At 56.9% G+C, this 113,269-nt stretch carries 111 protein-coding genes and 1 other annotated feature (2 of these 112 running past the window's edge); of the genes, 24 read left to right on the top strand and 87 right to left on the bottom strand.

Annotated features, from left to right (window positions below):
• The 7 genes from HRQ60_RS04255 to rpiA all read right to left on the bottom strand — a co-directional run.
• On the bottom strand, positions 1-2,014 hold the 5' portion of the coding sequence (locus HRQ60_RS04255) for an MMPL family transporter (protein WP_172194398.1). It extends 1,127 nt beyond the left edge of the window; only the first 2,014 of its 3,141 coding nucleotides appear in the window; its start codon is at positions 2,012-2,014; the stop codon falls past the left edge of the window.
• Positions 2,011-2,499, bottom strand: a complete 489-nt coding sequence (locus HRQ60_RS04250) for a MarR family winged helix-turn-helix transcriptional regulator (protein WP_172194397.1) — start codon at positions 2,497-2,499, stop codon at positions 2,011-2,013. The genes HRQ60_RS04255 and HRQ60_RS04250 overlap by 4 nt, the downstream gene beginning before the upstream one ends.
• A gap of 186 nt (positions 2,500-2,685) precedes the next feature.
• Positions 2,686-3,114: a GNAT family N-acetyltransferase gene (locus HRQ60_RS04245; RefSeq protein WP_172194396.1), complete on the bottom strand. Its 429-nt coding sequence runs from the start codon at positions 3,112-3,114 to the stop codon at positions 2,686-2,688.
• A gap of 73 nt (positions 3,115-3,187) precedes the next feature.
• Entirely contained in the window at positions 3,188-4,864 is a 1,677-nt protein-coding gene (locus HRQ60_RS04240) for an ATP-binding protein (RefSeq protein ID WP_172194395.1), read from the bottom strand.
• The gene (locus tag HRQ60_RS04235) at positions 4,854-5,984 is read right to left on the bottom strand and encodes a cobalamin-dependent protein (protein WP_172194394.1); all 1,131 of its coding nucleotides are present in this window, start codon (positions 5,982-5,984) and stop codon (positions 4,854-4,856) included. Before HRQ60_RS04235 ends, HRQ60_RS04240 begins: the two co-directional genes overlap by 11 nt.
• Before the next feature lie 156 nt (positions 5,985-6,140).
• Positions 6,141-6,782 carry a GNAT family N-acetyltransferase gene (locus HRQ60_RS04230; RefSeq protein WP_172194393.1) on the bottom strand — a complete coding sequence of 214 codons (642 nt, stop codon included), beginning with the start codon at positions 6,780-6,782 and terminating at the stop codon, positions 6,141-6,143.
• Positions 6,779-7,456, bottom strand: a complete 678-nt coding sequence (gene rpiA, locus HRQ60_RS04225) for a ribose-5-phosphate isomerase RpiA (protein ID WP_172194523.1) — start codon at positions 7,454-7,456, stop codon at positions 6,779-6,781. Before rpiA ends, HRQ60_RS04230 begins: the two co-directional genes overlap by 4 nt.
• 268 nt (positions 7,457-7,724) lie before the next feature.
• On the opposite strand from rpiA, the gene HRQ60_RS04220 reads away from it, so the two are divergent.
• The gene (locus HRQ60_RS04220; RefSeq protein WP_172194392.1) at positions 7,725-8,798 is read left to right on the top strand and encodes a S8 family peptidase; all 1,074 of its coding nucleotides are present in this window, start codon (positions 7,725-7,727) and stop codon (positions 8,796-8,798) included.
• Positions 8,799-8,977: 179 nt separating this feature from the next.
• Here HRQ60_RS04220 and HRQ60_RS04215 read toward each other — a convergent pair whose 3' ends face one another.
• The 10 genes from HRQ60_RS04215 to HRQ60_RS04170 all read right to left on the bottom strand — a co-directional run bounded on the left by HRQ60_RS04215 (position 8,978) and on the right by HRQ60_RS04170 (position 18,749).
• Positions 8,978-9,538, bottom strand: coding sequence for a YfiT family bacillithiol transferase (locus HRQ60_RS04215; protein WP_172194391.1), 561 nt, complete (start codon positions 9,536-9,538; stop codon positions 8,978-8,980).
• A 14-nt stretch (positions 9,539-9,552) separates the two neighbouring features.
• Positions 9,553-10,932, bottom strand: a complete 1,380-nt coding sequence (gene fumC, locus HRQ60_RS04210) for a class II fumarate hydratase (RefSeq protein WP_172194390.1) — start codon at positions 10,930-10,932, stop codon at positions 9,553-9,555.
• 173 nt (positions 10,933-11,105) lie between these two features.
• Positions 11,106-11,816: a YjjG family noncanonical pyrimidine nucleotidase gene (locus HRQ60_RS04205; RefSeq protein ID WP_172194389.1), complete on the bottom strand. Its 711-nt coding sequence runs from the start codon at positions 11,814-11,816 to the stop codon at positions 11,106-11,108.
• The gene (locus HRQ60_RS04200) at positions 11,813-12,526 is read right to left on the bottom strand and encodes a uracil-DNA glycosylase (RefSeq protein WP_172194388.1); all 714 of its coding nucleotides are present in this window, start codon (positions 12,524-12,526) and stop codon (positions 11,813-11,815) included. Before HRQ60_RS04200 ends, HRQ60_RS04205 begins: the two co-directional genes overlap by 4 nt.
• Before the next feature lie 90 nt (positions 12,527-12,616).
• The gene (locus HRQ60_RS04195) at positions 12,617-13,036 is read right to left on the bottom strand and encodes a TFIIB-type zinc ribbon-containing protein (RefSeq protein WP_172194387.1); all 420 of its coding nucleotides are present in this window, start codon (positions 13,034-13,036) and stop codon (positions 12,617-12,619) included.
• A 583-nt stretch (positions 13,037-13,619) separates the two neighbouring features.
• The gene (locus tag HRQ60_RS04190; protein WP_172194386.1) at positions 13,620-14,474 is read right to left on the bottom strand and encodes a VOC family protein; all 855 of its coding nucleotides are present in this window, start codon (positions 14,472-14,474) and stop codon (positions 13,620-13,622) included.
• 211 nt (positions 14,475-14,685) lie between these two features.
• On the bottom strand, positions 14,686-15,657 hold the full coding sequence (locus HRQ60_RS04185; RefSeq protein ID WP_172194385.1) for an acetylxylan esterase: 972 nt from the start codon (positions 15,655-15,657) through the stop codon (positions 14,686-14,688).
• A gap of 28 nt (positions 15,658-15,685) precedes the next feature.
• Positions 15,686-16,249 carry an O-acetyl-ADP-ribose deacetylase gene (locus tag HRQ60_RS04180; protein ID WP_172194384.1) on the bottom strand — a complete coding sequence of 188 codons (564 nt, stop codon included), beginning with the start codon at positions 16,247-16,249 and terminating at the stop codon, positions 15,686-15,688.
• 187 nt (positions 16,250-16,436) lie between these two features.
• On the bottom strand, positions 16,437-17,273 hold the full coding sequence (locus tag HRQ60_RS04175; protein ID WP_172194383.1) for a DsbA family protein: 837 nt from the start codon (positions 17,271-17,273) through the stop codon (positions 16,437-16,439).
• 246 nt (positions 17,274-17,519) lie between these two features.
• A complete protein-coding gene (locus HRQ60_RS04170) occupies positions 17,520-18,749 on the bottom strand; it encodes a DUF418 domain-containing protein (RefSeq protein WP_172194382.1) in 1,230 nt (409 codons plus the stop codon).
• A 161-nt stretch (positions 18,750-18,910) separates the two neighbouring features.
• Between HRQ60_RS04170 and HRQ60_RS04165 the strand changes: the two genes are divergently transcribed.
• From HRQ60_RS04165 to HRQ60_RS04155, 3 genes are all read left to right on the top strand, one after another.
• Entirely contained in the window at positions 18,911-19,627 is a 717-nt protein-coding gene (locus HRQ60_RS04165) for a response regulator transcription factor (RefSeq protein WP_172194381.1), read from the top strand.
• A complete protein-coding gene (locus HRQ60_RS04160) occupies positions 19,624-21,438 on the top strand; it encodes a sensor histidine kinase (protein ID WP_172194380.1) in 1,815 nt (604 codons plus the stop codon). The genes HRQ60_RS04165 and HRQ60_RS04160 overlap by 4 nt, the downstream gene beginning before the upstream one ends.
• Before the next feature lie 190 nt (positions 21,439-21,628).
• Positions 21,629-22,102: a MarR family winged helix-turn-helix transcriptional regulator gene (locus HRQ60_RS04155; RefSeq protein ID WP_172194379.1), complete on the top strand. Its 474-nt coding sequence runs from the start codon at positions 21,629-21,631 to the stop codon at positions 22,100-22,102.
• Positions 22,103-22,179: 77 nt separating this feature from the next.
• Here HRQ60_RS04155 and HRQ60_RS04150 read toward each other — a convergent pair whose 3' ends face one another.
• Complete coding sequence (locus tag HRQ60_RS04150; protein WP_172194378.1) at positions 22,180-22,908, bottom strand: MBL fold metallo-hydrolase; 729 nt, start codon at positions 22,906-22,908, stop codon at positions 22,180-22,182.
• A gap of 310 nt (positions 22,909-23,218) precedes the next feature.
• A complete protein-coding gene (gene yicI / locus HRQ60_RS04145; protein ID WP_172194377.1) occupies positions 23,219-25,534 on the bottom strand; it encodes an alpha-xylosidase in 2,316 nt (771 codons plus the stop codon).
• Between the two features lie 251 nt (positions 25,535-25,785).
• Between yicI and HRQ60_RS04140 the strand changes: the two genes are divergently transcribed.
• Positions 25,786-26,730, top strand: a complete 945-nt coding sequence (locus HRQ60_RS04140; RefSeq protein WP_172194376.1) for a helix-turn-helix transcriptional regulator — start codon at positions 25,786-25,788, stop codon at positions 26,728-26,730.
• 40 nt (positions 26,731-26,770) lie between these two features.
• Here HRQ60_RS04140 and helD read toward each other — a convergent pair whose 3' ends face one another.
• A complete protein-coding gene (gene helD / locus HRQ60_RS04135) occupies positions 26,771-29,131 on the bottom strand; it encodes an RNA polymerase recycling motor HelD (protein ID WP_172194375.1) in 2,361 nt (786 codons plus the stop codon).
• Positions 29,132-29,459: 328 nt separating this feature from the next.
• Positions 29,460-30,539 (bottom strand): aromatic acid exporter family protein, encoded by a 1,080-nt coding sequence (locus tag HRQ60_RS04130; protein ID WP_172194374.1) that lies wholly within the window; start codon positions 30,537-30,539, stop codon positions 29,460-29,462.
• A gap of 406 nt (positions 30,540-30,945) precedes the next feature.
• On the opposite strand from HRQ60_RS04130, the gene HRQ60_RS04125 reads away from it, so the two are divergent.
• Positions 30,946-31,701: a threonine/serine exporter family protein gene (locus HRQ60_RS04125; protein WP_425501621.1), complete on the top strand. Its 756-nt coding sequence runs from the start codon at positions 30,946-30,948 to the stop codon at positions 31,699-31,701.
• Between the two features lie 18 nt (positions 31,702-31,719).
• The gene (locus HRQ60_RS04120; RefSeq protein ID WP_172194372.1) at positions 31,720-32,148 is read left to right on the top strand and encodes a threonine/serine exporter family protein; all 429 of its coding nucleotides are present in this window, start codon (positions 31,720-31,722) and stop codon (positions 32,146-32,148) included.
• A gap of 82 nt (positions 32,149-32,230) precedes the next feature.
• Here HRQ60_RS04120 and HRQ60_RS04115 read toward each other — a convergent pair whose 3' ends face one another.
• Both HRQ60_RS04115 and HRQ60_RS04110 read right to left on the bottom strand, forming a co-directional pair.
• Positions 32,231-34,411 (bottom strand): molybdopterin oxidoreductase family protein, encoded by a 2,181-nt coding sequence (locus HRQ60_RS04115; RefSeq protein WP_172194371.1) that lies wholly within the window; start codon positions 34,409-34,411, stop codon positions 32,231-32,233.
• Positions 34,412-34,433: 22 nt separating this feature from the next.
• Positions 34,434-36,683 carry an FAD-dependent oxidoreductase gene (locus HRQ60_RS04110; RefSeq protein ID WP_172194370.1) on the bottom strand — a complete coding sequence of 750 codons (2,250 nt, stop codon included), beginning with the start codon at positions 36,681-36,683 and terminating at the stop codon, positions 34,434-34,436.
• A gap of 423 nt (positions 36,684-37,106) precedes the next feature.
• On the opposite strand from HRQ60_RS04110, the gene HRQ60_RS04105 reads away from it, so the two are divergent.
• On the top strand, positions 37,107-38,360 hold the full coding sequence (locus HRQ60_RS04105; RefSeq protein ID WP_172194369.1) for a nitrate/nitrite transporter: 1,254 nt from the start codon (positions 37,107-37,109) through the stop codon (positions 38,358-38,360).
• Between the two features lie 162 nt (positions 38,361-38,522).
• Here the strand turns inward: HRQ60_RS04105 and HRQ60_RS04100 are convergent, their stop codons facing one another.
• Both HRQ60_RS04100 and HRQ60_RS04095 read right to left on the bottom strand, forming a co-directional pair.
• Positions 38,523-39,407 (bottom strand): NAD-dependent epimerase/dehydratase family protein, encoded by an 885-nt coding sequence (locus HRQ60_RS04100; RefSeq protein WP_172194368.1) that lies wholly within the window; start codon positions 39,405-39,407, stop codon positions 38,523-38,525.
• A gap of 33 nt (positions 39,408-39,440) precedes the next feature.
• Positions 39,441-40,433, bottom strand: coding sequence for a sugar kinase (locus HRQ60_RS04095; RefSeq protein WP_172194367.1), 993 nt, complete (start codon positions 40,431-40,433; stop codon positions 39,441-39,443).
• Positions 40,434-40,646: 213 nt separating this feature from the next.
• Between HRQ60_RS04095 and HRQ60_RS04090 the strand changes: the two genes are divergently transcribed.
• Together HRQ60_RS04090 and HRQ60_RS04085 are read left to right on the top strand one after the other, a co-directional pair.
• Entirely contained in the window at positions 40,647-40,958 is a 312-nt protein-coding gene (locus HRQ60_RS04090) for a hypothetical protein (protein ID WP_172194366.1), read from the top strand.
• A gap of 146 nt (positions 40,959-41,104) precedes the next feature.
• Positions 41,105-42,031 (top strand): AEC family transporter, encoded by a 927-nt coding sequence (locus HRQ60_RS04085; RefSeq protein WP_172194365.1) that lies wholly within the window; start codon positions 41,105-41,107, stop codon positions 42,029-42,031.
• A gap of 361 nt (positions 42,032-42,392) precedes the next feature.
• On the opposite strand, the gene HRQ60_RS04080 is transcribed toward HRQ60_RS04085, so the two are convergent.
• From HRQ60_RS04080 to HRQ60_RS04035, 10 genes are all read right to left on the bottom strand, one after another.
• Positions 42,393-43,532, bottom strand: a complete 1,140-nt coding sequence (locus HRQ60_RS04080) for a sensor histidine kinase (protein WP_172194364.1) — start codon at positions 43,530-43,532, stop codon at positions 42,393-42,395.
• Positions 43,533-43,723: 191 nt separating this feature from the next.
• Entirely contained in the window at positions 43,724-44,782 is a 1,059-nt protein-coding gene (locus tag HRQ60_RS04075; protein WP_172194363.1) for a lactonase family protein, read from the bottom strand.
• Between the two features lie 213 nt (positions 44,783-44,995).
• On the bottom strand, positions 44,996-45,964 hold the full coding sequence (locus HRQ60_RS04070) for a phosphotransferase family protein (RefSeq protein ID WP_246281121.1): 969 nt from the start codon (positions 45,962-45,964) through the stop codon (positions 44,996-44,998).
• A gap of 329 nt (positions 45,965-46,293) precedes the next feature.
• Positions 46,294-46,818, bottom strand: a complete 525-nt coding sequence (locus HRQ60_RS04065) for a hypothetical protein (protein WP_172194361.1) — start codon at positions 46,816-46,818, stop codon at positions 46,294-46,296.
• Positions 46,819-46,874: 56 nt separating this feature from the next.
• Entirely contained in the window at positions 46,875-48,140 is a 1,266-nt protein-coding gene (locus tag HRQ60_RS04060; RefSeq protein ID WP_172194360.1) for a VWA domain-containing protein, read from the bottom strand.
• Positions 48,141-48,180: 40 nt separating this feature from the next.
• Positions 48,181-48,366 (bottom strand): hypothetical protein, encoded by a 186-nt coding sequence (locus HRQ60_RS04055; protein ID WP_172194359.1) that lies wholly within the window; start codon positions 48,364-48,366, stop codon positions 48,181-48,183.
• The gene (locus HRQ60_RS04050; protein ID WP_172194358.1) at positions 48,359-48,955 is read right to left on the bottom strand and encodes an HAD-IA family hydrolase; all 597 of its coding nucleotides are present in this window, start codon (positions 48,953-48,955) and stop codon (positions 48,359-48,361) included. Before HRQ60_RS04050 ends, HRQ60_RS04055 begins: the two co-directional genes overlap by 8 nt.
• Before the next feature lie 13 nt (positions 48,956-48,968).
• The gene (locus HRQ60_RS04045) at positions 48,969-49,703 is read right to left on the bottom strand and encodes a DUF1361 domain-containing protein (protein ID WP_172194357.1); all 735 of its coding nucleotides are present in this window, start codon (positions 49,701-49,703) and stop codon (positions 48,969-48,971) included.
• Between the two features lie 34 nt (positions 49,704-49,737).
• The gene (locus HRQ60_RS04040) at positions 49,738-50,706 is read right to left on the bottom strand and encodes an aldo/keto reductase (protein WP_172194356.1); all 969 of its coding nucleotides are present in this window, start codon (positions 50,704-50,706) and stop codon (positions 49,738-49,740) included.
• Between the two features lie 43 nt (positions 50,707-50,749).
• Positions 50,750-51,709 (bottom strand): alpha/beta hydrolase, encoded by a 960-nt coding sequence (locus tag HRQ60_RS04035; protein ID WP_172194355.1) that lies wholly within the window; start codon positions 51,707-51,709, stop codon positions 50,750-50,752.
• A gap of 227 nt (positions 51,710-51,936) precedes the next feature.
• Here HRQ60_RS04035 and HRQ60_RS04030 point away from each other — a divergent pair, with 227 nt between their 5' ends.
• From HRQ60_RS04030 to HRQ60_RS04015, 4 genes are all read left to right on the top strand, one after another.
• Positions 51,937-54,234, top strand: a complete 2,298-nt coding sequence (locus tag HRQ60_RS04030; protein ID WP_172194354.1) for an outer membrane protein assembly factor BamB family protein — start codon at positions 51,937-51,939, stop codon at positions 54,232-54,234.
• An 88-nt stretch (positions 54,235-54,322) separates the two neighbouring features.
• Positions 54,323-54,514: a hypothetical protein gene (locus tag HRQ60_RS04025; protein WP_172194353.1), complete on the top strand. Its 192-nt coding sequence runs from the start codon at positions 54,323-54,325 to the stop codon at positions 54,512-54,514.
• Between the two features lie 183 nt (positions 54,515-54,697).
• Positions 54,698-55,138: a hypothetical protein gene (locus tag HRQ60_RS04020; protein WP_172194352.1), complete on the top strand. Its 441-nt coding sequence runs from the start codon at positions 54,698-54,700 to the stop codon at positions 55,136-55,138.
• Positions 55,139-55,298: 160 nt separating this feature from the next.
• Positions 55,299-56,660 (top strand): dipeptidase, encoded by a 1,362-nt coding sequence (locus tag HRQ60_RS04015; protein ID WP_172194351.1) that lies wholly within the window; start codon positions 55,299-55,301, stop codon positions 56,658-56,660.
• 76 nt (positions 56,661-56,736) lie between these two features.
• On the opposite strand, the gene HRQ60_RS04010 is transcribed toward HRQ60_RS04015, so the two are convergent.
• The 3 genes from HRQ60_RS04010 to HRQ60_RS04000 form a co-directional block, all read right to left on the bottom strand.
• Positions 56,737-57,579: a DegV family protein gene (locus tag HRQ60_RS04010; protein ID WP_172194350.1), complete on the bottom strand. Its 843-nt coding sequence runs from the start codon at positions 57,577-57,579 to the stop codon at positions 56,737-56,739.
• A 188-nt stretch (positions 57,580-57,767) separates the two neighbouring features.
• Complete coding sequence (locus HRQ60_RS04005; RefSeq protein WP_172194349.1) at positions 57,768-58,733, bottom strand: DUF4261 domain-containing protein; 966 nt, start codon at positions 58,731-58,733, stop codon at positions 57,768-57,770.
• 21 nt (positions 58,734-58,754) lie between these two features.
• Positions 58,755-59,633 (bottom strand): DUF1963 domain-containing protein, encoded by an 879-nt coding sequence (locus tag HRQ60_RS04000; protein WP_172194348.1) that lies wholly within the window; start codon positions 59,631-59,633, stop codon positions 58,755-58,757.
• Between the two features lie 185 nt (positions 59,634-59,818).
• On the opposite strand from HRQ60_RS04000, the gene HRQ60_RS03995 reads away from it, so the two are divergent.
• Positions 59,819-61,132 (top strand): MFS transporter, encoded by a 1,314-nt coding sequence (locus HRQ60_RS03995; protein WP_425501620.1) that lies wholly within the window; start codon positions 59,819-59,821, stop codon positions 61,130-61,132.
• A gap of 133 nt (positions 61,133-61,265) precedes the next feature.
• On the opposite strand, the gene HRQ60_RS03990 is transcribed toward HRQ60_RS03995, so the two are convergent.
• Positions 61,266-62,327 carry an ABC transporter ATP-binding protein gene (locus HRQ60_RS03990; protein ID WP_216671472.1) on the bottom strand — a complete coding sequence of 354 codons (1,062 nt, stop codon included), beginning with the start codon at positions 62,325-62,327 and terminating at the stop codon, positions 61,266-61,268.
• 300 nt (positions 62,328-62,627) lie between these two features.
• On the opposite strand from HRQ60_RS03990, the gene glsA reads away from it, so the two are divergent.
• The gene (gene glsA / locus HRQ60_RS03985; RefSeq protein ID WP_172194346.1) at positions 62,628-63,575 is read left to right on the top strand and encodes a glutaminase A; all 948 of its coding nucleotides are present in this window, start codon (positions 62,628-62,630) and stop codon (positions 63,573-63,575) included.
• Between the two features lie 22 nt (positions 63,576-63,597).
• On the opposite strand, the gene HRQ60_RS03980 is transcribed toward glsA, so the two are convergent.
• The 4 genes from HRQ60_RS03980 to HRQ60_RS03965 form a co-directional block, all read right to left on the bottom strand.
• Positions 63,598-65,157, bottom strand: coding sequence for a 2-isopropylmalate synthase (locus HRQ60_RS03980; protein WP_172194345.1), 1,560 nt, complete (start codon positions 65,155-65,157; stop codon positions 63,598-63,600).
• A gap of 104 nt (positions 65,158-65,261) precedes the next feature.
• Positions 65,262-65,517 (bottom strand) — a binding site (T-box leader).
• A gap of 478 nt (positions 65,518-65,995) precedes the next feature.
• Positions 65,996-66,586 (bottom strand): histidine phosphatase family protein, encoded by a 591-nt coding sequence (locus HRQ60_RS03975; protein ID WP_172194344.1) that lies wholly within the window; start codon positions 66,584-66,586, stop codon positions 65,996-65,998.
• Positions 66,583-67,203 carry a hypothetical protein gene (locus tag HRQ60_RS03970; RefSeq protein WP_172194343.1) on the bottom strand — a complete coding sequence of 207 codons (621 nt, stop codon included), beginning with the start codon at positions 67,201-67,203 and terminating at the stop codon, positions 66,583-66,585. The genes HRQ60_RS03975 and HRQ60_RS03970 overlap by 4 nt, the downstream gene beginning before the upstream one ends.
• A 12-nt stretch (positions 67,204-67,215) precedes the next feature.
• On the bottom strand, positions 67,216-67,620 hold the full coding sequence (locus HRQ60_RS03965; protein ID WP_172194342.1) for an HD domain-containing protein: 405 nt from the start codon (positions 67,618-67,620) through the stop codon (positions 67,216-67,218).
• 228 nt (positions 67,621-67,848) lie between these two features.
• On the opposite strand from HRQ60_RS03965, the gene HRQ60_RS03960 reads away from it, so the two are divergent.
• On the top strand, positions 67,849-68,493 hold the full coding sequence (locus HRQ60_RS03960; protein WP_172194341.1) for a TVP38/TMEM64 family protein: 645 nt from the start codon (positions 67,849-67,851) through the stop codon (positions 68,491-68,493).
• A gap of 93 nt (positions 68,494-68,586) precedes the next feature.
• Positions 68,587-68,934, top strand: a complete 348-nt coding sequence (gene ymzB / locus HRQ60_RS03955) for a protein YmzB (RefSeq protein ID WP_172194340.1) — start codon at positions 68,587-68,589, stop codon at positions 68,932-68,934.
• A gap of 254 nt (positions 68,935-69,188) precedes the next feature.
• Here ymzB and HRQ60_RS03950 read toward each other — a convergent pair whose 3' ends face one another.
• From HRQ60_RS03950 to HRQ60_RS03890, 13 genes are all read right to left on the bottom strand, one after another.
• Positions 69,189-69,449 carry an AbrB/MazE/SpoVT family DNA-binding domain-containing protein gene (locus tag HRQ60_RS03950; RefSeq protein ID WP_216671471.1) on the bottom strand — a complete coding sequence of 87 codons (261 nt, stop codon included), beginning with the start codon at positions 69,447-69,449 and terminating at the stop codon, positions 69,189-69,191.
• A gap of 410 nt (positions 69,450-69,859) precedes the next feature.
• Entirely contained in the window at positions 69,860-70,321 is a 462-nt protein-coding gene (locus HRQ60_RS03945; protein ID WP_172194339.1) for a GNAT family N-acetyltransferase, read from the bottom strand.
• A 205-nt stretch (positions 70,322-70,526) separates the two neighbouring features.
• Positions 70,527-72,389: an ABC transporter transmembrane domain-containing protein gene (locus HRQ60_RS03940; RefSeq protein ID WP_172194338.1), complete on the bottom strand. Its 1,863-nt coding sequence runs from the start codon at positions 72,387-72,389 to the stop codon at positions 70,527-70,529.
• On the bottom strand, positions 72,382-74,118 hold the full coding sequence (locus tag HRQ60_RS03935; protein WP_172194337.1) for an ABC transporter ATP-binding protein: 1,737 nt from the start codon (positions 74,116-74,118) through the stop codon (positions 72,382-72,384). Before HRQ60_RS03935 ends, HRQ60_RS03940 begins: the two co-directional genes overlap by 8 nt.
• Positions 74,119-74,547: a hypothetical protein gene (locus tag HRQ60_RS23475; RefSeq protein ID WP_216671470.1), complete on the bottom strand. Its 429-nt coding sequence runs from the start codon at positions 74,545-74,547 to the stop codon at positions 74,119-74,121. It abuts the gene before it with no gap.
• A gap of 133 nt (positions 74,548-74,680) precedes the next feature.
• Positions 74,681-75,160, bottom strand: a complete 480-nt coding sequence (gene fur, locus HRQ60_RS03925; protein WP_281358040.1) for a ferric iron uptake transcriptional regulator — start codon at positions 75,158-75,160, stop codon at positions 74,681-74,683.
• 265 nt (positions 75,161-75,425) lie between these two features.
• Complete coding sequence (locus HRQ60_RS03920) at positions 75,426-76,949, bottom strand: NAD(P)H-binding protein (RefSeq protein ID WP_172194336.1); 1,524 nt, start codon at positions 76,947-76,949, stop codon at positions 75,426-75,428.
• 225 nt (positions 76,950-77,174) lie between these two features.
• Positions 77,175-77,906 carry a metallophosphoesterase family protein gene (locus tag HRQ60_RS03915; RefSeq protein ID WP_172194335.1) on the bottom strand — a complete coding sequence of 244 codons (732 nt, stop codon included), beginning with the start codon at positions 77,904-77,906 and terminating at the stop codon, positions 77,175-77,177.
• A gap of 51 nt (positions 77,907-77,957) precedes the next feature.
• Positions 77,958-78,539 (bottom strand): GNAT family N-acetyltransferase, encoded by a 582-nt coding sequence (locus tag HRQ60_RS03910; RefSeq protein ID WP_172194334.1) that lies wholly within the window; start codon positions 78,537-78,539, stop codon positions 77,958-77,960.
• 16 nt (positions 78,540-78,555) lie between these two features.
• Positions 78,556-79,365 carry a class I SAM-dependent methyltransferase gene (locus tag HRQ60_RS03905; RefSeq protein ID WP_172194333.1) on the bottom strand — a complete coding sequence of 270 codons (810 nt, stop codon included), beginning with the start codon at positions 79,363-79,365 and terminating at the stop codon, positions 78,556-78,558.
• 81 nt (positions 79,366-79,446) lie between these two features.
• Positions 79,447-80,130: an HD domain-containing protein gene (locus HRQ60_RS03900; RefSeq protein ID WP_172194332.1), complete on the bottom strand. Its 684-nt coding sequence runs from the start codon at positions 80,128-80,130 to the stop codon at positions 79,447-79,449.
• Complete coding sequence (clpB, locus tag HRQ60_RS03895) at positions 80,127-82,781, bottom strand: ATP-dependent chaperone ClpB (RefSeq protein ID WP_172194331.1); 2,655 nt, start codon at positions 82,779-82,781, stop codon at positions 80,127-80,129. The genes HRQ60_RS03900 and clpB overlap by 4 nt, the downstream gene beginning before the upstream one ends.
• A gap of 27 nt (positions 82,782-82,808) precedes the next feature.
• Positions 82,809-83,720: a DnaJ domain-containing protein gene (locus HRQ60_RS03890; protein WP_172194330.1), complete on the bottom strand. Its 912-nt coding sequence runs from the start codon at positions 83,718-83,720 to the stop codon at positions 82,809-82,811.
• A 356-nt stretch (positions 83,721-84,076) separates the two neighbouring features.
• Between HRQ60_RS03890 and HRQ60_RS03885 the strand changes: the two genes are divergently transcribed.
• Positions 84,077-85,114: a hypothetical protein gene (locus HRQ60_RS03885; RefSeq protein ID WP_172194329.1), complete on the top strand. Its 1,038-nt coding sequence runs from the start codon at positions 84,077-84,079 to the stop codon at positions 85,112-85,114.
• 110 nt (positions 85,115-85,224) lie between these two features.
• Here HRQ60_RS03885 and HRQ60_RS03880 read toward each other — a convergent pair whose 3' ends face one another.
• From HRQ60_RS03880 to HRQ60_RS03845, 8 genes are all read right to left on the bottom strand, one after another.
• Positions 85,225-85,671 (bottom strand): Hsp20 family protein, encoded by a 447-nt coding sequence (locus HRQ60_RS03880; RefSeq protein WP_172194328.1) that lies wholly within the window; start codon positions 85,669-85,671, stop codon positions 85,225-85,227.
• A 193-nt stretch (positions 85,672-85,864) separates the two neighbouring features.
• The gene (locus tag HRQ60_RS03875) at positions 85,865-86,341 is read right to left on the bottom strand and encodes a GNAT family N-acetyltransferase (RefSeq protein ID WP_172194327.1); all 477 of its coding nucleotides are present in this window, start codon (positions 86,339-86,341) and stop codon (positions 85,865-85,867) included.
• A gap of 92 nt (positions 86,342-86,433) precedes the next feature.
• On the bottom strand, positions 86,434-86,907 hold the full coding sequence (locus HRQ60_RS03870) for a GNAT family N-acetyltransferase (protein ID WP_246281105.1): 474 nt from the start codon (positions 86,905-86,907) through the stop codon (positions 86,434-86,436).
• A 219-nt stretch (positions 86,908-87,126) separates the two neighbouring features.
• Positions 87,127-87,282, bottom strand: a complete 156-nt coding sequence (locus tag HRQ60_RS03865; RefSeq protein ID WP_172194326.1) for a hypothetical protein — start codon at positions 87,280-87,282, stop codon at positions 87,127-87,129.
• A 105-nt stretch (positions 87,283-87,387) separates the two neighbouring features.
• Positions 87,388-88,167 (bottom strand): ATP-binding cassette domain-containing protein, encoded by a 780-nt coding sequence (locus HRQ60_RS03860; protein ID WP_172194325.1) that lies wholly within the window; start codon positions 88,165-88,167, stop codon positions 87,388-87,390.
• 124 nt (positions 88,168-88,291) lie between these two features.
• Positions 88,292-88,906, bottom strand: coding sequence for a histidine phosphatase family protein (locus HRQ60_RS03855; protein WP_172194324.1), 615 nt, complete (start codon positions 88,904-88,906; stop codon positions 88,292-88,294).
• A 131-nt stretch (positions 88,907-89,037) separates the two neighbouring features.
• A complete protein-coding gene (locus HRQ60_RS03850) occupies positions 89,038-89,655 on the bottom strand; it encodes an NUDIX hydrolase (RefSeq protein WP_172194323.1) in 618 nt (205 codons plus the stop codon).
• A gap of 160 nt (positions 89,656-89,815) precedes the next feature.
• Positions 89,816-90,844 carry an HD-GYP domain-containing protein gene (locus HRQ60_RS03845; RefSeq protein WP_172194322.1) on the bottom strand — a complete coding sequence of 343 codons (1,029 nt, stop codon included), beginning with the start codon at positions 90,842-90,844 and terminating at the stop codon, positions 89,816-89,818.
• 279 nt (positions 90,845-91,123) lie between these two features.
• Here HRQ60_RS03845 and HRQ60_RS03840 point away from each other — a divergent pair, with 279 nt between their 5' ends.
• Positions 91,124-91,843, top strand: coding sequence for a 3-keto-5-aminohexanoate cleavage protein (locus HRQ60_RS03840; RefSeq protein ID WP_172194321.1), 720 nt, complete (start codon positions 91,124-91,126; stop codon positions 91,841-91,843).
• Positions 91,844-91,962: 119 nt separating this feature from the next.
• Here the strand turns inward: HRQ60_RS03840 and HRQ60_RS03835 are convergent, their stop codons facing one another.
• The 7 genes from HRQ60_RS03835 to HRQ60_RS03805 form a co-directional block, all read right to left on the bottom strand.
• Positions 91,963-92,865, bottom strand: a complete 903-nt coding sequence (locus HRQ60_RS03835; protein ID WP_172194320.1) for a manganese catalase family protein — start codon at positions 92,863-92,865, stop codon at positions 91,963-91,965.
• A gap of 200 nt (positions 92,866-93,065) precedes the next feature.
• Positions 93,066-94,958: a beta-glucoside-specific PTS transporter subunit IIABC gene (locus tag HRQ60_RS03830; protein ID WP_172194319.1), complete on the bottom strand. Its 1,893-nt coding sequence runs from the start codon at positions 94,956-94,958 to the stop codon at positions 93,066-93,068.
• A gap of 299 nt (positions 94,959-95,257) precedes the next feature.
• Positions 95,258-96,100: a BglG family transcription antiterminator LicT gene (gene licT / locus HRQ60_RS03825; RefSeq protein WP_172194318.1), complete on the bottom strand. Its 843-nt coding sequence runs from the start codon at positions 96,098-96,100 to the stop codon at positions 95,258-95,260.
• 493 nt (positions 96,101-96,593) lie between these two features.
• Entirely contained in the window at positions 96,594-97,031 is a 438-nt protein-coding gene (locus tag HRQ60_RS03820) for a GNAT family N-acetyltransferase (protein WP_172194317.1), read from the bottom strand.
• Positions 97,032-97,121: 90 nt separating this feature from the next.
• Positions 97,122-97,532: a hypothetical protein gene (locus tag HRQ60_RS03815; RefSeq protein ID WP_172194316.1), complete on the bottom strand. Its 411-nt coding sequence runs from the start codon at positions 97,530-97,532 to the stop codon at positions 97,122-97,124.
• A complete protein-coding gene (locus tag HRQ60_RS03810; protein WP_172194315.1) occupies positions 97,529-97,993 on the bottom strand; it encodes a ribosomal maturation YjgA family protein in 465 nt (154 codons plus the stop codon). The genes HRQ60_RS03815 and HRQ60_RS03810 overlap by 4 nt, the downstream gene beginning before the upstream one ends.
• Positions 97,990-98,529: a histidine phosphatase family protein gene (locus HRQ60_RS03805; RefSeq protein ID WP_172194314.1), complete on the bottom strand. Its 540-nt coding sequence runs from the start codon at positions 98,527-98,529 to the stop codon at positions 97,990-97,992. Before HRQ60_RS03805 ends, HRQ60_RS03810 begins: the two co-directional genes overlap by 4 nt.
• 350 nt (positions 98,530-98,879) lie before the next feature.
• Here HRQ60_RS03805 and HRQ60_RS03800 point away from each other — a divergent pair, with 350 nt between their 5' ends.
• A complete protein-coding gene (locus HRQ60_RS03800; RefSeq protein WP_172194313.1) occupies positions 98,880-100,271 on the top strand; it encodes an alkaline phosphatase in 1,392 nt (463 codons plus the stop codon).
• 101 nt (positions 100,272-100,372) lie between these two features.
• On the opposite strand, the gene HRQ60_RS03795 is transcribed toward HRQ60_RS03800, so the two are convergent.
• The 6 genes from HRQ60_RS03795 to HRQ60_RS03770 all read right to left on the bottom strand — a co-directional run bounded on the left by HRQ60_RS03795 (position 100,373) and on the right by HRQ60_RS03770 (position 105,005).
• The gene (locus HRQ60_RS03795; RefSeq protein WP_172194312.1) at positions 100,373-101,008 is read right to left on the bottom strand and encodes a hypothetical protein; all 636 of its coding nucleotides are present in this window, start codon (positions 101,006-101,008) and stop codon (positions 100,373-100,375) included.
• Positions 101,009-101,108: 100 nt separating this feature from the next.
• Complete coding sequence (locus HRQ60_RS03790; RefSeq protein ID WP_172194311.1) at positions 101,109-101,630, bottom strand: VanZ family protein; 522 nt, start codon at positions 101,628-101,630, stop codon at positions 101,109-101,111.
• A gap of 12 nt (positions 101,631-101,642) precedes the next feature.
• Complete coding sequence (locus HRQ60_RS03785; RefSeq protein ID WP_172194310.1) at positions 101,643-102,521, bottom strand: NAD(P)-dependent oxidoreductase; 879 nt, start codon at positions 102,519-102,521, stop codon at positions 101,643-101,645.
• 139 nt (positions 102,522-102,660) lie between these two features.
• Positions 102,661-104,085 carry a threonine synthase gene (gene thrC / locus HRQ60_RS03780; protein ID WP_172194309.1) on the bottom strand — a complete coding sequence of 475 codons (1,425 nt, stop codon included), beginning with the start codon at positions 104,083-104,085 and terminating at the stop codon, positions 102,661-102,663.
• Positions 104,086-104,214: 129 nt separating this feature from the next.
• The gene (locus HRQ60_RS03775) at positions 104,215-104,691 is read right to left on the bottom strand and encodes an SRPBCC family protein (RefSeq protein ID WP_172194308.1); all 477 of its coding nucleotides are present in this window, start codon (positions 104,689-104,691) and stop codon (positions 104,215-104,217) included.
• Between the two features lie 95 nt (positions 104,692-104,786).
• Complete coding sequence (locus HRQ60_RS03770; RefSeq protein WP_172194307.1) at positions 104,787-105,005, bottom strand: hypothetical protein; 219 nt, start codon at positions 105,003-105,005, stop codon at positions 104,787-104,789.
• A 178-nt stretch (positions 105,006-105,183) separates the two neighbouring features.
• On the opposite strand from HRQ60_RS03770, the gene HRQ60_RS03765 reads away from it, so the two are divergent.
• The gene (locus HRQ60_RS03765) at positions 105,184-105,447 is read left to right on the top strand and encodes an excalibur calcium-binding domain-containing protein (RefSeq protein ID WP_172194306.1); all 264 of its coding nucleotides are present in this window, start codon (positions 105,184-105,186) and stop codon (positions 105,445-105,447) included.
• A 36-nt stretch (positions 105,448-105,483) separates the two neighbouring features.
• Here the strand turns inward: HRQ60_RS03765 and HRQ60_RS03760 are convergent, their stop codons facing one another.
• The 4 genes from HRQ60_RS03760 to HRQ60_RS03745 all read right to left on the bottom strand — a co-directional run bounded on the left by HRQ60_RS03760 (position 105,484) and on the right by HRQ60_RS03745 (position 107,519).
• Entirely contained in the window at positions 105,484-105,834 is a 351-nt protein-coding gene (locus tag HRQ60_RS03760) for a hypothetical protein (RefSeq protein ID WP_172194305.1), read from the bottom strand.
• Positions 105,801-105,965, bottom strand: a complete 165-nt coding sequence (locus tag HRQ60_RS03755) for a hypothetical protein (protein ID WP_172194304.1) — start codon at positions 105,963-105,965, stop codon at positions 105,801-105,803. Before HRQ60_RS03755 ends, HRQ60_RS03760 begins: the two co-directional genes overlap by 34 nt.
• Before the next feature lie 64 nt (positions 105,966-106,029).
• Positions 106,030-106,932, bottom strand: coding sequence for a PhzF family phenazine biosynthesis protein (locus HRQ60_RS03750; RefSeq protein ID WP_172194303.1), 903 nt, complete (start codon positions 106,930-106,932; stop codon positions 106,030-106,032).
• The gene (locus tag HRQ60_RS03745) at positions 106,929-107,519 is read right to left on the bottom strand and encodes a TetR/AcrR family transcriptional regulator (protein WP_172194302.1); all 591 of its coding nucleotides are present in this window, start codon (positions 107,517-107,519) and stop codon (positions 106,929-106,931) included. Before HRQ60_RS03745 ends, HRQ60_RS03750 begins: the two co-directional genes overlap by 4 nt.
• Positions 107,520-107,686: 167 nt before the next feature.
• On the opposite strand from HRQ60_RS03745, the gene HRQ60_RS03740 reads away from it, so the two are divergent.
• Positions 107,687-108,871 (top strand): MFS transporter, encoded by a 1,185-nt coding sequence (locus tag HRQ60_RS03740; RefSeq protein WP_172194301.1) that lies wholly within the window; start codon positions 107,687-107,689, stop codon positions 108,869-108,871.
• Between the two features lie 317 nt (positions 108,872-109,188).
• On the opposite strand, the gene HRQ60_RS03735 is transcribed toward HRQ60_RS03740, so the two are convergent.
• Genes HRQ60_RS03735 through HRQ60_RS03725 form a run of 3 tightly spaced genes read right to left on the bottom strand, consistent with a single transcriptional unit; the run spans position 109,189 to position 110,708 of the window.
• The gene (locus HRQ60_RS03735; RefSeq protein WP_172194300.1) at positions 109,189-109,986 is read right to left on the bottom strand and encodes a phosphotransferase family protein; all 798 of its coding nucleotides are present in this window, start codon (positions 109,984-109,986) and stop codon (positions 109,189-109,191) included.
• Positions 109,987-110,017: 31 nt separating this feature from the next.
• Positions 110,018-110,269, bottom strand: coding sequence for a DUF2164 domain-containing protein (locus HRQ60_RS03730; protein WP_172194299.1), 252 nt, complete (start codon positions 110,267-110,269; stop codon positions 110,018-110,020).
• Between the two features lie 4 nt (positions 110,270-110,273).
• The gene (locus tag HRQ60_RS03725; protein WP_172194298.1) at positions 110,274-110,708 is read right to left on the bottom strand and encodes a GNAT family N-acetyltransferase; all 435 of its coding nucleotides are present in this window, start codon (positions 110,706-110,708) and stop codon (positions 110,274-110,276) included.
• Between the two features lie 157 nt (positions 110,709-110,865).
• Between HRQ60_RS03725 and HRQ60_RS03720 the strand changes: the two genes are divergently transcribed.
• On the top strand, positions 110,866-111,372 hold the full coding sequence (locus HRQ60_RS03720; protein ID WP_172194297.1) for a hypothetical protein: 507 nt from the start codon (positions 110,866-110,868) through the stop codon (positions 111,370-111,372).
• An 86-nt stretch (positions 111,373-111,458) separates the two neighbouring features.
• Here HRQ60_RS03720 and HRQ60_RS03715 read toward each other — a convergent pair whose 3' ends face one another.
• From HRQ60_RS03715 to HRQ60_RS03705, 3 genes are all read right to left on the bottom strand, one after another.
• Positions 111,459-112,148, bottom strand: a complete 690-nt coding sequence (locus HRQ60_RS03715) for a hypothetical protein (protein WP_172194296.1) — start codon at positions 112,146-112,148, stop codon at positions 111,459-111,461.
• 498 nt (positions 112,149-112,646) lie between these two features.
• Positions 112,647-113,159, bottom strand: a complete 513-nt coding sequence (gene msrA, locus HRQ60_RS03710; protein WP_172194518.1) for a peptide-methionine (S)-S-oxide reductase MsrA — start codon at positions 113,157-113,159, stop codon at positions 112,647-112,649.
• A gap of 108 nt (positions 113,160-113,267) precedes the next feature.
• On the bottom strand, positions 113,268-113,269 hold a 2-nt sliver of the coding sequence (locus HRQ60_RS03705; protein WP_172194295.1) for an asparaginase. The gene runs 1,012 nt beyond the window's last position; just 2 of its 1,014 coding nucleotides fall inside the window; its start codon lies beyond the right edge, outside the window; only part of the stop codon is in view: it crosses the right edge, with 2 bases visible at positions 113,268-113,269.

The raw sequence follows: 113,269 nt of genomic DNA, 5'->3' as shown, positions 1-113,269 counted from the left end.
CCTGATTGGCCTGCCCGATTCCGGCCGCAACCTGCGTCACCTGACCCTGAACTTGGCCGAAAGCGTCGGCCAGTGCCGCAGCTCCCTGACCGGTCTGGGTAACCGTGCCGCGAATCGTCAGATAATCGGCGTCCTGCAGCAGTGCCGGGAATTTCTGTTCCAAGCTGCCGAAGCGGCTCTGAACACCGGCAAGCGCGCCGGACAAAGCGTTCAGCTGGTCGCCGATTTGGGACATGCCGCCGTCAAGCGCCGTAAGCCCTGTACCTACCTGCTGATACCCGCTCAGCAGCTGCGCGTGCGCATCGGCCAACTGCTGCGCGCTTGCTTTCATCTGCGCAAGTCCCGTCTGCAGGTCACCCGCGCCGGAAGCGCCGGATCGGATACCGGTCTCGATCTGCGCCAAGCCGTCGCCGAGCTGCGTGACGCCGGTCTTCAGCTCTTCCGTACCGCTGACCAGCTCGTTCGCTCCGTCTGCGGCTTCCTGGATCTGCGGCGCATTGTCGCTCAGCTGTTTGCTCGCATCGGACAATCCGTCTTGGATTTTGGTCAGGCCGTCGCCCGCTTCGCCCAGTCCTTCCTTCAGCGTTCCGGCCTGATCGGCCACGCTGAAGTCCGAAATTTCTTCGCCGGTCGGACGGCTTGCGCTGCGTACGCTGTCTACGCCGTCCACTTTCGATACCTCACGGCTGATCCGTTCGGCGATTGCGACATATTCGGCGTTATCCATTTTTTGATCGTTTTGAATCACGATCTTGGCCGGCATCGCCTGTCCCGCGCCGAAGCTGTCCGCAATAATATTAAAGCCCTGTACCGATTCGTAGTTGCCCGGGATTTCTTCCAGACTGTTGAACGACAGCTTGCCGCTGTACGTCAGCAGGAAAGGCAGCGTAACGGCCAGCACGATCAGCATCGCCGCCCACGGCCGTTTCATCGAGAAGCGGCCCGCCCAGCCCCACAGCCGGTTTTCGCTGTGGCCGATCGCTTTGCGCGAAGGCCAGAACAGCTTTTGTCCGAGTACCGCCATAAAGAACGGCACGATCGTTACCATCGCCAGCAGCATGACTGCGATACCGACGGCAACCGCCACGGCGGAGCGGTACAGCATGAACTGCGACAAACCGATTGCCGCGAAGCCGACCAGCACCGCAAGTCCCGATACGATAACGGTGCGTCCTGCGGTCCGGTACGTTTCGACGATCGCATCCCACTTGTTATCCGTATGGCCCATCTCTTCCTTGAACCGGCTGATGAGCAGAATGCAGTAGTCCGTCCCGATCCCGAACATCACGGCAACCATGAAGATCTGCGTAAAGTTCGACAAAGGGAAATCGAATCGGTCCACGAGGAACGAGACGATACTCTGGGAAACGATGTAGCTGAGTCCTACGGTCAGCAGCGGGACAAACGGTGCCACGACCGACCGGAACACGAGCACCAGAATCAGCAGGATAAAGACGACGGTAATATACTCCGACTTCTTCAAACCTTCTTCCGAACTGCGCACCGTATCTTCGTTGATCAGCGATTGGCCCGTCAGATAATGCGCGACTTCGTAAGGAGCCAGCGTTTCTTCGAGTCCGCTTTGAACTTCCGCCGCTTCGCCTTCCGCCACTTCGGCGGTAAGCGAAACGAGAATAGTCTGCCCGTTGGCCGAAATCATCTGCTCTTTCAGCTCCGGCTGTTCAAACGGACTGAGAATTGACGTGACATGCAGCTCTTTTTTGTTTTTCTCGACTGCGTTTACGGCCTCTTCGGCCTGCTTCTTCTCCGCGGCGGTCAAACCGTCGGGATTGTGGAATACGAGCGCGATCGTTGTTCCTTCCGCTCCGCCTTCCTGGGCGGCCAGCTCGCGGAGAATCGCCGAAGCTTCGGTCGACGTATAGCCTTCGGGTACGGAAATCCCGCCTTTTTCCCGAACCAGATCCGACATCGACGGCGCCGTCAGGAACAATCCGACCGCTGCCGCGATCCAAATCAGCAGGACCAGCCACCTGGCTTTCAGTATGGTTCTCATTCTTTCTCTCTGCCTCCGTCTTCAATGACCAGTCGGGCCAGCTTTTCGAATGCCGACATGACCATTTCGATTTCTTTTTGTTCAAAATGACTCAAATAGCCGCCGACCGATTCCGAGATACGCCGCTCGACCTGCTCGGCGATTCGCTGCCCGTGCTCGGTTAACGACAAATAAACTTCCCGGCGGTCTTCTTCGCTGCGCGTTCGCTCGATCAAACCTCGGTCCACCAACCTTGTCACGATTGCGGTAATGGAACTTTTGACCACTTTGAACGTTTCGGCCAGTTCCGACGAGGTTCGGGGACCGCACTGCATAATGTGTTGAAGCAGATAATACTGATCGTTCGTCAAGTCTTCCTGCATTTGTCTGCGCACGACCAATCCCATCTCTCTTTCGATGGCCAGCCAGGATTCAAGAAACCGATTGATCAGCTTTTTGGCGTCCACGGCCGGCAGTTCGGGATCTTTGCGAATCCGTTCGTCCATCCTCTACTCCTCCTTTGCTTATGCGAAGCCTGTCCGATTAGCGGCACAAAACAGTTCGATAATGAAATTGTTCGACAGTGAAACTATAAAGGTTTTGACTATTGCTGTCAACCCGGCGATATGCGGAATCCGGGTAGGCAAAAAGCCTTTTCCCTTAAGGAAAAGGCTGGATCAAACCTACCGAAACTATTCTTCGTCTTCCGTCTCGTATAGGCAGTGAAACCGTTCGAGTCCCGCTGCGCTTATCCCCAGGCTCATCACGGAAAATCCGACGCTGCGATAGAAATCCACCGCTTCCTCGTCGGTTTCCACGACAACGCGTTCCGGACGTTCACGGACCATGAGCTCGAGCAGCATGCCGCGTCCGTATCCGAGTCCGCGGCTGCCGGGATCGACAGCCAGATGCGTAATCGTCAATTCGTTGTCGGAGCCGGGTCTGAAACCGATGATGCCCAGCATTTCGCCTTTTTCAATATAAGCGAGCAGCTCCGCATCCTTTTCCTGTTCATAGAAGGCAATCGCCCGCTCCGTATGTTCCGGATCGGGAAAAACCGACAGTTCCAGCAGTGCGGCGACTCTCGGGTCGCGCGCTTGTTCTTTTACCGATTGCAGCATATTGATCTCCTCTTCTTGTAAGTTCCCGGTGTAGGCACGGCGCTCCAGACGAAACAACCGGTCTGCCCGGCGTTCAGGCAAACCGGCGCAGTTCCGCGCAGGCGGCTTGGTAAGCACCCTGCAGCTTCGGCAGCACGTCTCTTGCTTCTTGTATACAGTCCTGCCGAAGCGCATGTTCGATCCGTTCCAGCATGCGGGAAAAATGGTTCACGCCCAGACTCAAGCTGCCGGACTTCAGGTTGTGGGCAACTCGGATCCCCTGTTCGAACGCTCCGGCCAATACCCATTCTTCGAGGCGTTCAAGTTTCCCCGGCGTTTCCTGCTCGTATACTTCCAGAAGCGCGCGGAGAACCTCCGGCTCTTCGCCTTCGTCAAGTCCGACCAGCTCCTGCACAACGACAAGATCAAGAATCGGCTCGGCTTCTTTGGGGATCCATTTTTGCAGCATGGCTCCCAGCGCTTCGAGATTGACCGGCTTGCCCAGAAAATCGTTCATGCCGGCTTCCAGACAGGCTTCCCGCTCGCTGTCGATCGAATCTCCCGTCAAAGCGATAATCGGAACGGGTCTGCGCGAAGCTTCGTGCTCCAGCTCGCGGATCCGCCGCGTCGCTTCGATCCCTCCCATCACCGGCATTCTCTTATCCATCAGAATCAGCGCATAAGAGCGGTCAAGAAACGCTTCCACGGCGGCCTGGCCGCTGCTTACGATCTGCACGGACACAAGTCCCAGTTTCTTGAGCTGCATCCCGATCACCCGGCTGTTAATCGGATTGTCTTCCACGACAAGGATCGGAATATCCGACGCGGGCATTCCAAGCGAAGGAACCGCATGGAGCGAAGCTGCCGACGCCTCCGGTGTTTCGACCGGCGGAAGCTTCACTTCGAACCAGAAAGTCGAGCCGGCATTTTCCCGGCTGAACACCCCGATCTCGCCTTTCATCGTATCGACGAGCGACTTGCAGATCATCAGGCCAAGTCCGGTCCCGGCTTTGGTTTTGCCCGCTTCCGTCTGCGAATAGGGCTTGAACAGTTTGGAGAGATTCGCCTCCGAAATGCCGATCCCGCTGTCTTGAATCTCAAAGCGGATACTCTCGGCATCCTTCGTTCCCGGGCGTATATCGATCCGGATATCGCCTTCTTCCGTAAAAGCATTCGCGTTGTGGACGAGATTGATCAGGATCTGGCGCAGCCGGGTCGGATCTCCGTGCAGCGTCGAGGCGATCGAAGGATCGATCCGGTAATCGAGCCGATTGCGCTTGGCATCGACTTTGGGCTTGAGCAGTTCCGCCACGTGAGCCACAACCGTTCTCGGATCAAACGGTTTGGCTTCGATGGTCAAGGCACCCGCTTCGCTTTTGGACAGGTCCAGCAGATCGTTGACCATGCCGAGCAGTTCGGTCGCGGACTCATCGATCAGCTCGGTCCATGCTTGCTGCGTACTGCCGAGCGCACTGCCGCGAAGCAGCTCCGTGATGCCCAGAATCGCATTCATGGGCGTACGGAATTCGTGACTGATCATGGCCAGGAAACGATCTTTCGCTTCGTTGGCTTTCTCGGCCTCGCGCACGGCTTCCTGCAGCTCCCAGTTGCTCTTGGCAAGCTGGCGCTGAAGCGTGACCAGCTCGTTATTCATTTCCGAAAAATCGTTCAGTATCCGCTCTTCCTTCAACTGTCCGCGGACGATCCGGTCGTTGAGTCCTTCCACGATCGCCTGCAGGCGTTCGATTTCGCGCCGTCCTTCAGCTTCCAAGCCCCTGTCCTCCTTCTTCCTCCGCAGCCGTGCCCGTCTGACCCCGCACTCTTTCCCGGCGTCTGCGGTTTGCGGTCAGGCGCTCGGCTTCGGCAAGCGCTCCTTCGGCGTCCGGAGCATATCCGTCTGCTCCTACGCGCTGCCACAACAAAGGGTCGACGTTGAAAGGAAGACCTCCTACCATAATGAGCGCATCGGCCGTCCGTTCGTCGGCGCGCAGATTCGCGATCAGTTTCTTCATTAGACGCACATGAAACGTCATGGTGGCCGACAGCGCCACGATATCCGCTTTTCGCTGTGCGATCAGATCCATCAGTTTGTCTTCGTCGATACTTGTCCCGAGATAGTGGGTATCCCACCCTTCCATCTCGAATACGTCGGTCAGCATCCGAAGTCCGATTTCGTGCTTTTCTCCGCCCACGCAGGCCGATACGAGCGTACCTTTGCGGCTCTGGCGTTCGGTGCCCAGCCAGCGTGCATACAGCCTCGACATCGTTCCCTGCGTGGCGGCCGTGCAGTAATGTTCATCGCCCACGCTGATCTGCTGGGTCTGCCACAAACGTCCCACTTCGTACTGGGACGCCTGGAAAATATACCGGTAAATATCCCGGATCGTTTCTCCCCGTTCGATCAGTTGGTCGATCAGCGTATTGGCGCCCACGCGGTCGCCGCTCAGCAGCGCATCCAGATACATCCGGCTTTCCGCTCCCAGCGAGTGCTCTTTGTTCAGAAAAGAAGGCACTTCGCCCGCTTCGACCGTTCGTGCGATACCCCTATTAAGAATCCGGATCGTGCGGTCTGTCCATTCGTCTTTCTCGGAAGCTCTTACCCGGTCAAGAATCAGCTCGAGCTTTGTCCGGATATCGGCTTCGGTCAAGCCGTATCCCGCCAGCAGCTGTTTGAGCCACCCGACATAATGCACGAACAGGGAAGGGCTGTCCATCCGTACGCTCTCGGCCAAATAATGCAGCGTATAGACCGTATCGCGGCGGGACTTCTCGAATCCCGGCTTCCCGTAGCGCTGCATCAGATCCGGTTGAATCTTGTATTGGTGCTCCGTGACTTCAAGTGCAAGCCCTTCTATTTCGTCCAGCAGCATTTTTCCTTGTCGCAGCGTCATTTCGACACCCCCGCTTCAGCGGGAGGAAACGCCGACAGATTTTGATCTTGATGGGTCATTCGCGTATCCCTCCCGGTTTGTATGTCCGTCGATCCCCCGTTAAAACCTCGGGTCCATCTTCCCATACCCAGAAAAGATACGCAACTTGACAAACGATTATCGATCGGCTGCAGATCCGTATAAAGCTTCCCATTCTTCGCGCAGCACGCCCATCCGTATGGAATCGTACAGCTCTCCTCGCACGATCCGGCAGCGGCGCATTCTTCCTTCGATCTGCATGCCGATTCTTGCCGCAGCGCGCATCATCCGCTCGTTGCCCGACCAGGTCGTGATGCCGACCCTCGGTACGTCGAGGCGTTCGAACAGATAAGCCACATACAGCCGCAGCGCCTCCGTTCCACAGCCCCTCCCCCAGGTGCCGGATCGGTACAGCAGAATCCCCGTTTCCAGCCAATTGGAAGGTTCGTGTTCCCAATAAGAAGTAATAACGCCAAGCATCAGGCCTTCCCGGGTTTCGACCAGCAGACGGCGTTCCCACGGCAGATTTCGCGCGCGCTGTTTCTCGTACCCCTGTACAAATTCTTCAAAAGTCTCCTGCGTTTCTTCCGCTTTGTAATAGGGAGCATCCCATTCGGCCCATTCCCGATCGGTATCCGCATAGTGGAGATCATACAGTTCGCGGTAATCCGCAGGGACCACCGAACGCAGGCGAACCTGCTTCCCTTCCAGAATCGTTTGTCCGCCGTTTGCCTGTACCGGCTTCGAAGCGTTGGATGTTGTTTCGTTTGGTCTGTTCATAGGGAAGAGCGGCTTATCGTGTCGATGCTTCCGTCTGCACGGCCTACGATCACCGTATGCGCCATATCGACGAACAATCCGTTTTCGACCACGCCCGCAATCGCATTGAGGCTCGCGTGCAGCGCAGCCGGATCGGTAATCGGAACGCCGCCGCAGTCCGCAATGTAATTGCCGTTGTCGGTCACGTAAATTTCCCCGTCCGCCATCCGCAGTTCCGGCTTCAATCCCAGGGAGCGAAGCGCATCCAGTGTCCATTCATGGGCAAAAGGCACGATCTCGACCGGCAGAGGGAACGCGCCAAGCGTATCGACCCGCTTGTCTTCGCCGACAATGACGAACATTTTGTCGCTTCGAGCCGCCACGATCTTCTCGCGCAGCAGCGCGCCGCCTCCGCCCTTGATCAGTTGAAGCGACCGGTCCACCTCGTCCGCTCCGTCGATCGTGATATCGATTCTTCCGACCTCCGCAAACGGCACAATCGGAATCCCCAGCGCAATCGCCTGTTCTTCCGACCGTTTGGAAGTCGCGACCGCGCGGATGGTCAGGCCTTCCCGCACCCGTTCGCCCAGCTTCTCGATCGCGTAATAAGCCGTCGACCCCGTTCCGAGTCCAACCGTCATTCCGTCTTCTATCGCTTCTACCGCCCGTTCGGCAGCCAATTTCTTCGTATTCATCTCCACCACTCCGTTCCGATTCGCCATTTTTGGAAAAAGTCTCCCCGTTCATTGTAAAGCAAATGTTTTTGTCGAAACAGCCTTTTTTGTTGTGATCCGAAAGCTTGTTTGCTTCGTATCAGAAGCAACCGCAATTTTTGTCGAATTTAATTGAAAAATTAAATATTTTCTCTAATTCTGTATAAAATCCTCTTCGGGAATCGACATTTTTCCGATAATAAAGAGTAAATAAAGTCGAAAATTGTAACTAAAAGGAGAATCACGAGCCATGTACCCATCCCACGCCAAGAAAATGTTCACTTTTTTCATTATAGCGGCTGTTTCCTTGCTGGGACTGCTCGGTTTTTCTCTGCTGACACCTATACAGCCGTTCTCCGCGGCAGCGAACGTTGAAATTTCGACATCCGCCGCTGCCGGCCGGATCCAAAGCACCGTATCCGATCCGTCTTCGTCGGCTTCTCCGACTTCCAGGATCAAACAAGGTTCGTGGGGGTATGCTGCAATCGATACTTCGGCTGCCCGGAAGGCCGGTTACACCGGCGCGGGAATCAAGATCGCGATTCTCGACACAGGGATCTCCAGCCGGTCGGGACTTGCGATTGCCGGCGGGATCTCTACGGTCGAAGGCGTCTCTTCCTACGAAGACGACAACGGACACGGCACATTCGTAGCGGGCATTATCGGAGCCAAGAACAAAGCTTACTCCGGCATTGCCCCGGACGCTTCGCTGTACGCCGTCAAAGTGATGGACAAAGCGGGCAACGGGTCGGTCGAGTCACTTGCTGCAGGGCTGGAGTGGGCGATCGGTCAGCAGATGGACGTTATCAATCTTTCCCTGTCTTTCCCGCAGCAGTCGGACACCGTGCAGCGTCTGCTCGATCAAGCGGCCGATGCGGGCATCACCGTCATCGTGGCCGCCGGCAACTCGGGGCTGCCGGACGGAAGCGGCGATACGCTGGCTTTCCCTGCCAAATCGTCGGAAACGATCACCGTTGCGGCCGTGGATTCCGGGCTGAACCGGGCAGGATTCTCCGGAACCGGCAGCGGTGTCGACCTGGCGGCTCCCGGCGTCGGTATCGTCAGCCTGAGTATGTCGGGCAAATATAAAATCGGCGAAGGCACATCCGCGGCGGCTCCTTTTGTCAGCGGCATGGTCGCCGTATTGAAGCAGGCTTACCCGGATCTCGGCGAAGATCAGATCCTCGAAGCCCTTCAGCAAAGCGCCCAGGATCTGGGTACAGCCGGGCAAGACAGCCAGTACGGATTCGGCCTGGTCTCGTTCGACCGGCTGTTCGGCGAAAATTCCGTGATCGAATCCATTCCGGTGCCCCTTCAGCCTTAAGAATCGGCCGCCCCGAAGCACCCGTATAGGCTCTACGAAGCGGCGGGTCTTGGACACCAATCCTATCAAAAAGGACCTCAGACTTTCCGGATGCGGAAAGTTCTGAAGTCCTTTTTTGTCTGCCGGTTTATGCGGCTTCGGGATGCGGGCTTATAAGGATGTTCTGACGGTCCGAACGGTCAGCGCCAGCCCGAGCGTTCGACCAGCGAAACGATCTGCGCCGTATGGTGCCGGCCGTGCCAGGCATAATGTTCGGTCTGTACGCCAAGCGGAGTCCATTTCTCCGATTGGGGATGGTAGAAGCTCCGGTTCCACTGCTCGGGCGTCAGCGACTCGAGCAGGAACGTCCAGCGGGTATGCAGTCCGCGCAGAATCAGCAGGGACGCGCCGACGGCGAGACCGGAGGCATCGGGCTGCTCCGCCCAAATTTGTTCTTCGTAAGGTTTGACGGTCGGCTTCTCTTCGCTTAGCGCAAGCTTGAGCCGCATATAGGCGTTCATATGGCTGTCCGCCAAATGGTGCACCACCTGCTTGACGGTCCAACCGCCAGGGCGGTACGGCGTATTGAGCTGCTGCTCGCTCAAGCCTTCGATCGCCGCTTCCAGCCGATCCGGCAGACGCCGGATTTCTTCGATCCAGGCTTCAAGCTGCCCGGGTTCGAACGTGTCGATCTCTGCGGGTCTTCCGACCGGATAACGAATAGGCTCCAGTTCGGCTTCACTCGGGAAAGGTTCGGTCATCTCCAGGCCTCCGATCAAATCATTTTTTTCGGATCGACGTAACGGTCGAATTCTTCTTCGGTCAGCAGACCTGTCGACAAAGCCGCTTCTTTCAGCGATGTTCCTTCGGCGTGGGCCTTCTTCGCAATCTTCGCCGCGTTCTCGTACCCGATATGCGGATTAAGCGACGTGACGAGCATCAGCGAATTGCCGAGGTTGTGCTGAATCTGGTCGAGATTGGCTTCGATGCCCACGGCGCATTTGTCGTTGAACGCGAGCATGGAATCGGCCAGCAGGTTGACGGACTGCAGGAAATTGTAGATCAGGACCGGCTTGAACACGTTCAGTTCGAAGTTGCCCTGACTGGCGGCGAAGCCGATGGTCGTGTCGTTGCCGAACACCTGGGCGACAACCATCGTAATCGCTTCCGGTTGGGTCGGATTGACTTTGCCCGGCATGATCGAGCTGCCCGGCTCGTTCTCCGGAATCCGGATCTCGCCGAGACCGCTGCGCGGTCCGCTGGCCAACCAGCGCACATCGTTGGCGATCTTCATCAGATCGGCCGCCAGCGCCTTGATCGCACCGTGCGTATACACCGCTTCGTCGTGGCTCGTAAGCGCATGGAATTTGTTCCGGGCCGAAGTGAATTTAGCCTGCGTAAACTGCGAAATGTACGCCGCCGCGCGGTCGCCGAATTCCGGATGCGCATTGATGCCGGTGCCAACCGCCGTGCCGCCGATCGCAAGCTCCTTCATATGCTGCACGCTTTCCTTGATCATCGTGCCGCTTTTCGCAAGCATCGCGGACCAGCCGCTGATTTCCTGGCCGAGCGTCAGCGGAGTCGCGTCCATCAGATGCGTTCGTCCGATCTTGATCACGTCTTTGAAAGCTTCCACTTTCTCGTCGAAGGTCGCTTTGAGTACCGCGATCGCCGGCAGCAGTTTGTCCTCGACAGCCGTGACGCCGGCTACGTGCAGCGCGGTCGGGAACGTGTCGTTGGAACTCTGCGACATATTGACATCGTCGTTCGGATGAAGACGCTCGTCGGTACCGCCTTTGCCTTCGAGCAGCTGGTTGCCGCGGTAGGCGATCACTTCGTTGACGTTCATATTGGACTGCGTGCCGCTGCCCGTCTGCCAGACCACCAGCGGGAAATGTTCGTCCAGCAGGCCTTCCAGGATCTCGTCGGCCGCCTGGGCAATCGCTCCGGCTTTGTTTTCCGACAACTTGCCCAGATCACGGTTCGCAAGCGCTGCCGATTTTTTCAAGATGGCGAAGGCGCGGATGACTTCGGAAGGCATCTTCTCCTGGCCGATCGGAAAGTTTTCTTTACTGCGCTGCGTCTGTGCCCCCCACATCTTGCTTACGGGCACTTTCATTTCACCAAGCGTGTCTTTTTCGATCCGATAATCCAAAATCCGTCTCCTCCTTCATCGCTATCACAAAATGGTCACATTCCAAGTTTAATTGTAGCGTTTTCAAGAGTCAAAAAGAAAGGGAATCCTCCAACAATTTTCGCCGGCGGCGGCCGCATTGCCAAAAAGCGCTGCGGCGCGCCATCATTACCGGGTGCTTGAACGTTGATCCTTTACGCCGATCGGCCGTTTCCTTCCAGCAGCAGGGGGATGAGTTCGGTCAACTGCGCGATCTCGTAGGTCGGGGCAATACCGCTGTTGTTGGGCAGACGTTCGGGATTGTACCAGCAGGTATCGATGCCGTATTCGTATCCTCCCCGGATATCCGAAGACAGCGAATCCCCGACAATAAGCGCCTGCGATTTGTCCGTGCAGCCGATCTTTTTCAACGCATAATCGAAAATAGCCGGTGCCGGCTTGGCGGAACCCGCATCGTCGGACACGACGATATGATCGAAATAAGCTTTCAACTCCGAACCTTGGATCCGCGAGAACTGCACGTCGCTGACCCCGTTGGTGATAATCGACAGGTCGAATGCCGGCTTCAGTGCGTCGCACACCGCCCGGGCATCCGGCGTCACAAACGAACCGGCCGCAAAATACCGCAGATAAGCCGAGGCAAATGCCTCCGAGTCGCCGTCAACGCCCAGCTGCGCAAACAATCGCCGGAAACGTTCGCCGCGCAGCTCATTCTGGGTAATTCGGTTCTGCTCGTAATCGGTCCACAAAGCGCGATTAATCGCCGTATAACACGCCAGGCAGCTGTCGAAGTCCGTATCCCAGCCGTCTTCCTTCATCGCTCCGGCCAACGCTTCGCGTTCGCAGCGGCGGAAATCGAGCAGTGTATCATCCGCGTCGAACAAAAGATATCGGTAAGGCTTCATGTCGTCGTTTTCCCTTCTTCCTTCAATTCTTCCGGCATATCGGGCAGACACCAATCGATCTCCGGCAGCCCGCGGGAACGCAGAAACTCATTGGTGCGGGAAAAAGGACGGCTGCCGAAAAAGCCCCGTTCCGCCGAACGCGGACTCGGATGCGCCGACTTAATCACAAGATGTCGGCCGGCGTCGATAAACGCTCCTTTTTCCTGGGCGCTGCGTCCCCACAAGATGAATACGGCCGGCTGTTCCCGCTTGTTGATCGCCGCGATTGCCGCATCCGTGAACGTCTCCCAGCCCAGGCCCTGATGCGAAGCCGCCAGGCCCCGCCGCACGGTCAATACATGGTTGAGCAGCAGAACGCCCTGTTTCGCCCAGGGTTCAAGAAATCCGTGCCGTACCGGTTTGCAGCCCAGATCGTCATGCAGTTCGCGATAAATATTGTCCAGCGAGGGCGGAACGGGTCTGCCGGGCTGAACCGAAAAGCTGAGTCCGTGCGCCTGATTCGGTCCGTGGTACGGATCCTGCCCCAAAATAACGACGCGCGTATCGGCAAAAGCCGTCAAATGAAAAGCGCTGAAGATCCGATACATGTCCGGGTATACGGTTTGGCTGCGGTATTCGTCCGCCAGCCTGCGCCGGAGTTCCAGATAATACGGCTTCTCCATTTCGGGATGCAGAATCTCCGCCCAATCGTTCGCAAAAATCGGTTTCATGTCTTGGTCTTCCTTTCCTCGCGGCGGTCGATCGGCGTAACCAAAGCTCGCCGCCGGGTATTCGGGCCTTTGCTCTGCGGCGCTTGTTCGTCAAGAAGGCTCGATCGCGGCTCCGCAGTAATCGCATACCGTTTCGGTGCCTGCGCGAATCGTTTTGCGGCTTCCGCAGGCACGACAGACGGCGACGGCCAGTCCCGATGCGCCGGCCTTCGGACGCGGCGCGTTCGTACGGTAGATGTCATTCGTCGAAACCGGCTTGACCAGATCGATGGGGCTGCCTGCAGCCTGTCCGTTCACCGTCCCCAGGCGCTTGCGCTTGGCCCGGCGCAGGATCCACGATCCAAGCAGCAGAAACAGCACACCCGGCAGCACAAAAAACAGAGAAAACCCGATCGCTGTCGTTACGGTCGAAGCTCCGACGCCCGGCTTCCACGTATCGAGCACGAACCAAATCCCCATGGCGATCCAATAAACGCTGAGCGTGTTGATTAGAATCCCGACCACTCTCATCGCGGCTCCCCCTTTTTTCTCCGGATCCCGCCTTGTCGACGGTTTGTCCGTTCAAATTATACAGCAGCCCGGAAACAAAGAAAACGGCTTTCCCCCAAAGGGAAAGCCGCCAACGTGTCGAGAAAGTCTAATCCTAAATGAAGCGAGGAGGCGAAGGGAGAAATTCAGTGTAGGAACGACAGTGTTCGCCTTTGAAATCGGGGAAATTCCGCTAAAATTTAATCCTTTTCCCCGATTTCAACACGCGACCGGAATGAATTTCTCCCGCAGCCGACGAGCTTCTACAACGAATAGGACTTTCTCGACAACCTGACGGCTTTCCCCCAAAGAGAAAGCCGCCAACTTGTCGAGAAAGGTCTGCTTCCGAATGAAGTGAGGAGGCGGAGGGAGTAATTCAGTGGAGGAGCGCCAGCGTTCGCCTTTGAAATCGGGGAAATTCCGCTAAAATTTAATCCTTTTCCCCGATTTCAACACGCGACCGGAACGAATTTCTCCCGCAGCCGACGAGCTTCTACAACGAATAGGACTTTCTCAACAGCCTGACGGCTTTCCCCCAAAGGAAAAGCCGCCGTTATATTTTCGGTCAGGCGAAACGCAGTACGGCACGGTTGCCGAACGGATCGAGCGCCGACGGACCTTCCGGCGTATTCGCCACTTCGATCCCGGCTTCGCGGAGCGCTTCGACCGCTCGGTCCACTGCTTCCGCATCCGGGTATTCGATCGTAAAATAGCTCAGGCCGACCGCGTTGGCGGGAGCTGCCGGAGCACCGACACCCGCCCAGGTGTTGAGCCCCATATGATGATGATACCCGCCTGCCGAGACGAACAGCGCACCGCCGCCGAAGTGCAGCACCACATCGAAACCGAGTCCGTCTACGTAAAATTTGCGCGCAGCCGGCAGATTGCCGACATGCAGATGAACGTGTCCGATCACCGTTCCGGCTGGCAGCCCGTTCCAGGCTCCCGCAAGCTTCAGCAGCGATTCCACGTCAACCGGATCGCTCGCCATGACATACTCCCCTTTGGCGTCCGTCTGCCACTGCGAGCGCGGACGATCCGCGTAAATCTCGATGCCGTTGCCGTCTGGGTCATTCAGATAAAAAGCTTCGCTGACCAGATGGTCTCCCTGGCCGATACTCAGTCCGTATTCCGCCAGATGGCGCAGCGTTGTGCCGAGTGCTTGACGGCTCGGCAGCAGGATGGCGAAATGATACAACCCCGTGACGCTCTGCGGCGGCAGAATTTGCGCATCCGCCACCTCTTCGATGCCAAGCAGCACGCCGCTGCCTTCCACCCCAAACTCGGCCGTTGTTTCGGTACGGTTCGTCAATTTCAGACCGATCACTTCGCTGTAATAGCGAACGGAACGTTCAATCTGGCTGACTTTCAGCTGTACGCGCCCCATATGGGCATCCGGATGTATCGAATAGCGATTCATAAAGATAACCTCCTAATTTTACTTATAGTATTTTTTGTTTCGCATGAGTAATATTATTGATAGATCCATTTTAACTCATAAGGTTACAAAAGTAAAGTAGATGATTTAAATAAACCTAATAATTACGAATCGGTGTATAAAAAAGAAGCCCGGGCCGGCGGAAATATTCCGTCTTTGCCCGAAGCTTCGGTGACTGCGCTGGTTTGGCGATTCAGGATAATCCTGCATGCCGGGTCAAAAATTCCATCGCCAAACGATTCTGTCCATCCGACACCCAATGGCCGTCGAACGGATAGACGTGCATCTCTTTGCCTGAACCGATCCGGTTGTACGCCGCATAGACCGTCTCGGGCATGCAGCAAGGATCTTTTAATCCGCACGATACCATCACCGGAATATCGATCCGATGCGCCAGATTGAGGTTATCGAAATAACTGAGCGTATCCAGCACGGCTTCCAGATGCTCGGGATGCTTGCTTACGAATGCTGCCGCTTCCGACAGGGAGCTGTTCGAATTGAGAATGCCGAAGTCCATATGGCACATGTTCGGGATATGGGCAACCGCCGCTTTGGGCACGGAACTGAGCGCAGGCACGATCAGCGCAAGACCTCCGCCCTGACTGCCGCCGAGTACAAAGACCCGCTCCGAATCCGTTTCCGGCTGTGCCGATGCCCATTCCGCCGCGCGGATCGCGTCGATCGTGATCGCCCGGTAGTAAGCCGTTTCACGGTCCAGGATACCGGGCGTCAGCCAGCCTTTGACCGCGCCGTAAGGCTGGGCCAACCGGTTTCCCGTATCGCCGCTTTGTCCGCGGACATCGATCGAGAGTACGGCAAATCCCATCAGGATGTAATGGGCAAAATGCTCCGGCATACCTTTGCTGCCTCCGTATCCGTGGTAATGGACAACGCAGGGGAAAATCGGATTCGATTGATCCGCCGCGGCCGGCTTCGGTGTCAGATACCAGGCATGCAGCGGCGTATCGTCTGCTCCTTCATAGGTAGTCCGGTAGACGTTCATGCCGCTCATCGGGGTCGCTACAAGCTCACGCGTTCCATTCAGCGGCTTGTCCGCATACTCGGCCAGAGTCGATTCCCAGAAAGCGTCCAGATCCCGCTTCGCCGTGAGGGACGGGCGATAGCGCTCCAAATCCTGAATTCTCGTTTCGATCGCGTTGGTCATCGTTTTACTTGTTCTCCTTTTTGCCGCTTTATCGGTCTTCCCGCTCCAGCAGGCTCCGGTAAAGTCGTTCGTTCTCTTCATCGTAGCAGACGAAAGCCACTTCTTCCAGAAACGTTTCGATGGAATCCGCGGAGGGATTGACCAGCAGACTGCGCACCGCAGTCCAAGCCGTTTGGGCCGCCGCTTCTTTGGGATATCCGTAGATGCCTGTCGAAATATTGGGGAAAGCGATCCGCTTTGCACCTGCCGCCCGCGCTTCTTCGATACTTCGGATATAGCAGCTGGCCAGCAGCCTTTCTTCTCCTTCATTCCCGCCCCGGTATACCGGTCCCACCGTATGCACGACGATATTCGCGGGCAGTCGGCCGGCCGTCGTGACAACGGCGTCGCCCGTTTCGCACCCTCCCTGCCGGCTGCGGATTTTGCGGCCTTCCTCCAGAATAGCCGGTCCGCCGGCGCGATGAATCGCTCCATCCACTCCTCCGCCTCCAAGAAGCGAAGAATTCGCCGCATTGACGATAGCATCGGTCTCGTATTGCGTAATATCGCCCCGAACGATTGCGATCCGGGTTCCCTGTATGATTCGCTGCATGTCTTTGCCTCCTTGGAGTTTGTCCGATCTTTTTCTTTCCCCGATTCGGACAGGTACGAACCGGCTTCAACTGACGGCGAGGCTGTCAAAAGGGATCGAACCTCTATGCAAAAAAGCCTTTCGGCTTCGACCCGGTATTCGCCGGGTTGTCTGCCAAAAGGCTTCATGTACGATTAAGGAGCTGCAATCAGTCGGCTTTCGCGGTCTCGATCGCTTTTTCCACATTTTCGAGCGTTGGGTTATCCACTCTTGTACCGTTTACGAAAATCGAAGGCGTGCCGGTGATTTTGCTGTCGTCGCCGGCTTTGAGATCGGCATCGACGGCAGCTTGGTACGTTTTGTTTTTCAGGTCGGCCGTGAATTTCTCGATATCGGAGCCTTTGACGTTTTCTTTGACGAGATCGACCAACTTCTCTTCCGTTACCCAGCTTTCTTTTACTTTGTTCTCGTCCTGATTCGCATACACGGCTTTGTTATACGCCCAGAAATATTCCGGGTTCTGTGCATACAAGGCTTCCCCGCCCAGTGCCAACAGCATGGAATCGTCGGCCAGGAACGGATAATCCGCGAATTGGAACGAAGCTTCCTTGGTATCGAGGTACTTGGTCTTCAGTTCGGGCAGTACCGTTTCCGTCCAGATCTTGCAGTCGGGGCATTTGTAATCGCCAAACTCGACAATTTTGACATCCGAATCCGGATTGCCCAGCGTCGGCTGCTTCGATGCGTCGTAGCTCGTCAGAATGACCGGCTCCGCGGGAGCAGCCGTCTGATTTTCTCCGACTCTGGTCAATACATAGATCAAGACCGCCAATACGACGATCAAGCCGACAAATCCCAGGGCGATTGCGCCCAGATTACTTTTCTTGCGTTTGGTTCCCGACGTCCACTGCGAAGCGGCCGTGTTGGTGTTCTGCGTTCTTGCCTGCTGCGGTCTTCCGTTTGTCTGTCTCGGAGCGGCTCCCGTATTTCTCTGGGCCCCCTGCGGCTTGCCTTTTCTCGGTGCCGGCTTTTTGTTTTTGCTCATTCTTTTTCCCCTTATCCTCAAGTTTGCCCGCCGGTCGCACGCAGCCGAATACGGCTGCCGCCCGACAGGAACGACTGTATTTGATTATATCGAGTTTTGGCGGTCCGATTCAAGCTCGTCAGCATCTCCTGTGAAAATAATGCCTCGAATCTGCCTATACCGGCAAACTTTTCGTCCGATCGGCTGTATTCCGGCACGCCAAAAGCCCATTCCGGGAGAAATGGGCTTTGGTGTGCTTCATTATTTTTAGGATACGCGTACGCTCTCCCCGGCGGCTTCCGGGCTGCGTTTGCTTTTTCGCGGCTGCCCTTTCCAGGACAGATACGTCCAGATCCGCAGGATCTTCTCGACAGGACCCGTGCGGAATCGGGCCAGATACAGCGGACTCAGCCACAGTTGAACCGCGTAGACCGCCAGCACGATCACCGCTCCGACGAACACCCCGGCACGGCCGAACCATCCGAATCCGTATCCGTAAAAGATCGTTGTACAGAGGACCGTCTGCATCAAATAGTTCGTCAGCGACAGCCGGCCGACCGCTTCGAAATTCCGGAGGATGCTCCATTTTCGGGAAGCGGTATAAAGAAGCGCAAACGCATAGATGTATCCGAGCGACAGCACGGCTCCTCCGACCGTTTCTCCGATCCCGATCCCCGGGAGTCCGCCTCCGCCAAGCTGCGGAGCAAGAACGCCGTACATTTTGGACAGCAGGCCGACCGAAATGAACAGAATCGCCCGGCGTTTATACACCCTTCGCATCGCCTGCGGATCGTCAAACGTCCCGATTCGCGCGGCGCGCATGCCCAGAAGAAACATCGGCGCAATCAGAATCGGGGCAAAGACGCTGGCCAGAAGCAGGAACCATCCGTCTTCTTCTCCCAGCGGATCCGCATGGTTGCGGAAATCTTTGATCTCCGCATACGTCCCGCCGCCGTAAATATCCCGGCTCTGCAAAACATAGCTTTGGGTATGCGCCGACGAACCGATTGCAGCTTCGGACGGATCAACGGGCCAGGCTCCCAGTACGCCCATCACCGTCATCAGCAGAACCGCCCAGATCAGCAGCGTTTTGGGACTGCGGTTCAGGAACAGCAGCAGGAAAAAGCCGGTTATACCGTAGAACGTCAGAATATCGCCTTCCCACAAAAACGTGGCGTGCAGCATTCCGATGCCCAGCAGCAGCAGAAAACGGCGTGCCAGATGGCATTTGGGACGCAGTTCCCGCACTTTCAGACTGTCCGCCAGCTTCACCATGCCGAAGCCGAACATGTACGCGAAGATCGGCATAAAGCTGCCGACGACGACAATGAACAGGAACGAGTGAAACGCCAGGTCCGCCCCTTGAATGCCGAACAGCTGCGGTTGACTCTCTCCGAACAATCCGTATTGGAAAATAAGCATATTGGCCAGAATAATACCGGCCAGGCTGAATCCGCGCAGCCCGTCAATCAGTTGAACCCTTTTGTTTGGAATCATGTCCATCACCTCTGAACCCAGTGTAACCCGGCGCGTTGAAGAGCCGCTAAAGCCTTTCTTAACGTTTGCTTAACTCGGTGTCGAAGACGCGCAGCCGTGTTAAGATGACGGAAGCAGCAGGGCCCGGCGATGCCGGACCCAAGCAAGAAGGAGGATATCTAATGAATACGGCCAAAATCCTGATCGTGGACGACGAGAAAGCGATCGTGCAAATGATCGAAATCGTCCTGCGCAAGGAAGGCTTTGAACATATTTATACCGCGGGCACAGCCGCCGAAGGCATGGCGCTGCTGCAGGAACGCGGCGCGGATGTTATTCTGCTCGATGTCATGCTTCCCGACCGCAGCGGCTTCGAACTCGGTCCCTGGATCCGGGAACAGTCGAAAGCGCATCTGATCTACCTGACAGCGCGGACGACCGATCTCGATCGGCTGACCGGATTTGCCGTGGGCGGAGACGACTATGTAACCAAACCGTTTAATCCGCTGGAAATCGCGGCCCGGATCAAAGCCCGGCTTCGGCGGAAAACGGAAGAATCGACCGCCGCTTCCGTTCCTGCGGATCCGCGCCGGCGCTACGACTTCGGCGGCTTCGTACTCGACGAGAAAGCCGGCGAACTGCTGGTTCGCGGAGTGCCCGTTCCCTGTCCCGCGCAGGCGTATCAGCTTCTGCTGTTCCTGTGCCGCAATCCGAATATCGTCTTCTCCAAATCGCAGCTGTACGAATCGGTCTGGGGATTCGATATGAGCGATGACAACACGGTGATGGTCCATATCCGCAAGATCCGCGAGCGGATCGAACCGGACCCCGGCTCTCCCCGTTATCTGCTGACGGTTCGCGGACTCGGCTATAAGCTGACCCGGGGAAGCTTGACATGAAAAAGACGCCCAAGGTCAGACCGGGACGGATCGCCAGACGATTGGGTCTGCATTTCACGGTTCAATTCTTCATGATCTGGCTGTCGGTATTGGCTACGATCTTCGTGGCACTCTTTGTCGTGCTCTACTATACCGGCAACGAACAGCTCAAGAGCGCATCTCCTCCCGAGATGCTGGAGTCACTGTCACTTGAGACGATCATCGAAAACGGCAGTGTCGAACTGCCGGATCTGTGGCCGCAGCAGCTGCAAAAAAGAGGCTTTTGGCTGCAGATTATAGGCGCAGGCGGCCAAGCGGTCTATGCGGCGAACGTCCCGAGCGACGTACCGAAACAGTATTCCGCCGCCGAACTGCTTCGCGTGGCGGATACGCACCGATTGGGCAGATACAAGATGACCACCCTTTACGAAGAGCTTCTCGGCGAGCGGAATCTGTATCTGCTCGGACAGCGCGACCTGAATGCCGAAAAACTTGAGGAATGGTTCGGAGCGTATTCCGAGAAGGGACGGATCGCGGCATCGGCCGAAAAACGCCTGGCCGGCGAAGCCAGGCGGCTCGGCGCGGCGCTTCGGATATTCGACGGCAGCGGAACCGAAGTGCAGCGTTTCGAAACGGATCCGGACCGCGAGGTGCCAAGTGCGCTGGATCTGGTCAAAATCCGTTCGGCGCCGGGTACCGCGGATATCGGACTCGCTTATTATTATGATCCAAAATCGGGTTACACCTGGATGCTGGAGTGGCCCAAGGCCGATACGGAATCTCCGAAGCAGCCGATGTTCAACCTTGTACTTAAGGTCTCGGGCCTGGTGGGAGCCGCTATTCTGCTGCTGACGCTTGGACTGGCGGCGTGGCATGGCTATCGGTACGGCGGGCCTCTGCTGCTGTTCATGCGCGGATTCGAGCGCATGGGCCGGGGCGAGTACGAGCAGGTCTTCACCGAGAAAGAACGCCGGAAAATTTATCGCAAAAACGGACGCTTCCGCGCCCGTTACAAGCTGTACCGCGAAGTCATCGCGGGATTCTCCGATATGGCCGGCAAGCTCGCCGGTGCCCGCGACGAAAGAATTCGGCTGGAGCAATCGCGCGAAGAATGGATGACGGGAATTTCGCACGACCTTCGGACTCCTCTGACTTCGGTACAGGGCTACGGCCATCTGCTCGAGAGCGGCCAGTTCAGTTGGAGCGGGCAGGAGCTGCGGGACATGGGCGGAACGATCCGCGAAAAAAGCGCCTATATGCTGGAGCTTCTGCAGGATTTCTCGCTGACCTTCGAGCTCAAAAACCAGGTCCCGGGCGAACAGCTGGAACCGCTCGAGCTGAACGAATTCGTCCGCAGGGCCGCTCTGCGATATGTCAACGACGCTACGCTGCCCGGCTTGTCGCTCGGCTTCGAAGAAAGCGGTAGACCCGTCGAAATCCAGGCCAATGCCAAATGGTTTCAGCGGCTGCTCGACAATCTGATCTCCAATGCCATCAAACATAACCCTGCGGGAACCGAAATCATACTGGGTCTGCGCCAAGAACGCAGCGAAGCGGTCGTCACGGTACAAGACAACGGGGCCGGCATGGATAAAGAAACCCAAGCCCGACTGTTCGACCGTTATTATCGCGGAACCAACACCGATGAAGGAGCGGACGGCGCGGGCCTCGGCATGAGTATCGCTCACGCGATTGCAGCGGCGCACCAAGGAACGATCCGGGTGGAATCGGAGCCTGGCCGGGGCACGACGATTACGCTGAGTTTTCCGGTATCCCGGTCTCTGCCCGAAAACCCGGATGCTCCTCCACGTGCCGGACAAAGCGGAAGATAAAGCCCGGCAAGCAAGCATCCGGGGAGAAAAATCCGCGCGAATACGCCTGATTTTCTCTATTTTTATCGAACGAAAGGCATTTGACACCGCTTTCCGAACTTCGTATACTTGCGTGAGCACACAGCAATGAGAACAAGCAGGCCGGACCCGCGGGGGGGCGGAGACCGGCCGCGCATGAGGAGGATTAACCTTGTACCAGCCGCAGGATTCTATCGGTTTTCAACTGGGTGTGATCTATCGCAAAGTCAGCAACCGTCTGGCCGCCCGGCTTAAAGATTATGACCTGACGCCCGAACAATGGTCGGTCATGTGCTGTATCTGCTTCAAGGAAGGCATGAACCAGAAAGAAATCGCCGAACGTACGGTCAAAGACCAGCCGACCGTGACCCGGATTCTGAATGTGCTGCATCGCAAAAACCTGATCATGCGCAGCAGCGACCGGGCCGACCGCCGGGCGTACCTGATCTATCCGACCGAAAAAGGCCGCCGGGTGACGGAAGAGACCGCGGTCATCGAACGTCATCACAATGCGGCCATGATCGAAGATTTTACGCCGGAACAGCTGGAAGCATTAGCCGAAGCCTTCCGCAGAATCGAACGCAATGCGGAACGCTACGACGATACCTCGCCGCTTGAAACGGGCAACGAGTCGGATCCGTCCTAAAAACGGTTTCGAGCGTGTTCCGCTCCGGGGTCCAAACCCACATACATAACGAGCACGAACAGGAATCCAGCCGGCCTTTACTGCCGGCTTCTTTTTGATTTTTTCGCTTCGATCCGCGCCTGCCGGGCTTTTGCCGCCGTTTCGGCCCGCTCGGCTTCCTGCTCCAGATCTCCCAACTGCCCCGCGGGACGGTACACCGTGCCTCCGTGACACACCTCGAGTCGCTCGGGATCGAGTGTGCGGAGCACATTTCCGCTGCGCAGCGCAAGAGCCGGATCCGGGCTGAACCGGGCCGGCAGCAGTCTGCCGCGCTTCGCATGGAACAAGTCTCCGGCCAGCAGTACCTGATCCTGCGCATGGAAGTACACGACATGACCGGGCGAATGGCCGGGCGTGAAGAACGGCTGCAGACTGCCGATCGGATCCAACCCGTTTTTGCCTGCTGCGGCCAGCGGCTGCAGCAGGCCTTTTTGAACATGGGCGAACGGCCGGCTCTTGCCCGGATAAGCGCGATCTCCTTCCGCGTAGGCAATCTCCCGTTCATGCATATAGACCGGAACCGGATACCGCGCCAGAAGCGTCTGGAGCGAACCCACGTGATCGGAATGGCCGTGCGTCAGCACGATCCGTTTCAAGGGGCCCGCCTCCATGCGTTCGATCTCTTTCAGAATAGACCCTGCCATCCATTTCAGGCCCGTATCGACCAGTGTGACTCCGCCCTGTTCCGCCACGATCCAGACATGGATCGGCAGGCCTACCCAGACGCCTACGCTTCGTATATGTTCCGAAACCGCTTTGACTCCCATATCGAGATTGCTCCATTCTGCCTTTAAGGCCGGGTTGATTCGTTTTCCGCAGCCAAAAGCCGCCTCTTGACCATAAGAGGCGGCTTTCCGGCTGTCAAGCGGCCCTACAGCAGCTTCCGCTTTTCTTCAAGCGTTAACCGGGCGACCCGGTCCTTCACACGCTCTTTCACAGACTGTAGATGATCCGGATATAAAGGCGGCGTTTTTTTGCCTCTTCGAAATAAAACGCTCTCAGGATCGAATAAGCCAAACGGGGTAAAGCTTCTCCCCGATTCGGAAAGAAGCTTTACCCCTATGCTTGAATTGGCACTTACAGTTTAACCGTTACGCTGCCGCCGGAAGGCGTCAGCAGAAGACCCTGCTCGCCCGCTTCATGCGAAGCGCCGTCCACGCCGGACACTTCGGAAATGCCGCGCAGGACGAGCTTGACGTTTGTGCCGCCCGAAATGCTGATCTTGATCTCATTGCCGCTGCGTACGGCCGAGGCTTCGACAACCGTCTTCGCGTCGAGACCGATAATGTTCGCGGAAGCCGTTTGGCCAGGAGCCAGGTCGAACAGATGCAGCGTCACGCCGTCGGCGTAGTCGTAATCCGGCTTGCCGTCCTGGCTGCCGACAGCCAGCAGCGTGCCTTCTCTGACAAAGACCGGCAGGCTCATGAAGTCGTAGTTTTCGCTGTACCAGCGTCCGCCCTGCTTCGTCTGGCCGTCCAGCAGGCCTGTCCATTTGCCCGCAGGCAGATAGTAGGTCACGTCGCCCTGCTCGTTGAAGATCGGAGCCACGAGGATCGAATCGCCGAACATGTACTGGAGGTCCAGCGGTCCGCAGGTCGGATCTTCCGGGAACTCCAGGAACATCGGACGCATCATCGGAATGCCGCGTTCCGCCGATGCCGCGGCCTGGTTGAACAGGTAAGGCATAAGCGAGTTTTTGAGCTTCGTGAACTTGCGCAGCACGTCGACCGCTTCGTCGTCGAACAGCCAAGGTACGCGGTACGAGTCGCTGCCGTGCAGACGGCTGTGCGAAGACAGCAGGCCGAACTGTACCCAGCGTTTGTACACGTCGGCCGGAGCCGTCTGCTCGAAGCCGGAGATATCGTGCGACCAGAAGCTGAAGCCGGATACGCCGAGCGACAATCCGCCGCGCAGGCTTTCCGCCATCGACTCGTACGTCGACGAGCAGTCGCCGCCCCAGTGAACCGGGAACTGTTGGCCGCCTACGGTAGCGGAACGGGCGAACAGTGCCGCTTCGTTTTTGCCGAGTTTGTTCTCCAGCACTTCGAAGACCGCTTTGTTGTATTGGAATGTGTAGTAGTTGTGCATTTTGACCGGATCGGAGCCGTCGAAGTAGACGACGTCTTCCACCGGAATTCTTTCGCCGAAGTCGGTCTTGAAGCAGTCTACCCCTTGATCGACCAGTTCTTCGAGCTTGCTTTGGTACCATTTCACCGCGGCCGGGTTCGTGAAGTCCACGATGCCCATGCCCGCCTGCCACATGTCCCACTGCCAGACGCTGCCGTCTTTGCGCTTGAGCAGGTAGCCGTTCTCCATGCCTTCTTCGAACAGGACGGATTTCTCCGCGATGTACGGGTTGATCCAGACGCAGATCTTCAGTCCTTTGTCTTTGAGGCGCTTGAGCAGACCCGCAGGGTCCGGGAAGACGTCTTTGTCCCATTCGAAGTCCGTCCACTGGTATTCTTTCATCCAGAAGCAGTCGAAGTGGAACACGGACAGCGGCAGATCGCGTTCGCTCATGCCATCAACGAAGTGATTGACCGTTTCTTCGTCGTAGTTCGTCGTGAACGAAGTCGTCAGCCACAAACCGAACGTCCAGGCCGGCGGAAGCGCCGGTTTGCCGGTCAGCTTCGTGAAGTTGTCGAGCACGTCTTTCGGATTTTCGCCGCCGATGATGAAGTATTCCAGCGTTTCGCCTTCTACGCTGAACTGCACTTTCGACACGTTTTCCGAAGCCACTTCGAACGAGACTTTTTCCGGATGGTTGACGAATACGCCGTAGCCTTTGTTCGAGATATAGAACGGAATGTTCTTGTAGGACTGCTCGCTGCTTGTGCCGCCGTCTTCGTTCCAGATATCGACCGTTTGGCCGTTTTTCACGAACGGGGTGAAGCGCTCGCCCAGACCGTATACGTATTCGCCCATGCCCAGATCGAGCTGCTCGCGGAAGTAGGTTTTGCCTTGCGCCTTGTTCTCGATATGCGCCGCACGGCGGAACGCGCTGCCGGTCAGGCGGCGGCTGCCGTAATGGAACTCGCTGGCGAAGCCCGTATTGCGGTTGATGCTGACTTTGAGCTCGCCGCTTTGCAGCGCAAGCAGCTCGTCGTTATTGGTAATCTGCACGTTCGTCTCCGAGCCGTACAGTTCGAATTCGGGAGTCTGTTTCACGCCGCCGGCGTGACGGTTCAAGCGAACGCGGATGACGTTCGGCATCGGCGAGCTGTACGTCGCTTTGAGCAGCGTCGCGTTCAGCGTGTCGCCCCGTTTTTCCACTTTTTTCGTTGCCGCATAGACCGTGAAGGAATCGTCCTTCTGTACCACGTCGCGGATGTCGACCGGATTCTGCAGGTTGTATCCGTCGCGGACCATCCAATATCCATCGGTAAATTTCATGCGTATAAAGCCCCCTTGAAATTGTCGAATGCCCTCGGCGCCGTTGTGTGATCGCCGTGACTACAGGTATAATGATATTGATCTTTAAGTGAATTTTCTTCCGTTATTTTGATCTAAAGTATCGTTATTTTGATATTTCTGTATCTCTCCCGTCTCTTAATGACCACAATTTGGAAACGATTTCATATTTAGCGGCGTTCGGTACGTTTTCCGCCGCGCATCCCACCGTTCGATCGAAGGAGGCCTTCTCTATGGAACGCGCTTTGCTCAAAGAAGAACGCATACACGGCAATCCCATGTACCCCGTCAGCGTTTACGTTATGGAAGACCTGGATTACACGACGATTATGGATTCCCACTGGCACGAAGAAATGGAGTTTACGATCGTTACCCGAGGAACGATCCGGTTCCAGATCGGCACGGAATATTACGAAGTGTCGCAGGGCGAAGCAATGTTCGTGCACGGCGGCGAGCTGCATGCGGGCCACCGGATCGGCGACGAACCGTGCGCGTTCTCGGCAGTCGTGTTCGACGGGGATTTTCTGTCCAGCCGGGGTTACGACGCGCTGCAGGAACGGTTTATCGAACCTCTGCTGCAAAAAAAATCGCTCCCGCCTTCGCATCTGACCGGACGCGAAGACTGGGAGCGCGATATTCTGGGATTGATTGCGGCGATCATCTCGGACAACGAACGTTCCGTTCCCGCTTACCAGCTGATGACCAAAGCCCGGCTGTGCCAGATTTTTGCGCTGCTTCAGGGGCATATGCGCGAGAATATTCCGGCGGCTTCCGGCGGTGACGGCGAGAAGATCCAGCGGCTCAAACGGGTTCTCGGTTATATGCATCAGCATTATCCCTCCCCGATCAAGCTCAGCGATCTGGCGGGTCTGCTGAATATGAGCGAAGGACACTTCTGCCGCTTTTTCAAAAGCATGGTCCATAAAAGCCCGGTCGATTATCTCAACCGCTACCGGACCCAGCAGGCCTGCCGGCTGCTCGAGACGAGCGGACACAAGATCGTGGAGATTGCCATGGAAGTCGGCTTCGACAGTCTGAGCTATTTCATTTCGGTGTTCAAGCAGCACCAGGGCTGCACGCCTTCGCAGTACCGCAAACGCCTCAAAGCGGCCGCCGAGGCTTCCCATTCTCCGACGTTTGCCCGGATTGAACCGGCGGTCGGCGGCAGTGAAACATAATCGCCTGCTGCCGTAAAGAAATTCTGCTGCCCCGGCCGCTTTACCGAACGTCGTACAGCTTCGCGTCCACGCCGGTTACGAACGGACTCGCTTCTCCCGCCGCGTACAAATGCAGCACATGCATGGCCCGCGTGCAGGACGTATAGAACAGCTTGCGTTCCGATTCGCGCGAATAGCTGTCCGCCGATGCGTTGTACAGCAGCGCGGCATCGAACTCGACGCCTTTGGCGAGATAGGCCGGCACGATAACCGTTCCTTTCTCGAACGCCGGTGTGTTCTTGGTAATCAGGCGCGTATCCAGACGGCTCTTCAACCGCTTATGCAGCTCGCCGCATTCGCTCTGCGTCTTGCAGATGATCGCGATATAATCGAGTCCGCGTTCGCGCAGATCCTGAATGTCCGCGACCAGCGCGTCTTCCATGAGGTTCTCTTCCGAGGCAGCGAATCGGCGCAGGACCGGTTTGTCCCCGCTGCGGGTGAACGGCAGAATTTCTTCGCCTTCCGGCAGCATCGCTTTGGTGAACTCGGTGATCTCGCGGGTCGAACGGTAGCTGCGGGTCAGGCGCAGGACCATGCTCTCTTCGCGCCCGTACAGATTCAGCAGCGGATCGTAATCGTCCAGCGCCGAGTCATGCCCGTAGATCGCCTGGTTGAGATCGCCGAGCGCCGTCATCCGGGCGCGCGGAAACAACCGCTTGAGGAATTCGAGCTGGAACGGCGTGTAATCCTGCACTTCGTCGACGATGACGTGCCGGATCGCCGTGTTGGTGATAAATCCCTGCAGCAGCTCCCGCAGCAGCAGAAGCGGCGTAGCGTCTTCGAACATCAGCTCCGACTTGGCGAGCCGGTCGAGCGTCTGCCGCGAGAATTCGTGCCACATGGCCGGCAGCGGACGACCGCCCGACAGCGTCATAAACAGAATCTCGTCTTTGTACAGCCGGCGGTACATGCCTTTGACATCGACGAATCTCTGGCGCTTGATCCATTTGCGGACCGGCTTCAGCCAATCGTTGACAATCATGCGTGCGGCCGCTTCGCGCTGTTGATCGAAATCGTCGAACGTGTCGGCCGCTCCTTTTTGCTTGCGGCGCATAAGGTTATAAGCCCGGTGCAGGGCGCTTGAGTCGAGCAGCTGGATTTGTTCGTCCACCCATTCCTCGTCCCGCTGGCTTTTGCCGTATTCGCTTACTTCCTTCAGCAGCCACTTGCCCATCTGTTCGATGCGGCTCGGAATTTTGATCGTCGGATCAAAAGCGTAGAATCGGCGCCGCATCGCTTCGGCCGACACAATCTCGTGCCCTTGGAAGCGGATCGGACGGAACATCATGCCCTGCTCCGACAAATACTCGCGGTAGGCGCGGATCACCTGCAGATAATCCAGCGACGACTTGTAGCGGATACCGGCCAGTCTCGCTTCATATTCCCCGTCTTCCTCCGCGTCGCCTCCGAGCAGATATTCCAGCTGGTCGAACGCGTCTTCGAGTTCGAATTCACGGCCGATTCGACGCTCAAGGTAGGCTTGAAACGTCGTTTGAAGCATGTTTTCCTCGCCCAGTTCCGGCAGAACCGTCGAGACGTAGCTGTTGAACAGCGAGTTGGGCGAGAAAAGCACCAACTGGTCCGCGCTCAGCGTATCGCGGTACCGGTACAGCAGATAAGCTACACGCTGGAGCGCCGCCGAGGTCTTGCCGCTGCCCGCGGCGCCCTGCACGACCAGCAGGCGGCTCTGCTCGTTGCGGATAATCGCATTTTGCTCCCGCTGAATCGTCGAGACGATACTTTTCATCCGGTCGTCGGCACTTTGGCTGAGCACTTCCTGCAGCAGTTCGTCGCCGATCGTCATCCCCGTATCGAACATGACCCGGATCTTCGCGTCGCGAATGACATACTGGCGCTTGAGTTCCATCTCGCCTTCCACATGGCCTCCCGGCGTCCGGTACGATACGCCGCCCGGGGCGCCGTCGTAATACAGACTCGAGATCGGCGCGCGCCAATCGTAAATCAGGAAATCCTGCTCGTTGTCGTCCAGCAGCGAAGAAATGCCGAGATAGATCCGCTCGGACGCCGCATCCGATTCTTCCCGAAAATCGATCCGCCCGAAATAGGGCGAATTCTTGAGCCGGCGCAGCTTGCCAAGCTGCGAATAGGCGCGCTTGTGACCGAACTCGCGCTCGGCCAGTACCTGCGACTGCTGGCGCATACTGGTCGACGTCTCGCCCAGATCGTCCGGCTCGGCAAAGTTCATCGTGACTTCGTCCCAGAACTCTTTGCGCAGTCCGACGACATCTCCGCGCATTTCCCCGACCTGCGCTTCCAGCCCGCGAATCCGGCGGACGACTTTGCCCGTGACGTCATCGACGCGCTCCTGCTCCTGCTTCCATTCCATATCGGTCATATCCATAGGTTCATCCCCTTTTCGACGATTGACATTCATCTAAATTTATGTTATGATTTCTCGTTAAGTATTTTTGAAAATACATTCACAGACAGACTATCATTGTACGCCTGCAGCCCGGGGAAATCAACTTTCAGCCGGCTTCGCAAGGTGTTTTTTTATGCCCATTTTAACCGATTATTCTGTCCGCCGCAGCTTTGGAATCGGAAGTCATATAAAAAGGGAAGGAGCGCCGGACATCCGGTCTTCCTTCCCTTTTTGCAGCCGTCCGTACGGATCGCGTCTTCCCTTATTACCCTTGGACTTTTTGCGTAAACGAGTTTCCTCAAATGGTTTACGATTTGGAGCTGCGCCAATTCTTCGGATTCAGCCGCTGGGGCCACGACTTCTTGTCGATTCTTCCGCTGTCGCCGTAATGCTCGACCAGACGGTTCAACCGCTCCAGCTGATAGCCATACGCATGGATTTCCGCGGCGACAATCGTCAGACGCATCGTGCTGCCTTCCTGCTGCTGCAGATACTCTTTCATGGCGGCGGCGAAACGCTCGTTCTCTTCTTCGAGGTTCCGCCACGGCTGATCGTCGGGCTTGAGCTTACCTTCGAACTTCAGCAGGACATGTTCGTGATATTTGATCATATACTCCAACTGCTCGTCGAACAGCTGATCCAACCGGAACGTCCGGGCCGCGGGAAAATAATGCTCTTCCACCGCCTGCACGACCTCGCTGCCTTTGTCCAAAGTACGCAGCATCTGTTTGTAGACGACCAGATGCCGGCTCTCCGTGTAGGAAGGACGTTTGCGCTTGTGCTGATCTTCTTCGAGCAGATTGTATTTTTCCGTCAGCGACTGGATGGAACCTTCGAGCGCTTTCTGTTCGTCGCGGAACACGCTTTCCTTGATTTCGTCCGATACGGCGGTGCGCATCAGCAGCGAAAGCTGGTTGAACGTCGATTGGATCTGTCCGATAAACTGTTCTTTGGGTTTGGGAGGCAGCACCAGCACGTTGACAATAAACGCGGCAAAAATCCCGATCACGCTGATCAAGAAACGATTCAAGGCAAAGTCCCACTGGCCCGAAGCTTCCATGACCGCGATAACGGTAACAAGCGTCAGTCCGATCGTGTCGGCACGCTTCATCTTCAAACAGATCATGATCACGACGATACAGGTCAACCCGACGGCAATCGGTTCGCTGGACAGCAGCCGGCCGGCCGTCACCGCAATAACGGCACCCAGGGTATTCGTGAGCAGCTGATCGAGAAAATACGTCCATGATTTGTAAATGGTAGGCTGCATGGCAAAAATGGCCGCAATCGCCGCAATAACGGGCGGCGTCAGGTTAAGCAGCATAGTCAGGTATAAAGCCAGGGTGACCGCGATCCCCGTTTTCAGCATGCGTGCGCCGAAATTCACGCCGATTCCTCCTTTGTTCGCCTGCTTCGAACCTGCGGATGCCGGGCATCCGCCTCGCTCGTTCCGGCAGGTCCGGATCAGTTCCGATTCGCTCCATTCCCCATATTACCCGCTTCATCCCCCACTCTACACACCGGTTCCGAGGAGGGTACCCAAGACGTCGGGAGGAAGCTGCCGGGCAGGTCCGATTCCCTAGTATAACCGTTCTGCCGGTATCCATGCAAAGCCCGGGCACAAAAAAAGGGACCGCAGCGCCTTACGGCGTCTGCGGTCCAAAGTATCTATTACAAAGGGGGGTTGTAATTAAAGTTTACCCACGAAAGCTTAAGACAAGCTGAAAAACAGATTTCAGTTATGTTACAATGAGTTGCCATGAATGAATGAACGAGCGAAGGAGAAGTCCGCGGTGAGCCAAAAAACATCCATTTACGAAACGATTGAGCTGTGCCTGCTGGCCGGAAAAATCATGCTGCAAAACGGCGCGGAAACGTACCGGGTGGAAGATACGATGGTTCGGATCGCCACGGCTTTCGGCTTGACGGAAAGTCACAGCTATGTCACGCCGACCGTTCTGATCTTCTCGACAAGCGGCGAGCAGCCCGCGAAGCTGATCCGGATCGAGGAACGGACGACCGATCTGCACAAGATCGCCGAAGTCAATGCCATTTCGCGCCAGATCGCTTCCGGCGAACTGTCCGCCCACGAAGCCAAAGCGCTGCTGCTGCAGACGGAGTCCGCGCCTTTGAATTATACGCTGCCGATCCAGATTCTGGCCGCTTCCCTGACCAGCGCCTGCTTCCTGATTATGTTCGGAGGCAGCTGGCCCGATTTCCCGGCCGCTTTTATTGCCGGCGGTGCCGGCTTCGCCGCTTCGGTCTGGCTGCACCGGGTCGTTCAGGTCAGATTTTTCGCCGAATTTTCGGCCGCGCTGCTTGTCGGCCTGTTGGCTCTGCTCTTTATCTGGGGCGGCTTCGGATACGAGTTCGACCGGATTGCGGTCGGTTCGGTCATGCCGCTCGTACCGGGCCTGCTGATTACGAATGCGATCCGCGATCTGATGGCCGGCCACCTGGTATCCGGCATTTCCAAAGGCGCCGATGCCTGCCTGACCGCGTTTGCGATCGGAGCCGGTATCGCCGTGGCGCTTATCTTTTTCCATTAGAGTAGGAGGAGAACCTCGATGTGGGCCCATTTTCTGACCAGTTTTTTCGCTGCGGCTTCTTTTGTCATCTTGTTTAACGCTCCCCGAAAATCGCTGCCGCTGTGCGGACTTGTCGGCATGCTGGGCTGGGTGCTCTATGTGTCGATCCGCGGCGAAATCGGCGAGGCACCGGCAACCCTTGCCGCTTCGCTGCTGGTCGGCATCCTCTGCCAGCTGTTCGCCAAAATCTACCGGACGCCGGTGATTATTTTTAGCGTTGCGGGCATCATTCCTCTTGTCCCCGGCGGCATGGCCTACAATGCCATGCGCCGCTTCGTGGAGAACCGGTACGACGAAGCTCTTCAGATCGGCGCGCAGACGCTGATGATCGCAGGTGCGATCGCCGCGGGACTCGTGCTGTCCGAAGTTCTGAATCAGATGCTGCGCCGCCGGGAAACGGCCGCCTGAACCCTTAAACGTCCCTACCCAGCGGCGGCGCCCTGCCCCAACCGGCAGGAACGGCGCCGCTTTTTGTCTATTCTCTGATCGCTCAACCCTGCGGGCTCCGCACCAGCGATCCGCCCAGGCGGACAGCTTCTACCGGAGCGGCGGCGCAGGAAGTCACGCGAACCGGCGTTGTTTTGAATCCGGGCATCTTGCAGTGGGGATCGAGGCGGGGCAGGGTCGCCCGATTGACATTCTGCACGCCGCCCCAGTGCATCGGAGCAAATACGGTATCTTCCCGAATCTTGGACGTAAGGCGACTTCGCGCATAGAAAGTACCGGCCTCGGATTCGATCCGTACCCATTCCCCTTCGCGTACTCCGATTCGTCCGGCGGCAGAAGGGTGAATCTCGAGAAAAGCGGCTGCTTCCCGCGCTTCGAGCACGGGGCTGCGGTGAGTCTGTACGCCTGTCAGGTAGTGCGACAGCACACGCCCGTTGGTCAAAATCAGCGGATAGGCGGGCGAGACCGCTTTGGTATCCGATACCGTCTGCGGCGGCGAAGAAAAGACGGCCCGGCCGTCTTCATGGGCGAAGCCTTGTTCAAACATCAGCCCGCCGCTTCCGCCTTGTTCGCCGCAGGGCCAATAGACGCCTTCTTCTTGGCGCAGACGCTCATACGTAATGCCGTAATAATCGGCGAGCCCTCCCCGGCTGGCCAACCGCAGCTCGTCGAATATGGCTTCGGCGGATAGAAAATGGAATCCGTCCGCGCACCCGAGTCTCTGCGCGGCTTCACACAGGATCATCCAATCGTGGCGCGCTTCGCCGATCGCGGGACGAACGGCTTCCCGCAGCAGGACACGGCCTTCCAGATTGGTCAGCGTGCCTTCGTTCTCCAGATACGACGTGACGGGCAGCACGATATCCGCCAGCAGAGCCGTCTCGGACAGAAACAGGTCTGCTACGATCAGCCCGTCCAGCTTCGCCAACCCTTCTTCCACGAGAGCGATATTGGGATTGGATACCAAGGGATTCGAGCCCATCACCAGCAGCGTCCGGATTTCTTCCCGGTGAATCCGCTCCATCATTTCGTAAGCCGATACGCCGGCTCCGGGAATTCGTTCGGGTTCCACCCCCCAGACCGAAGCAATATAAGCCCGGTCGGCCGTATTCGTAATGGAACGGTATCCCGGCAGCTGGTCCGCTTTTTGCCCATGCTCGCGTCCGCCCTGCCCGTTACCCTGCCCGGTGATAGCGCCATATCCGCAGCCTTCCCGCCCGATCTTGCCTGTAGCGAGAACCAGATTCAGGAATTCCCGCACGGCCAGATGACCGTCCGTCTGCTGTTCGACGCCCCGGGCCGTCAAGATCATTCCGGTAGGAGCCCGGCCGTACAGCCTCGCCGCCTGCCGGATCGACTCTTCGTCCACTCCGCAGAATGCCGCCGTCTGCGCAAGCGGCATCTGGCCGAACGTCCGCTGCTTCAGTTCTTCGAACCCCCGGGTACGGCTGTCGATAAACGTCTCGTCGACCAGGCCTTCTTCGATCAGCACCTGCAGCATCCCCGCCGCAAGCGCCGCATCCGTGCCCGGCCGGACCGCAAGGTGCAGATCCGAAGCGGCTGCCGTGGAAGTCGCACGGGGATCGATGACGATGATCGAAGCGCCGTTCTCGCGGGCCCGGTTGAAATAAGGCATAAGCGTCGGCTGGCATTCCGCCAGATTGGTTCCCGCCAGAATGATACAGGACGCCTGCGGAATATCCGACAATCGAAAAGTCAGTCCACGGTCAAGGCCAAATGTCTTGCTGCCGGCGGAAGCGGCGGCAGACATACAGAATCGGCCGTTATAGTCGATATACTTCGTTCCCAGAGCCAGCCGGGCGAACTTGCCGAGCAAATAAGCCGTCTCATTCGTCAAAGAACCTCCGCCGTATACGCCAACCGAATCCGGACCGTACTGTTCGGCCGAATCCGCAAACAGCTTTACCGCCGCTTCCATCGCTTCCGCCCAAGATGTCCGAACCAATCGGCCTTCGCGCCGAATCATCGGATATCGAAGACGCTCCCGGCTTACCGCATGCTGATGCGCCTGCTGGCCTTTGACGCACAAACGGCCTTCGGAAGCGGCATTGTCGTCTCCCCGCGCGCGCAGCGCCGCTCCTCCTTCCGGCGTCGGTGCGTCTTCAAGTTTGATCTTGCACTGTACGCTGCAAAACGGACATTGGGTCTGTCCGGCAGCAAACGCTCTGCCGTCGGCCTCTGTTTCGGTTAATGGACTGGACATAAGCTTCCTCCTTCTCGATCGATTAACGGGAAACGGATTTCAATTCCGCATGCGGTCCCGGCGCGTCCGGAGCGGCAATCCGGATCACGTCTTCCGCCCTGAGGGCCGCCTCCTCCGCATCCTTCCCCAAACGCCAAGCCAGTTCTTCCCGAAGCGCGCGATCCAGCAGAATCTCCCGGACGGATCTCAGACCGACCCGTTCGAACCATTCCCACAGCGCTTCGCCGTAAAAAGCTTGTTCCCGGTACAGCTGCAGCAGTGCTTGCCCGAACAAAACAGCCTCTTCTTCATTTTCCGCGACTCCAAGCCATTCGCCGGCACGGACCGGATGCTCCGCATGTCCGCCGGCGTAAAGTTCCCATCCGGCCGGACAGCGCCCCAAGCCGATATCCCGAACCGCAATACCCCGCGGATCGTGCGGACCGGCCGAGACCGCTGCGTCCACGGCTCCGGGAAGTCCCACTGACCGCAGGCTCCGAGCCAAACGCGCCTCGATCCTGTGCACCGCATCCGCAGGTAGATATCGATCGGACGGCTCCTCCCGCATCGGAATATGCGCTTTGCAGGCGCGAGTGCCTTCTGTGTGTTCCGATTCGTACGCGTGATCCCCGCTTCTTGTTTGCAGGTAATACAGCACGGCCGGCCGACAGATTTCGCAGCCGCCCGTCCACTCCTGCTCCGGGATCAGACGAAATCCCCGTCCGGTCAGACCGATCGGCGCAGAAGCCCGTTCGCTCACCGAAAGCCCAAGCCGGGCAGCTTGCACCGCGGCTTTGAGCCCGGCACGGCCAAAAGGCACACAGCCGCACAGCGCTTCTTCCGCCGCTTCTTCCCGATCAGAGCGGGCAGCCGGAGCGGAGCCCGCTCCCGACTTCGCGTATTCGACGAGCGCCTCCACCATCGGCCGACAGCCGCCGCAGGAACCCGAAGCTCCCGTAGCCCGCTTGACCTGGTCGGCCGAGGTCAGACCGTCCGAGATCACCGCCTGCATAATAGCGGATTTGCTGACCTCGTTGCAGGCGCAGACCGCATCGGCTTCGGGCAGCGATGCGGCGGCCGCCTGCAGGCCTCCTCCGGCACCCACGCCGGAAGACAGACTCTCGATGGATGCCTGCTGCCCGATCAGTTTCAGCAGCGAACCCGATTCCGCCGTATCTCCATAGAGGATCGCACCGACGATCCGCCCTTCCTTCATCGTCACTTTGCGGTACAGACCGCGGATGCCGTCTTCGGTCCGCTGCGCGACTTCCGCTTGATCTTCACGGATTTCACCGGCCGAGAAGACCTCGACGCCGGAAACTTTGAGCCGGGTATACAGCGTCGAGCCGCGATACGCATCGCCTGACGCCCCGCACAGCCGGTTCGCCAGCACTTTGGCCTGTTCGTAGAGCGGAGCAACCAGGCCGTAAGCGATCCCCCGGTGTTCGGCGCATTCGCCTAGGGCGTACACGCCCGGCATATTCGTCTGCAGGCCGTCGTCCACCAGAATGCCGCGCCGGCTGGAAATACCGCTGGCTGCCGCCAGTTCCGTATTGGGCGTGATCCCTACCGCCAGAACGACCAGATCCGCCTGCAGCCGTTCCCCATCCGCAAACAGCAGACCTTTGGCCCGGCCGAGACCGGTAATACTGGCCGTCGTGGTATTCAGCCGAAACCGCATGCCCTGCCTTTCCAATTCTTTTTGCAGAAGCCGGGCCGCCGTCTCGTCCAGCTGTCGGTTCATCAGGAAAGGCGCATTGTGAACAACCTGCGTGTCCATGCCGAGATTCAACAGGCCGCGCGCCGCTTCGAGCCCAAGCAGGCCGCCCCCGATCACCGCGGCCCGGCGCACGCTGCCGGAAGCCCGGATCATGGCCGCACAGTCTTCCAGATTCCGAAACGAAATGACGCCGCTTTTGTCGGCACCGGGAATCGGCGGAACGAACGCGGAAGAACCGGCAGCGATAATCAGATGATCCCAGGGCAGGCATAGTCCCGATGCGGTCTCGACTTCCCGGTGTTCGCCGGTTCGGATCCGCACGGCCCGCTCACCCGTATGCAGGGCAATGCCGTGTTCCTTATACCATTCATAGGGATTCAGTACGATCTCGTCGAAGGAAGAGCTGCCCTGCAGCACTTTGGAGAGCATCATCCGGTTATAGTTGGGATGGCGTTCTTCGCCGATCACCGTCATTTCGAACCGGTCGGGAGCAAGCTTCAGAATTTCTTCCAGACAGCGGATGCCCGCCATTCCGTTTCCGATCACGACCAGCTTCGGCTTTTGCTTGAGCATATCCGCCTCATCCTTTCTTGCCTTTCAAGATTCGCCTGCCGAAAAATCAGGACACAAAAAGCCTATCTTCTTCCGCCGTAGAAAGAAAAATAGGCTGCGCTGCCGATGCAAAGCGGTACTCCATTGTACCGAATGACTATTCATAGGGTAGGGGAATAGAAGGCTCAAGTCAACCTTTATGATAGTTTATCTAACATATAAATTGAGATAAAAGCAAATTTGAAGACTTTAAAAAGTTTTTAAGTTAAATATATTGACATGTAAAGCTTAAATTTTTATACTTTGCTTAGTCAAAGACCCCACAACGCTGTGAGGTCTGCATCCGGCAACGAGGCCGCAGTTCGTTCTTTCTTCAAAGAACGAACTGCGGCCTTTTCGGATTTCCCTACCCTTTCAACCGATCTGCGAGGAGATGAGACAAGTATGGAAACGGAAAAAAAGAGTTTTTGGAAAAGCGGCCACACGCCGAGTTTGTTGAGCGCCTTTTTGTACTTCGACATGAGCTTCATGGTCTGGGTGATGATCGGGCCGCTGGCCGTGGTTATCGCGGCCGACTACCCGATGGACCCTCTGCAAAAAGCGCAGCTCGTCGCCCTGCCGATTCTCGGAGGCTCGATTCTCCGGCTCGTGCTCGGAGCGCTTACCGATTATATCGGTCCCAAGCTGACCGGACAGATCGGGATGCTGCTCACCCTCGTTCCCCTGATTATCGGTTGGCAGTTCGTCCACTCGCTTGACCAGCTCTATATTGTCGCTCTGCTTCTCGGCATCGCCGGCGCTTCGTTCGCAGCGGCGCTGCCGCTTGCCGGGCAGTGGTATCCCAAAGAACATCAGGGATTGGCGATGGGCATCGCGGGCGCAGGCAACAGCGGCACCGTACTCTCCACCTTGTTCGCCAACCGGATCGCCCAGCATTTCGGCAGCTGGGAAATCGTATTCGGACTGGCGATCATTCCGATTAGCGTCGTCTTCGTGATCTTTACTTTGTTTGCCCGAAACAGCCCCCACCGTCCCGCCCCCAAAAAGCTGTCCCATTACGCCTCCGTTTTGCGTCAGGGCGACGCTTGGGTATTCTGCATGTTCTACGCGGTCACTTTCGGCGGATTTGTCGGTCTCTCCAACTATCTGACGATCTTCTTTAACGCCCAGTACGGGCTGTCCGCGGTCCGGGCCGCCGACTTTACAACCATCTGCGTGATCGCGGGCAGTTTCTTCCGGCCTCTGGGCGGCTTCCTGTCCGATCGGCTCGGAGGCATCCGGATGCTGACGATCCTGTTCTGCGGGGCCGGCCTCATGCTCGCCTTCGTCGCTTCCATGCCTCCACTCACGGCTGTCGTGATCTTCCTCTTCGCGGGCATGATGTGTCTGGGCGCCGGCAACGGAGCGGTCTTCCAGCTCGTTCCGCAGCGCTTCGGCAGCGAATTGGGCCTGATGACCGGTATTGTAGGCGCCGCCGGCGGCTTGGGCGGATATGCGCTGCCCATGCTGCTGGGCAAGCTCTATCAGATGACGGGCAGTTACACGCCGGGATTTGTCTGTCTGAGCGGATTTGTACTGCTTACCCTCGGCCTTCTCGTGGTTATGCAGCTCAGATGGCGCACGACCTGGGCCGCCGCGGGAGGACTCGCTTCTTCCGCTCCGGCTTCGACCGGGCTGCCCGGAAGAATCAATTCCTGATCTTGGCCGCTCCGGCATATCCGTTTTTCACTCCAGCGGCGGTGTACGTTTAGGCAGGGCCCCTTTGCAAAAAAAGAAAAACGGCGATTCCTGAAGTCCACTTCAGGGATCGCCGTTTTTGGGCTGTATCTTCGATTAAATTCTGCCTTCGGGGTTCAGGAATCAGCCTTTCCGCTCCGCCAGTTCGTGCACCAGATCCGGCAGCCAGTCGTCCAGATTGCGGAACACGAATCCCGCCGCCTCGGCGCGGGACGTATCCATCGTCCAGTCTCCGGGAATACCGAACGGCGAGCCTTCGCTGTCGGGTCCTTCCGGAAGCACGATAGCGCGTCTTCCGGTTTCCCGGTCGATGACAGCCAGCAGTTCGCGCAGCCGCGGCCGGCCTGCCGAAGCGGCATTGAACGGTCCCGTTACGCCGCTCTCGCCCAGCCATTTCAGGAAATCCGCCGCTTCTTCTTCATGTATGAAGCAGATACGCGCCTGCGTATTGGGCATAACGAACGAAGTTCCTTTTTGGATCCGGTCGATATGAAAATGCAGACGTTTCGTATAATCGTGGGGTCCGAGTACGATCGGCAAACGTGCCGCTGCCGCAGCAAACGGAGCTTCGCGGAAAAATACCGCTTCCGCCTGCGCTTTGCCTTCGCCGTACGGGACTTGACCGACCGGACTCGGCGGAATCTCCATCGAGGCCGTATCCACCTGTTCTTCTTTTACCTCCGCCGAACCGGTTTCGTATACGGACAAACTGGAGGTCAGCACATAACGCCCGACCCTGCCTGTGAACACGCGGATCGCCGCCCGAGCTTCGTCCGCCTGATAACAGATGTTGTCATACACCACGTCCCAATATTGTCCCTGCACCGCCGCGGCAAGCGCGCTTTCGTCGGTACGGTCGACCCGAATCCGCTTTACCCGATCCCCGAACGGATCTTCCGTCGTGCCGCGGGTGGCAATCGTCACCGTATGTCCGGCTTCCAGCAGTTTTTCGACCAGAAGTTTACCGAAAAAACGCGTTCCTCCCAGCACCAGCATATTCTGCGTCATCCTGTAGGCCTCCTGTTCGTTGATCGACTTCTTTTAACGTGTAACCTGTTTCTGTCCACCTTGAATCGTTTGAACTTCGGCAAGCGTCGGCAGGCCTTCCCAATCGCCTTTGAACTGCGTCGCCATCGAACCGAGCAGATTGGCCCGGCGCAGCGCTTCATGCAGCGATTCCTCGCCAATTCCCGTCGAGAGTTCTTCCCGACGGTCGAGCAGAACCGAGAGCAGCCCGGAAGCGAACGCGTCTCCCGCCCCGACCGTATCGATCAACCGTTCAACCGGGAACGGTTCCGCGCGCACGACCGTTTTTTGCGTAAACCCGATCGATCCTTCCGCGCCCAGCTTCATCGCCACGACTTTTGGACCCATATCCAGGAAAGCCCGGCCGTAAGCTTCGATCTCCTGAGGACCGAGCAGGAATTCCGCTTCTTCGTCTCCCGGCATGAAAATATCGCACAGCGGAATCAACGACAGCAGCGTCTCCCGGGCCTGTTCTTCGCTCCACAGCTTGCGGCGCAAATTGGGATCGAAAGAAACCGTGAGCCCTTTCTCTCTTGCCAGCTCCATCAGTTTGCGTACCGCCGCCGCCGTATGTTCGCCAAGCGCAGGGGTAATCCCCGTCACATGCAGATGCCCGGCACCCTGCAGCCACGTTTCGTCGATCATATCCGGAGCCAGACGGCTCGCCGCCGATCCTTTTCGATAATAATAAACCGCCGGGTCGCCGTAGCGCTTGAAGTCTTTGAAATAAACCGCTGTCGGCGCTTCGGGGTCTCGGAGCGCATGCGACACATCGACTCCTTCGCCCGCAAGCGTCGTCAGTACCAGATCGCCGAACGGATCGCTGCCGAGTCTGCCGATCCAGCGTACTTTTTTGCCCAGTCTGGACAGTCCGATCGCCACGTTCGATTCCGCCCCCGCAAGCGATTTGGTAAACAAAGGCTCGTACTGCAAAGCCCCCTGGTTGTACGATTGGAACAAAATCATACTTTCTCCGAGCGTGACTACGTCCACCTTGTTGTCCTGCATTTCCGTTTGTCTCCTCCCCGTACTCTCCGCCGCTTCGTATCCGCCGCCGCAGCCGAGGTCCGTCCCGTTTTGAACACGCTATCATCAAGCTTCTTCCAGTTTACGCGCTAAATGCCTTGCGGACAAGCGCGTTCGCTCACACCCGGCTGCTTTGGCGGGGGATCGGTCCGAGCTGTTATAATGAAGAAACCTTCGAAGAAAAGAGGCAAACCCATGGCATTCGGAATCAACAGACAGGAGCTTACCCGCTGGAAAGAAGCCGTGGAACGCGGCGAGATCGCTTATCTGACGCATTTCTGGCTGCACCCCCGCTTCCCCGGCATCACTTCCGTCACGAAAGTCGGCTGCAGCGATCTGGGCAAACTGTCCGGCTGGTGTCTTCGGAACGGACTGAGCCCCGCCCATATCCACCGCCGCGACCGCTATCCGCATTTCGATCTGATCGGCCCCAAACAAGCGGAGATTCTGCGGCGCGAAGGACTGCTGGACCAGCTGGAGCGCTTCGTGGAACGCAAACGCCTATAAGCGTATAGGCACCGCGTATTGGACGCCCGGGCGCCGCTGCGATAAAGTAATCTGTATCACGCGGGGCTCGGGATTTCCCCGGCGGCGTTCGGCGCACTGTCGTCCCGCCCGGAAATCCCAGCGCCGGCAGGCGAAGGAAGGTTCTTATGCTGCTGTCCGTTTTGGCTACGATGTACCACGTTTTTCTTCCGCTGTCTTTTCCCGTGATCGCCGGCATTCTGCTGAGGCGCTTCCGCGGGCTCGACACGAAACCGCTGTCCGTTCTCTCGCTTTATCTGCTCAGCCCGTCCATTATCTTCACCACTTTATTGAATGCGCGCGTATCCGCAAACGATGTGGGTATCACGATCGCATTCAGCCTGATCAACCTCCTGGCCATGTGGGCGGCAGCGGCTCTGCTCGGCCGCCTGCTGCGGCTGGAAGATTCGGAGAAAGCCGGACTTACGCTGGTGGCTTCGTTTACGAACTGCGTAAATTACGGTCTGCCGCTCGTCCTGCTGGCTTTCGGGCAGGCCGGGCTCGACAAAGCGGCCGTCTATGTCGTCATGCAGATTATCATCGTCAATACGATCGGTGTGTTTTTTGCCGCACGATCGCAGTTTTCGGTCAAAAAAGCCGGGCAGGCCATGCTCAAGCTGCCGGCCCTGTACGTGGCGGCGCTGGCCGGACTGCTGCGTCTGACCGGAATCGAACTGACGGATGTGGTGCAGACGGGCGTCAATCTGCTGGCCGACGCTTATTCGCCGGTAGTGCTCGTCATCTTGGGCGCGCAGATGATCGGAGCGGCCCACGGCGAATGGCAGCCCAACCTGCGGCGCGCGTTCCAAGCAGGCCTAGCGCTGCGGCTGCTGGCCGCACCGCTGCTGAGCTGGCTGATCTTGATTCTGCTCGGCGCGGAACCGCTGCTGCTGGGCGTCCTGCTTGTACTGGCTTCGATGCCGACCGCGGTCAACGCCGTCATCTTGGCGGAACAGTTCGGCGCTTCGCCGAAATTCGTCTCCCGCTGTATCTTGTGGACCACGCTTGCGTCTTTCCTTATGCTGCCGCTGCTGCTCGCCTGGACCGCTCCGTAATCGCCCGGCAGGCAGCTTCCCTTTTCGACCCAACCCAAAAAGAGCCTGTCCATAAGGACAGGCTCTTCAACGTGTCGAGAAAGTCTGATTCCGAGAGAGGCGAGGAGGCGAAGGGAGAAATTCAGTGTAGGAGCGCCAGCGTTCGCCTTTGAAATCGGGAAAATTCCGCTAAAATCCAATCCTTTTTCCCGATTTCAACACGCGACCTAAAGCCTTTCGAAGAAAGGCACATCGTGAGCGTCCGCTAACGAATTTCTCCCACAGCCGACAAGCTTTTCACACGAATGGGACTTTCTCGACAGCCTGAAGAGCCTGTCCATAAGGACAGGCTCTTTCGGATGACATCAAGCTTGGGTACCGTCTATCCTTCGGTCGAAAAAGGAATATCCGCGTGAAAAGCGGTGCCTTCGCCTTCGCGGCTTTCGGCAAAAATCCGTCCGCCCATCAGCCCCACCAATTCCTCGCAGATCTTGAGTCCGAGTCCGGAACCGCCGTACAAACGCGCATGCGACACATCGGTTTGGCTGAACGCTTTGAACAGCTTGTCCATATGCTCTTCCGGGATGCCGATTCCCGTATCCCGAACGGTGAAGCGAATCTGCTGTTCGCCCGATTCCGTCCGCTGCGGCAGCGATTCCGCCGACAGCGTGATGCTTCCCTGCTCCGTGAACTTCATCGCGTTGCCGATCAGGTTGTCCAGCACCTGACGCAGTCGATGCGGGTCGCCGTAGGTACGCTGCGACAAATCTCCGCCGATCGCAAGCTTCAGTTCCAGACCTTTCTCCGCCGCGCGCGCACTATGCGTCTTAAGAATCGATTCGAGAACCTGCCTCAAATTGAATTCGATCCGTTCCAATTTCATCCGGCCGTTGGCCGCACCGGCCAAATCGAGCGCATCGTTGGCGATATTGAGCAGCGTATCTCCGCTCCCTTTGGCCAACTCGAGGTATTCCCGCACATCGTCCGGCAGGCTTTCATCCATCAGTACGATATCGAGCAGGCCCAACACGCCGTTCATGTTGTTCCGCATTTCATGGTTGAGTTTTCCGATAAACTCCATTAACGCCCGGCTCTGCCGATGGGCGGAACGTGCGGCATGAGCCGCTTCTTCCTCGAGCAGCTTGCGATCGGTAACTTCATACTGCAGACCGACAAACAAGACGCAGCGCCCTTCGGTATCGAAGATCGGATCAATATTCAATTCATTCCAGAAAGGGCTCCCGTCACTTCGGTAATTCAAAATCTCCGTACGTACGGGCATGCATTGTAACAGCCGCTCCCGAATTTCCCGGACCGTCTCGCTGCGGGTACCGTCGCCCTGCAAAAAGCGGCAGTTGCGGCCGATGACTTCCTCGCGCGAATAACCGGTCAGCTGCAAAAAATAATCGTTGACGAAAACAAGCGGCTGTTCCGGATCGGCTGCGTCCGTAATGGTGACGGACGAACGAAGCTCCCCGATGATGTGCGTCCAGTCCGGACCGGACGCAGGCAAATCACTCATCTTTCCGTTCCCTCCTCTGATTCGCTCCGGCGAAACAGTTAAAATTCAAACTTTAAACAGCGTATCATACCTCTAAGGTTTTTTGCTATCCCGACTTGCTCCGAGACACTAAAAGCGGTTCCCCCACAATAGGAAAGAACCGCTTTGGGTAAATCGTTCAGCCGAACAGGCAGACCGCCCGTCCAATCGGCTTATACGTAGTAAGGACGAACGCATACCGGCTTCGATACGCTGACCGTATTGCCGGTGAAACTCAGGCGTCCGCTTGCTTGGTCAACCTGGAACACGGCAATATTGTTGGCATCGCGGTTGGCCGCAAGCAGATGGCTTCCGCTTGGAATCAATGCGAAATGGCGCGGGTGACCGCCTTCGGTGGAAATGTGCTGAACGAGCGTCAGCTTCTCCTGCGCTTCGTCGAACGCGTAGACCACGATGCTGTCGTGACCGCGGTTGGCTCCATAAACGAAACGTCCGTCTGCGGAAACCGTGATCTCCGAGCAGCCGTTCTCGCCCGTGTAATCGGCCGGAAGCGTCGGTACGACTTCGATCTCGCCGAGCGAACCGTTATCGGTTCCATAGCGGTAAGAAGCGATCGTCGAGTTCAATTCATTGATCACAAAAGCGAATTTCCCGCCCGGGTGGAAAGCCAGATGGCGCGGACCTGCGCCTTTGGCCGTCCGGGTATCCCCTTGAGCGACCAGCTTGCCGGCTTCGCGATCGATCGAGTAGGTGCGAATCAAGTCCAATCCCAGATCCTGTACCAGCACGAACTTCTCGTCGGGACTGAAGAACGCGGAATGGACATGCGGCGCGGCTCCGTCTTCCGAGCGGTGAGCCGATACATCGAGCAGTTCGCCGACATGACCGTTTTCTTTTAACGACACGAGTCCGGCCATTCCGCCGTGATAACTCGATACGACCAAGAAACGGTTCTCCGAATCGCGCTGAACGTGGCAGGTCGTGTTCGGAGTCGTGATCGTCCGGTTGAAGCGGGTCAGTGTACCGTTCTCGTCAAAATGGATCATCATGACTTCGCCGGACTTACCGCCTTCGGTTTCGACTTCGCCGATCGCATAAATATGGGAATGTTCAACATCCACATTGAGAAAAGTCGGATTTTTCAGACCCGAGGTCTGGTCGAGCAGCTTGAGGCTGCCTGCGGTTTCATCGAATTCGTACGTATACACGCCGCTCGAAGCGGATTCGGCATAAGAGCCGACAAATACGAACATTTTTTGTGGTTGGGTCATGGTTATTCCTCCTGGTCGTCATTCGCCGTATCCGCGCCGGACATACAAAAGCCGTGCCTTCCGCGGATACGGCCCTTGTCTCCGGCGTCCGCCGACGGCTCGGCTTACCGAGCGATATGTCATAAGTATAACTTAACACATGCGAAATCTCTACTTCTCACATACCCTTAAGACCTGCCTGGCGAATCGCGCGGTCTGCCGGCAGGGCTGCGTTCAAAGTGCGGCGAACCAGGAAGGACGATCGTTTGCAAATCCTTCGTGGTCGCGTTCGAGTTCATCCGTCAGCCTGATCGCCTGCTCCAGACGCTCTTCCCGATGTTCGATACCGCTTTCCGCCGCTTCCGCCAACAGCGATATCGCCCCGACTGCCGCATACAGGCCGTACAGGCGCCAAAAAGCCGGCTCCGGCTCCTGCCCGCCGTGATAACCGAGAATCTGGCCGGTACAAAAAAGTGTGCTGGCTTGGCGGCTGTGCAGGCCAAGTCCCGCAAACTCATAGAGAGGGTCCCCCCAGCCGAAACGTTCGAAACCGACCACGCCCGCAAGTCTCCCCATTTGCACGATCAGATTCTCCGGGCCGAAACGCCCGTGCAGGAAGACCGAAGGCCGGCCTTCGGCCAGATGCAGATCCCGGCGAATCTTCTCCGCTGCCGCTTGCGCGGCGCGAGTACGAATCCCGTGCGTCTGCAAAGCGGCCATTTCCCGTTCCACTTTGCGCCGACAGCGCTCTCCCCAGGCTTCCATGTCTTCGGGAGCTTCGTAACAGCCGATCCGGCTCAGCGCTTCGCCCGCCTGCATCCCGATACGCAGCTGTTGGGGTTTGGGAGAAAGAGGCAGCAGCTGCGCCGCATCGGTCCCTTCGATATAGGACACGAGCAGGAAAAACGGTCCGGCCGGCTCCCAGCGTCCGATCGCAATAGGGCGAGAGCAGTGTACGGTCATCGCCTGCATCCGGTGCAGCGCTTCATATTCGGCCCGCTTGAGCGCAAGCGAATCTTCGTCGAACAGACGAAGCAGATAGGCACCGTCGTATCCGTAGAAATGGACCTTGTATTTCCGGTCTGTGGACAAACCTCCGGCTACCGGGTAAGCTTCGATGATCTCGCCCAGAGGAGCAATCGCCCGCCCCGGGAGTTCGCAAACTTCCTGCTGCCTTCTGTTCGGATCGTTCGTTTCGTCCATACCGCTCACCTCTTCTCCTCCTTTCCGCCGTCGCAGCTTCTGCGTCCGTAATTGTTGAGATTGTGCTTGATTATACGCCGAATAAGGCCGCTTTTGAAGGCAATTAGAGGAAAACGTTGCGAATTTTACGCAGAAAAGGGCTTTTTTCGACAAAAAAGGCGTATTTTCAGAGAAAGACAACGATTCAATAAGCAGAAGAAATTTATTTTTGGTCGAAAATTGTCGGTTGCAGGCAAAAAGAAAACGAGAGACAAACCGTTTTCGGTTCGTCTCTCGTTGCTAACCATCATATCGGCTTTCCTATAGAGCGTCAACCCTTATCCGCAATTTTATGCTTTTCCGGTGACCCCGACACGGCGGTGCAATTCGTCAAGATGCGACAATACCCATTCGTCTTCGGGTGCGTCTTCCAATCTGTAATTCAACTCATCGTGGAAATCCTGGATCATGAATCCTTCGGGCGCACTGCCCAGAATCTCGTCAAAATCGTATTCCGGCAGCTCGATCGTCCCTTTGGACGCACCTTCGATCCAGGCGATCCAGTCTTCGAGCCGCAGCACGCCGCGCGCCCACAGATCAAACTGCAGACTCAGTACATCCTGCATCCGGTCATACTGCGCCGGTTCGGCGAATCGCCGGCTGAACGCCACCGCGTGATCGAACAGTTCGCCCAGCGCCTCCGCTTCGGCGGCCGACGGCTGATGTTCCAATCCCCGCAAATAATCCTCGACGGCGATTTTCTCGCCGCTGTCATACAGCATCGGCGTATTCGACAGCAGCCATAAGCTATGCTGAACGTCATCCTCCGCGATTTCTCCGCGCAGCGCGGCATCGATCCATTGCTGCAAATTCACGAAATCCCCTCCACTCGCTTTGTTCCAAACTTGTACGGCTTTGTTGACTGTCGGTTCTAACCGCCGGAACCTGCACGCAGGATATTTTTGGCGCGCGCTTCCTGCAGCCAGTCCGGAAACTCTTCGAACAGACGGTCGTACAGCTCTTCGTCGCTCACCGTATCGATATCGTCGAGCGAGAAAAATCCGGCATTATCGACCAACCGGCCCGGCAGATCGTCCAGTTTGCGCAGAATGCCGTAATTGGCTTCGCCCAACCCGACGAACTGCCAGAATATCGGATGCAGCGAACTTTCCGTCAGCAGACGCGAAATTTTCTTGGTCTCCGATACGCCCCCATCGCTGAAAAAGACGACATAAACCGGTACGGACGGGTCCGAATCTTCCACCGTGAACTTATGAATCACATCCTGCATGACCGCCGGTTCGTTATTGCGCCCTCCCGCTCCTTTGAAGGGGTAGACGCGGCTTACGTAATCTTCGTAACCCTGCACGGTTGCCGGCTCTGCGCGCACAAATTCCAGCGCAAACATCCAGACATCGAGCATCCCGTCATCGTCCAGACTCGCGGCAATCGCCAGAATCCGCTCGAATGCGCGCTGGACGGTTCCGTTTTTGTAGAGCTTGTTCATCGACCCGGAAGCATCGAACACGACGGCAACCTTCGCTTTCACCCGGGCAATCCGTTTTTTCTCCAGCGATACGGCGACTTTCTTCTTCAGCAGATCGATCCGTCCAAGCGCAGGCTGCGCAGACGGCTTCGCAGCCTCTTCGGAAGGAACGGCCTCGGCCGGAGACTCCGCTTCGACGTCGACGCCAAACGATTCCGCCAGCGGACCCAGTCCCCCGTCGAATCCGCGTCCGATCGAACGAAGCTTTACCGTTTCTTTATACGCGTAAATTTCGGCCAGCACAAGTGCCGCTTCCCGCCCCGCTCCGGACAAGGCACAGACAACAGTCCGTCCTTCATATTCCACTGTCAGCGTCAACCCGCGGACATCCGCGAAAGTTCCCGGACCTTCCAGCACGGCTGCGAATACGAATTTTTCGATCGTGCCGGCTTGGATGCCGCCCAGATCCGCTTCGAATACGGCCGACCGTTCTCCGCTTGAACTCAGCGTGACGCCGCTTCCCGGACTGCTCGGCTGATTGTAGAAAATAAAATAATCGTCCGAAAGCACTTTCCCGTCCGGCCCCAATACAAAACAGCTCGCATCGGGCAGCGAAGGCGCGGATTCCCATTCCAGCTTGACCCGGGCGATGCCCGAACTTCCCAGTGATGTGTTCGCGCCCGCAATCAACGATTCCGTCCGTTCTCCCATTCCGATTCCCCGTTTCCGAAGTTTATGTAAGCCGAACTCTTCAGCGAATCAGCAGATACAGTCCCAAGCCGATCAGCAGCAGCGACATGCCGATCTGAATCCAGCGAATCGGACTCGTAAGGCCCAGAATCCGGCCCGTCACCTGCGACTTCCCGCGGCTGAGCGTCCCGTGCAGAAATTTCAGCCCCATCGCAAGTCCCGCTATTCCGGCTATAAAATTAAACATCCGTTGTTCCCTCCCCGTAAAGACGGCGGTCGATCTCGCGGACCCAACAGCCGGCGGAATCGGCCAGGATCGTCTCCCATCCCAGCAGGCGTGCCGTTTCCAAATTGTCTTCCTTGTCATCTACGAAGCAGATGTCCGTCCCCTTCAGCTTGGCTGCGGCGTATTCGAACAACCGGCGATCCGGTTTGTGGAAACCGGCTTCGCTCGACACGGTAAAACTTGCGATATGCTTGGTCCGTCCGGCAAAAAGGGGTTGAATCCAGGCCGCCACGTGGTTGCTGAGAATATGAATATCGGCCTCCCGGCTCCAGGTCTCCAGCCGTTCCAAAGCGGGCAGCGGAACAAGCGTTTCCCGGAGCAGCGTTCGGGCGTAAGCGGGCTCGATACCGGGGCAGGCGTTGGACAGCCATGCCCAGAATTCGCCTTCCGTGAGCAAGCCCGACCACAGCCGGCTTCCGACTTCTTGTTTGTAACGCCGGCGCAGTACGCGGCGTTCGATCCCGCCGCTTTGCGCCAAACCGCTCCAGAAACCGTCCAGATTGTCCGCGAGCACTCCTCCGACATCGAATATGAGCTGCGGCTTTGCCATTTTTGCGTTCTCCTCAGCGTTCATGTTCCGTTCCTCCCGTATTCATCCGGGTGAACAGAACCAATACGACATACGTACCGGCCTGCAGGACGAACAGACCGCCGCCGAACAGCACCAAATGCCGGACCCATTCGGGATCGCTTAACAGATCCCGCATGTCTTTGAGCAGCAGAAGCGGACTCGAGACGATATCCCAACTGTTCCAGCGGATAAACCGGCCCATATAGATCCCGAAGCTCGACAGCAGCAGAACGGCTGCGGCGAATAGTGCGCTGGGCAGACGCCCGAGCGCCCGCGATACAAGCCGGTGTACCGAATACAGCGAAGCTCCGGCAATCAGCAGCCCCAGCAGCGCGGCAAGCAGCATCGGCAGCAGATGGTGCCAGAAGCCGATGTCTTCCCAGAAGCGCTGCTGCGGATCAATCGGATAGCTGCGGAATACATGCAGCAGATCGGTCAGCAGGTAAGCCGTGTTGGGATAAAAGAACAGCCACAGCAGTCCCGTACCGGCCAGCAGAATAGTACGCAGCGGTCCGCGCCGGAGCAGGGTCTGCAGATCCAGTCCGACCGCCGCCGCGGCGGGAATCCAGGCCAGGAAAAAGTTCCAGATCATAAACCGGTAAGGACGGCCTTCCGCCGCGCTGCGGATATCGAGCAGTACGGCAAGGTCCAGCAGGGTCAGCAGCAGCAGTACCGCCCAGAGAACCGCTTTCTGCGGATACTGGAGCGGTCTGAGTTTGTTTATCATCGATAGGATCCTCCATTAGCGCTTCGGAGGATATTCAGTCTCCCCGAGCCGTCATATACAGCCGGTACCAGTCGTCCCGGCTCATTTGCTTGGCCTGATGCTCCGCGTCCGCGCAGGCTTTGATCCGCTCCGGATTCATCGTCCCGATCACGGGCTGAATACCGGCCGGATGCTTCATCAGCCAACCGAGCACGACAGCCTCCGGCGTGGTTTCCCGTTCGCGGGCCATCCGGGCGACGAGTTCAGCCGTTTTGCGGATCGGCTCCGGTTCGCCGCTGACATCGCGGCCCGTAAACTTGCCCTGGGCCAGCGGTCCCCAGGCCTGCAGCTGAATATTCTCGGTTCGGCTGAATTCCATCAAACCTTCGGAGAAATGGACATGGGTTCCCTGGGTCTGATTGACGCGAACCGTTTCCTCGACAAAATCGAGCCGCCCGAGTCCCATTTCCAGCTGATTGACGACCAGACGGTCCGACAGCGCACGCTCGATAAAGCGGATCTGCGAAACGTTCATATTCGAGACGCCAAAATAACGGACTTTGCCCGAAGCTTTCAATCGGGCAAACGCTTCGGCGATCTCTTCCGGCTCCATCAACGGATCGGGCCGGTGCAGCAGCAGAATATCGAGATAATCGGTGCCCAGCCGGGCAAGCGAGCCTTCGACCGAAGCGAGGATATGATCGCGCGAGAAATCGAAGCGTGACGGCAGTTCTTCGTCGGCCAGACCAATTCCGCATTTGGACTGCAGCACAATCTCGCCTCGCAGTTCCGGTCTATCTTTGAGAATCCGGCCGAAAGCTTCTTCGGATTTGCCGCGCGTATAAATATCCGCGTGATCGAACATGTTGATTCCGATCGAGAGCGCGGCTTCGACAGCCGCTTCCGACAAGGCGGCACGCTCGTCCGTCAGAGGGGAGTGATCCCACTCTCCTCCGAAAGGCATACAGCCCAGCACCAGCCGGCTGGCCGGAATTCCTCTTGCATTCAACGGGATTGTGTTCATCTTCGCTGTTCCTCCTTCGGCCGAAGCCGTTTATGGTTGCTTGTTACCGGGTTCTTTCCGGATATGTTCCGGCGCCGCCCGCGTTTCGGGCATGCAGAATGTCCAGCAGTCTTTTGAGCAGGCCGATCACCGTGCCGGGTTTGTCTACCTGCACATGATGTCCGCTGCCGTCCACTTCAAGCAGGCGGCCCGTTTCGGACAAGTCTTTCATTTTGACTGCCGTGTTGTACAGCGTACGCTCCACTTCCTGCCGGACCGTCCGTCTGGTCGAAGCGGAAGGACGGTAGATCCCGGCTTTGACGACAGCCAACGGAAGCCTTACAAATCGCGAACCCGGAACGCTGCCCGTCTCGCCTACGAAACATTCGTATTCGCTCTCGGCCGCAGCCAGGCTGTCGGCACTGAATACGCGGTCCCACATGGCATCGCTCGCCCGCTGCGGCAGTTTCGCGACAAACCTGCCGAAGCCCGGAATCCAGCGTCTGGCGGCCAGCCAGGGAAGCAGCCCGATTTGGGTGGCGTATTTGGCCAGACCATACAGCCGGACACTCAACTTTTGCCGCTTGAGATAAGGAATCGGGAAAGCTCCCCGAATCTCGTCCTCGTGCGAAGCATCGATCAGCACCAGTGCCGCGACATCCTCGGGATATCTTTCGGCATACAGCCGGGCGTAGAATCCGCCAAGCGAATGTCCGACCAGAATAAACGGCCGCGCAATTCCTAGTCGTTCGACGAGTCTTCGCAGATCTTCCACGCAGCGGTCGCTCGTTCGGGGAAGCGGACCGGGGTCGCTGAATCCGTAGCCGGCGCGATCATAGACAAGCGTCTGGGTCAGCTCGGCTATTTCCGGATACACAAGCGACCATACCTCGGACGATACGCCGCATCCGTGCTCGAATACGACAGGCGGATATTCGCCGGCCGTTCCGGCAAGCACGGCATGCAGTCCTTCTATCTTTTGTCCCGAGGGAAGGGACGAGCCCCCTGTGACCTGCTTCTTCATCGCCTCTCCCCCTGCGGACGAAAACGGATCTGGATCCGCTCTCGTCATGTTGTGATTTCCCCCATTATACTACGGCCGGCAGCCGGCGACGAATTTGCGGGCAGGCGGTCCGCTCCTTCGGGCCGGCAGCGTCTTGCTTATTTTGTGCGCAGGGCAAACTTTTTTGCCAGCCCGAGCGTCTAAAGAGGCAGCATCCGAAGTTCACGCAATCCGGGAGGTCATGATCCATGAAACGTTTTCCCCTGTACCCACCTTATCAAAAGCCCGCTGCAATCCGGCAGAACCGGCAGCGGATCCGCTCTTTGCGAACCCCTACGCTCCGTGCGGGTCTCGTCCTCTGCCTCCCTCTGCTTCTGCTGACGGCGGCCGCACTTCCCGCTCATCCGGTCTTTGCAGCCGGGCAGCCTGCGGCCGAGAACGGAAACGTTCAGCTGCGGCTGTCCGCCCCCTATTTCAAAATGCGTCCAAGCGAAAACAGCCGTTCTTCTCTAGGGGTCAGTTATTACGAAAATCCGGGCTCCGACCTGAACGTAACCGGCCGCAGCGGCGAACTCTATGAAGCCATTACCCCGCTCGGCGAAAAAGTTCACATCCCGGTCTGGTACACAGAAAGCGCGGCGGCTTCGGCCCAAAACGCCGAACCGCTGACGATCCGGATGAAGCCGGATGCCAAGCTGCATCTGTTTCCGGAAAGCGAACTTTCCTGGCCTGCGGAATATGCCGAATCCGGAGCTTTATCGGCGCTCCGCTGGGGAGATTGGTACGGGATTTCTCTTCCGTCCGATCCCGGTTATGCCCATGGAACGGTTGTAAGGCCGGCTCTGCTGTGGGTCGCAAGCACCGAAGTGCAAAGTGCCGTCCCTCCCGAAGGCGGGCTGTTCGCCGCGAATTCCAGCTTGTCGACAGACAGCGTGCGAAGCTTGACGGAAACGTCGCTCACGTCAGGCGTATCGAAGAAGCGGGTGCTTGAACTGTTGGGCGAACCCTACTCCCGTTCGCCGCTTCCGCATCGCGGAACAACCGATGCCGCAAACGCGGAAGCACGCGGCGAATTGTGGCGTTACGAACGAAGCGGCGCGCATTTGACGATCTCTTTCTCTCCCGGAGGCGCGCTGTTGGAATGGAACTGGATTCTGGCAACTTCGGAAGCTCCGCAGACCGGAATCCATTCCGAACAGCCTCCCTATACGTTCAAATATGAATTCCGGACGCTGCCGGTCGTTCCTTCCGTTTCTCCCGAACCGGTCTGGCAGTCGCAAGCGGCGCTGGATGCCCAATACCTGCTGGACGCTTCGGATAACGTCCTGCTGGTGCGAAGCGACGATGTTCCAGGCGGCCATCCGCAGAGCGGCATTTACGCGCTTGACCGGTCAAGCGGCAGGAAGCTGTGGGAGAGGGGTGCCGGAGGCGGACGTCTCGACGCGCTTCCCGGCCAAGACGGACGTTCCGTACTTGTGTTCACCGGAGCCGATTCGGATCAAGCAAACCGGCCCATGCTCCGCAGTATCCGCCTGAGCGACGGCGCCGTGCGCTGGAGCCGGGAAGCCGGAGATGCGGCAGATTCGCCGGGAATCCGGATTTTCGCCGCCGGCACCGCCGCGATTGTGGCGCTTCAGCCCGATGCGGCAGAGAAAGGGATCTTGACCGTGCGTTCCCAGCGCTCGGGAAATCTTCTCTGGACCAAAGAATTCGCGGATCCCTATGTTGTCTTGAACGAAGGCTCGAACGATCCCTATGTCCTGATCCAGCAGGGCCGCTGGATCCAGGCGCTCGACCCGCTCACCGGACGGGCGGTCTGGAGTCTCAAATCGGAAGTCGATACGCTGCCCAATCCCTATCTCGATTCCGTATTCCCGGCAGGCGAACGCAGCGGTCCCTTCGCCCCGAGCAGCGGCGCCCGCTGGGTGACGCTCGGCAGCGACTGGATTCGCCTCGATACGGCAACCGGCGAAATTCTCGGTCGCCGCGCAATCCGCTCCAATGAAGAAGTCGATATGCTCGGCAGCCGTTATCTGCTGATCCTCCGGGCGATAGACAGTCCGGTCTATGCGGACGGTTCGCTGTTCGAGTCGATCCTCTACGATGTTCAAGCCGCACGCGAAGTCTGGTCCGTTCCGGGCCGTGCTTCCCATCCGCTGATGGATGAAGACGTGCTGTATGTGCTGCTGAACGGGATTCCCGCAGCGCTGTCGGCCGAAGACGGACAGCTACGCTGGAAGACGCAGACGGCAGAGTTTGCACGGGCGGGTCAGCAGAATCTGCTGCAAGCCGGAGACTTTGTCCGAATCGACGACCTTCTGCTGCTGCCCTACGGAAGCGACCTGCTCGCTTTCGATGCGAAGGCCGGCAGTCTCAAGCGGCGAATCGACGGGTTCTCCGCCGCGTATACCGAAAATAACGGACGTCTCGTTCAGAACGGACTGTTGAATGCCGACGGCGAGACCGTCTATGCCGGCTCCGCGGACGGCCGTTTCACGGCTTGGAATGTCCAACAAATCATTGAGGCGCTCCGCGCACAATTTTAATCCGGGACTCATCTTTTTTTCCGCGAGAGGCGTATAATGGAAATAAGACCTAACCGCACCTCACCCCAAATTTCGAGGAGGGACCGTTATGACAGGCAGACCGAATTATTCTTTGTGGATGACCGAATTTCTACTCAGTCCGGACTCCGTCAAAGAGCAGCGCATCCGAGAAGTCGAACGGGAGGATAATCCGGAGTTGATGAACAGTATTCGATTCCATCTTGCCCTGCACAACCAGGTTTATCTGCTTCGCAGAAGAAGCCGCCGCAGAACGGGTTGAAGCCGGGCAGCCGTCCCAAGCCTTTTTTGGCGAAGCGCCAATCCGGCGTTCCGCTTTCTGAACCTGTTCCCAACCGGACAGGTTCTTTGTTTGGCCGGGCCTTGTTTTGAATCTTTTTTGCGGGCACCAGGGAGTATGGCGTATACTGGATAACGGAACCGAATTCCGAGGAGGAACAAATAGATGAATGCAGGGCAAAAGAAAGCGTTGGGGATCATCGGAGGCCTGGTCGCGGTAATCGCGATCGTCGCCGTCGTCATTTTCCTCGTATATGCAAGATCCAATCCCCAGCAAAGTCCGTTCGGACTTCAAATGGGACAAACGCTGAACAGCGACGAGACCGGTGTCACCGACAGCGGGACTTCGTTCAGCCGTACCAAACCGATTTACGCGATCGCCGATTATCCCGAAACCGGAATCACCCGCGATCACACGGCAATCCTGTCGGTCATTTCCGAAAGTACGGGAGAGGTTGTCCAGCAGCAGAAGGTCGAAGAAGACGATTCGACGCAGCAGATCCGGATGGACCTCGACAATACGAACTGGGAACCCGGCATCTACGAATTGACTTTCGCGCGCAGCGGCACCATGGTCGGTTCCATCAATTTTTCGCTGCACCAATAAGCGAAGAAGCGGCGCGCCAAGCCGCATGGCATAAGGCCCGGAGCTGTTCCAAGAACCGCCCCGGCGTCCCGCCCCTGACACGCATGCCTTTCCGGCATGCGTTTTTTTGTAGTACAATTACCCCCGAGACGATCGTACAAGGAGGCTTCTTTTTAACCCAATGAACAACTACCAAACTTATTTCGAACAGAACCGCGAGAAACACCTGAACGAACTCAAGGAATGGCTGGCGATTCCGAGCATCTCCGCGCTGTCCGCGCACAAAGGCGATGTCCGCCGTGCGGCCGAATGGCTGAAGGACGCGCTCGTACGCGCCGGACTCGAGAACATAACGCTGAACGAAACGGAAGGTCATCCGATCCTGACCGCCGACCACCTGCATGCGGAAGGCGCGCCGACGCTGCTGATCTACGGTCATTACGACGTACAGCCGGTCGATCCGCTGAATCTGTGGGAGACGCCTCCTTTTGAACCGACCGAGCGCGACGGCAAACTGTATGCGCGCGGCGCAACGGACGACAAAGGGCAGGTGCTGCTGCATGTCAAAGCGCTGGAAGCGATCCTGAATCAGGAAGGCAAACTTCCGGTCAACGTCAAGCTGTGTATCGAAGGCGAAGAAGAAGTCTCGAGCCCGAATCTGGTCGAGTTCCTGGACAAGCATGCGGAAGCTCTTGCGGCCGATGCCGTTCTTATCTCGGACACTTCGCTGCTCGAGCGCGGCAAGCCGGCGATCAGCACGGGTCTGCGCGGACTGTGCTCGATCGAAGTCTCGCTGAACACGGCCAATACGGATCTGCATTCCGGTTCGTTCGGCGGCGGCGTTCCGAACGCCCTGCACGCGATCGTCAGTCTGCTGAACTCGCTGCACGATGAGAAGACGGGCCGCGTCCGGGTGGACGGATTCTATGACGATGTGCTTCCGCTGACCGAAGACATGCGCGGCGAGCTGGCCAAAATGGATTACGACGAAGAAAAACTCCAAACCGATCTGGGTCTCGACTCCCTGTTCGGCGAAGAAGGCTACTCTTTCCTTGAGCGTACCGGCGTACGTCCTACGCTTGAACTGAACGGCGTTTACGGCGGCTTCCAGGGCGAAGGTACCAAGACGGTCATCCCCAAAGAAGCACATGCCAAGATCACCTGCCGCCTGGTCGCAAATCAGGATCCGCAGGATATCTTGAACAAAATCGAACGCCATCTGCACGCCCATACCCCTGTCGGGGCCAAACTGACACTCGTACCGGGCGAGAAAGCATTTGCTTTCAATATCGACCCGTCCCATCCTTTCTTGCAAAAAGCGGCCGACGCCTACGAAACCGTATACGGCGTACGCGCTTTGTTCACGAAAGACGGCGGCTCGATCCCGATCATCGAAGCGTTCTCCCGGGTATTGGAAGCGCCGGTCGTTCTGATGGGCTTCGGTCTGCCGGACGAGAATCTGCACGCGCCGAACGAGCATTTCAATCTGGAGAATTTCGACAAAGGCCTCCTGACGCTCGTCCAGTATCTGAAGACGGTGTAATACAGAAAAATACAGAAAAAGCCGTTCCCCTCGGGGAACGGCTTTTTGGTGTTTCGAACGGGTACATACGCAGCGTTTATTCGTAATAATACATAAATCCGATCGCTCCGGGTCCCGTATGCGTGCTGATGACGGGCGTCGTATAATCGATCTCGATCTGCGTATATCCGGTCAGTTCGTGAATTTTGGCTTTGAGGCTCTCCGCCAGCTTGCTGCCTTCGGCGTGTACCAGACCCACGCCTTTGATCGTCCGTCCTTTGACGTCTTCGGCAAACTCGCGGGCCAGATGTTTGACGACCTGGGCGTGGCTGCGCGGATTGGACTCCGGCGTATACACCCCGTCTTTGAGCATGCCGATCGGTTTGATATGCAGCAGCGATCCGATCAGCGCCTTGCCTCGGCCGATCCGGCCGCCTTTGACCAGGTTCTCCAGCGTGTCGACAACCACATACAGCCGGGTTGCCGCGCGCACTTCGTCCAGACGGGCCAGAATCTCTTCCATTGTCCGCCCCGCCGCCGCCATTTCGGCCGCTTCGATAACCTGGAAAGCCAGTCCTCTGGAAATATATTTCGAATCGACCACGGTGACGTTCGTTTCGGTCATGTCCGCCGCCATTTCGGCGGAGCGAACCGTTCCGCTCATTCCTCCGGTCATATGAATCGAGATCACGTCGTAACCTTCCGCCCCCAGGCGGTCATACAATTCGACGAACGTTCCGGGAGCCGGCTGTGAGCTTTTCGGCAGTTCGACGGCATGGATCATTTTTTGGATAAACGTTTCCGGGGTAATGTCCACCCGGTCCGTATAGTTTTGTCCGTCGATGGTAAAAGAGAGCGGAACCATTTCAACTCCGTATTCCGCCAATACCCGATCGCTCAGATCAACGGTCGAATCCGTAACCACTTTGATTTTGCGCATGCGTCACTCTCCTGTGTCCAATCAGCCCACGCCGGCCGCAAAGCTCGCAGACGAAGCGTTTGTTCAAGCTGTCCTCTCCAGTATACAGGCCCTGTATAGCTTACACAAATTCGAAACAGTTATGCTAAATTTTACTTATTTAAATTTTGACTTATCTTCGCCGGCCCGCTGCCGGAGCGAAGCCGCCTTTACTCTTCGACCGGCGCTTTATGATGCCCGGCGTAATAAGGCTGACCCGGATCGACGTCCAGCACGAGGCGGTGGGGAGGCGACAGCGCATACTGATGCTCACAGCGCCAGCGGACATCTTCGGTTGGCCCGAACGTTTCTCCATCTTGAATCACATCGCCGCTGTCGAACAGGTAATACCCCAGATTCGTGACCTGTTGGGCTACTCCGGTCGGCTCCAGATCAAAAAAATGACACTGTACATCGGGGATGCCCAGCGCGGCCAGTCCGAGGGTATCCATCAGCATTTCGTTTCTGCCGCTGCCCGTGCCTTCCACATTATAGAACCTTACATTCATCGCTCCGTACAGAATGCCGCCCGCTTCGATCGCTGTCAGATAGTCGCCCGGTTCCAGCAGTTTGTCGCTTTCGCGGAAATAAACGGCGTCGCACGGCGCCGTCTCCAGCACGGCGCGCAGCGCGCCGGTCAGAAGTCTCAGCCGATCCTGGGGAGCCAGTCCCGAAGCCATCATATCGATCAACCGGACGGAGTAGCGGCACTGCGCAACAACCGCTCCCGCATCGGCCCAATGCCAAGCCTGCTGGATGGCGGTCTCGTATTCCTCAGCCGGGCGGCTGGGCATCGACATCAGCGAAGTCTGCGCGGGCATTTCGCCGTCGGCGAATTTTACCGGATAGTTCAGATGGAAAAAGTGCAGCATATCGGTCTCCGAGCGGTCCGACGGTTCCCAGACGACCAGACGGTCTTCCAGCTTTTGTTCTTCCGGCTGTTCGATCGTGCCCGTATACAGCTGCATTTTCTCGTAGAGGCGTTTGCGCGAAAAGTCGGGCTTCTCTTTGTACTTCAGCTCGATCGTGTACACGCGGGCAAATCCGAAGTCTTTTTCAGCCGCCAGCATCGCTTCGGTCTCGCTGTTCATTCCGTCTCCGGCTTGTTCTGCCTCTGGTTCGTGCGGATTCGTCATATCGCGTTCCTCCTTGAATGGTCAGCTCGAATAATAAGCACAATACGTACGGTCGAAGCGGCCGGCCAACAGATCCTCCCAGCGTATAAAATAATGCAGCACGCCCGCGTCTCCCCACATAAAGCCGATATCGTCGTCCGATTCGATCTCCGCCAGCATCACGATATCGGCCACCTCGCGCCGTGCAAGCTCTTCGCTGCCCAATGGCAAGGTCAAACGGGCGATCGCTTCGTCGGGATAGTAGGTCTCTTCGCAGCCAAACAGCGACAGCGCGGCCAGATACTCGTCGTCACCGTGCTGGCCTTCGGCATAGCCGAACATACGGACCACTTCTTTTTTCGAGTCTCCCCGGATACTGAAACTGATCTCTTCGTATTCTTCCCAACCGTGATCGTCGTCTTCGACCGCCTCTTCGTCCACATAAGAGTAACTCGGCAGCTGCAGCGAAGCGCCCGATTTCAGCAGGTAGGGATGATAAGGGCCGAAGTCTTCTTCAAACGAAAGCTTTCCAGGAGCCGCGGTGCGCTTTGCGCTTCCCATTTCTGCCGCCGCCGCGTGCAGCACGCGGTGTTCGGTTTCCAGCCCGTAATCTCCGACAAAAAAGAACAGCATGCCGTCGGCCGGCAGGCGAGTCTCCGCATCCTGCAGCTCCGCCAGGTTGAGCTGGAGCACGAACGACATCAGAAGACCGTCCGAATCGACCGGCCATGCCAGCGAATCCGGCAGGTCCGGTTCTCCTCCGACCCGCGAACCGCCCGTTTGTGCATACGGTTCCGGTCCGGTCTTCGTCCATACGACCGTCTGTTTGATTGTGCGGCGCAGATAATCGGCCGCATGCGCAAAACCGTGTTCTTCGATCGCTTGTTCCAGACGGCTGCGATTGTGTTCGGTCAGTCCCATCTTCCACCCCCACTTTCGTTCATTCCGATTTCTTTCCCATTATAAACGATGGACAAGCGGGAAATCTAACCGGCAATCCGGTCCGTAAGTGCTTTAAAGCACTTACGGATCTCCGCGCTTCCTTCCCCCTTTTCGCCCAAACTGGTAAAATAGAAAAGTCATGTTCAAAAAAAGGAGGTCCTCCCTTGGAATCGTTCAGGCGCATGACGGCCGGAATTGCCGGCTGGCCGCGCAACGTCAAACTGTTTTTCGCCGCCAACCTGCTGTATCAGATCGGCGGCGGCATGTTTTCCGTCTTGTACAACCTTTATATTCAGGGAATCGGCTATGGCGATGCCATGAACGGCCGCGTCGTTAGTATCCAATCCTTGGCGACGGCCTGCATTTTCATTCCGATCGGCTTGTTCGGCGATCGCTTGAGCCGCAAGATGCTGCTGGTAATCGGAGCCCTGCTCAGCGGTGTCTTCTTTGCACTGCGCGCCTTGGCCGAAGCGGAGCCACTGCTGCTGATTCTTGCCGTCTGCTCCGGCATATTCGCCGCTTTCTTCCAGGTGTTGGCTATTCCGTTCCTGGCCGAAAGTGTCAAAAAGTCGCAGCGGCTGGCCCTATTCAGTGCTTATTCGTCGCTGATGCTGGCCGCGCAGGTACTCGGAAGCATGGGCGGCGGCGTGCTCGCCGATGCGCTGCAGCATGCCGGTTTCGAGCGGGTAGCCAGCCTGCGCTTCACGTTATTTGCGGGAGGGATCGCAACGCTTGCCGCTTTTGTCCCCATGCTGTTTATCCGTGAAGACCGCAGGCAGTCGGAACCGCCGAAGACTTCGCTTGCCGCGGGAAGCGGCGGCGCGGCCAGTTCCGAGCCGGCCGCTTCGCCGGTTTCTTCCTCCAAGGCGGAAAAAGCGCCGGAGCGCAGCGGGCGGATTATCTTTTGGTTTGTTCTCGCCCAGCTTCCGATCGGCCTGGGCTCGGGACTGGTCGTTCCTTACCTGAATCTGTACTTCACCAACCGTTTCGATGTTTCGCTGACCGCCATGAGCCTGCTGATCTCGCTCGGCCAGATCATGACGATCATTTCCATGCTGATCGGCCCGTCGCTGTCGAGAAAGGTCGGTCCGGTCCGCGCGGTCGTCTTGTTCCAGATGCTGTCGCTGCCGTTCCTGCTGACGACCGGATTCACGAACATACTGCTGATCGCTTCTGTCGCTTTCTTGTTCCGGCAGGCGCTGATGAATGCGGCCAACCCGATCCAGTCCGCCGTCATGGTCGACCGGATTCCGGACAGCAAGCGCAGTCTGGCCAACTCGCTGACCCAGACGGCTTTTATGCTCGGATGGGCCAGTATGGGACCGGTGCAGTCTTATCTCGTCACCACGTACGGCGACTATTGGGGATACGCGATTACGTTCAGTATCACCGGCGCTTTGTATGTCAGCGCTTCGCTGCTGTATTATTTCAAGTTCAGAGAACCGGGAACCCGCCGGGCGAAGACTGCGCTCCGTTAAGTCGGTTCGCTTTTCCGCCTGCCTGCGGGCCGGCTTCTCTGCCCTGCCGTTTGTTTCCAAGCAAAAAAGGGATGAAGCCGAAGAAGTTCGGTTTCATCCCTTTTGTTCATGCATAATCGGTAAGGCTTCGGTCTTAGACTTGGACCAGAACCGGAGTGGCATAAGCGTTATCCAGCTTCCGCTGGCGGCGCTGCACGGCTTCCGGCGGCGTAACCGGCGGAGCATCCGGATGGAGCAGCCAGGATTTGACGAAATGAGTATCGGATACCTGGAACATCGGAGGCTCCTTCTCGAAGTCGATCTTCATGGCGTAGTTGCTGCGCAAAGCGAACGCATCGCCGATCGGCGGGTGCAGCAGATCCGGAGGCGTACCCGGAATGGCGTTGAGTTTCTGTTCGCCGTTACTGTCGAGCGCAGGCATCGAGGAGAGCAGTCCCCAGGTATACGGATGGCGAGGATCGTAGAAGATCTCGGCAGCCGTTCCCATTTCCACGATCTGGCCGGCATACATAACCGCTACGCGGTCGGCCATTTTGGCAACAACGCCAAGGTCGTGGGTAATGAAGATGATAGCCGTACCGATCTTCGCCTGCAGATCCTTCATCAATTCGAGGATCTGGGCCTGGATGGTAACGTCGAGTGCCGTCGTCGGTTCATCGGCGATCAGCAGCTTCGGATTGGCGGCAAGGGCCATGGCAATAACGACACGCTGACGCATACCGCCGGAGAATTCGTGCGGATACTGGGTGAAGCGTTTTTCCGCGTTCGGAATGCCGACCAGATTCAGCAGTTCCAGACCGCGCGCACGCGCGGCGGCTCCGGAAATCTTCTCGTGCGTGAACAGTACCTCGGTGATCTGCTTGCCGACTTTCATGGTCGGATTCAGCGAGGTCATCGGATCCTGGAAGATCATGCCGATCTCTTTGCCGCGCATTTTTTGCATTTGGTTTTGCGTTTTTTTGATCAGATCCTGGCCTTCGAACAGGATTTGTCCGCGTTTGTACTGACCCTGCGGTTCCGGTACGAGCTTCATGATCGCCTGGGACGTCACACTTTTGCCCGAACCCGATTCGCCTACGATTGCCAGCGTCTCGCCTTTGTTCAGATGGAAGTTAACGCCTCGGATTGCCTGAACTTCGCCGGCGCGCGTTTTGAATGAAATCGCCAAATCTTTGACTTCGAGAAGTCTCTCCATTATCTCCACTCCCTATAAAGCCCGTTCGCGAAGGAACGGGCGGTTTGTCGCTTTTCGCATATCGTTCTTAAGAATTGTCCGCCTGCGCGCACGCCGCTTTTCCGAACGTTTAGGTCTGATTTGCGGAACATTGTTCCACGAAACCGTATATAATATTGTAACTGCTCGGATAACGGGCAGTCAAGCAGACATTAGATGTCAGGTGTCTATGCCCGAGAGACTGCGGTATGATAAAAAACGACGACGGAAGCAGCCGGAAAACGACGGCAGAAATCGAACCGATTCCAAGGAGAGATGTCCATGATAAACAAAGAAGCGCGATTGGCGGAAGTTCGGCAGTTTCTGCCGGAATGGCTGGAACACAGCCGCAAGCAGGCTGCTCTCGGAGAAGTGGCTTCCTATATTCCCGAATTGTCCAAAGCGCGGGCGGATGCACTGGGCATTCACCTGCTCGATCTCGGCGGCGAATCCGCTTCGGCCGGCGACTGCGGCACCACCTTTACGCTGCAGAGCATTTCCAAGGTATTCACGCTTATTCTGGCTTTGATGGATAACGGAGAAGAAGCCGTATTCGGCCGCGTCGGCATGGAACCGACGGGAGACAACTTCAATTCGATGCTCAAGCTGGAACTGGTCCGCCCGGGCATTCCGTTTAATCCGCTGATCAATGCCGGAGCCATTACCGTTTCTTCCATGATCAAAGGCTCCTCGCCGGAAGAGAAATCCGCGCGCATCCTGGAATTTTTCCGCCGTCTGTCGGGCGGAAGTGCGCTGCAGGTCAATGAAGCGGTCTATCGTTCCGAATTCGAAACGGGCAACCTCAACCGTTCCATCAGCTATTTTCTTGTAGAAAACGGCGTCCTGGGCGGAGGCGTGGAAGAAGTCCTGTCCGTGTATTTCCGCCACTGCTCGATCGAAGCCACCTGCCGCGACCTGGCCCGGATGGCGCTTGTGCTGGCCGGTGACGGCACCGATCCGTTGAGCGGCGAAGAACTGATTCCCCGCCGCTACGTCCAGATCGCTAAGACCTTCATGATTACCTGCGGCATGTACAATGCCTCCGGCGAATTCGCCATCAAAGCCGGACTGCCGGCCAAAAGCGGCGTTTCCGGCGGGATTCTGACTTTTGTCCCCGGCGCACTGGGTATCGGCGTCATCGGACCCGCCCTGAACGCCAAAGGCAACAGCAGCGCGGGTGTGCACCTGCTTGAACGGCTCTCGCAGCGGATGGACTGGAGTCTGTTCTGAACCTCGATTCGGCCGTTCCCGTCTAGGAAACGGTCGTTTCCGACTCCTTCTTGGCCTGCGACCTCGCTTCTCTGACCGCCCGGTTGCAGGCGGCCATATACGCTTCAGCCGCGGCCAGCAAAATGTCGCGGTTCGTTGCCGTGCCGCGATGCAGCAGCCCGCCCAAGCGGACGGTGACTCCGGCTTCTCCGGCCGACGTCTCGCCGGAAGAAACGGAATACAGCTCCAGATCCGCAAACTCGATCGGTTCCGGCACGGCGCTCCGGATCGCATCGACCGCCGCTTCGACCGGTCCTTCGCCGCTGCCGGTATACACTTCTTCGCGTCCGCTGACATTGTCGCGAATTTTGCAGGAAGCGGCCCGATGAGTGCCGCTTCCGGCTGCGAACTGCACTTCGCTCAGCGTGTACGGCTCCAGTGCCCGATCTACGGCCTGCCCGGCCAGCTGCAGCAGTTCGTGATCGTGGACCGTTTTTTGGGCGTCGGCTTTTTCCTTGAATGCGGCATAGAACGTTTCCAACTGCTCGGCGTTCAGTTCGACTCCGAATTCTTCTACCCGGTGGCGCAGCGCATGGCGTCCCGAATGCTTGCCCAGCACGATCATGCTGCGGGGAATCCCCAGCCGTTCGGGATCCATAATCTCATACGTGCTGCGGTTCTTGAGCAGTCCATCCTGATGGATCCCCGCTTCGTGCTGGAACGCATTGCGGCCGACGATCGGTTTGTTGAACGCAATCGGCGAACCCGTCATCCGGCTGACCATCTGCGAAGCCGCATAAATCTCTTCCAGCCGAATCCCCGTTGTAACGCCGAACTGTTCCCCACGTGTGGCCAGCGCCATCGTCAGTTCTTCCAGCGAGCAGTTGCCCGCACGCTCGCCGATCCCGTTCACCGTTACTTCGACATGCGTGACTCCCGCCTTGACGGCGGCCAGGCTGTTGGCTACGGCCAATCCCAGATCGTTGTGGCAGTGGGCGCTGAACTCGACCCGGTCGCTGCCGCGTACGCTATTCATCACCCGCGTAAACATCGCCCCGTACTCTTCCGGCAGCGCGAAACCGACCGTATCCGGAATATTCAGGATCGTCGCCCCTTCTTCGATTACCGCCTCCAGCACCTCGAACAGAAACTCGTCGCCGGTCCGTGTCGCATCCATCGGCGAAAATTCAATTTCGTCCGCAAATCCTTTGGCATAAGCGACCATCTCCCTCGCCAAACGGACAACTTCCGCACGCGTTTTTTTCAACTGGAAATCCAAATGGATCGTCGACGATGACAAAAACAGATGCAGCCGTCTGCGCTGCGCATCTTCCGTCGCCCGGACCGCGGCATCGATATCGGCTTTGACCGCTCGGGCAAAACCGCAAATTTCGACACCGCCGATTTCACGCGAGATCCGCTGCACGGCCCGGAAATCGCCGGGACTCGAGATCGGGAACCCCGGCTCGATCGTATCGACGCCCAAGCGTGCCAGCTGATGGGCCAGCTTAACCTTTTGCTCCACGTCAAGCGAAGCGCCCGGCGCCTGCTCGCCGTCTCTGAGCGTCGTGTCGAAAATCTTGATTTTTCTTGGTTCTGTCATCTGATTTCGCCTCCGATTGGACCGTTTCCGGCCGGAATAGTGGGGGGTTTCACGTCCCTTGCGCGCATTCTGGTTGTATACAAAAAGGCCCGTCGTCTCTTGAATCAAGAGACGACGGGCCTGGGCCGCCGCGGTACCACTCTCGTTGATCTTTGCGCTGCGCAAAGATCCGCTTGAACCCCGGATAACGGCGGGGCGGACCGGTCGGCTTGAATCCGGCGAAGTCCACTTCGGACTTCGGGCCGGAATTCGGCTTCCTCGCTCCCGGGCGAGTTCGGATCGGGCGAATACCGCATTGCACCTTTTCTGCGGCTCTCTGCAAAACGCCTGTCTCCTACTGCTCCCGTTCATCGCATTTCTTCGTATTCGATCGTTTCCGATACGCCTTGCTTTCATGTTTCTCTAACGCGGCGTACGCAAAAAAAGCCTGTCGTCTCTTGTTCAAGAGACGACAGGCTTTGCTGTCGCGGTACCACTCTCGTTGATTATTGCCTATCCGCCCCTGGTCTCGGCTGCTGCCGATTCCGGTTCGGACGAAGCGCAAATCCGCTCGTCGGCCCTCTCACGTGGGCGAATCCGTTCGCGCTTGCTTCTCCTTCGCGGCTTCTCGCCGCGTAGGACCGCTGGGCCCGACCGCTTCCGGGTGAGTTCATCGGTTCATGCCGGCTGCGTCGCACCTTGGTTCGCAGCTCTCTGGACGGCTGTTCCGGTTACTGATCCCGTTCATTGCGTTTTGATTTGGTGCCATTGTAATCCGGTTTCAAGAAGTCTGTCAACCCCGATTTTTCCTTGAAGTGCGACTTATTCAGTCTATGCAGAATCCCGAACCCGAATGTCTTCAAACGCAGCGAATCCGTTCGACCCCTCTGTATATTCCTTGGTCAAAAAAAGCACAGTATACGTCGGGCATGGACAGCCGCTGCCAGAATTCGAAGCCGAATTCCGGAGCGAATCCGTTCAGCATAAGCGTCAGAATATCGCCGTGCGTCCCGATCGCGATCCGCTGCCCGGCATGGTTATGCAGCAGTTCGCGAAGCACGGGCATCGCTCTTCCCGCTGCTGCCCGGCTGCTCTCGCCCCCCGGCGGACAGTAATCGAAATCCGCGTAACAGCGCGCTTTCTCTTCCAGAAAACCGGCCGCACCGAGATCCCGACTTCCCGAGACCAGCCGTTCTTGCAGACCCTCAAAAAGCAGGATCGGCTGCCCCGCGGATTCGGCAAGCGGCGCGAGGGTATCGATTGCCCGGCGGTACGGACTGGATACGAAGATGCCGATGTTTTCCTGCTCCAGACGAAGCCGCAGGTTCTCCGCATCCGCTCTTCCTGCGGCGGACAATCCGCGTTCCATTTCCCTACCATGAATATAAGGCGAATGGGCATGCCGGACAAAATACAGCCGCGTCTCTTCGTTCGGCGCGGTGCCGCTCATCGTTCTTCCTCTTCCCAGAACACGAGGTACTCGCCGATCAGCCGCTCGACTTCGGCAATGAGCGGGTAGGACGGCAGGCTCTCTGCTTCCTGCCCGTTAGAAATACGGGGCACAGCCAGATACAGCTTGCTCAGTTTGTGTCGATACGCGTGCGAAGGCGCATCTCCCTCCGCCCAGGCAACGCGCAGTTCATGCGGCCGATACAGCAGCCTCGCCGTCTCTTCGGCCGTAGACGCGTGCTGCCGAAGCAGAACCAGCAGTTCTTCGTCCGTCCGTTCACCAAGCTGCGAAGGCGGCAGCCCGCCGGCTTCGATCAAACGGATCGTCAGGGCCCGCAGAACAGCCGCCGGACCGATATTTTCCGCCGAAGCATGATACCGGGCTTCGTGCAGGATCAGCTGCAAAGTCAGCTCGGCGGTGTCCGGATCGGCTTCGAGCCGGGAGCCCGACAAGCGAAATCCGGGCAGCAGCTCAGGCGCGGGCTTGGGCAGAATACCGAACGCCGCTGCGCTGCGAACCCAGGAATCGAGATGATCGGCATGCAGCGCTCCGTCTTGGCTTCGCAGCGGATTGGGCCGGAACCCTTCGATCAGATCGACGACTTCAACAAGATTCAAACCGCGCAGCGCCTATCGAATCTCGGGCGAATGCCGTTCGGCTTCCGATCGGCGATGATGGTCGAATCCTCCGATGCCTTCCAGCGCATGGCTGAACGGACCGTGTCCCACGTCATGCAGCAGAGCCGCCGCCCGCAGTTCCGACCAGTCCGGCGCAAAGTGGGCAATCAAGGCAAATACGCCCAGCGTATGCTGAAGCCGCGTCGACGTATGCTGCGTATGCAGGGCCGCCGGCCCCGCATGCCGCACATAATGCAGACGGCGCAGCGCGGGTGTACGCAGCAGCGCGGCTTCAACCGCGCTGAGCTCGGTCGCCGTTCCCCACAGCGGATCCAGCAGAACGTCGGAGTCCGCCATCTGGCCGTACCGACCCTGCCATCGTCCGCCCTGTACGGACATTTTTCCGGGTATATCCATCGTCTGCCTCCTCCATGATCTGTCTTGAATTGCATTCTTCCAAGTATACCCTTTTGCTCGGCTGCCCGTAAAATGAAGAGCCGTCCACTGCCGAAATATGCCGCCGAACTGCTCCGTGCGCCTCCGCTGCTCGACTTCTTCCGGGCGCATCGCATACAATCGGAGTACAGGTCCGGACCGAATCGAATCCGATTGCCGAATCCCGACGGAAAGGAGCTGCGACGCCGTATGAAAAAATGGATCACGCTTGCCGCCTATGCCGCGGCGCTGCTGCCGATCCTGATTTATCGCCATGAATTGAGAGTGCTGATGGAAGACGTTTCGCTCCCGGCCGCCGCCGGTTACGCGCTTGGGTTCTTGTTTGCCTTTTTCCCGGTGCTGCCTTACAAACTGGTCATCGGCTCGCTGGGATTTCTGTACGGTCCGCTGCCGGGCGCCTTGTTGGCCTGGCTTGCGGTAACTACGGCTTCCCTGCTGCAGTACGTACTCGCCCGCCGTTACTTTCGGGAGCAGGGCCGCGCCGCACTCGCCAGGTTTTCGGGGCTGGAACGGATCGGTCTGCTGATGGAACGCCGGCCGTTTGTGGTGATTCTTGCCGCCCGCCTCGTTCCGCTGCTGCCCCAGGCGCTCGTGAATTTGTATCCCGCCTTTTTGAATATTCGTCCTCTCGTGTATGTCACGGCTTCCGCGCTCGGTAAAATCCCGGCGATGCTCGTATTTGCTTTTGTCGGACAAAGTTTGTTTACCGATCTGCCGAGAACTCTGACCGTATTGGGGGTCTATGCGGGGTTTCTGTTCGCCGTTTACGTGGGTTACCGCTTTTTTTTCCGGGATGCCGACGATTTGTCGACCCACGCCGGCGGAGACCGTTAGAAGCTTGCTCCCGTTTGCTTGGAGGGTTGGCGGGGTAATTGGAGAGTACGCAGGCGAAGCGGGAAGCTTTGCCGGAAGAAAGGGTGGAACACCATGGACAAATCTATCGAAATCTTAAATGAATGGTTGAACGGAAAAACCGGGCAAACTTTGAAGATCGAAAAAAAGGAGAACGGAGATACCGATATCGTTCACTTCGAACTTGAAGATCTGGGAGAACGGCCCCAGGACAACCCGGTCGACGATTATCTGGAACGCGCCCTGCTGCTGCGCGGTTCGGGCCGTATCTTGAATGCGGAAGACGAATCCGTGCCGCTGCCCGGCGATACGTATGAGATTGTGCTGAACGATCTGGAGATTCTCGATCAGGAAGAGAACCGGATCACACTCAAGAATGACCGTGCGGAGTATGAAGTAAGCCTCGAATCGCCGCAGGCTTGATAAGTCTTCGCATCGCCGGAATCTCAAAAAGGAAGGTCCTCCCTTTGCTTGGGAGATCCTTCCTTTTTTGATGCCGGTAAACAAGCGGATCTGCCCTCCTGCCTTCGCAAGCCGGCTAGGTAGGGTCGGATCTCCTTGGACGCGAACCGAAACACGCTCCCTGGCCTCCTCGTCTTATCAAAAAGCCCGCCGTCTCCCTCTGCAGGGGTTCGGCGGGCTCTATGAGAAGCGCTCAGGCGCGAATGTTCAAGAAGTTACTTGGCTTCGGCTTGGTACAGTTCGATCAATTCTTCGATTGCGGTTTTGCTGACCATTTTGCCTTTGAAGTAGACGAGATCTTCGGCTTCGCCCGTGAAGATACAGGTCGGTGCGTATTTTCTCAAAATAATGCGTTCGCCGTCCACGAAAATTTCCAGTCCGTCCTTGATATCGATGCCCATTGTTCTGCGCAGTTCAATCGGAATGACTACCCGTCCCAGTTCGTCTACGCGTCTTACGATCCCTGTTGCTTTCATTGCTATAACTCCCCATTTCATTTAAAATGATAATTGTCGACAAAATATCGTCGTTATTCGATATTATTCGACATATTGTGCTTGCTTCCACTGTACTCCTCTTTATATATCTTGTCAATATGGAAATTTATACTACGGTAAAAATTTTTTATCTTTTTATTAAAATAAAAAGCGAGGCGCGTATTCGATGCGTTTCGCTTTCTTTTTGCCTGAATTCCACCCTGTCTGCCGCTTTATCCGTATCCATTTTCTATAATTTTCTGGAAAAGGATTTGGGACTTTACCCAAACGGATCTCGGGCCTGTCCGGACATACAAAAAAGCCCTTCGCGGCCGTCCGGTAAGGACGAACACGCGATGGGCTTGAAAACTCGACTGCACCTGAGGCGGCAGTCGGGGAAACGTAACGAATCAGGAAGCTCCGGTCTGCGCTTTGTACTCCGGACGAAGCAGATGGACGGTCGCGATCGACCGGCCCGATGCATCCGATTCCGAACGGCCCGCTTCGATGAAACCAACACTTTGATAGAAATCGTATACATCCGGCGTCTGTTCGCCCACGTCGACAGCAAGTTCGCCCCGCTGCGACACATGGTCGAGCAGCATACCGGCGACTCCTTGTCCCTGATAATGAGGATGAACGACAAGCAGCTCGACTTTCGAACCGTTCATGGCGATAAATCCGGTCAGTTCCCCGCCGAATCGGCTCTGCACGGCATGCAGCTCCAACCGCTCAAGAATTTCTTCCTGGAACAGCCGGGCATAAAACTGAACATCTCCCGGGTCCAGATCGGACAGGGTCCGCCGAACCGACAGCATCCAAATTTCCGTCAACCGATCGTTGTTCTCTTCCGTGCATTTAATGATTTGCATGCGTACATCCTCCTCTTATCCAATAATCAGGTCTTGCTTTTCGACGTCACAACCTTCCACCGAATGAGAAGACTCCTTCCGCCGCTGCTTCCGAAACGATGCCGCAAGAGTGCGAAAGAATGATATTTGAACAAATATAACACAAATTCTTTTATTCGTCTTGTGATTTTTTTCTCGACCTGATTTTTTTATAAAAAAGCCCTGCTTAAGACGAACGGGCAGCGAACTGACTGTGATACAGATCGTAGTAGAAACCGCGGGCCGCCAGAAGTTCTTCGTGCGTCCCCTGCTCGTCGGCACGCCCCCCGTTCATGAACAGGATCCGATCGGCATCCTGGATCGTACTGAGCCTGTGGGCGATCACAAAGCTGGTGCGTCCCCGCATCAAACTCCGCATCGCTTCCTGGATATGCATCTCCGTTCGCGTATCGATGCTGCTTGTGGCTTCGTCCAGAATCAGGATCGCCGGATCGGCCAGGACCGCACGCGCGATCGTGAGCAGCTGCCTTTGTCCATGACTCAAGTTGGCCCCGCCCATCGTGAGCGGCGTATCGTAGCCTTTCGGCAGCGCACGAATAAAGGAATCCGCGTTCGCAAGCTCCGCGGCATGTTCGACTTCTGCATCCGAAGCGTCCAGCCGGCCGTACCGGATATTGCTTCGAATCGTACCGGCAAAAACGTATGCGTCCTGCAAAACCATGCCTACGCTGCGGCGCAGATCGTTTTTGTCCAGTTCGCGGATATCGCAGCCGTCGATCCGGATAGTCCCGCCCGTCACTTCGTAGAACCGGGTCAGCAGATTCACGATCGTCGTCTTGCCTGCTCCCGTCGGTCCGACCAAAGCGATCTTCTGGCCGGGTTCGGCGCGAAACTCCACCTCGCTGAGGACGGGACGGGACGGTCTGTAAGCGAACGAGACTTTGTCGAATATCACTTCGCCGCGTACGGCTCGACTGTCGAGAGCGCGCCCCCGTTCTTCGTATTCGGTTTCCTGGTCGAGAATCTCGAATACCCGCTCCGCTCCGGCTACGCCGGCCTGAATCAGATTGTACTGATTGGCCAAATCGGCAATAGGACGGCCGAATTGGCGCGAATAGTTCAAGAAGCTGACGATTACGCCGACACTGGTCCAGCCCTGCCAAACCATCCAGCCTCCGATCGCCGCAATCAGCGCAAAGTTGATATTGTTCAGCATGTTCATGACCGGGCCGACCAGACCCGAAACGATCTGTGCCCTGACGGCCGCCCGGTTCAATTCGTTGTTGATCTCGCCGAACTGTTCCTTCATCGCTTGTTCGCGCCGGAAGATCTGCACCGTCCGTTGGCCGCCGACCGACTCTTCGATCAGCCCGTTCAGACTGCCCAGCCTTTCCTGCTGCGCCTTGAAGCTGCGGCGGGTAATGCCTCCGATCATTTTGGCGGCCAGCAGAACCAGCGGAACCGTGACGAGACTGACCAGCGTCAGGACAAGATTCAGACGCAGCATCAAGACCAGCGATCCAATCACCACGATAAGGCTGGTCAGCATCTGGGTCACGGTCTGATTCAATCCGTTCGATACGTTCTCGATATCGTTCGTATTGCGGCTCATCAGTTCTCCATGGGTTCGCGTATCGAAGAACGAGACGGGCAGGCGCTGGAATTTGCGGAACAAATCGCCGCGCAGCGATTGAAGCATGCGCTGGGCCACGCCGGTCATCACATAAGCCTGCAGCCACGAAGCGATCGCTCCGCCCGCGTAGAGACCCAGCAGAAGCAGACACAAACCCAGCAGGCCGTCCGAACGCCCCGGCGTAATAAAGCGGTCTATGGCCAATCCGAGCAGATAAGGACTGACCATCGTCACAAGCGCCGCAAAAACGGTCAGGGCATACACCCACAGCAGATCGGCCCGCTGTCGGTTCAAATAAGTCCAGAGACGGCGCACGGTCGCTCCGGTATTTCTTGCCCGCTCTTTGGGACGCGGCGCTCCGCGGCCCGGGCCGCCGGGTCCCGGCAGGGAAAGTCCCGCAGGTGCCGGATCCGGGTTCGGGCTCTGCGGCTTTTCTTTGATCGATGAATCAGACACGGGCTTCGCCCCCTTCGCTTTCTTGAGAACGGCAGATTTCACGGTAGATTTCGCTGTTGGCCGTCAGCTCTTCATGGGTGCCGACCGCGGCGGCCCGGCCGCGGTCCATCACCATAATCAGATCGGCTCCTTGTACGGCCGATACGCGCTGGGCAATAATCAATTGGGTCGTTCCCGAGAAGTCGCGCTGCAGCGTCCCGCGGATCTTGGCTTCCGTCGCCAGATCGACAGCGCTTGTACTGTCGTCGAAGATCAGCACTTCGGGACGCATCAGGAGAGCGCGCGCGATCGCGATCCGCTGCTTTTGTCCACCCGACAGATTGATGCCTTTCTGGCCGATACGAGACGCGTAACCTTCCGGCATACGTTCGATAAAAGCATGCGCCTGGGCCGCAGCCGCCGCGCGGCGTACTTCGTCATCCGAAGCGCCCGGACGTCCAAAACGGATATTGTCGGCGATCGTCCCGCTGAACAGATTCGCTTCCTGCGGCACAAATCCGATCTTCCCTCTCAGACTCGACAAATCGATGTGCGAAACCGGCAGACCGTCGATACGGATCGTACCGGCTTCGGGATCGTAGAGGCGAGGTATCAAACTGACCAGCGACGTTTTGCCGGAACCGGTTGCGCCCAATATGCCGAGCGTTTGGCCCGGCAGAACAGTGAACGTTATATCGCGCAGCGCAAGTTCGTCCGTATGCGTCCCGTAGCCAAACGAGACATTCTCAAAATCAAGCCTTCCGCCGACAGCGGGCAGAACCGATGCAGCAGGCGGGTTTTCGATATCGGCACGTTCGTCGAACACTTCGTTCACCCGATCGGCGGACGCTTTGGCACGGGAGATAAAAGTCAGGATCATCCCGATCGCAAGCATCGAAGACAGCATCTGGGTCACATAGTTGATATAAGCCACCAACTCGCCGACAGCCAGATCCCCCGAGCGGTTGAGCGCTCCGCCATACCATAGTACCGCCACGATACTCACATTCAAGATCAGCGTCATCACGGGCATATTGAGCGCCATGATGCGCATACTGCGTGTCAGTATGGCCGTATAATCGCGGTTGACCGCTCCGAATCGTTCTTCTTCGTAATCGGATCGGACAAAAGCTTTCACTACGCGGATTCCGTTCAAATTTTCCTGCAGCCGTCCGTTTACCCGATCCAGCCGTTTTTGTACGGTCGCAAACAGCGGCAGAGAAAAACGGACAAGAAAAAACAAAAACACAAACAAGACCGGTACGGCGATCGCCAGAATCACCGTCAGTTTCAAGTTAATCGACAGCGCCATGATCAGGCTTCCGACAATCAGCATCGGCGAACGCACGAACATGCGCAGCAGCATCTGGACAAAGGTCTGAAGCTGCGTCACATCGTTGGTAATCCGTGTAATCAAAGTGTCCGACGGCAGCCGGTCCAGATTACGGAACGACAGCGACTGGACTTTGACGAACAGAGACTCCCGCAGATCCCGGCCAAAATGCTGCGAAGCGATACTGGAATAGATCGTGCAGCCGACGCCCCCGATCACGCCCACAATCGCTACCGTCAGCATCAGCAGGCCGGTTCGACGGATTTCTCCGGCGTCGCCTGCCGCGATGCCGTCATCCACGATCCGTTGAAGCAGCAGCGGCTGCATCAGATCCATACAAACTTCGAGGACCATGAACAGCGGAGCGAGCAGCGCCGGCAGCCAATACGGTTTCAAATAGGTTCTTAAACGCCACATTCAGCGGTCTTCCTCCTTGTCCGAGGAAACCGTCCGCTCACCTGCCGGGAGATCTGCTCCGGATTCATGCTTTCTTCCTCCGCCTCTTCTTCCTTTTCCGTGCCCCCGATGCCGGCCTTCGCCTTCGCATCCTTCAGGCTTCTCATGCAGTTCAAAGACCTGTACAAATTCCCGAATAATGCCGTCTACCGCTTTCAATTCGCCCGCGATCACCGGACGTATACTTTCGAACGCTGACTCTTCCAACTGCCCGGCCAGTGTGCTGCGGCGCAGTTCCAGACGCTCCAGAAAATGGAGCGCCCGCCCGCGGCGAAACGTCTGGGCTCCTTCCGAGCGGCCGCGCCGTCCGTCTTCTTCTTTTTCCCTGCCGGGTTTATTTGCCGTTTCGGTCGCTTGATGCTCCTGTCCGTCTTGGTTTTCCTCGCGCATGTCGACATCTCCTTTTTGTATGCTTATGTATACAAATGTATTCACTTGAATGTACATTGTCAATATTGGGCGAACAAAAAAGAGGCTGCAGCATGCAGCCTCTTCGGGAAAAACACAGATTCGATTCATCTTTTCACGAAGCCGTTTCGCAGTGTTTTCGGCACTCGCCGTGTTTGCAGGACGAGAATGTTCCGATAAAATCAAGCCGGTGATCCGATACATTGAATCCGTATTCGCGCTTGACCCGCTGCTCCAGTTCGATCAACCAGTCGTCTTGAATTTCTTCCACTTCGCCGCAGATCGAGCAGATCATATGATGATGCATATGCTCCCGGTCTTTGCTGCGCAGATCGAAACGGGATACCCCGTCGCCGAAATTCATTTTCTCTACCAGATGAAGTTCGGTCAACAATTCCAGAGTCCGGTATACCGTAGCCAGACCGATCTCGGGGAACCGTTCTTTTACCCGCATATATACATCTTCGGCGCTCATATGGTCACGTTCATGTTCAAGCAGAACGCGCATGGTCGCTTCCCGTTGAACCGTCGATTTATATCCTTTGGCGATCATCTGCTGTTTCATGGATTTAAGTTGTTCTTCTACGCTGATCAAGGGTTTCGAACCTCCTTTAGAACTTCTGGGCTGCTTGTTCGCCGTTTGGGCGGCTGAAGCCGCTGCGTTTAATTAGAATGATTATAATTTAATAATAACGCAAAGCTGTAGAATGCGCAAAGATTTTTATCACACTGCCCAGACAATCTTTTGGACACGCCTGCCGCCGCGGTCTTGGCGAACAAGAAAAGCACCTGCGCGGAAAATCCGGAATCCGGATCCCGTGCAGGCGCTTGTTGGGGTCGATAAGGCTGCAGGCAGCCGTTTAAACTCCCGCCTCCGCAGACGAAGGCGTACCGACGGAACCCCCGGACTTTTTGGAGGTGCTGGATTTGCCGAGCGTACCTTTGCGTTCCAAATGTTTGCGGAACAAGAACATAACAGCCAGATGCAGCTTGGCCTGGGTATACTTGTACAAAAACCACGGCATCGCGGGCATGTAATCGTGAATCGCTACTACGCAGTCGCTGGAACCCGGAATCATGAGGAATTCCAGACGGCCCGTATGGGCGTCTTTGGAATTGGCGAACATTCCGCCCGTGATCCGGTAGACGGCACGGTCTTCCCCGCTTTTGACCGGATCGTAGCTCAGTTCAAGAATCGGCCGGCTGAAAAAGCGGATAAAGACCTGGGTGACGCCTTCTTCGCTTTTATGCACCCGGATCAGCGGGCCCATTGCCCGACCCAGCCATTCCAGATAATACTCGCCGGCCCACTGGGCATCTTTGCCTTCGGGCAGCGTCACCCGCTGAACCGAACGAACGTCGGATTTTTGGGTACGTTCCGCTGCCGATTTGGAGCTGCCGCCGGAAGACTCGCTTTTGTGGGCGGCTTGTTCTTCTTTTTTGCGTTTTTCTTCTTCCAGCGATTCTTTGGCGGCTTCTTTGAACGTTTTCTTGCCGTCGCTGATTCCTTCCACTTTGTTCTCCGGATGGGCGACCATCGGATGGATCAGACTCTCGATCAGCGGATACGTCATTTCGCGCGGCTCGCGGGTGATCAGGGTGACCCACAGTCTGGACAGATTGACCGTCAGCAGGGGCAGATCGATAAAGCGCCGCTTGACGCCCATCACTTCGGCCATCTGCTGCATCATTTCTTTGTAACTCATCACGTCCGGGCCTCCCACGTCGATCGCCCGACCTTTGACTTCTTCGTTGCCGACGCTTTTCTTGAGTGCGTTCAGCACATCGTCCAGCGCAATGGCATGGGTCTGGGTTCGGGTCCAGATCGGAAGGGTCATCACCGGCAGCCGTTCCACCAGTTTGTGCAGAATCGGGAACGACGAACCCTGCGGTCCGACAATCAACCCGGCGCGTACGGTGGTAACGGGTACGCCGGACGATTCAAGAATCCGCTGGACTTCCAGACGGCTTCTTAAGTGGCGCGACAAATTTTCTTCCGGTACGCCGTCAGGCAGAATACCGCTCAGATAAACGATATGGCGGATTCCGTTTTTTCGGGCTGCGCGGGCAAAATGATCGGCCAAGATCGCATCCATGTCTTCGAATTTGCCCTGGGTGAGCTTGGCTGTCGGCATCATCGAGTGAATCAAATAAAAAGCGTAATCCGCCCCATGGAGCGATTCCAGTGCATCGTCCATCGAATAGAAATCGCAGCTTCTCCATTCCACATGTTCTTCGTCCTCATGCGAGCTTCCGTGACGGGAAAGGGCGATTACGTCGTAGTCTTCTTTCAATTTTTGCATCAAATTATGTCCGATATATCCGCTGGCCCCGGTCAAAATGACCTTTGGACGTTCTTGTTTGATTGCTGTCGTTTCTTCCATGTGAGCACCTTCTTCGTCTGGGATTTTCCGGGAATGACTTTGAACGCTCCTTAAGGCCGAACAAAAAAAGGAAGCGTGCGTTCGGCCGCCGTTGCTGTTCATTACCCGCTGGACGAAAAAAGAACCCGCCATAAGCACTTTCCGTACGGGCGCGAAGATTCGCATCCGTACAGGCGCTCATAAGCAGGCCACAAAAAGAAATTTATGATTCAAACCGTACCGCGTTTAATCCGGCAAACCGCGATAGCGGGCCGTTCGAAGTTCCCTCACGTAAGGAGCGAGCTCGGGCATTCCCGACTCTTCCGCCTGGCGGACCGCCTGTTCGATATCGTAGGGAATCCGCGCAAAAGTCAGATCGAACCGCGTCTTCTTCCGCTCGCCCAGGTCGCCTTCCAAGATCACATACGAGGCCTGGGTCGTATCGAGCGGATTGCCTACGCTGCCCGCATTGAACAGCAGACGGCCGTCCATATGCTGCATATAGGCGTTGTGGATGTCTCCGTAACCCGCAATGTCCGCCGCGGCCGGTTCGACGCTGAGGTCCGAAGCTTCGAACAAACTCAGCTTCTCCCGGTAATCGTCCCACGGCTGCACCCGTTCGAACACGCTGCGCGGAGAAGCATGGAACAAACGCACATACCGGCCGCTTAAGCGAAACTCGATCGAAAAAGGCAGCGCCCGCAAATAGTCGAGCCGTTCTTCGCCGAGAAGACGCTGGTGCCACAGCAGCGTCTCGGAATCTGTCGGCTGCGGCAGAAACTGATCCCAGTTCCCCCGGATCGTATGGCGGGAACGCCGGCGGATCAAATCCACGACAAGATCGGAGCTAGGCCCTTTGCCGACCAGATCCCCCAGGCAGTAAATCTCTTCGATCCCTCGGCTGTCGATATCGTCCAACACCGCTTCCAGAGCCGGAAGATTGCCGTGAAGATCCGAGAGAATGGCTATTTTGGTCATCGATAATCCTCCGTTCCTTTCTGTTTTTCGCTGCTCTATACAGTCGGCCGATTAAAAATCGACACCGCGAATTTTTGCAAATACCTTGTCATTGACAAGCGTTCCGTCTTCTTCTCTCCGCCAGCTGCGCAGAACGCCTTCAAGAGCAAAACCCGCGCGGACGGCAACCGCCGCGCTTCGCACATTGCGGTCGTCGCAGCGGATCTCGACCCGGTTCGCTCCCAGTTCATCGGCGGCAAAGCGGGTCAGACCGTGAACCGCTTCGGTCACCAGTCCCCGCCCCGCGCAGGAGGTACGCACCCAATAACCGATCTCGAAGCGGCGCGCTTCCCAATCGAAGCGGTGCAGACCGCTTGCGCCGAGAATCCGCCCCGTTTCCCGATCCGTCATCAGCATCATCAAATCGGTCCGGCCGAGAAACTCCAGACGTTTTTGCCGCATCAGCTTTTCCGTGGCCTCCGGTTCGGGCAGTATGCGGGCGAACGGCATAAACGGAGCCAGCTCTTGTTGGCTTTCCCGAATGGCCGCATTCAATTCCGCTCCGTCACCGGGGCGCGTCGCCCGAACGATCAGCCGTTCGGTTTCGAACTGTTCGGGAAATTCCAGCATAATCGGATCCACGTTCAAACTCATTGTTATTTCACTCTCCTTACTGAATCCTGCGTACCACCAGATGCAGATGTTCGGTAGCATCGCGATACTGCGGCGCTTCACACGTCTCGGAGGCCGCCCGGACCAGATTGTCGTAGGCTTCCCTATCTTCCGTGCAGAGGCGAATCAATTCCCCAGCCATCCCCGCCAGAAACCCTTCCGCTCCGGCGTACGTCACCAGCTTCAACCCGGCTTCTTCCACTTCGAGCCGCGCTTTCGACGGTGTCGTCAAGTAACATTCGGTAAAGCCCCGTTCGGCATCCAAAACTTGTTCATCCAAATACGCGTGCAGATCGTCGAGGTCGCGAAATGTTTCGCTAAATTCCGACACTCCGGCTTTCAGACAGCCCCACGAATTGAGATAGGACAAAACGGCTGTACCTCCCGGCTTCAGAATGCGCGCCGTCTGGCGCAGCACTTCGATCCGTTCGCCGCGGTCGGTCAAATGATACAAGGGCCCCATGACAAGTGCCGCATCGAATATCCCGCTGCCAAGCACACGAAGATTGACCGCATTTTCGCATAGATAGTCGTCCGCTACTAGTCCGGCTTCGTCGATTCTGGTGCGGGCGATCTCCAGTTCCTTTTCCGACAATTCCAACAGCGTAACGCCGTATCCCCTTTTAAGGAGCTCGATTGCATACCGTCCCGGACCCGATCCGATATCGCATATCTTACCTTTCTCCGGGAAGTATCTATCGATCAATCGAAGCGTACTGGCCAGCTCCAATGTTCTGTAGGGATCGTTCAATCGGTTCCATTCCTTCTCCGCATGTTCGTTATAATACCTTTTAACAATTTCACTCATCTGCTGCGCCTCCATTCGTTTAATTGCCCGGTAAATATTTCTCAGGCTAAAGGAAAGGGGAGCGCCTTGCGATAATCAAAATCACATTCCGTCGCTGCCGTTCCATTCGCGGTCGAACCGCTCCAGGAACTCTTCCATAAAGGCGTGGCGGCTGTCCGCAATCCGCCGGCCCGAGTCCGTATTGAGCAGACCTTTCAGCTTCAGCAGTTTTTCGTGAAAATGATTGATCGCCGTATCGTTGCCGCTGCGGTATTCTTCGGGGGTCATCTCCTGACGCACCGGAATTTCCGGATCGTACATCGGCCGGCCCTTCTTGCCGGAATAGACGAAGGTCCGGGCGATCCCGATCGCTCCGATCGCATCAAGCCGGTCCGCGTCCTGGACGACCCGGCCTTCGAGTGTGGACATCGGATGACCGGACCCTCCTTTGAACGACAAGGTCCCGATGATGTCCATCACATGTGCGTTATCCTCGGAGGACACGCCCTGTTCCCTCATCCATTCCTGCGTTCGCTTCAGACCCGCTGCCGGATCGTCGACCAGTTTCTCGTCCGCCAAATCGTGCAGCAGCGCGGTCAGCTCGCAGATGAACGGATCTGCCCCTTCTTCGGCCGCGATCCGCTTCGCAAGTTCCGTCACGCGGTAGATATGCCACCAGTCGTGTCCGCTGCCTTCGTGTTCGTGTTCCTGACGGGCCAGAGCGGCCGCCGCGCGCAGCACGGCTTCCTGCTGCCTGTCTGGTTCTATCCTGCCTGTTTCTGTCATCTCGTACGCTCCTTCGTTTCATCGATCGGCGGTACGCCATCCGGTTCTCCCGATACGATCCGCACCTCAAGCCTACCGTTCTCTTCATCCACAAGCAGACGGTCGCCGTCCTGGGCTTCGCCGGCAATCAGCGCCCGGGCTACCCGCGTCTCGAGCGAACGCTGGATATACCTCTTGAGCGGACGCGCCCCGTAGACCGGATCGAACCCTTCCCGGGCAATCAGCTGCGCGGCACGTTCGGACAGTTCAAGTTCGATCCGGCGCCCCGACAAGCGGCCTTGGAGTTCTTCGGCCAGCTTGAATACGATTTGGCCGATTTCTTTCAAGCCGAGAGGGTCGAACAGGACCACTTCGTCGATCCGGTTGAGAAATTCGGGCCGAAAATGCAGCCGCAGTTCATGCATGACGCGCTCCTGCACTTTTTCGTCTACCGCAGAGGTGTCCGTTTCGTCGAAATCGGGATTCCGGGTCAAATACGCCGAACCGATATTGGAGGTAAGAATCACAATCGTATTTCTGAAATCGACTTTTCGGCCGCGCGAGTCTGTCAGCCGCCCGTCATCAAGCAGCTGCAGCAAAAGGTGAAAGACGTCGGGATGCGCTTTCTCCGCTTCGTCGAGCAGAATCACGGAATACGGCTGCCTCCGCACCGCTTCCGTCAATTGGCCGCCTTCTTCGTACCCGATATAACCGGGCGGGGCGCCGATCAGACGCGAAACGCTGTGTTTCTCCATGTATTCCGACATATCGAGCCGGATCAGATTGTCTTCTTGGTCGAACAGTTCCGCGGATAGTGCTTTGGCGAGTTCGGTCTTGCCGACACCGGTCGGGCCGAGGAACAAGAACGATCCGATCGGGCGATTCGGATCTTTGATACCGGCTCTCGCGCGCAGTACCGCATCGGCGACCCGTCCGATCGCTTCATCTTGGCCGACGACGCGGCGGCGCAGCGTGTCTTCGAGCCGAAGCAGCTTCTGGCGCTCGCCTTCGACCAAGCGGCTGACCGGAATGCCGGTCCATTTGGAGACAATATCCGAAATTTCCGTTTCCGTGACCGCTTCCCGCAGCATTCTGTCTTCTCCGCCCCGCTGCACTTCTTCTTCCGCATGCTTCAGTTCGCGCTCCAATCCGGGAATGATACCGTAGCTGAGTTCGGCCGATTTTTCCAGATCGTAGGCTTCCTGCGCCGTTTCGAGATCTTTGCGCGCCTGCTCCAGTTCACGCTGATATTCCCGCACACGCTCGATCGATGCTTTTTCCCGTTCCCAGCGCTCTTTCATGCCAAGATACTTTTCCTTGAGATCGGCCAGTTCGAGCTGAAGCTGATCCAGACGCCGCAGACTGGCGGGGTCACTCTCTTTGCGCAGCGCCGCTTCTTCAATCTCCAGCTGCATCGTACGGCGTGCCGCTTCGTCCATCTCGCTCGGCATGGAATCGATCTCGGTACGGATCATGGCACAGGCTTCATCCACGAGATCGATCGCTTTGTCGGGCAGAAACCGATCGGAGATATAGCGGTCGGACAGTACACCGGCCGCTACCAGAGCGCTGTCGCGGATATGGACGCCGTGGTGGACTTCGAAGCGCTCCCGCAGTCCCCGAAGAATCGAGATCGTATCTTCCACGCCCGGTTCGCCGACCCGGACCTGCTGGAATCTGCGCTCGAGTGCCGGATCCTGCTCGATATGCTGTCGGTATTCGTCAAGCGTCGTCGCTCCGATACAGTGCAGCTCGCCCCGGGCCAGCATCGGCTTCAGCATATTCCCCGCATCCATCGACCCTTCGGCTCTGCCCGCTCCGACGATCGTGTGCAGTTCATCGATAAACAGAAGAATCCGGCCCGAAGCCTGCTTGATTTCCCGCAGTACCGCCTGGAGCCGTTCTTCGAATTCGCCCCGGTATTTCGCGCCGGCGACCAGAGCGCTCATATCGAGCGCAAAAATCGTTTTGCCCCGGAGGCCTTCCGGTACATCCCGCCGTACCATGCGGTGCGCCAGCCCTTCAACGATCGCCGTCTTGCCGACGCCGGGCTCGCCGATCAGCACCGGATTGTTTTTCGTTTTGCGCGACAGAATCCGAATGATCCGGCGAATCTCCGCATCGCGGCCGATAACCGGGTCGATCCGCCCCGCACGCACTTCCGCCACGAGATCCCGGCCGTATTTCTCCAGCGCTTCATAGGTCCCTTCCGGTTCGCGGTCCGTAATGCGCTGGCTGCCGCGGATCTCCTTGAGTACGCCGAGCAGGCGTTCGCGAGTCACGCCTTGGGCGCGCAGCAGCTCGCCCGCGCCTCCGCGTTTATCGTGTTCAAAAGCGAGCAGCACATGCTCGACTGCCGTAAACTCGTCGTGCATCTGCTTCGCTTCCCGACCGGCCTGATTCAGCACGGCCAGCAGATGGGGCGAAAAATACGGCTGCACGCCGCCTTCGACCCGGGCTTTGCGGCGCAGCAGCTTGTCGACCGTACGCGCCACTTCATCTTCCGCCACGTTCAGACGCTCCAGCAGTCTCGGCAGCAGGCCTCCCTGCTGCTGCAGCAGCGCTTGAAGCAGATGGGGCGTATCGATCTCCTGGTGTCTATACGAAACCGCAAGCGACTGCGCGGCCAGAATGGCGTCTTCCAGTTTTTGCGTCAAACGCTCAGCATCCATCGTCGTTGTTCCCTCGTTTCTTTCCGGTTATCGGGATTTGCGTCTGCCGAGCTCCGGCCGGAAATTCGACAGGCTCTCCAGGCGGCGGTAGAGCTCTTCTTCCGCTTCGCCCGGATCGGGAACCGTAATTTCGATTTCGACAAACAAATCCCCATAAGTTCCGTTCGCTTTTTTTAATCCCCGGCGAGGTATCCGCAGTCTGTTCCCTGCGGCCGAACCCCGCGGAAGGTTCAGATTGACCATGGCCCCGTCCGGCAGCCCGATCCGGGCCTGTCCTCCGAGAGCAGCCTGCCAGGGCGCAATCCGCAGTACGGCGACCAGATCCTCTTCTTCCAGGCTGTAGAGCAGATGATCGGCGATCTTCAGAACGATATGCAGTTCTTCGCCGGCCGCAAGTCCGTTGCTTCCGCTCCCTGTCATACGGATCGTACTGCCGCTGCGGGAACGTTCCGGCAGCTTCAGCCCGATCGTCTTGCCTCCGAGTACAATCCGGACCGTCTCGCCCCGGTATGCCTGTTCGAGCGTAACTTCAAGCGTGGATTGACCGGGAGAACGGGGAGCGGAACCCGCCATTCTGCTCCCGAATCCGCCGACTCGTTCATTGAAAAACATGTCGAAAATATCTTCCTGCTGCAGGTCGTTCACCCAATCGAAGCCCGAACCGCCGAAGCCGGTGCCCGCGGAACCGTAATCGGCCCCCGTTCCCCGATACCCTCCGCCGGAAGGACGAAGTCTCGAAGCGTCGTATTCGCGGCGCTTCTCTTCGCTGCCCAGCACTTCATAGGCGGCGGCGATCTCTTTGAACCGGCGTTCGGCCCCGTCCGTTTTGTTTACGTCCGGATGCCACTGTTTGGCCAGTTTTTGATACGCTTTCTTGATTTCCGGCTGGGAGGCATTTGCTTCGACTCCGAGTACGTCGTAATGGTTTTTGTCCGGCATAGCCTTCCTCTCCTTATGGGCCGGGCTGTACGCCCTCTTTTTGATAGTTTACCCGATCTCTTTCATTTTATATGAGGCGGCGGGCTTACGCACCTTTTTCGCTCCGGTTTTCGGAGAAGGCTTTTTCGGAAGCCGTAGGCGCATCTTTTTCTGTCGAAATTTTTCGAAATTCCGCGGAAATCTCGGTCTTAGTTCGCCCGAATCAGTAAATCCGCACCAAACTTACGAACAAAGCAGCGAATTATCGGAATTTTCCGGGATTCCTCCCAAAAAAGCGTTTCGTTTTCGGAGAGAGGTTTAATTAAATGAGGAACAAAATTTGCACGTTGACATCAGGACATAAGGAGGAGTTCTTTTTGAATAGACCCAGAATTCCGGGGAAGTGGATGGCGGCGACGCTGGCTGTCGGTGTAACTTTCGGCAGCGGATGGAGCATTCCCGTCTTCGGACCGATCGCGCCAATCGCTTCCGCCGAGCAGGCCGCAGCCATCGCGAATTGGAACAGCGCGGAACGAGCAGCGCTGATCAAGCGGCTCGCCATGTGCGACAAAGCGGCCGACGACTTTTACAGCGATCCCGGCAATGCCCGCTATCTGGCCGTAAAAGCCGCCTCGGACAAAGCACGCGCTTTACTGCTCGATCCCAATACTTCTTCCTCCAAACTTAATGCAGCTTATCACACCCTCGATTCCGCGCTTGCCGCTTACATTGAAGACTACATCCGCGATGCCTCCATTCTAGAACGACAAACTTTCCAGACTGCAAGAATGCTTAACGATTCGATCGGGACCGCGCCGGGCACTTATCCGCAGGAAGCGGCCGATACCATGATGGCGATCATTGCCGAAGCGCAGGCGGCGGCTTACGATCCGAATACCACGGTTCCTCAGCTTCGCGAACAGTATCTGAAATATATCGAAGGCACGGCTGTACTTCGCGATTCCATGAACCTGGACCGCTCGCAGCGGCTCGGCCAGTTGAATCAACAGCGTCAGACGATTGCGGAAATCTCGGCCAATCTGCCGAACACGGCGGATTACTCCAAGTTATTGAGCGCTTTCCATGCCCAGGCGAACGGACTTGAAGCCCTGCTTGCCGATAACTCGGGACTGCTCCCGATTGAATGCGCCGCACTCTGCGTCCAGAATGCCTACACGGCATTGACCGAAGGCCTGCAGCTCGCGGGCGAATTGGACCAGGCGTCCAAACTGCTCGATTCTCCGAAAGGCATCCGTTCCGGTCAGTATCCGAGCTCGGCTTTTGGCGAACTGCGCAAGGCGATCAACAAGTCGGCTTCGGTACTGACGAAGGCGTCCCCCCCGGAACAACTGAACGCTTCGCGCGCCGCATTGGCCGAAGCCGTGCTGAAATTCCGGTCGACACTGCGTCCCTAAAAAGGAACGGTTCAAAAAAGACACCGGAAAATCCGGTGTCTTTGTTTGGGTTCGCAGCCTGCCGCGCAAACCCCGGCAAACCGCTGTTCAAGCGCAGCCGCTTGCGCGGGTCAATCTTCCCCTTCGATCAAAATCCGCTTGCCGAAGGTGTTTTCTTTTTTGGGAATGTCCAGTTTGAGCACGCCTTCCTTAAGAGAAGCACGGATGCCTTCGCGGTCCGCATCTTCCATATAAAAGCGCCGGACGAATTCGCCGTAACGCCGTTCGCTTCGAACGACGCGGCGCTCCTGCTCTTCTTCCTGCCGGTCTTCATGCCGAACGGCACGAATGGTCAGATAAGGAGCGGTATAATCGATATCGATATCTTCTTTTCGGAAACCCGGGAGCTCCGCCTCAAGCAGATAACGGCCGTTGTCTTCATGGATATCGGTACGGAACGATAGAACCCGTTCGCGGAACGGAGCGGCAAAATCTTCACCGAACGTATCTCCGAACGTCTTTGCCAGCTGACTGAACATTTCTTCCGCATTTCTGCCAAAAGGGCCTTGTTCAAACATCTTCCATTCTCCTCTCGAAATCGGACTGCCGACGAGCGCTTCATGCGAAGTTTGTTTGACCTTTATTGACCTTACAGCTTCATTATAAAAGGATCCCGGCGCGCTGACAAAGTTCCCCTGGGGCTTTTTTAGGCGAATAAACGGCTTTATACGCATTCATCCGGCTCAATGAGCATTTTCCTGTCGTTTTTGATCATTTTTGATCTTTTAGCGGTTTGGCAAAGCCGGTCGAGCTGCTCGAATAGCCGCAGTGGCGATAAAAAAGATGGGCGGCCTGCCGTTCCGCCCGGTTTCCGCTGTTCAGACAGATATAGGCCGCGTTCAAGCCGCGCGCCCATTCTTCACCCGCCTCCAGCAGACGGCGCCCGATTCCTGTTCCCCGTTCTTCTTCCGAAACGATAAGCGCCATGACTCTGACCTCGCAGGCGCAGTGGAGCAGAGGTCGTTCAAGATGCAGGGCGATCATGCCGACCAACTGCCCTTCCCTTTCCGCGACTTGAACCGAGTAGTCCTCGTTTGCGCGCAGGGCTTCCAGCCGCTTCGCAACTTCACTAGGTTCTGCCGGATATCCCAACTGTCCCAACAGTTCGCTTGCCTGCCGTGAATCGCCTACGTGTTCCGGTCGGATCACCGCTTCCGCAATTGGTCCTGCGAATTCTTTTTTCCTCATGATATCCTCTCCTTTTCGCCTTTAAGACTAGACGAAAAAAAGACGCGCGGATATAACCGCGCGCTCGAATATTGCGGACATCCGCGGCCGTTCTACAACTTCAGTTCCATCGGCACGGAGCAGGCGGAATATCCGTTCTTCGTATAAAATTCTTCGCCGCGGCCGCTCGGCCAGACCATGATAAAATCGTGGTCCAGTTCGCGCGCCCACTGCTCGACTACCTGGGCCAGTCGGCTTCCGATGCCGAGACCGCGATGCTGCGGACGGGTGTATACATTGGTCATGTAAATAAACGGTTTGGTCGTCCGTCCGGGCCGTGGAACTTTCCGCACCATTTCCAAATACACATGCCCCACAATTTCTTCGCCGTACTCCGCAAGCCAGACTACCCAGTGTTCGGAACCGATCGCTTCTTCCAAAAACTCGTGCATCTCATCCGTATAATCCCGCTGCTGCTCGTCGGTAATAGTCAGTTCCGGATGATTTTCTATCGTCGAATCGTAACGCATCTCGGCCAACTGCCCGATATCGTCGGTTCTGGCTGTGCGCATAATCAGCTCGCTCATCCTATCGGCTCCCGTCTGCTGTAAATTCCTCGTTTATTTATCGTTCTATTGTTGACGCTATTCATTCTACTGGAATTCCGTTTATTGGGCAAACCGGAATGGAGTGGAGTTTTGCCGCGCAAGCAGAAACGGACACCGGTTAAACCGGTGTCCGTTCGCGGGGAAATCAGCCCCTGATCTTATAAACGCTCCACGCAAAGAAAACAAAGACGTTAGGTTTTACTGGTCCTTATCGTCCGGAGACTGCGACTTCGATTTGCCTGCCCAATCATCCGCCTGCGTCTCGACATTCGCTCCTTTTTCTTTGCGGGTCTGTTCCATCAACGTATCTTCGCCGGCGCTTTTCTGATTTGGATCTTCGTTTGGGTTGCTCATGTTGTTCCTCCTCAAAAGGTATGATATCGTTCGACAACGTATCATTACCCGCTGGGCGAAGAAACAAACAGGTCGACGATCCGGCAGGTTCATGCGGCGGCCTGTTCAGCGTACGGACAGCCAGGCGCGGCCGCCCCGCCATTCGACGCCGACCGGCATCTCGAAGAATTCGCTCAACTTTTCTTCGCTTAGCACTTCTTCCGAGCGTCCCTGGGCGAACAGGCGCCCTCTGCGGATCAGCAGCGAATAGGAGAAGAGCGGCGAAATTTCTTCCGTGTGATGCGTGACCAGGAGCAGCGTGGGCGCATCGGGCCTTGAAGCCAACCGGTCAATACTCTGCATCAGTGCTTCCCGCGAGATAAAATCGAGTCCGTTGCTGGCTTCGTCCAGGATCAGCAGCCGGGGCGACGCCATCAATGCCCTCGCGATCAACAGCTTCTGCTTCTCTCCCTGCGAACAGGTCTGATACGTGCGTCCGAGCAGATGGGCACAGCCCAGATCCCGCATCAGCTGTTCGGCTTTTTCCCGATCGCGGTTTTCGATACCGGCATACAGCCCGATCGAAGCATGGCGTCCGCTGATGACGATGTCGAGCGTCTGCTCGTTGGGCCTGATCTTCTCCTGAAGCGAAGAACTGACCCAACCGATCGACTTGCGCAGTTCACGCAGATCGATCGTACCGAATTTGTGTCCCAACACGGAGATTTCGCCGGTCGTCGGCCACATATACCCATTGATCATATTCAAAATACTGGTCTTGCCCGAGCCGTTCAGTCCGAGGATCGCCCAATGCTGGCCTTGTTCGACGGTCCATTCGATCCCGTGCAGAATTTCTTGTTCGCCGCGTCTCCAGGAGACATTTTTCAGTTCGATTACCGACGTCACATTCTTTCCTCCTTTAACGCATCGCTCTCTTTTTATCGTAGCGCAAGCGGGAAAAAGTTGCAAAGCCCCTCGAACCCCACGGCAAAAAACCGCCCAAAGGCGGTGCAGCCCCGGGCGGGAATATTCAGCTTCGCAGATGCTCCTGTGCATTCGTAAATACGATCCGTTTGCGGGAACGGTCGATTCGCCACAGATGGATCCCCGTATCTCCGGTTGCCAGCGATATTTCGGTCTGGAACGGCAGATTGAGCAGACTGTGGAACAGCATATTGATCATTCCGCCATGCGAAACGATACAGATCCGGTGCAGGTCGGACTTGTTCCTGTGCCTAAACAGCAGTTCCGACAAAAAGGCTTCCGCCCGCGCGCGAAATTGAATCTCCGATTCCGCTTCGGCGAGCGTATCGTAAGGCTGCCTGCCGGATGCGGGAAGCGGATAAAGGCGCTGCGCTTCTTCCCGCTTGAGCCCCGCCAACAAGCCGTTATTCCATTCCATCAGCTTCTCGTCGTAAGCGACCGTCAGTTTGCATTCCTGAGCAATGGCTTCCGCTGTACGCGCAGCGCGCTTCAGCGGGCTGGCCATAATCTCGTGGGGACGGTACCGTTTGGCGATCCAGGCTGCCGCAAGTCCCGCCTGGCGTTCGCCGAGCGGAGTCAGCTCAAAGTCCGCACGCCCTTCGTGCCGGTCTTCCAGATCCGCCTGCGACTCCCCGTGCCGCACGACCAACAATTCTATCATTGCCATTCATCCCCCATACCTCTTGTAATGAATTTCCAGCTCTTTTTATTGTCGGCTTTTTTACCGGTTCAATCAATCGGTATATTCTATCATGAATTTTTCATATATTGAATTTTAAATATAGGAAGCGTTTAGTCGATCCAGGCTGGAAGGTCCGGCGTTCTCCCAAAATCGAACATTCGGCGTACCTGCTTCTCCGTATTGCGTTCGACCGACAGCGGAGGCAGTTCATTTTCGCCAAAAAATCCGACTTCGCTGGTCTCCAGACTCGCCGCCGCTTCCCCGCCCACAATATCGCAGCGGAAAAACATTTTGTATACGTGAAAAGGCGAGACCGGATGATCGTGGAATTTTTTATCGAGTACAGCCAGCAGCCGGCCCGCTTCCGCTTCGTATCCCGTCTCTTCACGGATTTCTTTAACGACATTCTCTTTGGCCGACAGTCCGATATCCGCCCAGCCGCCCGGCAGCGACCATGCCCCGTCCAATCGTTCGCGTACCAGCAGAATCCGTTCGCCTCGAAAAACCACTCCCCGAACGTCGACTTTCGGCGTCGCATAACCGGTATCGCCCGCAAACAAATCGCGCAGCCGCTCCGTGCCCACTCCCGTATGTTCATGGACGATTTCCAGACTCAGCGTACGCAGCATTTCGAACCGTTCCAGATCGTAAACATCCCGGGAATATTCCAATCCGGCCTGGCTGATCGCTTGAATTTTTTTGGCCCATTCCAGCCACTTCGGCTCCATCGCCCGTCCTCCTCGCTCCAGCTTTTTTGCTCGTCAATCTATTGAGCCCGCTGTAACAAGTTCGGGGAAAAACCCTCGATTCCTGCCGGCCGCCGTATCCGGATGACCCGATGCATACAAAAAGGCCTTTCTGGGAAATCCCAAAAAAGCCCCGCTTTCGTCAAATAAAGACTTCGTCGACAATCAGATTGCGCTCGCGCGACAGGTCATGAAATTGATCGCCTACCCGTACCAGCGGTTTGAAAATATCCGACGGATTGTTAAGAATGATCGTCCCCGTCTCGCCGCTGTTCAACCGTACATTTTTGCCGATCAGGTTCGACATCAGATGCTGGACAAGCGCCTGGACCGGCTTTTCATTCAGCTTGCCGAATCCCATTTCGTTGATTTCGCGCAGAATATCGAGCAGGGGGCGTTTCGGTTCGCCTTTTTTGCCTTCCGACAATCTCAGGTAAGTATCGGCAACCGCCACAATCTGCGAATACGGATGAATATCCGCTTTGGTCAATCCCTGCGGATAACCCGAACCGTCTTCCCGCTCGTGATGCTGCCAGGCCACAAGCGACGTCGTTTCGTCATCCATCGAATTGCGGATCACGTCGTAGCCGAGCTTCGCGTGTTTGCGCAGCTCCTGCATGTCGTACTCCGTCAAATAATCCGTCCGGTTGCGGATCGTCGGCGAAATCTTGCTCTTGCCGATATCGTGCAGATAACCGGCTTTGCTGATCGCGTAACATTCTTCTTTGGAATAACCGAGCCAGGTTGCCATGTAATACGACAGCATGCCGACCTGCATCGAATGGTTGTACAAACTGACGTCCTCGCGCTCGAGCACAAGCAGCAGCGACACCACATCGCGATGTTCGTCCACGGTCCGAAGCAGCGGTTCAAGCTGCAAATCGACCGTGGTTTCGTTGAATTTGCCGCTGGTGAGCGCTTCAAGGAAAATGGACTGATATCCGCGAATCGCAAGTTCAATATGACTTTGCATCGCGGCGCTGAGAATGCCCGGAGCCGTCTCCGAATGGTGCGGTTCGATCTCGACGTAATCGATCTTGTGGCGGTTCAGCAGATCCGTTTCTTCGGTCTTGATGACCGTCCCTCGCGGAAGGACGTGCAGTCCCGCCGGGTTAAACGCGTCTTCCTTCAGCATATCGCCGTGTTGAAGATCCGTTACATGGATTCGCAATGGACAACCTCCCTGGATGTATGTAAATGACTTCTTTTATAAAAGGTATCGGATACAAAGTTTTTTTTATTAGAAAGCAAGCGTTAAAGACGACTTTAGTCGGGCAAAAAAACGGATAAATAAGGCCTAGCACCTACTCGCTTATGAATGTTACTGTAAATAAATGTTTATGATTAACGTTTATATCTTGTGGGCTGTCTCTTAAAAAAAACCAGTAATCTTCCGATAACTGGAATATACTAGAATTTGCCCCTATATCCCTCCGAAGGAGAATGCCGTATGCTTCAAGCCTGCCTGAACGGCTCGCGCAGCCGAAACGATCACCCGGCCGTTCCCTGCACACCGGAAGAAATCGCGCTGGATGCCGAAAAAACGGTTCGTGCCGGCGCGGCCGAGCTCCATATTCATATCCGTGACACCAAGGGCTTCGAGACCCTGGAAGCGGCCGATGTGACCCGGACGCTGCTGACCGTGCGCGAACGCGTGGGCGGGATTCCGATCGGGATCTCTACCGCCGCTTTTATCCTCCCCGACAGCGGTGCAAGGATGAAGTTGATGTGGTCCTGGACAACCCTTCCCGACTACGTCTCCGTGAATATCCGCGAACCGGATTCCGAATGGATTGCCGTAGCGGCGCTTTCTCTTGGGATCGGCGTAGAGGCGGGTCTGTGTTCGGAATCCGATGCGGAACGCTTCGTAGCCATGCCGGGCTGCGAATCCTGTATGCGGGTACTGATCGGCATTCACCGGCCCGACCCGGGCAAAGAAACCGCGGTGGTCCGGCAGATTCGCAGAGTGCTGAAACGGGCGGGCTGTACCCTTCCGATCCTGCTCCACGGCTCCGAAACGACCATGTGGCCCATGTACATAGAAGCGATGCTTCAGGGATTCGACGGACGGATCGGTCTTGAAGACGGCAGCATGCTGTTATCGGGTCTGAACGCACGCGACAATGAAGAACTGGTATTTACGGCCAAGCTGATCGAAGGCCGCTTCTGAATGCCCTTCTACCCGAAGGCGGGTCTCGGCAGCGAGCCGCCGGGCGGCTTCATCGAAAAAGCCTCCACCGCCCATAAAAGGGCTGCGGAGGCTTTGGGCTGGAGAACCGGGTCTCGACGTTACTCGTTGATATTGCCGGCTTGTTTGAGACGCTTGGCGATCTCTTTGAATTCGGCGGCGGAAATGCCCGGTGCGAATTCTTCGTCGATCGGCGGCGCCTCGGGAATCGGTACGCCTTTGGGCACGCCGGCGATCACTTCAAGCGGCGACCCGTCTTCCGGGTGCGTGCCTTTCCAGATCTGGTCGATCGTGGTGAAGTCGTTATCGCTCCAGGTGTACAGCTTGGTGTGTACGCCTTTTTCTTCGTATTTGCGCGCTTCGTTGAACTTGCGGTTGTCCAGCGAAGGAATCGGGATCAGTTTGGTCACGTTGACGCCGGTTGCCACTTCAAGCGCTTTGGCATAAGCGACAACATGGACGCCTCCGCGTACCAGCAGGAATCCGACTACGGCTCTGGCCGCCGGATGATCGGTCATTTCGTATACTTTCATCTTGTGGGTACGCGCTCCGCACTCCAGGAAGAAGTTGTGCAGCAGGTCTTCGACCAGATTGCCGCTGTTGAACACGTTCGCGCCGGTCCACGGGTTGCCCATGGAATCGATCGGCATGCCGCCCTGTGCGCCCGCGAGGAACGGATAAGAGAGTCTGGCGTCCTTCACGGCGTCCAGAGGGCTCTTGTCGGGATCTCCCGGCGAAGTGGAGCCCTGCAGAATCTTGCCGATCCCGTGCGTCACCAGTTCGACGTGACCCAGCTCTTCGGCGGTGATGCTCATCACCAGATCATAGAACGGTCTGAGCTTCGATTTGGAGCGGAAGTTAAACGATTGGAACAGATAATTGTTCAGGGTGGACATCTCGCCGAATTTGCCGCCCAGCAGTTCCTGTACGGCTGCGGCTGCATTCGGATCGGGCTTTTCGACATCCGGAATCTCGATCATAATCTCTTCCATACGTTTGAACATGTAAGGCTTCCTCCCAGATGTAGACGAAATATACTGCTATGCAGTATTACACGACTGGGGTTTTTTCAAACGGAAGATGCCTGATTTCGACAAAACAAAAAGCCCCGAAGCCTTTTTTTGAAGGCTTCGGGGCTTTGTTTGGCTAGGCGGACAACGCGGTCATCTGTACAAAAGTGAATTCACTCAAGTGTCGGGACCGCTCAGACGACCGTCGTCAGCAGATAATCGCCGTTCTTGACGGAAGCATCCGTCGTCTTGAGAACATCCAGATAATCGGCGGAATTCGTCACGATGACCGGAGTCGCCGTGATATAGCCTGCCGCTTTGATCTGTTCCAGATCGAATTCGAGCAGCAGCTGGCCGGCTTCCACCCGGTCGCCTTCTTTTACTTTTTTATCGAAAAATTGGCCTTTGAGACGCACCGTGTTGACGCCCACATGAATCAGCAGCTGCGCGCCGCCGTCCGTCGTGATCCCGATTGCGTGTCCGGTCGGGAATACGGTCGTAACCGTGCCGGCAGCCGGTGAAGTCAGGCGGCCCCAGGTCGGATCGACCACGATGCCCTGCCCCATCGCACCCGACGAGAAAGCCGGATCCGGCAGACTGTCCAAGGCTTGAACGGTACCTTCCAGCGGGCTGACGATGATTTCTTTCTGGAGCAGGCTGACGCTCGAAGCCGAGACCGCTTCTTCCGGCCGGGCCGAAACCCGCTGTCCGTCGGTAGTGACGGCCGAAGCTTTGGCAGCTTCCGCGGCCGGTTCTTTGAACAGGAACAGGTTCAGCAGCGCGGCCAGAACGAAGGCGACGGCGATACCGATTACCGTGGTCGCAAAGCCCGTTCCGACATACGCCGGAATAGCGAGTACGCTTGGCAGAGCGAACGAGATCGCGCGTCCGCCGCCCGCTCCGATAATAGCTGCGCCGATCGCGCCGGAGATACAGGCCAGAATAAACGGTTTTTTATATTTCAGCGTAATGCCGTAGATGCCCGGTTCGGTAATGCCGAAGATACCGGCAAGCGTCGCCGAACCCGAGAGGGCTTTGAGGTCGCGGTTTTTCGCTTTGAGGAAGATCCCGAACAGCGCGCCGGCTTGAGCCAAGACCGGAGCAGCCAGCATCGGCAGCATCGTATCGTAACCGATCGTACCCAGATTGCTGAGCATGATCGGCACGAAGCCCCAGTGTACGCCGAAGATCACGAAGACCTGCCAGAGACCGCCGGCGATCAGACCCGCAACGATCGGACTGAGATTATACAACCAGGTGTAGCCGCTGGCCAGTCCTTCGCTGATGATGTTGCCAACCGGGCCGAAGGCCAGGAAGGTCAGCGGCACCACGACGAGCAGTGTGCACATCGGAACCAGAATGTTCTTGACCGACTGATGGATAAACGACGAGAAGAACTTCTCCACGTACGACTGGATCCAGACCGCCAGAATGATCGGGATAACCGACGTGGTGTACGTGACGAGCACGATCGGAATCCCCAGGAAGTTGAGGTCTCCCTGCGCGGCGGCGATCGACGGATAGACGAGCGCGCCCGCGATCGCGACAGAGACGAACATATTCGTCTTGAAGCGGCGCGAAGACGTGATCGCCAGGAAGATCGGCAGGAACGTGAATACGCTGTCCGATGCGGCGTTGAGGATTAGGTACGTACCGGATTCCGGCGTGATCCACTCGAGGACGAGGAACAGGGCCACAAGGCCTTTGAGTACCCCGGCTCCGGCCAGTGCGCCGAGCAGCGGCGAGAAGATACTGGAGATCATATCGACCGCGCGGTTCAGCAGACTGCCTTTTTCCTCGGTCGATTCGCTGCTGTCCGTACTTTCGGCGTCTTTGAGATTGCTTTGCTCCATCATGCTTTTGAACACTTCCGGGACATTATTGCCAATGACTACCTGGAATTGTCCGCCGCTCTCGACGAACGTTACGACGCCCGGCGTTTGGCTCAATCCTTCTTTGTCCGCTTTGGACGTATCTTTCAATTTGAACCGCAGACGCGTTGCACAATGAAAAACGGAACTGACATTGCTTTCCCCGCCTATGCCTTCGATGACTTTTTTGGCAATTTCTTGATCTTTTGCGTTCATGGTTAAGCCTCCCTGCTGAATGTACGTGCTGGATTGGATCAGGCCGAGCCCGGAGTTGTGCGCTTTACTGAAGGCAAAAACGGCGCCGGCTGCCGGTTTCATCTCCGTAAAACGCAGAAAAACCTGAACTCGTGACGGAAGCGGACATGGGCGCCAAAAAAATAGCCGCTCCAATCTGTCCGTTCTCTCACCAGTTCAGGTTTTGCCTGCATGACCAGTTACACCCTGTATCCGATAGAAAATCTGCGTATGAAGTTGTCGACGCGCGAACGGTCCGGAAAAGGCTGCACCGAGCAGCCTTACTCGTCGCCGCGCGTCGTGATGCGTTGAATATGAATCGTGAGATAGACGTATTCGTCTTTGCTCAGCGACTGATGATACGTATTCTGCAGGTAATCGTCGATCTTCTTGGCGCATTCGAACGCTTTGGCGTAGCTGAGGCGCACCTGCTCGTAGAGGAAATCTTCTCCGCTCTCCTGCACTTCCTTGCGCAGCAGCCGCATCGAGAAATACTGCAGATGCGTCACAAAACGCGAATAGCTCAGCGAAGACTCGTCAAGCACGATGCCGTAATGATAAGTGACGATATTCAAGATATGATGCACAATCTCCGTCATCTCCATCGTCAGGCGCATCTCCGCCCCGTCGGTACGGGCATTGACGATATGCAGGGCGATAAAGCCCGCTTCGTCTTCCGGGAGCCGCACGCCGACCTGCTCTTCGATCATCTGAAGCGCATCTTGTCCGATCCCGTATTCTTTTTTGTAAAAGCGCTTGATCTCGAACAGCATCGCGTTTTTGAAATCGATGCCTTTGGTGTGGCGTTCGATCGCGTACGAGATATGGTCGGTCAGAGACAGGTAAATATTATCGTTCAATTCTTCGCCGAGTACGCGGCCCGCATGTTCGACGATCGATTTGACCGTCTCCAGATGCGCGACGGGGATCTCGTTGAGCAGCTCGGTCAGCCGTGCCGTCAGTTCATTCGTATTCAGCATAAAAATCTTGTCGATCTTGTGCTCGTCCACTTCGTCGCCAATGACTTTGTTAAAAGAAATGCCCCGCCCCATGACGATCACTTCTTTCCCTTTGGCGTTGCAGGTCAGCAGCACGTTATTGTTCAATACTTTTTCGATAATCATCGTTTTCACTCCCGACTGCAATCGCACATTTTCGACCGCTTCGCTCGCTCATCCCCGCTGTCCGCCTATAAAAAAAGCCTAAGTTAATGCAAATATCATCAAGTCGGCAGAGCTCTCTCCGAGTTAATAACATTTGAGTTAACTTAGGCATTGCCCGCGTTACCGGTCACAATCCTGTTGTCTGAATCATTGTAGCATAGGATATAAAGCGATTACAAGATGTTACTTACTTTTTCTCAAAAAAAGAAGCCGGACTGAAAGTCCGGTCAACGTGTCGAGAAAGTCTAATCCTGAATGAAGCGAGGAGGCGAAGGGAGAAAATCAGTGTAGGAACGATAGTGTTCGCCTTTGAAAGCGGGGAAATTCCGCTAAATTTCAATCCTTTTCCCCGATTTCAACACGCGACCGGAACGAATTTCTCCCGCAGCCGACAAGCTTCTACAACGAATAGGACTTTCTAGACAACCTGGCCGGACTGAAAGTCCGGTCAAGTTCAAAGCGTCAGTCTGCGGCGGAATCCTCTTACGTCTTCGGTATACCCCAACGCTTCATAGAAAGCGTGGGCTTCGGTCCGGAAGCCGCTCGAGACAAGCAGCGCATAGGCGCAGCGGCACTCGCGCGCGATCCGCTCCAGCTCTTCCATCAGCAGCTTTCCGACTTTTTTGCCGCGAAACGCATCCGATACGATGACATTTTCCACCACCATAAACGGACGGCAGTCTCCGATCAGGTCAAGGCAGACGACGCCCATTACGCTTCCGGCCAGCCGCTCATCTTCAAATGCGCCGAGCAGGCGGTAATTCGGATCGGCGGCAAGCTTGGCGAACGTCTCTCGCATCCGCTGCGGCGACGACGGTTCTTCGACCAATTGTTCGTACAGTACGGCAAGCTGGGGCAGATCGGTTTCCTGCAAAGTGCGAATATGGATCATGGCTTGGGCAGTTCCTCCTTGAATCGGGTATTTATTTTCTCGAAAATCAGGCTTGCTTCCAGGGGATCTGCCGCGCTGCGGACCGATCGTTCAGGAACGGACTTCCTTCATGGTCGGAATCTCTTCGTTATCGCCGGCCGGGCGATCTCCAGCCGTCACAAGCGGCCGGGGGCCCGGAGCGGGGATGGATGCGGGCGCTTTGGCCTCGAAACGGACGGGCGCGACCGCAGAATCCCGCCGCGCTTCCGGACGGAAGTATTCGACGGCCAAAATCACGATGCCCGAAGCAAACATCAGCATCCCGATCGCGAACGGCAGTCCCAGCGCCATACTCTGCTTCAGATCCGCTTCGTACGGGCTGCCGCCGAAGATGGCGTACCACAACCGGGTGCCTTCCCAGGAAGACATATTCGGCACGAACAGTGCGGCAGCCACAAAGATGCAGCCGACAATCCATGTTCCCGCAAGCGTAAGCACGCAGCCGATTAACGTTTTTTTCATCGGGATTCCTCCTTATGGATATTTTCGGATTCTTTCCGGTCGGGAAGACGAAGCACGATCAGATCGGCGGCCCAAGCAGCTGCGATTCCCGCCGTATAGCGCACCAGATCGACCGTCAGGAAGCCTCGGCCCAGCACCAGTGCGCTAAGCGTCGTAGAGCGCAGTCCTGCGATCCACTCCGCCTGGTACAGCTGGCTGAATTCGATGCCGAAACTGAATAGGATCGCATAAAGCGCGCACCTAAGCGGACGGTGATTCGGAAATACGATCCGAAACAGCAGATAGACTAGAGCGGCCCACAGGGCATCGCCCGCATGCCGCGCCAGAAATTCCGGCAGTGCGGACGCATAAGCTCGGGAAGCCAGTCCCAGCAGGGCCGCTGCGGCGGCTGCCGCTAGATACAGGGAGCGTTTGTACAGATAGAGACGCCGGCGGTGCCGGCGCTTGCGCACGTTTCTCATCGGGCGCGGTCCGGGCTCTCGTATTCCACGATCTCGCCCTGCTCGATATCGCTCCGCCCGACCAGGGTCCCGAATAACGTCCCGTGCCCGACCACGATGACTTTTGAATATTGCGAATAGCGTTCGAGCACACCCTCCAAACGTTCCAGCAGTCGATCCCGGCTTTCCCATAATCTCGTCTCACCGGCCGGGTAGATCCCGCCGCAGCGATTGTAATCGTCGCGGAGTTCCCGCATGCGCTCCTCGGTATCGTATTCGAACGTCAGATCGGGCTGCCATTCCCGCAGATCGTATTCGACCTGCAGCGCAAGGTCGAGCTTCCTCGACAAGATCGCGGCGGTCTGCATCGCACGCGTATAGGGCGAGCTCAGAATCAGCTCGGCTGCGCGCAGCCGGGCATCTGCCGAGGCTTCGACGATCTGCTTCACGCCTTTGTCTGTCAGCGGTACGAGATCGCGCCCGTTCCCTTTGAGGTTAAGCGGTTTGTACGTATGCCAGTCCGGCTCTCCATGCCGGATCAAATAAAAAGTCGTCAACGTCCTCTCACCTTTCCTTTCTACGGCGTCGTCTGCGGCTGTAGGCTCCACGCCGGTCCGTTTTGTGCACGTTTCTTCCGCCCGACCGGGCCTGATTTCACTCTACCTTTCCCCGTAGGAAAAAGGAAGCGCCGTTTGGCCCAAAAGCCTGCTTGCTCGGATTGCCCGGGCCTCCGGTTAGCACGACGTCTTTTTTTGTTTTTTCATACTTTTTACATAACTCGGATCTTCATTTTATATTGGTGACTATACTTGAGCATATGTTCAATCGTTAAGGCCTCACCAACCTCCCCCGTGAGTCGGCGTGAGCGCAGATTTGGCCAAGATACATATTTGAAGGAGGACATTACATGCACAGCTTGTTTAAAAAAGGACTTCCCGCCATACTCGGTCTGACCTTGGCGGCAGCCCCGACCCTGACCGGAGCAGCCGTTCCCGCGGCTCCTGCGGCTCCGGAAAATGCCCCAACGGCGGCGGCAGTACCGGCAGCAGGCACAGCCAAAAACGTGATTTTCCTGATCGGCGACGGGATGGGTCCTTCCTACACGACCGCTTACCGGTACATGAAAGACAAGAAGTCTACTCCCCTGATGGAAAAAACGGCGTTCGATTCGTATCTGGTCGGCGCCCAAACGACGTATCCGGAAGACGAGCACCAGAATATTACCGACTCCGCTTCGGCCGCGACAGCCATGTCTTCGGCAGTCAAGACCTATAATGCGGCGATCGCCGTCGACAACGACAAGACGGAAGTGAAAACGGTTCTGGAGCAGGCCAAAGAAAACGGGATGTCCACAGGCCTTGTCGCCACGTCCGAAATCACGCATGCCACACCGGCCGCTTTTGGCGCACACGATCTCAGCCGTAAAAACATGGATGCGATCGCGGACGATTACTTCGACGAAATGATCGGCGGCAAACACAAGATCGACGTGCTGCTCGGCGGCGGCAAAAGCAACTTTGTACGCAAAGACCGCGATCTGGCCGCCGAATTCAAGAAAGCCGGTTTCGGTTACGTGACCGATCGCAAAAGCCTGCTGGCCAACAAAGATCAGCAGCTGCTCGGCTTGTTCGCGGACGGCGGCCTCGACAAAATGATCGACCGCACTTCGGCAGCGCCGTCGCTGAAAGAAATGACGAATGCCGCAATCGACCGCTTGAGCGACAACGACCAAGGATTCTTCCTGATGGTCGAAGGCAGCCAGATCGACTGGGCCGGCCATGACAACGACATCGTCGGCGCGATGAGCGAGATGGAAGACTTCGAAGGCGCTTTCCAGGCCGCAATCGACTTTGCCAAAAAAGACGGCAATACGCTAGTTGTCGCGACTGCCGACCATTCCACGGGAGGTCTGAGCCTCGGCGCAAACGGCGAATACAACTTCGACGTGGCCCCGATCAAAGCGGCTGTGCATACGCCCGACTACATGGCAGCCAAGATCGCAGCCGGCGAATCGGTCGACAGCGTGCTGAAGAAAAACATCAAGCTCAAACTGACGGCCGAAGAACGGGCTTCCGTGAAAAAAGCGGCCGCCGGCAAAGACGTCACGACGATCGACAATGCGATCGAAGCGATCTTCAATACCCGTTCGTTCACAGGCTGGACAACAGGCGGCCATACCGGCGAAGACGTACAGGTCTACGCGTACGGACCGAGCAGCCAGCGTTTTGCCGGTCTGATCGACAATACGGATAACGCGAAGATTATCTTCGAACTGCTCGGCGGCAAGCCGACACGCTAAGCGGCGAAAACGGCCCATCCGCTGGAGTACGAATAAACGATAAAAAGGATACGCCCCGCGTGGGCCGTATCCTTTTTTTTTTGGAACCGTTTCGAACTTTCTCACCGGTTTCGCTTCGCTGCGTGCCGGCGCCCGCGGGCAAGTGCCAGAGCCACGATCACCACCACCAGCACTCCGCCGATTACCCATACATAGACCGGGACGGTCGAGCCTTCTTCCGGCCAACCCGGAGAAGAACCGGCCCGCAGTTCGATCGGTTCACCAAGCTGCTGGATCGCAGCTGGTTCGATGCCCGCCGCGTAAGATTGATTGCCGGAACAAAGACCGGTCGTCAGCATCGCTCCGTCTTTGCGTGCGAATACCAGATACTTCTCGCCCATCTTGAAATCCGCTCCGCAGGATGAGCTGCTCATCTCGGTCGAAAGGGTCGTCTTCTCGTAAGCATCACCTTTCCAGGCTTTGTCGACTTCAAATCGATAATAAGCCGGGTCCGCACTGGAACGAATTCCATCCGCTCCGACCAGGCTTTCGCGTCGGTCGACAGCGGTACCCGAGAAGATGGTATCCGCGTAACCGGCCGCTGCTTCCGTATCGATGATTGCGCAGGTGCAGGCGTAAGCCGGCGCGGGCTCGGCCGCCAGGCTTCCTCCGATCCCGACCAAAAAGATCAGCAGAGCCAACAGCAGCCTGATTCTAGCGCGTGTTGTGCGGGTTCGTCTGTTTTCTTGTTCATTCATCTTGTCCGCCTCCTTTATTTTCCTTCCAAGTTATCTTCTAAACGCAAAAAGGGAAGCACATGTTACACTTCCCTTCGTTTTTCTACTCGAACGGGTCTGACTATCTTCGCTCCTGCGCGGTTCGACCGCTTCCGGCCGCCGCAGACTTGCGCCCATCTCTTCGACCGCCGCGCTTTTTCTCCGGGCCGACGGCCAAGCGGTATCCGATATATCCGATTGTCGCTCCGGCTCCGTTCAGGATCAGGTCGTCCACATCCGCCACGCCCGCTCCCGAAATCCCCTGTGCCAATTCGAGCAGCAGAATCAGAGCCAGGAAACGGATAATGAATACGGGATAACGCCGGCATCTGCGAAACAGGATCGGAAACAGTACGCCGAACGGAATAAACAGCGCGACGTTGCCCGCCAGATTGATCAGCGGCGCCCGCAGATTGTTCCAGCCCGCCGAGCGGGTAAACAGCCGGATCGTCTCGAAAGGTTCCAGATTATAACGAAAATCGCCTCCCAACGCGATATGCGAAGAACGTCCGAATCCCCAGAACATCCAATAGAGCAGCAGAGATCCGTAGCCGAGCAGCACCAGCGCAGCCAGCAGTTTCACGGCGATATTTCGGGCTTTCATAAGCAAAACTCCTTATCGATTTTCGTTTCGTTCTTTGAGCTCAAGCCAGACGGCGGCCATGTCCAGTTCGCCTCTGCCGCTGCGCACCGCGTCGGCGTACGTCCGGTCCGCGGCTTCGGCCAGCGGCAGCTCGAGACCCTGCCGCTTCGCTTCCGCCGTCAGCAGCCCCAGATCTTTGGACAGCAGGCTCACCATAAACGCCGCCGGGAACTCTTCGTTCATCCACATGTCTTTTTTGCCGGCCAGCATCGGCGTGTTGACGGCGGATTCGCCGATCATTTCGATCAGCTGCGCCCGGTCAAGTCCCGCGCTTTCGCCAATCAGCAGCGATTCGGAGATGCCCTGCGCCATGACGCCGAGCAGCAGATTGATCGACAGCTTGGCCGAACTGCCTGCGCCGACCTCGCCGAACCGGATCGTTTTTTTGCCCAAAATATCGAAGAACGGCTGACACAGCGTCACCGCTTCCGCACGGCCTCCGGCCAGAATGACCAGCTGCCCGTTCTCCGCCGGACCGACCGAACCGGATACCGGCGCATCCACGTAATGCCCGCCCGCCTGCTCCACCTGCCTCGCGAACCCTTGCGCTTCTTCCGGCGCGATCGTGCTCATGTTTACGACGACGCTGCCTGCTTCAAGCCCTGCAAGCAGACCTTCTTCTCCTTCGAATACAGCCTGCACGGCAGAACCTTTTGTCAGCATGACAAAAACGATTTCGCTGCCCTGCGCGGCTTCACGCGGCGAAGAAGCAAGTACCGCTCCGTTTTCCGTCAGCGGACGCGCTTTGTCTTCCGTGCGGTTATATACATGCACCGGGTAACCCGCCTGCAGCAGATTGCGCGCCATCGGCAGTCCCATATATCCCGTTCCGATCCAGGCCAATTTGTTCATGATTGTTCCACGCTCCCGTTTCGCTATTTTTATTCTACAGCCAGCATACCGCAATCCACGCAGAGAGTCATGTCCGCCTTCCGTTCTTCCGCAGCAAAAAACGCCTCCCTGACGGAAGGCGTTCTTCTGGGTCAACCGTTTAAGAGCGGCTTACCGCGTCCCCCGCAAAAAAAGCTTCGAGCTGGCGCGTCACTTCCGCTTTGTCGTTGTCGATCACGGTCTGGAACTGCTCTTTGGCGACCAGTTCGGCGATCTCGACCGGGAAGTCCTGCACGATATCGAGCAGGCGCACCGCTTCGTCGAACTTGGCCGGATGCGCCGTCGCGAACGCGGCGGTCACTTCGCCTTCCCCGTTAAACGCTTCGTACGCCGCCACGCCGCACGCGGTATGCGGATCGAGCAGATAATCGTACTCTTTTTTGTAGCGGCCCATCAGTTCAAGTCCCTGCTCGTTCTTGGCGCCGAGCGCATGCAGTTCGGACTGCACGCGCTTCAGCAGTTCGCCTTCGACGGTGATGCCGCCTTCGCTCGCAAGCTTCGCCATGTATGCCGACACTTTCTCGGAATCTTCGTCCAGCAGATAATACAGGTAGCGTTCGAAATTGCTCGCCACCTGGATGTCCATCGACGGGCTGTGCGTCTTGCGGAACTCGCCCGGACGGTATTCGCCCGTCGTCACGAAGCGCTCCAGAATATTGTTTTCGTTCGTCGCGATGATGAGTTTGTGGATCGGCAGACCCATCTTTTTCGCCAGGAAACCCGAGAAGATATTGCCGAAGTTGCCGGACGGCACGCTGACGTTGATCTTCTTGGCGGCCGCGTCGGCACCCAACTGTTCGCTCACGCGGAAGTACGCATAGAAGTAATAGACCGTCTGAGCCAGAATCCGCACAAAATTGATCGAATTGATCGCGCGCAGATGATGTTCGCCTTTGAACGACAGATCGGAGAACAGTTCCTTGATGATGCGCTGGCAGTCGTCGAAGTTGCCTTTGACCGACAGGTTCAGCACGTTCTCGTCGTTCACCGTCGTCATCTGCAGTTCCTGCACTTTGCTGACTTTTTCATGCGGGTGAAGAATACAGATCTTGATGCCTTCTTTGCCGCGCACGCCCTGGATCGCCGCCGCGCCGGTATCGCCGGACGTTGCGCCGAGGATATGGATGATCTCGCCGCGCGTCCGGGAGACGTACGAATAGAATTCGCCCATGAACTGCAGCGCTACGTCCTTGAAGGCAAACGTCGGGCCGTGGAACAATTCCAGAATGTACAGGGAATCGTTCAGCTTGCGCACCGGCGTCACTTCCGGTTCGCGGAACGAAGCATAGCTGGCATCCACCAACTGCTTCAGATCGGCTTCCGGAATCTCTCCGTTGGCGTACAGCGAGAAAATTTCGATAAACAGCTCGCGAAAAGGCAGCTCCTGCCATTGTTCCAGCGTTTCGGCCGATACGGTCGGGATCTGCTGCGGAATCATCAGTCCTCCGTCTTCGCCCAGTCCCATCAGAACGGTATCGATAAAGCCTTTCGGTTCAACTTGACCTCTTGTACTGATGTAGTTCATCGTAAGCCCCCAGTGATCGAGAATATTTCAATAATCATACCCCGAAACCGACATCGGATGACAGTCTTTTTTTACTTTTCGCTTCAAAAAACAGTCAGCGAGCTTAAACGGAGCTTTTCTCGCAGCGGACTATTGTCCTTCCAACGTGTACATCCGCTCTACTGCTTTTTTTAACTGCCGCTGGCGGTATCGGATAAAAGATCGCATATAACGTTTCAGAACGAGTGCGTCGAACAGACGGCCGATCGGTCCCAGCGGAGAAGCGAACTGCAGGATATCGCGCACGATCGTTTCTTGACCGCTCGTCTCAAATTCATGCCGGTGCATCATCTCCTTGAACGCGCCGCGGCTCATCCGATCGACGAAAAAGTCCGGCCGCTCCATTTCTTCCGCAACCGACTCCAATCTCTGCCGCACACCGAAATGAACCGCTTCGAATACGACCTTTTCGCCTTTTTCCAGCAGGCCGTCCCTTCTTCCTCCTGGCAGCGTCCGTTCTTTCGTTCGGGGCCAGACGGTTTGCGGATGCAGTCCGATATCGCGTGCGGCATCGTAGCACACCTCGATCGGAGCATTCACCCGGATTTCTTCGCTGATGATAATCACGGACACTCATCCTTCTTGGGTGGACATTTTTGTTGTTGTAAAGCCGCCCGCTTCATACAAATTTCGCTGCCGCAAAGATCCGGGTTCTTGTCGCTTCAGCTTATGCCGTGATCGAAACGAATCTTTTTGGAATCGTCGATTGCCGCGCGAAGCTGCTTCAACCTGTCTGTGAAACGGGAATCCAGCGGTGATTTTTTTCGAATGATCCATTGGGCGGTGCAGTAGTAGGCATATTTGATATACAGCAGCATCACCCGTTCCCCGGCCAATCCTTCCCGTTCCTCGTTAAAAAATCTCTTTTTGCGCCCGGCCATCTGTGTTCCTCCTCTTATGCTTTGTTAATCTCCTTTTGCTGCATCTTGTGCCTAATGTCCTTGTTATTTCCTTACCCTCTATTAAACCCCTGGCTTCTTCTTCCGATATAAATCCCAGACGACATTCGTTCCGCCCCCGAGGACGGAACTATCCCTGGATGAACTGGAGGCTTTCCCCATGAAAAAAAGACTGGCCTATGGCCTGAGCTTCGCCCTGCTGCTTGCCGTAGCCGTTCCCGCATCTCCGCAGCCTGTCGATGCCGCCCAAAAGTATCAAAACTGCTCCGAACTGAACAAAGATTACAAAGGCGGCGTCGCCAAATCCGCATCCGTCAAAAACCAAGGCGGCAAAACGAAGCACAAACCGTTCGTTTCCGCGAAATTGTACGAAGAAAACCAGAAAAAAGACCGCGACAAAGACTTTATTGCCTGCGAAAAATAAGGGATGCCTTCGGGCATCCCTTATTTTTGTAGGCGTTCACAGCCAACGCGCTCTTTCTTTATGAATGACCGATACGCCGTTGGCGCTCGCCCACTCCAGCAGCTCCTGAATCTTCGGCTCGGGATCTTCGAGGAATTTGAACGTATAGTCGTTAGGAACGAACCCGGATCGTTTGGGGAGGATCCCGACCAGAGGAAGCTCTCCTTTTGATACATAGATGCGTTTGATCCGGTCGCTGCCCAGCTCACGACGGCGCAGCTTGATCTTGTCCCGGTCGAGCTCCAGCTGATAAGCGGGTCGTCTCATTTGCCACAGGCTCACCAGAGCGACAACCGCCAACAAAATCGCAAATGTCAGAGTGAAGCCGTACACGATTCTGTTTTCCAACACATCGCTCCATGCATGCTCCCGATCCCTATACGCATAAAAAACCAAATCGCAGCCAGGCAGCCGCATCCGATAAAGGTGCCGATCGAATAGACACTGCGTACCCGGTACGTTTTCTTTTCCAGCATCATGTTACCCCCTCCTCTTATCCCTTAAACGCGCCGGAAGCGAAGGAAGTTGGGTTTTGGCCTCTATTCAATCTAATTCGATCTCCAATTCTCCGACGAACACCGCCTGGCCGGATACCCGGATATCCATGCCTCCCTCGTCTGTGCGCGCCGCCTCTACCCGAATCCGTCCGCTGCGTCCCATCTCGATTCCCTGCTCGACCATGAATTCGCCGCGAGCCGCTTCCGGCTCCATATAAGTCAGGGCATAAGCGCCCATGACGCCGGTCGCCGTGCCCGTAGACGGATCTTCGACCATGCCGGAGAACGGCGAAGAGAAATGACGCGCATGCATGCGGGCTGCGGGATCGACGGTCTCCATACAAAAAGGATGCAAAGACGCCCGCGGCTGCTGCGTCAGCACATCCGGAAAGGCGGCATTGTCGGGAGTCATACGCGAGAAGGCTTCCAGCTTCCGGATCGGAATCAGCAGCGTCCAGACGCCCGTACTGCCGTAAACGATCGGATAGCGGTCATCCAGATCGTCGACGGACAGTCCCATCAGCGCAAGCAGACGTTCCCGATCGCCTTCGAACGGAACGAATACCGGGTCGGCCTGACGCATGCGCATGAACAGCGATTCCCCGCCGCCGTCCGCCCCATACCGAAGCTGCACCGGCAGCAGGCCGGCTTTGGTCTCGATCAAGGCCTCGGTTCGGTCCAGCCTTCCTCTCGTATGCAGCGCGTACAGCGACGCCATCGTCGCATGTCCGCACAGGTCCATTTCATTGCCCGGCGTAAAATAGCGCAGCTTGACGTCCGCTTCTTCCGACCGGCAGATAAACGTCGTTTCGTTGAAACCGACTGCAGCCGCAATCTCCTGCATCTGCGCATCCGTCAAAAAATCCGCATCCAGCATCACGCCTGCCGGATTGCCCTGCCCCGCGACAGACGAAAAAGCCTCGTAATGAAAAACTTGAACGGTTGTCATGATTGCGCCTCCTTGAATAAGGTCAATGTTCCTGCGATCGTCGAGTCGACAAAAGCGGCATCCGGCCGTGTTTTGACCATCACGGTCAGACCGATCACCGCTGCCAGCAGCGCATGGGCGAGCGCGGCCGCATCCTGGTCCGGTGCCAATTCGCCCGAAGAGATGCCCTGTTCGATCCGCTGTCGAAACCGTTCGGCCAACCTCAGCTGATGGGCCTGCGTCTTCGCGGTCCACTCCGGTTCGCGGCGCGCCAACTCGTCGATGGTCAGAATCGCCAGGCAGCCGAGTGTCGGGTCTCCGCCCGAACCTGCGGTTGCCAGATCTCGCAGCAGGCCGCCGAATGCCACCGCAGCTGCGGATTCCCTGCCCAGCACTTCGTCCACGTAAGCGATATGCTTGCGCATGTACAGATCCAGCACTTTCCCGAACAGCTCCCGCTTGTCGCCGAATGCCGCATACAAACTTGGCTTGCGGATATTCATTCTCACGGTCAGATCGTGGAGCGAAGCGGCTTCGTACCCTTTTTCCCAGAATACCCGCATGGCGGCTTCAAGGACTTCCCGTTCGTCAAAAGCACGCGGTCTCATGTTCTTCCTCCTTCGCCTATAAGGCGCTGTCTACTCTGTACCGATCAGTATAAATCATTGTCCGCCGAATTGGCAAAGGGTTGACAAGAACAAAAAAGAACCGATATAGTAAGCGGGCATCGATTACATACCGATCGGTACAAAATGAACACCCCAGGAGGTTTATCATGCCCGTATCCCGTTCTTCGACCAAACTATCACCGAAAATTTCGCTGCTGCTTGCGGCCGCCTGCGGCCTTGCCGTGGCGAATGTGTATTACACCCAGCCGCTGCTTGGCCTGCTGGCGGACGAATTCGGCGTTTCGGTCTCCGCGATCGGCTCGATCGTGATGGTCGTGCAGCTGTTCTACGCGCTTGGTCTGCTGCTGATCGTACCGCTTGGCGATCTGCGAAGCCGGAAACGCATGACGGTCATCCAACTGCTGCTGATCGCCGCCGGTCTGCTGGCCGCCTCGTTCGCTTCGAGCTTTTTTATGCTGCTGGCCGGATTGGCGCTGGTCGGTCTCACGGCCGTTGTGACCCAGGTACTCGTCAACTTGGCTTCGGCGCTCGCGGCCGAAGAACAACGGGGCCGAATCGTCGGCATCGTCACGAGCGGCGTAGTCGTCGGTATCTTGTTGGCCCGCACGTTCGCCGGATTCGTAAGCGATCTGGCCGGCTGGCGCGCCGTGTATCTGATTTCTTCGCTGCTGACGGCCGCCGCCGCGCTCACCCTCTTGGCCGTGCTGCCGCCGGACTCTGCCGACAAGTCCCGGTTGTCATACGGACGGCTGCTGCTGTCGATACTGCGGCTGTTCGCGGAAGAACGCCTGCTGCGGACCCGGGCGGCATTGGCTTTTTTCGTCTTTACCGCTTTTGGCATTCTGTGGACGCCGCTTGCCCTACCGCTTGGCAGTGTCCCGCTGTCGTTGTCCCCGTCGGCAATCGGCGCATTCGGATTGGCGGGAGCGGCCGGAGCGCTCGGCGCTCTGGGAGCCGGGCATCTGGCCGACCGGGGATGGGGAGAACGCACAACCGGTATCGCTTTGGCCTTGCTGCTGCTGTCTTGGCTGCCGATCGGCCTGCTGCATCACTCGCTGCCGCTGCTTGTCGTCGGGATCCTTCTGCTGGATTTCGCGGTACAGGCCGTGCATGTCACGAACCAGAGCCTGCTGTTTGCCGCGCTTCCGGCAGCACGCGGCCGTCTGACCGGCGCTTATATGGTCTTCTATTCGATCGGAAGCGCACTGGGCGCCTTCTTGTCCACCCAGGCATATGCGCATTACGGCTGGAGCGGTGTCAGCCTGCTGGGGGCATTGGTCAGCTTGGCAGGATTGATCTTCTGGATCGCCACGCAAAAAAGGCGCCTCTAAAACGGCGCCCAACGTGTCGAGAAAGTATGATTCCGAGAGAAGCAAGGAGGTGGAGGGAGAAATTCAGTGAAGGAACGATAGTGTTCGCCTTTGAAATCGGGAAAATTCCGCTAAAATCCAATCCTTTTCCCGATTTCAACACGCGACCGGAACGAATTTCTCCCGCAGCCGACGAGCTTACTAAACGAATAGGACTTTCTCGACAGCCTGGGCGCCTCTAAAACGGCGCCTTTCCTTCTTCCTTTCCTGCTCAAGCGGTAGACGAACCCAAACCCGGCTCGAACCGGGCCGAGAATCGCTTTCGGAGAGGTTTGCGTCTACAAGAGACGGCTCCTCACGTATTGGGCCAGCTTATCCTTCTCGGATTCCGGGATGGGTTCGACCAGACGGACGGCCGCCGCAGGCAGCATCCAGCGCTCGATCTCATCCCTGCCGAAGCCCGACTGTTCCGAGTACGTCTGCAGATAGGCGCTGCGGAACACGGCCGCCGCTTCTTCCATACGGCCTCGGGCACCGCCTTCTTCCGTACCGAACCCAAGCAGCAGAAGGGTGCGGGCAGCATCGTAGAGAGGATGGCCGCAGTTGGCATCGATCCAGTCGATGACCTGCCAGTCTTCTCCGTTCTCCATGATATTCCCGGGATGAAAGTCGCCATGGCAGAACTGTTGTCCATCAGGCAGAAGCTCCAATGCTTCCAGAACCTGGCGGCGCTCCGATTCGCCGAGACGATCCGCCCAGCCAATCCGCTGCACCAGGCGGCTGCGCTGATCGTCTTCCAGTGCGGCTGCTTCCCGCTTGTTCAGTTGAACGTGATAAGCGGCAAATTTGCGCGCCGCTTCTTCGGCCGTCTCCGGTTCGCGCTGCAGACGCTGCAGCAGCGACTCGCCTTCAAGACGTTCCAGCAGCAGAACCTGCCGGCCTTCCAAGTTCGTCAATCCGAGCGCTTTGGCGGTAGGCAGACCTGCCGCATAAGCCCACTCGCTTTTTCGATATTCGGACGCTGCGGCTGCTTCGGAGAACCCTTCCCGAAACCATTTCACGACACGGCCCGATTCGTCGAGGTAAATCTCGGCCGTGCCTCCGTCTCCGATTTTGCTCCACAACTCTTTGTTCATCGTTCACCGTTTTCCGCCGTCTCTGCGGCCTTTATCTTCGGTTGACCGGACGCTCCAGCGCATACAGCTCGTCTTCGATCTGCAGCATCTTTTCGTTCACCGCCGTTTTGGCATCCCGAACGGCCTGATTGTATATGTAGGGAGCAAACTGTTTCATCATATGGTCGAGCAGCTGTTCCGCCGCAAGACTTCCGATTTCTTCCCCGCGCTCTTCATAGAAAAAGTTCTGCAGGTCGGCGATTATCTCGTCTTTGTCTTCTTTGGGCACTCGGATCGGAATCATGGATTCACCTCCTCTCGGGTGGTTCGTTCCGCGCAGAACCGCTTGGTCGGCTGCTGCGGTGCATGACCACCTGCTGCGTAGGCTTGAATCCGCTTTTCTCGTAATAATCGGTAAGCTTGGTCGAGCAGAATAAACTCACGACTTCGATTCCGCTTAATTCCTTGATCATTTTGTCGATCAGCTGCCGGCCGATCTTTTGCCCCCGGTGCGTGCGGAGCACGACCACATCTTCCACGTAAGCCCGGTAAACGCCGTCGGACACGGCCCTGCAGAATCCGACCAGCTGCTTGTCTTCCCAGGCTCCGAGTACGATTCCGTGTGCCAGCAGCTTACGGATTCCTTCTTTGGTGCGTTCGGGCCACCAGTCGACATCTTCATAGAGACGCATGAGCTGAAGCGGGGGAATTGTTTTTTCCGTATGCGGTTTGATGACGACCATACAGCCGAAGCCTCCTTTTTTTCGGATCCGTTTTCCTTTACAAAAAAATCATTTGCAGCAAATACGCCAAGAGGCGGATATCAGGAGGTTGCCTGCCGTGCGCACTAATAAAAACAAATCTCACAGTCAGAGTCACAAAACAAATAAGGGAGATCCCGTGCCCCAAAAAAGCTTCTCTTCCCTGTTCGAACGGATCCCTCCGCTCTGGATCTGGGCACCATTGATGCTGATTGTATTGGCTTTCGTATCCGTACCCGGCATTTACGCGGACACGTTCGGATTGGGACTGCAGCGGGGTGTGCTGATTGTCTTGACGATTCGGGCCGCCTTGGTGTGGCTCGCCGCTATCGGCGTACTGGCGCTGCCGTCTGTCATGCTGGCCGGATTCCAGACGCCGCAGACTTCCTATGATCTCTCGCGGTATTACACGGAAGGCGTGATCGAAGAACGGACAGCTCCGGTCGCCAACTTCCAAGAAGAATGCAGCCGAAACACTCGGACGAGGCTATGTAAGCTGTGGGTCGAGCTGGAAGACGGAAGCCGTTACGCCACCACTGGCGCACTGGCCGATGCCTTTAAGCAGCATAAGGATGTTCAAGCGGTCCGAGTCCTGCCTGTGAGCAGGCGATTGATCGGAATCCGCACACAGGACGGCTGGCTTTAGAGCGGTACTGCCGATCGGTTATACGCAAAAACCCCGGTATACACGCCTCGGCATACCGGGAAACATCCTTGCAAAACGTTGAATATTCAAGGCTCGATCGGATTAACCATACTCGGATCGGCGATCAGCGACAAAGCGCTTTCTTCGAGACACCCGTACCAGACGTCGGAGTAGTAATCCATGATGAGCAGATTGTCGCCGCACAGATAGAACGAATGCGAGGGTTCCTTGAAGACATAATAGCCGTCCAGCCAGATCGGATTCAGCGTATCGCGGAATACGGCCGGATCTAGTCCTCCCTGCAGCTTGCCGAAATGCCGGCTGCCGAAGACCAGCTCCTGCAGGCAGAATGTCGTCATAAAATGCGGAAGCGAAGGACATACGACTTCGCTCTCTTCCAGATAATCGTCCCACAGCCGCGCGGCATCGCTGTATACCGGCGAATCGTCGCGTCCGGCATCTACCTCGCAGCTCCAGCTTCCTTGATTTTCGAGCAGAAACGTAATCCGTCCGTCCTCGCGTTTCAATCCGGATGCATCCATCCAGATATCCTGCGCTTCAAATAACTTTGGACGCAGCCCGCCCGTGTCGCTGCCCATTCCAAAAGACGGATTAGGCCAGTTGCCGGCGAACCGGTAGAAATCTTTCAGAACGAAAGGCAGATCCGCCGGAATCTCTTCGGTTCGAATGCCGTACTCCGGTTTCGCGGGTCCGGCCCACTTGCAGATAAAAGCTTTCAGCCGCTCCAACGTCAGTTCGTTGTCCGGAATCAGCATGTGCATTCCCCTTTGATATGTAATGCCTTTATTTTATCGGTAACCTAAAAAACTGAGAAGCCCGCTACTTCCTATTTCTGCCGATCTTTGAACCGACGCCTATGCGAAGTTGGTCCCATTGCGGACAGGCTTCGCTTTATTATAAAGGAATTGGACGAATTTTACACATCTATCAAAAAAGACGCGCCGAAGGCGCGTCAAAGTGTCGAGAAAGCATGATTCCGAGAGAAGCGAGGAGGCGGAGGGAGAAATTCAGTGAAGGAACGATAGTGATCGCCTTTGTGGTGCAAGTTCATCCAAAATCGGGATATGAACTTGCACCGTTAATCGGGAAAATTCCATTTAAATTTGATCGTTTTTCCCGATTTCAACACGCGACCGAAACGAATTTCTCCCGCAGCCGACAAGCTTTTCACACGAATAGGACTTTCTCGACAGCCTGACGCGCCGAAGGCGCGTCATTTGGTGTAGCTGGAAAAATCGGCCGGATCGGCGCCTTTACCAATTGGAATCGATAAAGGTGTCCCGTCCCGACTGCTCGCGGTCTTCTTTGTAATGCTTCGGATTTTTCTTGTGGTAATCCTGGTGGTAATCTTCGGCTTCGTAAAAGTCCTGCGCCGGCAAAATATCCGTCACGATCGGCTTGTCGAAACGCCCGCTGTCCGCAAGCGCCTGCCGGGAAGCAAGAGCTTCCTGCTGCTGTTCTTCGTTGTGGAAAAAGATCGCCGGTTTGTACTGCGGTCCGCGGTCCTGGAACTGGCCTTCGCCGTCCGTCGGATCCGTCTGCGGCCAATACAGCTCAAGCAGCCGGGCATATGGAAACACATCCGGTTCGAATGTAATCTGCACGACTTCGTAATGTCCCGTCGTGCCGGTCTTCACCTGCTCGTACGTCGGATTTTCTACCGTACCGCCCATGTAGCCGGACACAATTCCGTGAATCCCCGGCTGTTCTTCAAAAGGTGTAACCATACACCAGAAGCAGCCGCCGGCAAAGGTGGCTTTTTCGATTGTGTTTTCGCCCGCATTTTGTGCGAAGCCTTGAGAATGCTGATTCATTGCTGCTTCCGCTCCTTCCTGAATTTGACGGGTTGATGGCCCATACTGCCTTTTCTGCTTCT

This window comes from Saccharibacillus qingshengii (assembly GCF_013185195.1).
Lineage (GTDB): Bacteria > Bacillota > Bacilli > Paenibacillales > Paenibacillaceae > Saccharibacillus > Saccharibacillus qingshengii.
Note: the sequence above shows the minus strand (reverse complement) of the source record. Positions and strands in the feature narration are given on the sequence as shown.

What these genes read in the sequence shown, in the direction of transcription:
- HRQ60_RS04250 (WP_172194397.1), bottom strand. Translation starts at nt 2,499, where the DNA reads ATGGACGAACGGATTCGCAAAGATCCCGAACTGCCGGCCGTGGACGCC.
- HRQ60_RS04245 (WP_172194396.1), bottom strand. Translation starts at nt 3,114, where the DNA reads ATGCTGCAATCGGTAAAAGAACAAGCGCGCGACCCGAGAGTCGCCGCA.
- HRQ60_RS04235 (WP_172194394.1), bottom strand. Translation starts at nt 5,984, where the DNA reads ATGACGCTGCGACAAGGAAAAATGCTGCTGGACGAAATAGAAGGGCTT.
- HRQ60_RS04230 (WP_172194393.1), bottom strand. Translation starts at nt 6,782, where the DNA reads ATGAACAGACCAAACGAAACAACATCCAACGCTTCGAAGCCGGTACAG.
- rpiA (WP_172194523.1), bottom strand. Translation starts at nt 7,456, where the DNA reads ATGAATACGAAGAAATTGGCTGCCGAACGGGCGGTAGAAGCGATAGAA.
- HRQ60_RS04220 (WP_172194392.1), top strand. Translation starts at nt 7,725, where the DNA reads ATGTACCCATCCCACGCCAAGAAAATGTTCACTTTTTTCATTATAGCG.
- HRQ60_RS04215 (WP_172194391.1), bottom strand. Translation starts at nt 9,538, where the DNA reads ATGACCGAACCTTTCCCGAGTGAAGCCGAACTGGAGCCTATTCGTTAT.
- HRQ60_RS04205 (WP_172194389.1), bottom strand. Translation starts at nt 11,816, where the DNA reads ATGAAGCCTTACCGATATCTTTTGTTCGACGCGGATGATACACTGCTC.
- HRQ60_RS04200 (WP_172194388.1), bottom strand. Translation starts at nt 12,526, where the DNA reads ATGAAACCGATTTTTGCGAACGATTGGGCGGAGATTCTGCATCCCGAA.
- HRQ60_RS04195 (WP_172194387.1), bottom strand. Translation starts at nt 13,036, where the DNA reads ATGAGAGTGGTCGGGATTCTAATCAACACGCTCAGCGTTTATTGGATC.
- HRQ60_RS04190 (WP_172194386.1), bottom strand. Translation starts at nt 14,474, where the DNA reads ATGAATCGCTATTCGATACATCCGGATGCCCATATGGGGCGCGTACAG.
- HRQ60_RS04185 (WP_172194385.1), bottom strand. Translation starts at nt 15,657, where the DNA reads ATGACCAACGCGATCGAAACGAGAATTCAGGATTTGGAGCGCTATCGC.
- HRQ60_RS04180 (WP_172194384.1), bottom strand. Translation starts at nt 16,249, where the DNA reads ATGCAGCGAATCATACAGGGAACCCGGATCGCAATCGTTCGGGGCGAT.
- HRQ60_RS04175 (WP_172194383.1), bottom strand. Translation starts at nt 17,273, where the DNA reads ATGAGCAAAAACAAAAAGCCGGCACCGAGAAAAGGCAAGCCGCAGGGG.
- HRQ60_RS04170 (WP_172194382.1), bottom strand. Translation starts at nt 18,749, where the DNA reads ATGATTCCAAACAAAAGGGTTCAACTGATTGACGGGCTGCGCGGATTC.
- HRQ60_RS04165 (WP_172194381.1), top strand. Translation starts at nt 18,911, where the DNA reads ATGAATACGGCCAAAATCCTGATCGTGGACGACGAGAAAGCGATCGTG.
- HRQ60_RS04160 (WP_172194380.1), top strand. Translation starts at nt 19,624, where the DNA reads ATGAAAAAGACGCCCAAGGTCAGACCGGGACGGATCGCCAGACGATTG.
- HRQ60_RS04150 (WP_172194378.1), bottom strand. Translation starts at nt 22,908, where the DNA reads ATGGGAGTCAAAGCGGTTTCGGAACATATACGAAGCGTAGGCGTCTGG.
- yicI (WP_172194377.1), bottom strand. Translation starts at nt 25,534, where the DNA reads ATGAAATTTACCGATGGATATTGGATGGTCCGCGACGGATACAACCTG.
- HRQ60_RS04140 (WP_172194376.1), top strand. Translation starts at nt 25,786, where the DNA reads ATGGAACGCGCTTTGCTCAAAGAAGAACGCATACACGGCAATCCCATG.
- helD (WP_172194375.1), bottom strand. Translation starts at nt 29,131, where the DNA reads ATGGATATGACCGATATGGAATGGAAGCAGGAGCAGGAGCGCGTCGAT.
- HRQ60_RS04120 (WP_172194372.1), top strand. Translation starts at nt 31,720, where the DNA reads ATGTGGGCCCATTTTCTGACCAGTTTTTTCGCTGCGGCTTCTTTTGTC.
- HRQ60_RS04115 (WP_172194371.1), bottom strand. Translation starts at nt 34,411, where the DNA reads ATGTCCAGTCCATTAACCGAAACAGAGGCCGACGGCAGAGCGTTTGCT.
- HRQ60_RS04110 (WP_172194370.1), bottom strand. Translation starts at nt 36,683, where the DNA reads ATGCTCAAGCAAAAGCCGAAGCTGGTCGTGATCGGAAACGGAATGGCG.
- HRQ60_RS04105 (WP_172194369.1), top strand. Translation starts at nt 37,107, where the DNA reads ATGGAAACGGAAAAAAAGAGTTTTTGGAAAAGCGGCCACACGCCGAGT.
- HRQ60_RS04100 (WP_172194368.1), bottom strand. Translation starts at nt 39,407, where the DNA reads ATGACGCAGAATATGCTGGTGCTGGGAGGAACGCGTTTTTTCGGTAAA.
- HRQ60_RS04095 (WP_172194367.1), bottom strand. Translation starts at nt 40,433, where the DNA reads ATGCAGGACAACAAGGTGGACGTAGTCACGCTCGGAGAAAGTATGATT.
- HRQ60_RS04090 (WP_172194366.1), top strand. Translation starts at nt 40,647, where the DNA reads ATGGCATTCGGAATCAACAGACAGGAGCTTACCCGCTGGAAAGAAGCC.
- HRQ60_RS04085 (WP_172194365.1), top strand. Translation starts at nt 41,105, where the DNA reads ATGCTGCTGTCCGTTTTGGCTACGATGTACCACGTTTTTCTTCCGCTG.
- HRQ60_RS04080 (WP_172194364.1), bottom strand. Translation starts at nt 43,532, where the DNA reads ATGAGTGATTTGCCTGCGTCCGGTCCGGACTGGACGCACATCATCGGG.
- HRQ60_RS04075 (WP_172194363.1), bottom strand. Translation starts at nt 44,782, where the DNA reads ATGACCCAACCACAAAAAATGTTCGTATTTGTCGGCTCTTATGCCGAA.
- HRQ60_RS04070 (WP_246281121.1), bottom strand. Translation starts at nt 45,964, where the DNA reads ATGGACGAAACGAACGATCCGAACAGAAGGCAGCAGGAAGTTTGCGAA.
- HRQ60_RS04060 (WP_172194360.1), bottom strand. Translation starts at nt 48,140, where the DNA reads ATGGGAGAACGGACGGAATCGTTGATTGCGGGCGCGAACACATCACTG.
- HRQ60_RS04055 (WP_172194359.1), bottom strand. Translation starts at nt 48,366, where the DNA reads ATGTTTAATTTTATAGCCGGAATAGCGGGACTTGCGATGGGGCTGAAA.
- HRQ60_RS04050 (WP_172194358.1), bottom strand. Translation starts at nt 48,955, where the DNA reads ATGGCAAAGCCGCAGCTCATATTCGATGTCGGAGGAGTGCTCGCGGAC.
- HRQ60_RS04045 (WP_172194357.1), bottom strand. Translation starts at nt 49,703, where the DNA reads ATGATAAACAAACTCAGACCGCTCCAGTATCCGCAGAAAGCGGTTCTC.
- HRQ60_RS04040 (WP_172194356.1), bottom strand. Translation starts at nt 50,706, where the DNA reads ATGAACACAATCCCGTTGAATGCAAGAGGAATTCCGGCCAGCCGGCTG.
- HRQ60_RS04035 (WP_172194355.1), bottom strand. Translation starts at nt 51,709, where the DNA reads ATGAAGAAGCAGGTCACAGGGGGCTCGTCCCTTCCCTCGGGACAAAAG.
- HRQ60_RS04030 (WP_172194354.1), top strand. Translation starts at nt 51,937, where the DNA reads ATGAAACGTTTTCCCCTGTACCCACCTTATCAAAAGCCCGCTGCAATC.
- HRQ60_RS04025 (WP_172194353.1), top strand. Translation starts at nt 54,323, where the DNA reads ATGACAGGCAGACCGAATTATTCTTTGTGGATGACCGAATTTCTACTC.
- HRQ60_RS04020 (WP_172194352.1), top strand. Translation starts at nt 54,698, where the DNA reads ATGAATGCAGGGCAAAAGAAAGCGTTGGGGATCATCGGAGGCCTGGTC.
- HRQ60_RS04015 (WP_172194351.1), top strand. Translation starts at nt 55,299, where the DNA reads ATGAACAACTACCAAACTTATTTCGAACAGAACCGCGAGAAACACCTG.
- HRQ60_RS04010 (WP_172194350.1), bottom strand. Translation starts at nt 57,579, where the DNA reads ATGCGCAAAATCAAAGTGGTTACGGATTCGACCGTTGATCTGAGCGAT.
- HRQ60_RS04005 (WP_172194349.1), bottom strand. Translation starts at nt 58,733, where the DNA reads ATGACGAATCCGCACGAACCAGAGGCAGAACAAGCCGGAGACGGAATG.
- HRQ60_RS04000 (WP_172194348.1), bottom strand. Translation starts at nt 59,633, where the DNA reads ATGGGACTGACCGAACACAATCGCAGCCGTCTGGAACAAGCGATCGAA.
- HRQ60_RS03990 (WP_216671472.1), bottom strand. Translation starts at nt 62,327, where the DNA reads ATGGAGAGACTTCTCGAAGTCAAAGATTTGGCGATTTCATTCAAAACG.
- glsA (WP_172194346.1), top strand. Translation starts at nt 62,628, where the DNA reads ATGATAAACAAAGAAGCGCGATTGGCGGAAGTTCGGCAGTTTCTGCCG.
- HRQ60_RS03980 (WP_172194345.1), bottom strand. Translation starts at nt 65,157, where the DNA reads ATGACAGAACCAAGAAAAATCAAGATTTTCGACACGACGCTCAGAGAC.
- HRQ60_RS03975 (WP_172194344.1), bottom strand. Translation starts at nt 66,586, where the DNA reads ATGAGCGGCACCGCGCCGAACGAAGAGACGCGGCTGTATTTTGTCCGG.
- HRQ60_RS03965 (WP_172194342.1), bottom strand. Translation starts at nt 67,620, where the DNA reads ATGGATATACCCGGAAAAATGTCCGTACAGGGCGGACGATGGCAGGGT.
- HRQ60_RS03960 (WP_172194341.1), top strand. Translation starts at nt 67,849, where the DNA reads ATGAAAAAATGGATCACGCTTGCCGCCTATGCCGCGGCGCTGCTGCCG.
- ymzB (WP_172194340.1), top strand. Translation starts at nt 68,587, where the DNA reads ATGGACAAATCTATCGAAATCTTAAATGAATGGTTGAACGGAAAAACC.
- HRQ60_RS03950 (WP_216671471.1), bottom strand. Translation starts at nt 69,449, where the DNA reads ATGAAAGCAACAGGGATCGTAAGACGCGTAGACGAACTGGGACGGGTA.
- HRQ60_RS03945 (WP_172194339.1), bottom strand. Translation starts at nt 70,321, where the DNA reads ATGCAAATCATTAAATGCACGGAAGAGAACAACGATCGGTTGACGGAA.
- HRQ60_RS03935 (WP_172194337.1), bottom strand. Translation starts at nt 74,118, where the DNA reads ATGTGGCGTTTAAGAACCTATTTGAAACCGTATTGGCTGCCGGCGCTG.
- HRQ60_RS23475 (WP_216671470.1), bottom strand. Translation starts at nt 74,547, where the DNA reads ATGCGCGAGGAAAACCAAGACGGACAGGAGCATCAAGCGACCGAAACG.
- HRQ60_RS03920 (WP_172194336.1), bottom strand. Translation starts at nt 76,949, where the DNA reads ATGGAAGAAACGACAGCAATCAAACAAGAACGTCCAAAGGTCATTTTG.
- HRQ60_RS03915 (WP_172194335.1), bottom strand. Translation starts at nt 77,906, where the DNA reads ATGACCAAAATAGCCATTCTCTCGGATCTTCACGGCAATCTTCCGGCT.
- HRQ60_RS03910 (WP_172194334.1), bottom strand. Translation starts at nt 78,539, where the DNA reads ATGAGTTTGAACGTGGATCCGATTATGCTGGAATTTCCCGAACAGTTC.
- HRQ60_RS03905 (WP_172194333.1), bottom strand. Translation starts at nt 79,365, where the DNA reads ATGAGTGAAATTGTTAAAAGGTATTATAACGAACATGCGGAGAAGGAA.
- HRQ60_RS03900 (WP_172194332.1), bottom strand. Translation starts at nt 80,130, where the DNA reads ATGACAGAAACAGGCAGGATAGAACCAGACAGGCAGCAGGAAGCCGTG.
- clpB (WP_172194331.1), bottom strand. Translation starts at nt 82,781, where the DNA reads ATGGATGCTGAGCGTTTGACGCAAAAACTGGAAGACGCCATTCTGGCC.
- HRQ60_RS03890 (WP_172194330.1), bottom strand. Translation starts at nt 83,720, where the DNA reads ATGCCGGACAAAAACCATTACGACGTACTCGGAGTCGAAGCAAATGCC.
- HRQ60_RS03880 (WP_172194328.1), bottom strand. Translation starts at nt 85,671, where the DNA reads ATGTTTGAACAAGGCCCTTTTGGCAGAAATGCGGAAGAAATGTTCAGT.
- HRQ60_RS03875 (WP_172194327.1), bottom strand. Translation starts at nt 86,341, where the DNA reads ATGAGGAAAAAAGAATTCGCAGGACCAATTGCGGAAGCGGTGATCCGA.
- HRQ60_RS03870 (WP_246281105.1), bottom strand. Translation starts at nt 86,907, where the DNA reads ATGAGCGAGCTGATTATGCGCACAGCCAGAACCGACGATATCGGGCAG.
- HRQ60_RS03865 (WP_172194326.1), bottom strand. Translation starts at nt 87,282, where the DNA reads ATGAGCAACCCAAACGAAGATCCAAATCAGAAAAGCGCCGGCGAAGAT.
- HRQ60_RS03855 (WP_172194324.1), bottom strand. Translation starts at nt 88,906, where the DNA reads ATGATAGAATTGTTGGTCGTGCGGCACGGGGAGTCGCAGGCGGATCTG.
- HRQ60_RS03850 (WP_172194323.1), bottom strand. Translation starts at nt 89,655, where the DNA reads ATGGAGCCGAAGTGGCTGGAATGGGCCAAAAAAATTCAAGCGATCAGC.
- HRQ60_RS03840 (WP_172194321.1), top strand. Translation starts at nt 91,124, where the DNA reads ATGCTTCAAGCCTGCCTGAACGGCTCGCGCAGCCGAAACGATCACCCG.
- HRQ60_RS03835 (WP_172194320.1), bottom strand. Translation starts at nt 92,865, where the DNA reads ATGTTCAAACGTATGGAAGAGATTATGATCGAGATTCCGGATGTCGAA.
- HRQ60_RS03830 (WP_172194319.1), bottom strand. Translation starts at nt 94,958, where the DNA reads ATGAACGCAAAAGATCAAGAAATTGCCAAAAAAGTCATCGAAGGCATA.
- licT (WP_172194318.1), bottom strand. Translation starts at nt 96,100, where the DNA reads ATGATTATCGAAAAAGTATTGAACAATAACGTGCTGCTGACCTGCAAC.
- HRQ60_RS03820 (WP_172194317.1), bottom strand. Translation starts at nt 97,031, where the DNA reads ATGATCCATATTCGCACTTTGCAGGAAACCGATCTGCCCCAGCTTGCC.
- HRQ60_RS03815 (WP_172194316.1), bottom strand. Translation starts at nt 97,532, where the DNA reads ATGAAAAAAACGTTAATCGGCTGCGTGCTTACGCTTGCGGGAACATGG.
- HRQ60_RS03810 (WP_172194315.1), bottom strand. Translation starts at nt 97,993, where the DNA reads ATGAGAAACGTGCGCAAGCGCCGGCACCGCCGGCGTCTCTATCTGTAC.
- HRQ60_RS03800 (WP_172194313.1), top strand. Translation starts at nt 98,880, where the DNA reads ATGCACAGCTTGTTTAAAAAAGGACTTCCCGCCATACTCGGTCTGACC.
- HRQ60_RS03795 (WP_172194312.1), bottom strand. Translation starts at nt 101,008, where the DNA reads ATGAATGAACAAGAAAACAGACGAACCCGCACAACACGCGCTAGAATC.
- HRQ60_RS03790 (WP_172194311.1), bottom strand. Translation starts at nt 101,630, where the DNA reads ATGAAAGCCCGAAATATCGCCGTGAAACTGCTGGCTGCGCTGGTGCTG.
- HRQ60_RS03785 (WP_172194310.1), bottom strand. Translation starts at nt 102,521, where the DNA reads ATGAACAAATTGGCCTGGATCGGAACGGGATATATGGGACTGCCGATG.
- thrC (WP_172194309.1), bottom strand. Translation starts at nt 104,085, where the DNA reads ATGAACTACATCAGTACAAGAGGTCAAGTTGAACCGAAAGGCTTTATC.
- HRQ60_RS03770 (WP_172194307.1), bottom strand. Translation starts at nt 105,005, where the DNA reads ATGGCCGGGCGCAAAAAGAGATTTTTTAACGAGGAACGGGAAGGATTG.
- HRQ60_RS03765 (WP_172194306.1), top strand. Translation starts at nt 105,184, where the DNA reads ATGAAAAAAAGACTGGCCTATGGCCTGAGCTTCGCCCTGCTGCTTGCC.
- HRQ60_RS03755 (WP_172194304.1), bottom strand. Translation starts at nt 105,965, where the DNA reads ATGATGCTGGAAAAGAAAACGTACCGGGTACGCAGTGTCTATTCGATC.
- HRQ60_RS03750 (WP_172194303.1), bottom strand. Translation starts at nt 106,932, where the DNA reads ATGACAACCGTTCAAGTTTTTCATTACGAGGCTTTTTCGTCTGTCGCG.
- HRQ60_RS03745 (WP_172194302.1), bottom strand. Translation starts at nt 107,519, where the DNA reads ATGAGACCGCGTGCTTTTGACGAACGGGAAGTCCTTGAAGCCGCCATG.
- HRQ60_RS03740 (WP_172194301.1), top strand. Translation starts at nt 107,687, where the DNA reads ATGCCCGTATCCCGTTCTTCGACCAAACTATCACCGAAAATTTCGCTG.
- HRQ60_RS03735 (WP_172194300.1), bottom strand. Translation starts at nt 109,986, where the DNA reads ATGAACAAAGAGTTGTGGAGCAAAATCGGAGACGGAGGCACGGCCGAG.
- HRQ60_RS03730 (WP_172194299.1), bottom strand. Translation starts at nt 110,269, where the DNA reads ATGATTCCGATCCGAGTGCCCAAAGAAGACAAAGACGAGATAATCGCC.
- HRQ60_RS03725 (WP_172194298.1), bottom strand. Translation starts at nt 110,708, where the DNA reads ATGGTCGTCATCAAACCGCATACGGAAAAAACAATTCCCCCGCTTCAG.
- HRQ60_RS03715 (WP_172194296.1), bottom strand. Translation starts at nt 112,148, where the DNA reads ATGCTGATTCCGGACAACGAACTGACGTTGGAGCGGCTGAAAGCTTTT.